The organism is Luteimonas sp. MC1825, assembly GCF_014764385.1.
In the GTDB taxonomy this organism is placed as follows: domain Bacteria; phylum Pseudomonadota; class Gammaproteobacteria; order Xanthomonadales; family Xanthomonadaceae; genus Luteimonas.
Genome location: NZ_CP061714.1, coordinates 1919185 through 2030024, shown reverse-complemented (window position 1 = coordinate 2030024; position 110840 = coordinate 1919185). Strand labels below are relative to the sequence as shown.

108 protein-coding genes, 10 tRNA genes and 1 other RNA gene (2 of these 119 only partly in view) are annotated in these 110840 nt (G+C 70.3%); 81 read left to right on the top strand and 38 right to left on the bottom strand.

All coding sequences use genetic code 11. The features are described 5' to 3' along the window. The 9 genes from thrS to IDM46_RS09435 all read left to right on the top strand — a co-directional run. Positions 1 to 96, top strand: partial view of a threonine--tRNA ligase gene (thrS, locus tag IDM46_RS09475; protein ID WP_185115557.1) — the end only. It extends 1812 nt beyond the left edge of the window; the window shows 96 of its 1908 coding nt (coding positions 1813-1908); the start codon falls outside the window, past its left edge; the stop codon is at positions 94 to 96. 69 nt (positions 97 to 165) lie between these two features. After that, the gene (infC, locus tag IDM46_RS09470) at positions 166 to 711 is read left to right on the top strand and encodes a translation initiation factor IF-3 (protein WP_185115556.1); all 546 of its coding nucleotides are present in this window, start codon (positions 166 to 168) and stop codon (positions 709 to 711) included. Between the two features lie 258 nt (positions 712 to 969). Beyond that, entirely contained in the window at positions 970 to 1167 is a 198-nt protein-coding gene (gene rpmI, locus IDM46_RS09465; RefSeq protein WP_055249161.1) for a 50S ribosomal protein L35, read from the top strand. A 13-nt stretch (positions 1168 to 1180) separates the two neighbouring features. Next, positions 1181 to 1540: a 50S ribosomal protein L20 gene (gene rplT / locus IDM46_RS09460; protein WP_182820419.1), complete on the top strand. Its 360-nt coding sequence runs from the start codon at positions 1181 to 1183 to the stop codon at positions 1538 to 1540. A 119-nt stretch (positions 1541 to 1659) separates the two neighbouring features. Beyond that, positions 1660 to 2655 (top strand): phenylalanine--tRNA ligase subunit alpha, encoded by a 996-nt coding sequence (gene pheS, locus IDM46_RS09455; RefSeq protein ID WP_185115555.1) that lies wholly within the window; start codon positions 1660 to 1662, stop codon positions 2653 to 2655. Between the two features lie 9 nt (positions 2656 to 2664). Further along, positions 2665 to 5040 (top strand): phenylalanine--tRNA ligase subunit beta, encoded by a 2376-nt coding sequence (gene pheT, locus IDM46_RS09450; protein ID WP_185115554.1) that lies wholly within the window; start codon positions 2665 to 2667, stop codon positions 5038 to 5040. A gap of 13 nt (positions 5041 to 5053) precedes the next feature. Next, positions 5054 to 5356 carry an integration host factor subunit alpha gene (gene ihfA / locus IDM46_RS09445; RefSeq protein WP_182820422.1) on the top strand — a complete coding sequence of 101 codons (303 nt, stop codon included), beginning with the start codon at positions 5054 to 5056 and terminating at the stop codon, positions 5354 to 5356. After that, entirely contained in the window at positions 5349 to 5705 is a 357-nt protein-coding gene (locus IDM46_RS09440; protein ID WP_182820423.1) for a MerR family transcriptional regulator, read from the top strand. Before ihfA ends, IDM46_RS09440 begins: the two co-directional genes overlap by 8 nt. A 58-nt stretch (positions 5706 to 5763) precedes the next feature. Further along, positions 5764 to 5840, top strand: a tRNA-Pro gene (locus tag IDM46_RS09435). A 68-nt stretch (positions 5841 to 5908) separates the two neighbouring features. Here IDM46_RS09435 and IDM46_RS09430 read toward each other — a convergent pair. Next, positions 5909 to 6940, bottom strand: a complete 1032-nt coding sequence (locus tag IDM46_RS09430; protein WP_182820424.1) for a sensor domain-containing diguanylate cyclase — start codon at positions 6938 to 6940, stop codon at positions 5909 to 5911. Between the two features lie 185 nt (positions 6941 to 7125). Between IDM46_RS09430 and IDM46_RS09425 the strand changes: the two genes are divergently transcribed. Continuing rightward, positions 7126 to 8160, top strand: coding sequence for a TraB/GumN family protein (locus tag IDM46_RS09425; RefSeq protein WP_185115553.1), 1035 nt, complete (start codon positions 7126 to 7128; stop codon positions 8158 to 8160). A 43-nt stretch (positions 8161 to 8203) separates the two neighbouring features. On the opposite strand, the gene dxs is transcribed toward IDM46_RS09425, so the two are convergent. The 5 genes from dxs to IDM46_RS09400 all read right to left on the bottom strand — a co-directional run bounded on the left by dxs (position 8204) and on the right by IDM46_RS09400 (position 14582). Then, entirely contained in the window at positions 8204 to 10117 is a 1914-nt protein-coding gene (dxs, locus tag IDM46_RS09420; RefSeq protein ID WP_185115552.1) for a 1-deoxy-D-xylulose-5-phosphate synthase, read from the bottom strand. Positions 10118 to 10184: 67 nt separating this feature from the next. After that, entirely contained in the window at positions 10185 to 11363 is a 1179-nt protein-coding gene (locus tag IDM46_RS09415; RefSeq protein WP_185115551.1) for a hypothetical protein, read from the bottom strand. Between the two features lie 159 nt (positions 11364 to 11522). Beyond that, positions 11523 to 12179 (bottom strand): HNH endonuclease, encoded by a 657-nt coding sequence (locus IDM46_RS09410; RefSeq protein ID WP_182820428.1) that lies wholly within the window; start codon positions 12177 to 12179, stop codon positions 11523 to 11525. An 81-nt stretch (positions 12180 to 12260) separates the two neighbouring features. Further along, the gene (locus IDM46_RS09405; RefSeq protein WP_182820429.1) at positions 12261 to 14051 is read right to left on the bottom strand and encodes an acyl-CoA dehydrogenase C-terminal domain-containing protein; all 1791 of its coding nucleotides are present in this window, start codon (positions 14049 to 14051) and stop codon (positions 12261 to 12263) included. 54 nt (positions 14052 to 14105) lie between these two features. Beyond that, positions 14106 to 14582 carry an LEA type 2 family protein gene (locus IDM46_RS09400; protein ID WP_185115550.1) on the bottom strand — a complete coding sequence of 159 codons (477 nt, stop codon included), beginning with the start codon at positions 14580 to 14582 and terminating at the stop codon, positions 14106 to 14108. Between the two features lie 159 nt (positions 14583 to 14741). On the opposite strand from IDM46_RS09400, the gene IDM46_RS09395 reads away from it, so the two are divergent. After that, positions 14742 to 15380: a hypothetical protein gene (locus tag IDM46_RS09395; RefSeq protein ID WP_182820431.1), complete on the top strand. Its 639-nt coding sequence runs from the start codon at positions 14742 to 14744 to the stop codon at positions 15378 to 15380. A gap of 39 nt (positions 15381 to 15419) precedes the next feature. Here the strand turns inward: IDM46_RS09395 and IDM46_RS09390 are convergent, their stop codons facing one another. From IDM46_RS09390 to IDM46_RS09370, 5 genes are all read right to left on the bottom strand, one after another. Then, complete coding sequence (locus IDM46_RS09390) at positions 15420 to 16955, bottom strand: Ppx/GppA phosphatase family protein (protein WP_182820432.1); 1536 nt, start codon at positions 16953 to 16955, stop codon at positions 15420 to 15422. Next, a complete protein-coding gene (gene ppk1 / locus IDM46_RS09385; RefSeq protein ID WP_185115549.1) occupies positions 16955 to 19126 on the bottom strand; it encodes a polyphosphate kinase 1 in 2172 nt (723 codons plus the stop codon). The genes IDM46_RS09390 and ppk1 overlap by 1 nt, the downstream gene beginning before the upstream one ends. Then, positions 19110 to 20462: a phosphate regulon sensor histidine kinase PhoR gene (gene phoR / locus IDM46_RS09380; protein WP_185115548.1), complete on the bottom strand. Its 1353-nt coding sequence runs from the start codon at positions 20460 to 20462 to the stop codon at positions 19110 to 19112. Before phoR ends, ppk1 begins: the two co-directional genes overlap by 17 nt. 9 nt (positions 20463 to 20471) lie before the next feature. Continuing rightward, positions 20472 to 21161 (bottom strand): phosphate regulon transcriptional regulator PhoB, encoded by a 690-nt coding sequence (gene phoB, locus IDM46_RS09375; protein ID WP_182820435.1) that lies wholly within the window; start codon positions 21159 to 21161, stop codon positions 20472 to 20474. Positions 21162 to 21251: 90 nt separating this feature from the next. Continuing rightward, positions 21252 to 22835 (bottom strand): M48 family metalloprotease, encoded by a 1584-nt coding sequence (locus IDM46_RS09370; protein ID WP_185115547.1) that lies wholly within the window; start codon positions 22833 to 22835, stop codon positions 21252 to 21254. 215 nt (positions 22836 to 23050) lie between these two features. Here IDM46_RS09370 and grxC point away from each other — a divergent pair, with 215 nt between their 5' ends. The 4 genes from grxC (at position 23051) to IDM46_RS09350 (ending at position 26332) form a co-directional block, all read left to right on the top strand. Continuing rightward, positions 23051 to 23329 (top strand): glutaredoxin 3, encoded by a 279-nt coding sequence (gene grxC / locus IDM46_RS09365; protein ID WP_182820437.1) that lies wholly within the window; start codon positions 23051 to 23053, stop codon positions 23327 to 23329. Further along, a complete protein-coding gene (locus IDM46_RS09360) occupies positions 23326 to 23718 on the top strand; it encodes a carboxymuconolactone decarboxylase family protein (RefSeq protein WP_182820438.1) in 393 nt (130 codons plus the stop codon). Before grxC ends, IDM46_RS09360 begins: the two co-directional genes overlap by 4 nt. Positions 23719 to 23853: 135 nt before the next feature. Then, positions 23854 to 24864 (top strand): isocitrate dehydrogenase, encoded by a 1011-nt coding sequence (locus IDM46_RS09355; protein ID WP_182820439.1) that lies wholly within the window; start codon positions 23854 to 23856, stop codon positions 24862 to 24864. A gap of 136 nt (positions 24865 to 25000) precedes the next feature. Next, the gene (locus IDM46_RS09350) at positions 25001 to 26332 is read left to right on the top strand and encodes a Na+/H+ antiporter NhaC family protein (RefSeq protein ID WP_185115546.1); all 1332 of its coding nucleotides are present in this window, start codon (positions 25001 to 25003) and stop codon (positions 26330 to 26332) included. A gap of 56 nt (positions 26333 to 26388) precedes the next feature. Here IDM46_RS09350 and IDM46_RS09345 read toward each other — a convergent pair whose 3' ends face one another. Next, entirely contained in the window at positions 26389 to 27150 is a 762-nt protein-coding gene (locus IDM46_RS09345; protein ID WP_182820441.1) for a Bax inhibitor-1/YccA family protein, read from the bottom strand. 169 nt (positions 27151 to 27319) lie between these two features. Between IDM46_RS09345 and IDM46_RS09340 the strand changes: the two genes are divergently transcribed. From IDM46_RS09340 to IDM46_RS09280, 13 genes are all read left to right on the top strand, one after another. Then, a tRNA-Pro gene (locus IDM46_RS09340) sits at positions 27320 to 27396 on the top strand. Between the two features lie 47 nt (positions 27397 to 27443). After that, positions 27444 to 27519 (top strand) — tRNA-Arg (locus tag IDM46_RS09335). Between the two features lie 121 nt (positions 27520 to 27640). Continuing rightward, positions 27641 to 27717: transfer RNA gene (locus IDM46_RS09330), tRNA-His, on the top strand. 61 nt (positions 27718 to 27778) lie between these two features. Next, positions 27779 to 27854: transfer RNA gene (locus tag IDM46_RS09325), tRNA-Lys, on the top strand. Between the two features lie 67 nt (positions 27855 to 27921). Next, positions 27922 to 28006, top strand: a tRNA-Leu gene (locus IDM46_RS09320). Between the two features lie 156 nt (positions 28007 to 28162). Beyond that, positions 28163 to 29458: a trigger factor gene (gene tig / locus IDM46_RS09315; RefSeq protein WP_185115545.1), complete on the top strand. Its 1296-nt coding sequence runs from the start codon at positions 28163 to 28165 to the stop codon at positions 29456 to 29458. A 25-nt stretch (positions 29459 to 29483) separates the two neighbouring features. Then, positions 29484 to 30110, top strand: coding sequence for an ATP-dependent Clp endopeptidase proteolytic subunit ClpP (gene clpP, locus IDM46_RS09310; RefSeq protein WP_182820443.1), 627 nt, complete (start codon positions 29484 to 29486; stop codon positions 30108 to 30110). 123 nt (positions 30111 to 30233) lie between these two features. Then, positions 30234 to 31523: an ATP-dependent Clp protease ATP-binding subunit ClpX gene (gene clpX, locus IDM46_RS09305; RefSeq protein ID WP_182820444.1), complete on the top strand. Its 1290-nt coding sequence runs from the start codon at positions 30234 to 30236 to the stop codon at positions 31521 to 31523. Between the two features lie 245 nt (positions 31524 to 31768). Beyond that, positions 31769 to 34195 carry an endopeptidase La gene (gene lon / locus IDM46_RS09300; RefSeq protein WP_182820445.1) on the top strand — a complete coding sequence of 809 codons (2427 nt, stop codon included), beginning with the start codon at positions 31769 to 31771 and terminating at the stop codon, positions 34193 to 34195. A 152-nt stretch (positions 34196 to 34347) separates the two neighbouring features. Next, positions 34348 to 34674 (top strand): HU family DNA-binding protein, encoded by a 327-nt coding sequence (locus IDM46_RS09295; RefSeq protein ID WP_182820446.1) that lies wholly within the window; start codon positions 34348 to 34350, stop codon positions 34672 to 34674. Between the two features lie 11 nt (positions 34675 to 34685). Then, positions 34686 to 34760 (top strand) — tRNA-Val (locus tag IDM46_RS09290). A gap of 32 nt (positions 34761 to 34792) precedes the next feature. Beyond that, a tRNA-Asp gene (locus tag IDM46_RS09285) sits at positions 34793 to 34869 on the top strand. 122 nt (positions 34870 to 34991) lie between these two features. Continuing rightward, positions 34992 to 36971: a peptidyl-prolyl cis-trans isomerase gene (locus IDM46_RS09280; protein WP_185115544.1), complete on the top strand. Its 1980-nt coding sequence runs from the start codon at positions 34992 to 34994 to the stop codon at positions 36969 to 36971. 78 nt (positions 36972 to 37049) lie between these two features. Here IDM46_RS09280 and IDM46_RS09275 read toward each other — a convergent pair whose 3' ends face one another. The 3 genes from IDM46_RS09275 to gloB are packed head-to-tail and all read right to left on the bottom strand — an operon-like array spanning position 37050 to position 39613. After that, positions 37050 to 37853, bottom strand: a complete 804-nt coding sequence (locus tag IDM46_RS09275) for an enoyl-ACP reductase (protein WP_182820448.1) — start codon at positions 37851 to 37853, stop codon at positions 37050 to 37052. Between the two features lie 33 nt (positions 37854 to 37886). Continuing rightward, complete coding sequence (locus IDM46_RS09270; protein ID WP_182820449.1) at positions 37887 to 38849, bottom strand: lytic transglycosylase domain-containing protein; 963 nt, start codon at positions 38847 to 38849, stop codon at positions 37887 to 37889. Then, entirely contained in the window at positions 38846 to 39613 is a 768-nt protein-coding gene (gene gloB, locus IDM46_RS09265) for a hydroxyacylglutathione hydrolase (RefSeq protein ID WP_182823612.1), read from the bottom strand. Before gloB ends, IDM46_RS09270 begins: the two co-directional genes overlap by 4 nt. Before the next feature lie 43 nt (positions 39614 to 39656). Here gloB and IDM46_RS09260 point away from each other — a divergent pair, with 43 nt between their 5' ends. The 3 genes from IDM46_RS09260 to dnaQ are packed head-to-tail and all read left to right on the top strand — an operon-like array spanning position 39657 to position 41549. Continuing rightward, positions 39657 to 40310 (top strand): hypothetical protein, encoded by a 654-nt coding sequence (locus IDM46_RS09260; RefSeq protein ID WP_185115543.1) that lies wholly within the window; start codon positions 39657 to 39659, stop codon positions 40308 to 40310. Further along, positions 40307 to 40762 (top strand): ribonuclease HI, encoded by a 456-nt coding sequence (gene rnhA / locus IDM46_RS09255; RefSeq protein ID WP_185115542.1) that lies wholly within the window; start codon positions 40307 to 40309, stop codon positions 40760 to 40762. The genes IDM46_RS09260 and rnhA overlap by 4 nt, the downstream gene beginning before the upstream one ends. 55 nt (positions 40763 to 40817) lie before the next feature. Next, positions 40818 to 41549, top strand: coding sequence for a DNA polymerase III subunit epsilon (gene dnaQ, locus IDM46_RS09250; protein WP_185115541.1), 732 nt, complete (start codon positions 40818 to 40820; stop codon positions 41547 to 41549). Positions 41550 to 41564: 15 nt separating this feature from the next. Here dnaQ and IDM46_RS09245 read toward each other — a convergent pair whose 3' ends face one another. Both IDM46_RS09245 and IDM46_RS09240 read right to left on the bottom strand, forming a co-directional pair. Further along, complete coding sequence (locus tag IDM46_RS09245) at positions 41565 to 42269, bottom strand: protein phosphatase 2C domain-containing protein (RefSeq protein WP_182820453.1); 705 nt, start codon at positions 42267 to 42269, stop codon at positions 41565 to 41567. A 182-nt stretch (positions 42270 to 42451) separates the two neighbouring features. Further along, positions 42452 to 42542 (bottom strand) — tRNA-Ser (locus IDM46_RS09240). A gap of 105 nt (positions 42543 to 42647) precedes the next feature. Between IDM46_RS09240 and IDM46_RS09235 the strand changes: the two genes are divergently transcribed. After that, positions 42648 to 43055 carry a DUF6165 family protein gene (locus IDM46_RS09235; protein ID WP_182820454.1) on the top strand — a complete coding sequence of 136 codons (408 nt, stop codon included), beginning with the start codon at positions 42648 to 42650 and terminating at the stop codon, positions 43053 to 43055. Here IDM46_RS09235 and IDM46_RS09230 read toward each other — a convergent pair. Continuing rightward, positions 43031 to 44107: a glycosyltransferase family 9 protein gene (locus IDM46_RS09230; RefSeq protein WP_221441856.1), complete on the bottom strand. Its 1077-nt coding sequence runs from the start codon at positions 44105 to 44107 to the stop codon at positions 43031 to 43033. The genes IDM46_RS09235 and IDM46_RS09230 overlap by 25 nt on opposite strands. Before the next feature lie 18 nt (positions 44108 to 44125). On the opposite strand from IDM46_RS09230, the gene IDM46_RS09225 reads away from it, so the two are divergent. The 6 genes from IDM46_RS09225 to IDM46_RS09200 are packed head-to-tail and all read left to right on the top strand — an operon-like array spanning position 44126 to position 47851. Further along, positions 44126 to 44887 carry a 3-deoxy-D-manno-octulosonic acid kinase gene (locus IDM46_RS09225; RefSeq protein WP_182820455.1) on the top strand — a complete coding sequence of 254 codons (762 nt, stop codon included), beginning with the start codon at positions 44126 to 44128 and terminating at the stop codon, positions 44885 to 44887. Then, entirely contained in the window at positions 44887 to 45645 is a 759-nt protein-coding gene (locus IDM46_RS09220; protein ID WP_182820456.1) for an MBL fold metallo-hydrolase, read from the top strand. The genes IDM46_RS09225 and IDM46_RS09220 overlap by 1 nt, the downstream gene beginning before the upstream one ends. Before the next feature lie 35 nt (positions 45646 to 45680). After that, positions 45681 to 46676 (top strand): GTP 3',8-cyclase MoaA, encoded by a 996-nt coding sequence (gene moaA / locus IDM46_RS09215; protein ID WP_182823616.1) that lies wholly within the window; start codon positions 45681 to 45683, stop codon positions 46674 to 46676. Then, on the top strand, positions 46669 to 47184 hold the full coding sequence (gene moaC / locus IDM46_RS09210; RefSeq protein WP_185115540.1) for a cyclic pyranopterin monophosphate synthase MoaC: 516 nt from the start codon (positions 46669 to 46671) through the stop codon (positions 47182 to 47184). Before moaA ends, moaC begins: the two co-directional genes overlap by 8 nt. Further along, positions 47181 to 47426, top strand: coding sequence for a MoaD/ThiS family protein (locus IDM46_RS09205; RefSeq protein ID WP_182823618.1), 246 nt, complete (start codon positions 47181 to 47183; stop codon positions 47424 to 47426). Before moaC ends, IDM46_RS09205 begins: the two co-directional genes overlap by 4 nt. Next, positions 47423 to 47851, top strand: a complete 429-nt coding sequence (locus tag IDM46_RS09200) for a molybdenum cofactor biosynthesis protein MoaE (RefSeq protein WP_182820458.1) — start codon at positions 47423 to 47425, stop codon at positions 47849 to 47851. Before IDM46_RS09205 ends, IDM46_RS09200 begins: the two co-directional genes overlap by 4 nt. Positions 47852 to 47859: 8 nt before the next feature. Here the strand turns inward: IDM46_RS09200 and ffs are convergent. Beyond that, positions 47860 to 47956: signal recognition particle sRNA small type (ffs, locus tag IDM46_RS09195), an RNA gene on the bottom strand. A 52-nt stretch (positions 47957 to 48008) separates the two neighbouring features. Beyond that, positions 48009 to 48101 (bottom strand) — tRNA-Ser (locus tag IDM46_RS09190). A 143-nt stretch (positions 48102 to 48244) separates the two neighbouring features. Here IDM46_RS09190 and dnaX point away from each other — a divergent pair. The 4 genes from dnaX (at position 48245) to IDM46_RS09170 (ending at position 51405) form a co-directional block, all read left to right on the top strand. Then, complete coding sequence (gene dnaX / locus IDM46_RS09185) at positions 48245 to 50041, top strand: DNA polymerase III subunit gamma/tau (RefSeq protein WP_185115539.1); 1797 nt, start codon at positions 48245 to 48247, stop codon at positions 50039 to 50041. A gap of 1 nt (position 50042) precedes the next feature. After that, positions 50043 to 50363 carry a YbaB/EbfC family nucleoid-associated protein gene (locus tag IDM46_RS09180; protein WP_182820460.1) on the top strand — a complete coding sequence of 107 codons (321 nt, stop codon included), beginning with the start codon at positions 50043 to 50045 and terminating at the stop codon, positions 50361 to 50363. 34 nt (positions 50364 to 50397) lie between these two features. Continuing rightward, complete coding sequence (recR, locus tag IDM46_RS09175) at positions 50398 to 50994, top strand: recombination mediator RecR (protein WP_182820461.1); 597 nt, start codon at positions 50398 to 50400, stop codon at positions 50992 to 50994. Positions 50995 to 51057: 63 nt separating this feature from the next. Continuing rightward, positions 51058 to 51405 (top strand): histidine triad nucleotide-binding protein, encoded by a 348-nt coding sequence (locus IDM46_RS09170; RefSeq protein WP_185115538.1) that lies wholly within the window; start codon positions 51058 to 51060, stop codon positions 51403 to 51405. A gap of 24 nt (positions 51406 to 51429) precedes the next feature. Here the strand turns inward: IDM46_RS09170 and IDM46_RS09165 are convergent, their stop codons facing one another. Genes IDM46_RS09165 through IDM46_RS09150 form a run of 4 tightly spaced genes read right to left on the bottom strand, consistent with a single transcriptional unit; the run spans position 51430 to position 55808 of the window. After that, on the bottom strand, positions 51430 to 51918 hold the full coding sequence (locus IDM46_RS09165) for a Slp family lipoprotein (RefSeq protein WP_182820463.1): 489 nt from the start codon (positions 51916 to 51918) through the stop codon (positions 51430 to 51432). Positions 51919 to 51956: 38 nt separating this feature from the next. Further along, complete coding sequence (locus IDM46_RS09160) at positions 51957 to 53963, bottom strand: DUF3488 and transglutaminase-like domain-containing protein (protein ID WP_185115536.1); 2007 nt, start codon at positions 53961 to 53963, stop codon at positions 51957 to 51959. Beyond that, a complete protein-coding gene (locus IDM46_RS09155; RefSeq protein WP_182820465.1) occupies positions 53896 to 54879 on the bottom strand; it encodes a DUF58 domain-containing protein in 984 nt (327 codons plus the stop codon). The genes IDM46_RS09160 and IDM46_RS09155 overlap by 68 nt, the downstream gene beginning before the upstream one ends. A 2-nt stretch (positions 54880 to 54881) precedes the next feature. After that, complete coding sequence (locus IDM46_RS09150) at positions 54882 to 55808, bottom strand: AAA family ATPase (protein WP_185115535.1); 927 nt, start codon at positions 55806 to 55808, stop codon at positions 54882 to 54884. A 73-nt stretch (positions 55809 to 55881) separates the two neighbouring features. On the opposite strand from IDM46_RS09150, the gene IDM46_RS09145 reads away from it, so the two are divergent. Further along, on the top strand, positions 55882 to 57738 hold the full coding sequence (locus tag IDM46_RS09145) for a glycosyltransferase family 39 protein (protein WP_185115534.1): 1857 nt from the start codon (positions 55882 to 55884) through the stop codon (positions 57736 to 57738). A 39-nt stretch (positions 57739 to 57777) separates the two neighbouring features. Here the strand turns inward: IDM46_RS09145 and IDM46_RS09140 are convergent, their stop codons facing one another. Then, positions 57778 to 58356 (bottom strand): Maf family nucleotide pyrophosphatase, encoded by a 579-nt coding sequence (locus IDM46_RS09140; RefSeq protein ID WP_182820468.1) that lies wholly within the window; start codon positions 58354 to 58356, stop codon positions 57778 to 57780. 1 nt (position 58357) lies between these two features. Continuing rightward, positions 58358 to 58720: a hypothetical protein gene (locus IDM46_RS09135; protein WP_182820469.1), complete on the bottom strand. Its 363-nt coding sequence runs from the start codon at positions 58718 to 58720 to the stop codon at positions 58358 to 58360. Between the two features lie 133 nt (positions 58721 to 58853). Between IDM46_RS09135 and IDM46_RS09130 the strand changes: the two genes are divergently transcribed. The 13 genes from IDM46_RS09130 (at position 58854) to IDM46_RS09070 (ending at position 70805) form a co-directional block, all read left to right on the top strand. Beyond that, positions 58854 to 59381, top strand: a complete 528-nt coding sequence (locus IDM46_RS09130) for a YceD family protein (RefSeq protein WP_182820470.1) — start codon at positions 58854 to 58856, stop codon at positions 59379 to 59381. Between the two features lie 27 nt (positions 59382 to 59408). Further along, a complete protein-coding gene (rpmF, locus tag IDM46_RS09125; RefSeq protein ID WP_182820471.1) occupies positions 59409 to 59603 on the top strand; it encodes a 50S ribosomal protein L32 in 195 nt (64 codons plus the stop codon). 107 nt (positions 59604 to 59710) lie between these two features. Beyond that, positions 59711 to 60721, top strand: a complete 1011-nt coding sequence (locus IDM46_RS09120; RefSeq protein ID WP_185115533.1) for a beta-ketoacyl-ACP synthase III — start codon at positions 59711 to 59713, stop codon at positions 60719 to 60721. A 221-nt stretch (positions 60722 to 60942) separates the two neighbouring features. Further along, positions 60943 to 61893, top strand: a complete 951-nt coding sequence (gene fabD, locus IDM46_RS09115; RefSeq protein WP_185115532.1) for an ACP S-malonyltransferase — start codon at positions 60943 to 60945, stop codon at positions 61891 to 61893. Positions 61894 to 62030: 137 nt separating this feature from the next. Then, positions 62031 to 62774 carry a 3-oxoacyl-ACP reductase FabG gene (fabG, locus tag IDM46_RS09110; RefSeq protein ID WP_182820474.1) on the top strand — a complete coding sequence of 248 codons (744 nt, stop codon included), beginning with the start codon at positions 62031 to 62033 and terminating at the stop codon, positions 62772 to 62774. Positions 62775 to 62844: 70 nt separating this feature from the next. Further along, positions 62845 to 63084: an acyl carrier protein gene (gene acpP / locus IDM46_RS09105; RefSeq protein ID WP_182820475.1), complete on the top strand. Its 240-nt coding sequence runs from the start codon at positions 62845 to 62847 to the stop codon at positions 63082 to 63084. A gap of 110 nt (positions 63085 to 63194) precedes the next feature. Further along, positions 63195 to 64430, top strand: coding sequence for a beta-ketoacyl-ACP synthase II (fabF, locus tag IDM46_RS09100; RefSeq protein WP_185115531.1), 1236 nt, complete (start codon positions 63195 to 63197; stop codon positions 64428 to 64430). 40 nt (positions 64431 to 64470) lie between these two features. Next, complete coding sequence (locus tag IDM46_RS09095; protein WP_185115530.1) at positions 64471 to 65847, top strand: aminodeoxychorismate synthase component I; 1377 nt, start codon at positions 64471 to 64473, stop codon at positions 65845 to 65847. A gap of 36 nt (positions 65848 to 65883) precedes the next feature. Next, the gene (gene mltG / locus IDM46_RS09090; RefSeq protein WP_182820478.1) at positions 65884 to 66939 is read left to right on the top strand and encodes an endolytic transglycosylase MltG; all 1056 of its coding nucleotides are present in this window, start codon (positions 65884 to 65886) and stop codon (positions 66937 to 66939) included. Then, entirely contained in the window at positions 66936 to 67577 is a 642-nt protein-coding gene (tmk, locus tag IDM46_RS09085) for a dTMP kinase (protein WP_223877948.1), read from the top strand. The genes mltG and tmk overlap by 4 nt, the downstream gene beginning before the upstream one ends. Then, entirely contained in the window at positions 67574 to 68620 is a 1047-nt protein-coding gene (locus tag IDM46_RS09080; RefSeq protein ID WP_182820479.1) for a DNA polymerase III subunit delta', read from the top strand. The genes tmk and IDM46_RS09080 overlap by 4 nt, the downstream gene beginning before the upstream one ends. Next, positions 68617 to 68973, top strand: coding sequence for a PilZ domain-containing protein (locus IDM46_RS09075; protein ID WP_182820480.1), 357 nt, complete (start codon positions 68617 to 68619; stop codon positions 68971 to 68973). The genes IDM46_RS09080 and IDM46_RS09075 overlap by 4 nt, the downstream gene beginning before the upstream one ends. A gap of 131 nt (positions 68974 to 69104) precedes the next feature. Then, positions 69105 to 70805, top strand: a complete 1701-nt coding sequence (locus IDM46_RS09070) for a hypothetical protein (protein ID WP_185115529.1) — start codon at positions 69105 to 69107, stop codon at positions 70803 to 70805. Positions 70806 to 70820: 15 nt separating this feature from the next. On the opposite strand, the gene IDM46_RS09065 is transcribed toward IDM46_RS09070, so the two are convergent. Further along, the gene (locus IDM46_RS09065) at positions 70821 to 72875 is read right to left on the bottom strand and encodes a 3-hydroxyacyl-CoA dehydrogenase NAD-binding domain-containing protein (protein ID WP_182820482.1); all 2055 of its coding nucleotides are present in this window, start codon (positions 72873 to 72875) and stop codon (positions 70821 to 70823) included. 197 nt (positions 72876 to 73072) lie between these two features. Here IDM46_RS09065 and rpoE point away from each other — a divergent pair, with 197 nt between their 5' ends. From rpoE to recO, 9 genes are all read left to right on the top strand, one after another. Continuing rightward, a complete protein-coding gene (rpoE, locus tag IDM46_RS09060; RefSeq protein ID WP_185115528.1) occupies positions 73073 to 73687 on the top strand; it encodes an RNA polymerase sigma factor RpoE in 615 nt (204 codons plus the stop codon). A 9-nt stretch (positions 73688 to 73696) separates the two neighbouring features. Further along, positions 73697 to 74764, top strand: coding sequence for a sigma-E factor negative regulatory protein (locus IDM46_RS09055; RefSeq protein ID WP_185115527.1), 1068 nt, complete (start codon positions 73697 to 73699; stop codon positions 74762 to 74764). A 69-nt stretch (positions 74765 to 74833) separates the two neighbouring features. Continuing rightward, positions 74834 to 76348: a DegQ family serine endoprotease gene (locus IDM46_RS09050; RefSeq protein WP_185115526.1), complete on the top strand. Its 1515-nt coding sequence runs from the start codon at positions 74834 to 74836 to the stop codon at positions 76346 to 76348. A gap of 148 nt (positions 76349 to 76496) precedes the next feature. After that, on the top strand, positions 76497 to 78290 hold the full coding sequence (gene lepA / locus IDM46_RS09045) for a translation elongation factor 4 (RefSeq protein WP_182820486.1): 1794 nt from the start codon (positions 76497 to 76499) through the stop codon (positions 78288 to 78290). 22 nt (positions 78291 to 78312) lie between these two features. Next, entirely contained in the window at positions 78313 to 79104 is a 792-nt protein-coding gene (gene lepB / locus IDM46_RS09040) for a signal peptidase I (RefSeq protein WP_182823622.1), read from the top strand. Between the two features lie 54 nt (positions 79105 to 79158). Further along, entirely contained in the window at positions 79159 to 79539 is a 381-nt protein-coding gene (locus IDM46_RS09035; RefSeq protein ID WP_182820487.1) for a DUF4845 domain-containing protein, read from the top strand. After that, complete coding sequence (rnc, locus tag IDM46_RS09030; protein ID WP_182820488.1) at positions 79526 to 80209, top strand: ribonuclease III; 684 nt, start codon at positions 79526 to 79528, stop codon at positions 80207 to 80209. Before IDM46_RS09035 ends, rnc begins: the two co-directional genes overlap by 14 nt. Then, positions 80206 to 81141 carry a GTPase Era gene (era, locus tag IDM46_RS09025; RefSeq protein ID WP_182820489.1) on the top strand — a complete coding sequence of 312 codons (936 nt, stop codon included), beginning with the start codon at positions 80206 to 80208 and terminating at the stop codon, positions 81139 to 81141. Before rnc ends, era begins: the two co-directional genes overlap by 4 nt. Before the next feature lie 18 nt (positions 81142 to 81159). Then, positions 81160 to 81906: a DNA repair protein RecO gene (recO, locus tag IDM46_RS09020; RefSeq protein WP_185115525.1), complete on the top strand. Its 747-nt coding sequence runs from the start codon at positions 81160 to 81162 to the stop codon at positions 81904 to 81906. On the opposite strand, the gene IDM46_RS09015 is transcribed toward recO, so the two are convergent. Further along, a complete protein-coding gene (locus IDM46_RS09015; protein WP_185115524.1) occupies positions 81882 to 82604 on the bottom strand; it encodes a response regulator in 723 nt (240 codons plus the stop codon). The genes recO and IDM46_RS09015 overlap by 25 nt on opposite strands. Positions 82605 to 82638: 34 nt before the next feature. On the opposite strand from IDM46_RS09015, the gene IDM46_RS09010 reads away from it, so the two are divergent. The 10 genes from IDM46_RS09010 (at position 82639) to IDM46_RS08965 (ending at position 92779) form a co-directional block, all read left to right on the top strand. Beyond that, on the top strand, positions 82639 to 84669 hold the full coding sequence (locus tag IDM46_RS09010) for a hypothetical protein (protein ID WP_185115523.1): 2031 nt from the start codon (positions 82639 to 82641) through the stop codon (positions 84667 to 84669). Between the two features lie 24 nt (positions 84670 to 84693). Next, complete coding sequence (locus IDM46_RS09005) at positions 84694 to 85302, top strand: YdbL family protein (protein WP_185115522.1); 609 nt, start codon at positions 84694 to 84696, stop codon at positions 85300 to 85302. 85 nt (positions 85303 to 85387) lie between these two features. Continuing rightward, positions 85388 to 86719 (top strand): 23S rRNA (uracil(1939)-C(5))-methyltransferase RlmD, encoded by a 1332-nt coding sequence (gene rlmD, locus IDM46_RS09000; protein WP_185115521.1) that lies wholly within the window; start codon positions 85388 to 85390, stop codon positions 86717 to 86719. A 39-nt stretch (positions 86720 to 86758) separates the two neighbouring features. Then, a complete protein-coding gene (locus IDM46_RS08995) occupies positions 86759 to 87274 on the top strand; it encodes a CYTH domain-containing protein (RefSeq protein WP_182820495.1) in 516 nt (171 codons plus the stop codon). Between the two features lie 12 nt (positions 87275 to 87286). Beyond that, the gene (nagZ, locus tag IDM46_RS08990; protein WP_185115520.1) at positions 87287 to 88288 is read left to right on the top strand and encodes a beta-N-acetylhexosaminidase; all 1002 of its coding nucleotides are present in this window, start codon (positions 87287 to 87289) and stop codon (positions 88286 to 88288) included. Next, positions 88285 to 88845 (top strand): hypoxanthine-guanine phosphoribosyltransferase, encoded by a 561-nt coding sequence (locus tag IDM46_RS08985; protein WP_185115519.1) that lies wholly within the window; start codon positions 88285 to 88287, stop codon positions 88843 to 88845. Before nagZ ends, IDM46_RS08985 begins: the two co-directional genes overlap by 4 nt. Positions 88846 to 88869: 24 nt before the next feature. After that, a complete protein-coding gene (locus IDM46_RS08980; protein WP_182823623.1) occupies positions 88870 to 89622 on the top strand; it encodes an S-methyl-5'-thioinosine phosphorylase in 753 nt (250 codons plus the stop codon). 97 nt (positions 89623 to 89719) lie between these two features. Further along, positions 89720 to 89926 (top strand): cold-shock protein, encoded by a 207-nt coding sequence (locus IDM46_RS08975; RefSeq protein WP_182820498.1) that lies wholly within the window; start codon positions 89720 to 89722, stop codon positions 89924 to 89926. 111 nt (positions 89927 to 90037) lie between these two features. Further along, entirely contained in the window at positions 90038 to 90481 is a 444-nt protein-coding gene (locus IDM46_RS08970) for a hypothetical protein (RefSeq protein WP_185115518.1), read from the top strand. Between the two features lie 165 nt (positions 90482 to 90646). Further along, positions 90647 to 92779, top strand: a complete 2133-nt coding sequence (locus tag IDM46_RS08965; protein WP_223877947.1) for a M13-type metalloendopeptidase — start codon at positions 90647 to 90649, stop codon at positions 92777 to 92779. 50 nt (positions 92780 to 92829) lie between these two features. Here the strand turns inward: IDM46_RS08965 and IDM46_RS08960 are convergent, their stop codons facing one another. Next, complete coding sequence (locus IDM46_RS08960) at positions 92830 to 93387, bottom strand: hypothetical protein (RefSeq protein ID WP_185115516.1); 558 nt, start codon at positions 93385 to 93387, stop codon at positions 92830 to 92832. Between the two features lie 103 nt (positions 93388 to 93490). On the opposite strand from IDM46_RS08960, the gene tsaA reads away from it, so the two are divergent. Together tsaA and IDM46_RS08950 are read left to right on the top strand one after the other, a co-directional pair. Further along, positions 93491 to 94066 carry a tRNA (N6-threonylcarbamoyladenosine(37)-N6)-methyltransferase TrmO gene (tsaA, locus tag IDM46_RS08955; protein WP_223877946.1) on the top strand — a complete coding sequence of 192 codons (576 nt, stop codon included), beginning with the start codon at positions 93491 to 93493 and terminating at the stop codon, positions 94064 to 94066. 103 nt (positions 94067 to 94169) lie between these two features. Next, complete coding sequence (locus tag IDM46_RS08950) at positions 94170 to 95771, top strand: SDR family oxidoreductase (RefSeq protein ID WP_185115515.1); 1602 nt, start codon at positions 94170 to 94172, stop codon at positions 95769 to 95771. 67 nt (positions 95772 to 95838) lie between these two features. Here the strand turns inward: IDM46_RS08950 and IDM46_RS08945 are convergent, their stop codons facing one another. Further along, the gene (locus IDM46_RS08945) at positions 95839 to 96363 is read right to left on the bottom strand and encodes a hemerythrin domain-containing protein (protein ID WP_182820503.1); all 525 of its coding nucleotides are present in this window, start codon (positions 96361 to 96363) and stop codon (positions 95839 to 95841) included. 87 nt (positions 96364 to 96450) lie between these two features. Next, positions 96451 to 97194 carry a DNA-formamidopyrimidine glycosylase family protein gene (locus IDM46_RS08940; RefSeq protein ID WP_182820504.1) on the bottom strand — a complete coding sequence of 248 codons (744 nt, stop codon included), beginning with the start codon at positions 97192 to 97194 and terminating at the stop codon, positions 96451 to 96453. Between the two features lie 142 nt (positions 97195 to 97336). Here IDM46_RS08940 and IDM46_RS08935 point away from each other — a divergent pair, with 142 nt between their 5' ends. The 3 genes from IDM46_RS08935 (at position 97337) to IDM46_RS08925 (ending at position 100151) form a co-directional block, all read left to right on the top strand. After that, on the top strand, positions 97337 to 98086 hold the full coding sequence (locus tag IDM46_RS08935; RefSeq protein ID WP_185115514.1) for a DUF72 domain-containing protein: 750 nt from the start codon (positions 97337 to 97339) through the stop codon (positions 98084 to 98086). Between the two features lie 72 nt (positions 98087 to 98158). Further along, on the top strand, positions 98159 to 98497 hold the full coding sequence (locus IDM46_RS08930) for a hypothetical protein (RefSeq protein ID WP_182820506.1): 339 nt from the start codon (positions 98159 to 98161) through the stop codon (positions 98495 to 98497). A 25-nt stretch (positions 98498 to 98522) separates the two neighbouring features. Further along, on the top strand, positions 98523 to 100151 hold the full coding sequence (locus IDM46_RS08925) for an acyl-CoA dehydrogenase family protein (protein ID WP_185115513.1): 1629 nt from the start codon (positions 98523 to 98525) through the stop codon (positions 100149 to 100151). 46 nt (positions 100152 to 100197) lie between these two features. On the opposite strand, the gene IDM46_RS08920 is transcribed toward IDM46_RS08925, so the two are convergent. Genes IDM46_RS08920 through IDM46_RS08905 form a run of 4 tightly spaced genes read right to left on the bottom strand, consistent with a single transcriptional unit; the run spans position 100198 to position 104262 of the window. Further along, positions 100198 to 102054 carry an ABC transporter transmembrane domain-containing protein gene (locus tag IDM46_RS08920; protein ID WP_185115512.1) on the bottom strand — a complete coding sequence of 619 codons (1857 nt, stop codon included), beginning with the start codon at positions 102052 to 102054 and terminating at the stop codon, positions 100198 to 100200. Then, a complete protein-coding gene (locus IDM46_RS08915; RefSeq protein WP_185115511.1) occupies positions 102054 to 102641 on the bottom strand; it encodes a YigZ family protein in 588 nt (195 codons plus the stop codon). The genes IDM46_RS08920 and IDM46_RS08915 overlap by 1 nt, the downstream gene beginning before the upstream one ends. Then, entirely contained in the window at positions 102641 to 103642 is a 1002-nt protein-coding gene (locus IDM46_RS08910) for a hypothetical protein (RefSeq protein ID WP_185115510.1), read from the bottom strand. The genes IDM46_RS08915 and IDM46_RS08910 overlap by 1 nt, the downstream gene beginning before the upstream one ends. Next, positions 103639 to 104262: an RNA polymerase sigma factor gene (locus IDM46_RS08905; protein WP_182823627.1), complete on the bottom strand. Its 624-nt coding sequence runs from the start codon at positions 104260 to 104262 to the stop codon at positions 103639 to 103641. The genes IDM46_RS08910 and IDM46_RS08905 overlap by 4 nt, the downstream gene beginning before the upstream one ends. A 198-nt stretch (positions 104263 to 104460) precedes the next feature. Here IDM46_RS08905 and IDM46_RS08900 point away from each other — a divergent pair, with 198 nt between their 5' ends. Next, positions 104461 to 107322, top strand: a complete 2862-nt coding sequence (locus tag IDM46_RS08900) for an EAL domain-containing protein (protein ID WP_185115509.1) — start codon at positions 104461 to 104463, stop codon at positions 107320 to 107322. A gap of 30 nt (positions 107323 to 107352) precedes the next feature. On the opposite strand, the gene IDM46_RS08895 is transcribed toward IDM46_RS08900, so the two are convergent. The 3 genes from IDM46_RS08895 to xseA all read right to left on the bottom strand — a co-directional run. Continuing rightward, on the bottom strand, positions 107353 to 109047 hold the full coding sequence (locus IDM46_RS08895; protein WP_185115508.1) for a VWA domain-containing protein: 1695 nt from the start codon (positions 109045 to 109047) through the stop codon (positions 107353 to 107355). A gap of 63 nt (positions 109048 to 109110) precedes the next feature. Next, a complete protein-coding gene (locus tag IDM46_RS08890) occupies positions 109111 to 110502 on the bottom strand; it encodes an aldehyde dehydrogenase family protein (RefSeq protein WP_223878067.1) in 1392 nt (463 codons plus the stop codon). Positions 110503 to 110682: 180 nt separating this feature from the next. Next, on the bottom strand, positions 110683 to 110840 hold the final stretch of the coding sequence (xseA, locus tag IDM46_RS08885; protein ID WP_182820514.1) for an exodeoxyribonuclease VII large subunit. It continues 1186 nt past the right edge of the window; the window shows 158 of its 1344 coding nt (coding positions 1187-1344); the start codon falls outside the window, past its right edge — the gene reads right to left on this strand; its stop codon occupies positions 110683 to 110685.

The window sequence follows — 110840 nt, the reverse complement described above, 5'->3', positions numbered from 1 at the left end:
GCGGTCGCCGTGCGCACCCTGGCGGGGGAGGACCTGGGCAGCATGCCGCTTTCGGACTTCATCGCCCGCGTGCATGCAGAACGGGCCCCTTGCTGAGTATCATGTAGCCTCGCGCCCGCCAGATGGCAGGCGCCATGGGGCCCGGCATCCGGGTCCTGCCCGGTAGTGTTCACCCACGGAGATTGCAACATCAGCACACCTGACAAGCAGAATAGAAGGAACGGCGAAATCCGCGTGCCGCGCGTGCGCGTGATCGGTTCGGACGGCGAGATGATCGGCGTGCTTTCGCGCGACGAGGCCATCGCCATGGCCGAAGAGGAAGGACTCGACCTCGTCGAGATCCAGCCCAATGCCGATCCGCCTGTGTGCAAGGTCATGGACTTCGGCAAGTTCAAGTTCGAGACGCAGAAGAAGGCGAACGAAGCCAAGAAGAAGACCCGCCAGGTCGAGATCAAGGAAGTCAAGTTCCGTCCGGTGACCGACGAGGGCGACTACCAGATCAAGCTGCGCAAGATGCGCGGGTTCCTCGAGGAAGGCGACAAGATCAAGGTCAACATCCGTTTCCGTGGCCGCGAGATGAGCCATCAGGAGCTGGGCCGCGAGATGGCCGGCCGGATCGAGACCGATCTCGGCGAGGACATCGTCATCGAGTCCAGGCCGCGCCTTGAAGGCCGGCAGATGGTCATGATGATCGCGCCCAAGAAGAAGTGATGCCGCGCGCCATCGGCGCGTGACGCGACACCCCTCCCGCTGCGGCACGCGGGAAGGCGCATGAACCCGGTGATTTGCCCGAGGTGCCCGAGTCCGTGCATAATGCGCGGCTCGGTGTGCCGTTTTGGCGGCGTGCCGGATGGACCCGTCCTGGATCCGCAGTGGATTCCAGGGCCTAAGACCGGCAGGGGCAGGACGGAAAGCGTGGCGCAAGCCACCGCCCGGGCCAGTGACAGAAACCAAACAGGGATCCCAGCAATGCCCAAGATCAAGACGCACCGGGGCGCGGCCAAGCGCTTCAGGAAGACCGCGTCCGGCAAGTACAAGGCAGGCCACGCGAACCGTAGCCATATCCTCACCAAGAAGGCGACGAAGCGGAAGCGCAACCTCCGTCAGACGAACCACATTCCTGCGTGCGACAGCGGTCGTCTCGATCGCATGCTGCCGTATCTCTGAGGAGGACTGAACAATGGCACGAGTAAAGCGTGGCGTGCAGGCGCGCCGCCGTCACAAGAAGGTCCTCAAGCAGGCCAAGGGTTACTACAACGCGCGCCGCAAGGTGTTCCGCGTTGCCAAGCAGGCCGTCACCAAGGCCCTGCAGTACGCCTATATCGGTCGCAAGCAGAAGAAGCGCAATTTCCGCTCGCTGTGGATCGTCCGCATCAACGCGGCGGCCCGCATCAACGGCATGAGCTACAGCCGCTTCATGAACGGCCTCCTGAAGGCCGGCATCACCCTCGACCGCAAGGTGCTGGCGGACATCGCCGTGCACGACGCGGCGGGTTTTGCCGCGCTGACCGAGAAGGCGAAGGGCGCGCTCGCAGCGTAAGTGTGTCGCCGGCCACCGCGCGTTCGCGCGGCGGTGGCCAGGCGGACAACGCGGTACACGCATGGGGAAGGGCGCAAGTCCTTCCCCATGTTTCGTTTTGGCTCCCCGAAGGTGCCCTGATGACCGATATCGAACACATCCGCCAGCAGGCGCTCGCCGACATCGCCGCCGCGCAGGCACCGGATGCGGTGGAAGCGCTGCGCGTCGCGCTGCTCGGCAAGAGCGGCAGCATCACCGCACTGCTGAAGACGCTTGGCACCCTGCCGGGCGAGCAGCGCAAGGCCGCTGGCGAAACCATCAACCGGGCCCGCGACGCGATCGGCGAGGCACTGGCCGAGCGCAAGGCCGCGCTTGAAGCCGCCGCGCTCGACGCGCGCCTGGCCGGCGAATCCATTGATGTCACGCTGCCCGGGCGCGATGGCGACCGCGGTGGCCTGCACCCGGTCAGCCGCACCATGGAGCGCATCGCCGAGATCTTCGGCCGCCTTGGCTACGCACTCGCCGACGGCCCCGAGATCGAGGACGACTTCCACAACTTCGAGGCGCTGAACTTCCCGCCGCACCACCCGGCGCGCGCCATGCACGACACGTTCTACTTCGGCGATGGCCGCCTGCTGCGCACCCACACCTCGGGCGTGCAGGTGCGCTACATGCAGGAGCACGCGCCGCCGCTGCGGATGATCGCGCTGGGCAAGGTGTACCGCAGCGATTCCGACCAGACGCATACCCCGATGTTCCACCAGTGCGAAGGCCTGCTGGTCGGCGAACACGCGAGCTTTGCCGACCTGAAGGGCACGCTGGTGGAGTTCGTGCGCGCGTTCTTCGAGCGCGACTTCGAGATGCGCTTCCGGCCGAGCTATTTCCCGTTCACCGAGCCGTCCGCCGAGGTCGATATCGCCTGGGCCCAGCCGGATGGCTCCACGCGCTGGCTGGAAGTGCTCGGCTGCGGCATGGTCCACCCCACCGTGCTGCGCAACGTCGGCATTGATCCGGAGCGCTATACCGGGTTCGCGTTCGGCTTGGGCGTGGAGCGCTTCGCGATGCTGCGCTACGGCGTGGACGACCTGCGCAGTTTCTTCGACAACGACGTGCGCTTCCTGCGCCAGTTCGCCTGAGGCCGCCGCATGAAATTTTCCGAGAACTGGCTGCGCCAGCACGTCTCCACCACCGCCTCGCGCGATGAGCTCGCGGCCACGCTGACCGCGATCGGCCTGGAGGTCGAGGAACTCACGCCGCTGGGCGCCGCGCTCGACGGCGTGGTGGTGGCGCGCATCGTGTCCGCCGAAAAGCATCCTGAAGCCGACCGCCTGCAGGTCTGCCAGGTCGACGCCGGCGGCGATGCGCTGCTGCAGATCGTGTGTGGCGCGCCGAATGCGCGCCCCGGCCTGCTCGCGCCGCTGGCCACCATCGGTGCCCAGGTCGGCACGCTGACCATCACGGCCGCGAAGCTGCGTGGCGTCGACTCCAACGGCATGCTGTGTTCGGCGAAAGAGCTCGGCATCGACGCCGATGCCTCGGGCCTGCTCGAACTGCCTGCGGATGCCCCGGTTGGCGCGTCGCTGGCGGACTACCTGGGCCTGCCCGACGCCAGCATCGAACTCAAGCTGACGCCCAACCGCGCCGACTGCTTCAGCGTGCGCGGCATCGCCTACGACGTGGCGGCGGCCTGCGGCAGCACGGTGGTCGAGCTCGACGCCACCCCCGTACCCGCGCAGGGCAACGCCACGCTCGCGGTCACGCTGGATGCCGGCGCCGATGCGCCGCGCTATGTCGGCCGGGTGATCGGTGGTGTCGACGCGGGCCGCGCCACGCCGCCCTGGATGGCCGAGCGCCTGCGCCGCAGCGGCATCCGTCCGCTGTCGTTGCTGGTGGATGTCACCCAGTACGTGATGCTCGAACTCGGCCAGCCGATGCACGCCTACGACCGCAGCCTGCTGCAGGGGCCGGTCGGCGTGCGCCGCGCGCGCGACGGCGAGGCGCTGAAGCTGCTCGATGGCCGCGATGTCGCACTGGATGCAGGCTTCCTGGTGATCACCGACGCGGACCGTGCGATCGGCCTGGCGGGGCTGATGGGCGGCTTCGACACGCGCGTGACAGACGCGACCCGCGACGTCTTCCTCGAGGCCGCACATTTCGCGCCGGCCGCGATCATTGGCCGTGGCCGCAAGCTGGGCCTGCATACCGACGCCGGCCACCGCTTCGAGCGCGGCGTCGATCCGGAACTGCCGCGCACCGCCATGGAATACGCCACGCGGCTGATCCTCGACATCGCCGGCGGCGTGCCCGGCCCGGTGGTCGCGGTGGACCATGCGCAGCACCTGCCGCGGCCGACGACGATTCCCCTGCGCCGTGCGCGTCTTGCACGCGTGCTGGGCATCGCCATTGCCGATGCCGATGTGGAGCGCATCCTGCGTGCGCTGGGCCTGGGCGTGGAGGTGGGTGATGAAGGCTGGACCGTCACCGCGCCGACCCGCCGCTTCGACCTCGCGATCGAAGAGGACCTTATCGAGGAGGTGGCCCGCATCCACGGCTACGACGCCATCCCCACCACGCTGCCCGGCGGCGCGATGCGCCTGGTGGCGGCGTCGGAAACCGAGTTGCCCGAACACGACCTGCGCCGCGCGCTCGCCGCCCGTGGCTACCTGGAAGCCATCAATTACGCCTTCGTCGATGCCGGCCTGCTTGCCACGTGGCAGGCCGACGAGGCGCTGGTGCCGCTGGCCAACCCGCTCAGCGCCGAGCTCGGCGTGATGCGGCCCCGGCTGCTGCCGGGCCTGGTGGACGCGCTGGCGCGCAATGTCGCGCGGCAGCAGGTGCGCGTGCGCCTGTTCGAGCTCGGCAAGGTGTTCACCGCTGCGGTCGCGGGTGAAGCGCCGGTGGAGACGCCGCGCATCGCCGCCGTGGCCTGTGGCGATGCGGCCGGCGAGCAGTGGGGCGCCGCCGCGCGCCGGGTCGACTTCCATGACCTCAAGGGCGATCTGGAAGGCCTCGCGGCGCTCTCCGGTACCGCGCTGGCGTTCCGACCGGCCACGCCCCCCTGGGCGCATCCAGGCCGGGCCGCGGACGTGCTGCGCGACGGGCAGCTGGTCGGTGCGATCGCCGAACTGCACCCGCGCCTGCAGCAGGCGCTGGGGCTCGACCATCCCGTGGTGGCGTTCGAACTCGACCTGGCTGCACTGCGCGCGCGCGCGGTACCGCGCGCCCGCGCGCAGTCCAGGTTCCCGTCCGTGCGCCGCGACCTCGCATTCATCGTCGCCGACGCGGTCGCCTGGGCGGATCTTGAAGCCTCTGCCCGGAGTGCCGCTGGACCGGTCCTGCGCGGTCTGCGCCTGTTCGACGTCTACGCCGGGAAAGGCGTAGAAACGGGATTCAAGAGTGTCGCGATGGGCTTGATTCTGCAGGACGATTCACGCACGCTGACCGACCGCGATGTGGATGCGGTGGTGGGTGCGGTCACCAGTGCGGTGGCGGCGGCGCACGGAGCGCGGATCAGGGGTTGAGCAGGGAGTTGGCATGGCGTTGACGAAGGCGGAAATGGCCGAACGGTTGTACGAAGAGGTTGGCCTGAACAAGCGCGAAGCGAAGGAATTCGTGGACGCGTTCTTCGTCGCCCTGCGCGAGGCCCTGCAGGGTGGTCGCCAGGTCAAGCTGTCGGGCTTCGGAAACTTCGACCTGCGCCGCAAGAACCAGCGCCCCGGCCGCAACCCCAAGACCGGGGAGGAGATCCCGATCTCCGCGCGCACGGTGGTCACCTTCCGCCCCGGCCAGAAGCTCAAGGAACGCGTGGAAGCGTACGCCGGAGGCACCCATGCTTGATCCCGGCAGCAACCGCGAACTCCCCCCCATCCCGGCCAAGCGCTACTTCACCATTGGTGAGGTCAGCGAGCTGTGCGACGTCAAGCCGCACGTGCTGCGCTACTGGGAGACCGAATTCCCGAGCCTCAGCCCGGTCAAGCGCCGCGGCAACCGGCGCTACTACCAGCGCCACGACGTGCTGATGGTGCGGCAGATCCGTGGCCTGCTGTACGAACAGGGCTATACCATCGGCGGCGCCCGCCTGCGGCTCGAAGGCGAGGGCGCCAAGCAGGAGTCGGCGCTCAGCAGCCAGATCATCCGCCAGGTGCGCATGGAGCTCGAGGACGTCCTGCAGCTCCTGCGTCGTTGAACAACCTGCCGGCAGGGCGCGCATGAAGGCGCTGCGCCGGCTATAATCCGCACCCATCCGGGGTATAGCGCAGCCTGGTAGCGCACTTGTCTGGGGGACAAGTGGTCGTCGGTTCAAATCCGGCTACCCCGACCAAATCTGTGTGACTTCAACGGCCTGCGATCACTCGCGGGCCGTTTTTTATTCACCTCGTGGAGTGGCGCTCACTTGCGCGCGAGCATCATGCGGTTTCGACCGTTGCGCTTGGCCTCGTACAACGCGGCATCGGCGGCGTTGACCCAGTCCTCGATGCGCGCATGGTTGGGCCGCGCCGCGGCGATGCCGATGCTCACCGAGTGGGCCAGGTCCGGCGCCTGTGGCAGGCGGATGTTCTCGACCGCGGCACGGAACGCCTCGGCGAGCGCGGCCGCCTCGGGCAGCGCGGTCGCCGGGCACACCACCGCGAACTCGTCCCCGCCGAAGCGACCAGCCACATCTGCGGGTCGCAGGGCGCGCAGCAGCAGCGCGGCCACCTCGCGCAACAGCGCGTCACCGGCGATGTGGCCGTAGCGGTCGTTGGCCTGCTTGAAGCCGTCCACGTCGATCATCACCAGCACGGCCGGCCCGGCCCCTGCATGCACCTCGTGCAGCGTGCGCGCGACCTCGCGCTCCCAGTGGTCGCGCGAGCGCAGCCCGGTGAGCATGTCGGTGCGGCTGAGCAGGTCGAGTTCCTGGTTCTTGCGCAGCACCTTCCTCACCAGTTGCCGGCGCCCGTGGCTGACGGCGAACGTGTGGATCAACAGCATCGGCAGGCAGGCCAGCACGACGCCGGTGCTGGACGCGGGCGCAAACGCGAACCCGGTCGCGAGGCCGCCCGCGAGCACCGCGGCACATGTCGGCAGCAAGGTGCGCCTGTACAGCCCCGGGATATCGGTATTGATCTTGTCAGCGGCGGGAAGGGCGATCAGCAGCACGGCCGGCAACAGGTTGAAGTGCAGCAGCGGTACCCACAGCGCCGCGAGCGCGGAATCCATGACCAGGTTGCGTTGCTCGGCAACGAAGGGCGAAGCGCTGCGCCGCGCCAGCACATGGGCGAGCTGTGGCCAGGCCACGCCGGTGAACGCGCACAGCGCCCAGAGCAGCGGCCCCGCCTGCAGTTCGGCCAGGACGGTCGCAATCGCCAGCGCACCAAGTGCCATGCCGAGGACGCGGTACGGGTAGATGCGACGCGGCAGCGCCGTACGTGCGCGGGTCAAGTTGAAACCCGTGGCGTGTGTCGGCCCCGGGCGAGCCGTCTGTGGGTCCTGCAACGCATCCCCCCATGGGCCGGGGCGATGCCCGGCGCATCGTGATTATAGTGCGCGACCGGCTGGCGCGCCGACAGGAACCTTCGTCCCCGGGCGCGCTCGAATGGTGTCGCATCCACAGGCAGGGACCGCGCATGACTCTTTCGCAATCCGTCCGCAGGCGCGGCCAGGCATGGGCCGTGGCCGGCGTGCTGTGCCTGGTCGCCGTCGGCAAGCTCGCAGGCGCCCAGCCCGCCGCCCCGACTTCCGGACCGGCCATCCGCGATCTCGAGGCGCTGGTGGTGTCGGGCACGCGGCCCGGTCCCGGCATGTGGAAGGTGTCGAAGGGAGGCCACGTGCTGCACATCCTCGGCACCGTGTCGCCGCTGCCGCGGCGCATGGACTGGAATTCGGCCGACGTCGAGGCCGTCATCGCGCGCTCGCAGGCGGTGATCGAGGCGCCTTACGTCGCGGTGAATTCCGACATCGGGATGTTCCGGGGCCTGGCACTGGTGCCGGCGATGCTGCGCGCACGCAACAACCCGGCCAAGCGGCCGCTGCGCGACGTGGTCTCCGCCGACCTCTACGCGCGCTGGCAGTTGCTCAAGGCGCGTTACATGGGCCACGACCGCGGCGTGGAAAAGCGGCGGCCGCTGGTGGCCGCGCAGGAGTTGTACGAGGCGGCGCTGAAGAAGTCGGGGTTGCGCATGGGCGGCGTGGTCACGCCGGTGGTGCGCAGGGCGGCGAGGGACGCCGGCGTGCCACTGGTCGAGAGCAAGGTCGCCCTGACGCTCGAGGACCCCAAGGCCGTGTTGAAGGAGCTCAACGACAGCGACCTCGCCGACCGCGAGTGTTTCGCGGGCACCATGGCTCGCATCGAGACCGACCTCGACAACATGCGTGCGCGCGCCAATGCCTGGGCCGACGGCGACCTTGAAGCGCTCGGCGCGCTTCCCTACGACGACCATTACCGGACCTGCATGGAGGCGCTCACCGCCAGCGCGCTGGCGCGGCGCCTGGGATTCAACGACTTGCGCGCGCGGGCCGACCAGGCGTGGCTGGCGAATGCAGACAAGGCGCTGGCGGAGAACCCGGTGAGCTTCGCCGCGCTGCCGATGTCGCAACTGCTGGCGGAGGACGGCCTGCTCGCGCAGCTGCGCGAGCGCGGCTACGAGATCCAGGCACCCTGAGTCCGGCTTCGGCGTTCAGCGTTCAGCGGTCAGCGGGCGGCCGTCAGCCGGCGGCGGTGCGCGGCGCCGCCGCGGGCTGCTCGGCCTGTGGCCAGCGCGCCAGGACGGCGGCGCGGATGCCTGCGGCGTCGATGCCGGCCTCGGCCAGCAGGTCCTCGCGGCTGGCGTGGTGCTGGAAGGCGTCCGGCAGGCCGAGGTGCAGGACCGGCAACAACACGTTTTCAGCCGCCAGGAGCTCCGACACCGCGGAGCCGGCACCGCCCATCACCACGTTGTCCTCGATGGTGACAAAGCCCTCGTGGCTCGCGGCCAGCTGCAGCAGCAGTTCGCGGTCGAGCGGCTTGATGAAACGCATGTTGACCAGGGTGAGGCCGAGCTCGGTGGCGACCGCTTCGGCCGCCGGCACCGTAGCGCCAAACGCCAGCAGCGCGACGCGCGTGCCGGCGCGACGGAGTTCGGCCTTGCCGATCGGCAGCGTCTCGAGTGCGTCGCCGGCGGCGATGCCGGTGCCACTGCCACGCGGATAGCGCACCGCGGCCGGGCCCGGGTGGCGGAAACCGGTGGTCAGCATCTGCCGGCACTCGCGTTCGTCGGCCGGCGCCATCACCACCATGTGCGGCACGCAGCGCAGGTAGCTGAGGTCGAGGTTGCCGGCGTGGGTGGCGCCATCGGGGCCGACCACGCCGCCGCGGTCGATCGCGAACAGCACGTCGAGCTGCTGGACGGCGACGTCGTGCACCAGCTGGTCGTAGCCGCGCTGGAGGAACGTCGAATAGATGGCGACGACGGGCTTCGCGCCCTCGCAGGCCATGCCCGCGGCCAGCGTGACCGCGTGCTGCTCGGCGATGGCGACATCGAAATAGCGCGCCGGGTACTCCTTGCTGAAGCGCACCAGGCCCGAGCCTTCGCGCATCGCCGGGGTGATCGCCATCAGCGTGTCGTCGGCCGCGGCCATGTCGCACAGCCAGTCGCCGAAGACGTCGGTGTAGGTGGGCTTCTTGACCGCGCCGGGCTTGGACACCAGGCCCTGGTCGGGGTCGAACGGCGAGACGGCGTGGTAGCCGATCTGGTCGCCTTCGGCGCGCTCGTAGCCCTTGCCCTTGGTGGTGATGACGTGCAGCAGCTGCGGGCCCTTCATGCCCCGCACCACCTTGAGCGCCGAGACCAGCGCCTTGATGTCATTGCCGTCGATCGGGCCGGTGTAGTGGAAGCCCATTTCCTCGAACAGCGTGGACGGCACGAACATGCCCTTCCAGTGCTCTTCCCAGCGGCGCACGAATTTCGCCGGCGCGCCGCGCTTGTCGCCGAGCAGCTTCTTGCCGCCCTCGCGCAACGCGTTGAGCGTCTGGCTGCCGGTGGCGCGGCCCAGCATCTTGGTCAGCCCGCCGACGTTCTCGCTGATCGACATGCGGTTGTCGTTGAGCACCACCAGCAGGTTGGGCTCGGGGTCCATGCCGCCGGCGTGGTTGAGCGCCTCGTAGGCCATGCCGGCGGTCATTGCGCCGTCGCCGATCACCGCCACCACCTTGCGGTCGTCACCGGCGCGCGCGGCGGCGATCGCCATGCCCAGCGCGGCCGAGATGCTGGTGGAGGAGTGACCGACGCCGAACGTGTCGTACTCGCTTTCCTCGCGCTTGGGGAACGGCGCAACGCCGTCCTTCTGCTTGACCGTGTGGATGCTGTCGCGGCGCCCGGTCAGGATCTTGTGCGGATACGCCTGGTGGCCGACGTCCCAGACGATGCGGTCGCGCGGGGTGTCGTAAAGATAGTGCAGGGCGGTGGTCAGCTCCACCACGCCAAGGCCCGCGCCGAAATGGCCGCCGCTCTTGCCGACGGATTCAATGAGGTAGGCGCGCAGCTCGTCGGCGATCGCGGGCAGCTCGGCCTCGTCGAATTCGCGCAGGCGGGCCGGGTTGTCGATGCGCGCAAGGCGCGGATGGCGGGTGGAGTCGATCATCCGCACATTGTAAGACGGCAGGGCCCCGCGGCGCGTGGCGGCGGGGCGCCGCGTGGCTGGCCCCCGTTCAGCGGTTGCGCAGGCGCCCCAGCAAGCCGCCGGCGCGCGCCTTGACCGGCTCTTCGACGACCGGCGGTGCCTCTACCACGGCCTCGGCGTAGCCCGTGGCCAGATTGGCATTGATGAAGTCGGCGACGTCGGCCTCGGGGATGCCGCTGGCTTCGGCGATCTCGGCCACCGTTGCGGGTCCTTTCATCATCGCGGTCGCGATGCGGAAGTGGCGCGGATATTCGCGCTCGGTCTGCGGCCACTTGGTGAGTGCAAACCGCCCGGCGGGGTCTTCCCCGGGCAGCAGGGCGCCGCCGCCGGCGAGCAGGCCACCGAGCCAGCGCAGGCGAGCCAGCGGCTGCGGCGCGCCCGCAGCGGCGGTCTCGCGCGCCCAGGTGGCGGCGTCGACCGGTGCGAAGTCGGAGGCCTCGAGCGCGCCTTCGAAATAGCCGGCGAGCGGATTCAGGGGCGTCGGGCCGTGCCACCTGTCGTTGTCCGCATCGATGAACAGGGTCGGACCCGACGCGCGGCGGAATCGCACGCGGCCGGACAGCGCGCCGGGACGGAGCCACGCGGCGAGGTCGTCGGGCACGGGTGGAGGTTCCTCAATCAGCTCCTCGGCCTCTTCGACCGGCAGCATCTCGACGGTGCCGCCGGAATCCTCATCCGGCGGGACCGCCTGCATGGGAGGTTCCGGCAGCGCTGCCACCGCTGCGGGTGGCGCGGGCGCCACGGGTGGTGGGGCGGCTTCCACTGCATCCAGTGCCGCGGACATGGCGTTGGCTGCAACCGGTGCGGGTGCAACCGCTTCGTGCTGTTCCGCGGCCGCGGGAGCCGCATTCGCGGCGGCGCTTCCGATCCCGGGCGCCGGCGTGGCGGCAAGCTCGACACCGACGCTGCGCGCGACTTCGGCCAGCAGCTCTGCGACCTGGGCGCCATCAAATGGCCTTCCAAGGCGGAACTCGGTCTGGCTCCGCGCCGCCGACGTCAGCCCGATCACGTGGCGTCCGGCGGCATGCAGGCGCAGCCAGCTCATCGGACCGTACATGCTGTCCATGTCGACGACGACGTGGTCGGCTTCGGCTTCCGGGAGCAGGCGCCACGCGCCGCCGAGGCGTGCGTTGCCATCGTCGAACGCGGCCTTCAACGCCGTTTCTGTAGCCGGGTCCATGCCGGTCAGGCCGAGGGTCAGCGACATGGGCGAACATGCTCCGGAAACAGTGATGAGCGAGTGTCCGGGAGCGTGGCAGCTGCGTCAACGCGCGCGCTGCGGCAGTTGCGGCTGCTGCGCGTCACCTGCGCCGGGCGTTTGGTGACCGTGGTCGCGCTTGTTCGTGGCGGCACGCGCGGATGTCGCTCAGTGGCGCGGTTTCTTCGGCAACTGGCTCTTCAGGAATGCCATCTGGTCGGCGAGGATGTTGCGGTTGGAGAGGATCAGGTGCTCGATCCAGCTCGGCCGGTACGGCACCGCGAGCAGCGGCATCGACGCCTGCTGCGGCGTGCGCCCGCCCTTGCGCGAATTGCACGGAAAACAGGCGGTGACCACGTTCTCCCAGGCGTCCTCGCCGCCCTGCGAGAGCGGATGCACATGGTCGCGGGTCAGGTGGCGATGCGCCACGTCGCGCCCGCAGTACAGGCACAGGTGCTGGTCGCGGGCGAACAGCGCGGTGTTGGTCAGCGCGGGCGTCGGGTTGAGCGCGCGCGAGCGCGCCTGGCTGCGCGCGGCGACGATCGGATGGAGTTCCACGAGGCTGCGCAGGCCGGTGGCGCGGCAGGTGCCGCCGCGCACCGCGAGGCAGGGATCGCCCAGCGTCCAGGCCACGGCGCCGCGCACGTAGAGGCAGGTCGCGTCCTGCCAGCTCATCCAGTCGAGGGCGCGGCCGTGGGCATCCAGGGACAGCAGGCGTACGCGGTCAAGCGCATGTCGGCCGGCGCCTGCCGGGAGGCCAACGGCGGCCGGCGGGGCGGGGCCCATGCCGCGGACGAGGCGAAGTTTCGCTCTGTCGGGTTCCATGGGAACAACAGCTTATACGCCCTCGACTACGGCTTGTGTAGCGCCGCCGGAGCTGGCCGGCGGCGGGGCGGCAGACGCAGGTCAGGCGTCGAAGGCGTCGGCCTCGAGCGTCATCAGCGATGCGGCGCCCGAAGCCATCGCCTCGGCGTGCGCCAGGGTGCGTGGCAGGATGCGCGCGAAATAGAAGCGCGCGGTCTCGCGCTTGGCGTCCTTGAACGCCTGGCTCCGCGACGACTCACGCGCCGCGGCGGCGGCGCGCAGCCACCAGTAGGCCAGCACCACGTAGCCGGAATAAAACAGGTAGTCGTGGCTGGCCGCGCCAAGCTCCTCCGGATTCTCGGCCGCGCGCTGCAGCACGTTCCTGGTCAGCACCGTCCACTCCGCGGCCTTGGCACGCAGGATGGCGACATCGGCGCCCAGTTCCGGATCATCGGCATGGGCGGCGCAGAACGCCTCCACCTCGGCCAGGAAGAGCTTCAGGCCGGCGCCCTGCGAGGACGCCGTCTTGCGCCCGATCAGGTCCAGCGCCTGGATGCCGGTGGTGCCCTCATACAGCGTGGTGATGCGCGCGTCGCGCGCGAGCTGCTCCATGCCGTGCTCGACGATGTAGCCGTGGCCACCGAAGCACTGCAGCGCGTTGTAGGTGTTTTCGATGCCCCATTCGGTCTGGCAGGCCTTGGAGATCGGCGTGAGGAACCCGACCAGGGTCTCGGCGCGCGCGCGCTCGTCGGCATCGCTGGAATGCGAGGCGATGTCGAGCAGGCTGGCCGCCTGCAGCGCGAGCATGCGGCTGCCTTCCACCAGCGACTTGATGGAGAGCAGCATGCGCCGCACGTCGGGGTGGACAATGATCGGGTCGGCGGGCTTGTCCGGGAACTTCGCCCCGGACAGCGAACGCGACTGCAGGCGCTCGCGCGAGTAGCGCAGTGCGTTCTGGTACGCGCGCTCGGAGAGTCCCAGCCCCTGCAGGCCCACCCCGATGCGCGCCGAGTTCATCATGGTGAACATGGCCTTGAGGCCGCCGTGCGCCTCGCCGACCAGGTAGGCTTCTGCGCCGTCGAAATTCATGACGCAGGTGGCCGAGCCCTTGATGCCCATCTTGTGCTCGATCGACCCGCAGCGCAGCGCGTTGCGTGCGCCGATGCTGCCGTCGCGGCCGACCTTGAGCTTGGGCGCCACGAACAGCGAGATGCCTTTGGGCCCGGGCGGTGCGTCGGGCAACCGCGCCAGCACCAGGTGCACGATGTTGTCGGTGAAGTCGTGCTCGCCGGCGGTGATGAAGATCTTGGTGCCGTGGATCGCGTAGGTGCCGTCCGCGGCAGGCTCGGCCCGCGTCCGCAGCAGGCCCAGGTCGGTGCCACAGTGCGGTTCGGTCAGGCACATGGTGCCGGTCCAGCGGCCTTCGACCAGCGGCTTCAGGAACACGTCGCGCTGCCAGTCCTCGCCGTGGCGCTCGATGGCCATCACCGCGCCGTGCGACAGCAGCGGGAAGTTGCCCCAGGCAAGGTTGGCCGCGTTGACCATCTCGTTGACCGACAGCCCGAGCATGTGCGGCATTCCCTGTCCACCGAACGCCGGGTCGGCAGTGAGGCCCGGCCAGCCGGCGTCGATGAACTGAGCATAGGCCGCCTTGAAGCCGTCCGGCGTGCTGACATCGCCCGTCGCGGGGTCGTGGTGGCAGCCCTGCTGGTCGCCGACGGCATTGAGCGGGGCGAGCACGCTGCCGGTGAACCGCGCGGCTTCCTCGAGCACGGCATCCACCACGTCCGCGCTGGCATCGTGGAATCCGAGGCGCGCGAACAACGCCTGGGCGTTGAACACGTCGTTGAGCACGAAACGCACATCGTCGATCGGGGCCTGGTAATTGCTCATGGGTTCGCGCGGTGTCCTGGTCTGGGTGGGGTGCGTCGTGCCTGTCGCAGGCGCTCAGCGCAGCACGCCGGGCAGGCCCGGCATCGGGCTCAGCGCGCTCTTGCGGAGGATCCTGTAGCTGCGGGATGAGCTGCGATCTGCAGGCGCGGCGTCGATGCTGCCTTCCAGCGCGTAATCCACGCCGCGCCGCGAGGCGAGTGCGTCGGCCAGGACCATGCGTGCGCCCGCGTCGGGACGCATCGTGACGCTGACGACGTCGGCGGACTCGGGCCCGACGGTCAACGCCGGCTGGTGGAGGAGCTTGCCTGCGGCCTGGTCGCCGATACGGACATCCAAGGTGAGGCTGTCGAAGCGCATCGGGACGCTGCTGTAGTTCTGCAGCCTCAGCTCCACCGACCAGCTCCCGTCGGCGGCCACGGTGAGCTGCTGGATGCTGGCGGCGGGCTCGGAGACCCGGCGCACCGGGCCGCTGGTGCAGCCCGCGAGTACAAGGCAGGCCAAGGCCAGTGCGAGCAGAACGCGATGCGTCATTCCATGCTCCTGTGACGGGTGCGCCGAGCATAGCATCGGGCGATACGGTAGCGGATGGTAGGCGCGGCGGGCTGGTGAGGTGGCGGAATCCGTGGCTCGCTTGCGTTTAAAGTGCATGCCTTGCCTCGGCCACCACGGCCCTGGTCCGCAGGAGCAACGATGAGCGTCGAGCCGAACAAGAAGGGTTTCCGGGAACGCCTGCCGTGGATGATCGCGGCGCTCGCGGTGATCGCGCTGGTGGCCACACTGGTGTGGGGGCCGAAGGACCGCGCCAAGCCCGACGCCGACGCGATCGCGCAATTGACCGAGCGCATGGCCGCGCTGGAAACCGGTGGCGCCGACGGGCTGCGACGCCGTCCGGCGCAACCGGATCCGGGTCTGGGCGTGGGCATGGGCGCGCGCGATGGCGATGAGGCGACCGCGATGGGACGGACGCAATCAGCAGAAGAGGCGGCGGCGGCGCGCGACCGGCAGCTGCGCGAGCTCGAGGCGCAGTTCGCGCGGGACGTCGCCGATCCGGCGACCGGGCCGTCCACCGAACGCACGCTGGTGGCCACCATCTCCGGGGACACCATGGCTGCGACCGGGCTGACGCCGGGCAACGTCGACATCGCGTGCAGGAAGGCCAGCTGTCGCATCGTCGGCAGCTTCGACCGCATGGGCGATGCCCAGGACTGGGGCCTGTTCTACATCACCGCCGCGGGCGGCGACGTGCTGTCGCAGACGCAGATGGTGTTCGTGCCCAAGCCGGACGGCAGGACCGAAGTGCGCATCTATTCGGCGCGCGCCAAGGACTGATCGGCGCGCAAGCGCCGCACGCGGCTCCCGCGCCACGCTTCAGCCCATCCGGAACACGATGCCGAGGGCGCCGATCTCGCCCGGCTCGCCGTCCAGGTCGGCCTGCAGCAGCGGACGCTCGCCGAGCCAGCGCGTCGGGAGGTCCAGCGACAGCATGCTGCCTTCGGCGACCACGCGCAGGCCCGGGATATGGGCTTCTTCGTGGCCGCGGTGCAGCAGGACCGCCAGGCGCAGCAGGATCGCCAGGCGCCGCGCCTCGGGCAACAGGCGGTCGGGAAGTGCCTCGAACGCCGACTTCGGGACCTTGCGCCGATGCGTGCGCACCAGCGCCGCCAGGAACTGCTGCTCCTGGCGCGAGAAGCCGGCGATGTCGGAATACTCGACCACGTAGGCGCCGTGCACCTGGTACTGGCTGTGCGCGATGGAGAGCCCCAGCTCGTGCAGCTGTGCGGCCCAGTCCAGCATCAGCCGGTCGTCGGGCGACAGCGACCACGCCGCCGCGACCTGGTCGAACAACGCCAGGGCCGTGGCCGCGACCCGTGCGCCCTGCGCCTGGTCGATGCCATAGCGGAGCACCAGTGCCGCGATCGACGCCTCGCGCGGATCGGCATCGCCGGCGCGTCCCAGCATGTCGTACAGCACGCCCTCGCGCAGCGCGGCTTTGCTGACCATCATGCGCTGCAGCCCGAGCGTGTCGAACGCGGCTTCCAGTGCGAGCAGTCCGCCGGCGATGATCGGGCGACGGTCGGCCGACAGCGACGGCAGGTCGATGTCGTCGATGAGCTCTGCGCGCAGCAGCCGCTCGCGCACGGTGGCCAGGGCCTCGGCGGTGATCGCGCCCTTGGTGAGCTTCATGGTGGCGCAGATCTCGCCGATCGCCTTGCTGGTGCCCGATGTGCCGATCGCTTCGTGCCAGCCGAGGCTGCGGTAGGCGCTGGCGAACTGCTGGAATTCGGCGGAGACCTCGATCAGGGCATCGCGCCATTTGCGCCGTGACAGGCGGCCGTTGGAGAAGAAGCGGCGCGTGGTGGCGATCGACCCGACCTGCACGCTCTCGCGTTCGATGGTGGTGAATCCGCGGCCGATGATGCATTCGGTCGAGCCGCCGCCGACGTCGATCACCAGCCGGCGCTGGTCGTTCTTGGGCGGCTGCGCGTGTGCTACGCCGAGGTAGACCAGGCGCGCCTCCTCGCGGCCGGCCACGACCTCGATCGCATGGCCGAGCGCGGTCTCGGCAGGCATCAGGAACGCCTGCGGCGCGGCGAGGCGGCGCACGGTATTGGTGGCGATGGCGCGCACGCGGTGCGGGGGGATATCGCGGATGCGCTGGCCGAAACGCGCCAGGCATTGCAGGGCGCGCTGGCGCACCTCGGTGACCAGCCCGCCCTTGGCATCGAGTCCTTCGGCCATGCGCACGGTCTCGCGCAGGCGGTCGACGACGCGCAGCTGGCCCAGCGTGTAGCGCGCAACGACCATGTGGTAGCTGTTCGAGCCGAGGTCGATGGCCGCCAGCATGTCGCCGTCCTCCAGCGGCTGCGATTGCGAGGCGGTGGCCGATGCGCGCGTGTCGTTCATCATCCGGTCCCCGCCATCAGTGCCGCCTGCGCGGAATGTGGCGGCTCGCCCTCCGCGGGCGCGAGCTGGCGGTAGCTGCCATCGTCCTGCAGCTCCCAGGCAGTGGTGTTGTCGGCAAGGTAGTTCTCGAGCGTTTCCCGGCGCACGCGTTCGGCGATCACCGGGTCGATGATGGGGAAGCAGGTTTCAACGCGGCGCAGCAGGTTGCGCTCCAGCCAGTCGGCGCTGGCACAGAAGGTTTCCGGCGCGCCGTCGTTGCCGAACCAGTACACGCGGCTGTGCTCGAGGAAGCGGCCGACGATGGAGCGCACGCGGATGTTGTCGGAAACGCCCGGGATTCCCGGGCGCAGGGTGCATGCACCGCGCACGATCAGGTCGATCTGCACGCCGGCCTGCGAAGCGGCATACAGCGCACGCACCACCTGCGGCTCGTTCAAGGCGTTCATCTTGGCGATGATGCGGCCCGCGCGCCCGTCCTGCGCGAAGCCGGCCTCGCGCTCGATGCGCGCCATCACGCCCGCGTGCAGGGTGAACGGCGATTGCAGCAGGCGCTTGAGCCGGATCGCCGGCGCCAACCCGGAAATCTGCTGGAAGATCTGGTGCACGTCGCTGCCGATCCCGGGGTCGGCGGTGAGCAGCCCGATGTCGGTGTACGCGCGCGCGGTGCCGCTGTGGTAATTGCCGGTGCCCATGTGCACGTAGCGACGCATGCGCTTGCCCTCGCGGCGTACCACCAGCAGCATCTTGGCGTGGGTCTTGTAGCCGACCACCCCGTACACCACCTGCACCCCGGCGTCCTGCAGGCGGTCGGCCAGGCCGAGGTTGGCCTCCTCGTCGAAGCGCGCCCGCAGCTCGACCACCACCGTGACGTCCTTGCCGTTGCGCGCCGCCTGCACCAGGTGCTCGACGATCGCCGAGTCCTTGCCGGTGCGGTACAGCGTCTGCTTGATCGCCAGCACGCCCGGGTCGGTGGATGCCTGCTTGAGCAGTTCCAGTACCGGCGTGAACGCGTCGAAGGGGTGGTGCAGGAGCACGTCGCCCGCGGCGATGCGCTCGAACATCGCGTCACCGCCCGACAGCTGCCGCGGCTGGAACGCGGGGAATTTCAGTTCCGGGCGGTCGACCTCGTTGTACACCTGGATCACGCGGTTGAGGTTGACCGGCCCGTTGATGCGGTACACCGCGTTTTCGGGCAGGTCGAAGTTGCGCAGCAGGCCCTCGACGATCGGCTTGGGGCAATCGGAGGCGATCTCCAGGCGCATCGCGCGCAGGTAGCCGCGGCCGACCAGCTCGTCGCGCAGCGCCAGCGCGAGGTTCTCGATCTCGTCCTCGTCGACGATCAACTCCGAGTTGCGGGTGACCCGGAACTGGTACGCCCCTTTCACCGTCATGCCCGGGAACAGGTCGTCGACGAACTCCGACAGCATCGCCGACAGGAACACGAAGTCGTGCTCGCCGCCGGATACGCGTTCGGGCAGGCGGATGATGCGCGGCAGCGAGCGCGGTGCGCGCACGATCGCCAGGTGCCCGCTGCGCCCGAATGCATCCTTGCCCTTCAGCACCACCACCAGGTTCAGCGACTTGTTGAGGATTTTCGGAAACGGATGCGACGGGTCGAGTCCGAGCGGCGACAGCACCGGCAGGATCTCCTCGCGGAAATACGCGCGCAGCCAGCGCTTCTGGCGCGTGTTCCAGGTGTCGCGCGACAGCACGCGCACGCCGGCGTCGGCCAGCGCCGGGCGCAGCACGTCGTTCCAGCACTGGTATTGCGCGTCCACGAGGTCCGCGGTGCGTTCGTGGATGCGCCTGAGCACGGTGGCCGGTGCCAGCCCATCGACCGGAAGCGGCATGTCGAAGTCCTGCGCATGGCGCACGGTGGCGGCGCGGATCTCGAAGAACTCGTCGAGGTTGGTGCACGAGATGCACAGGAAGCGCAGCCGTTCCAGCAACGGCATGGACGCGTCCTGCGCCTGGGCGAGGACCCGGAAGTTGAAGTCCAGCTGCGACAGCTCGCGGTTGAGGTACAGGGCCGGATCGCGCAGCGGGTCGGCGTCGGACTGCTCCTGGGTGCCCTGCGTGTCAACGGGCGCCGGGGCCTGCGTCGAGGTCGCCAGCTTGTTGGACCGGGGCGCGCTTGCGCGCCGCCTGGGCGTCTTACCGGGCGTGCTCATGGGCGCGCTGTTCTCCGTGGTGGTCGTCGTCGTCGCGCTCGACGATGCGCGCGGCGACGAAGTGGCAGGTGAACGTGCTGCCGCGCCCGACCTCGCTCTCGATGCCGAGGCGGGCCTGGTGCAGCTGCAGCACGTGCTTGGCGATCGCGAGCCCCAGGCCGGTGCCGCCGGTCTCGCGCGTGCGGCTGGTGGAGACGCGGTAGAAGCGTTCGGTCAGTCGCGGAAGGTGGTCGGCCGGGATGCCGTAGCCGCTGTCGCGCACTGCGAGATCCGCGCCACCCTCCGCGTTGCGCATGAACCCGATCGAGATCGCGCCACCGCTGGGCGTATAGCGCACGGCGTTGGCCACGAGGTTCGAGAACGCGCTGTGCAGTTCCCGGGTGGAGCCCGCCAGGTCGACACCGGCATGGTCCTCGACCGTGATCACGTGGCGGCCCTTGCTGAGCGCCTCGGCCTCGCGCCGCAGCGTGGCCAGCATCGATGCCATCGACACGGGCTCGTCCGGCAGCGCCTCCTGGGCTTCCAGCCGCGACAGGGTCAGCAGGTCCTCGACCAGCTGGGTCATGCGCTGCGACTGCCTGCGCATTTCCTCCAGCATCGGAGCCCATTCCGGGTTGTCCTCCGGGTCGAACATGTCCAGGTAACCGTGCACCACGGTCAGCGGGGTGCGCAGTTCGTGCGAGACATTGGCGACGAAGTCGCGACGCATCTGCTCGAGGCGCACCATCTTGCCCACGTCGCGCGCGACCAGCAGCCACAGCGAGTCGGAATAGGGGATCAGGCGCAAGCTGAGGCGCACGCCGGCATCGACGGGCGAGGCGACGTCGAACATCGGCTCCGCATGGCGGCCGGCGCTGAGCCAGCGCGCCATCGGCAGCGGCTGCAGCCGTTCGCTGATGCTCGCCCCCTGGTCGCGCGGGTAATCGAGGCCGAGCAGGGTGGTCGCGGCGCTGTTCGACCAGAGCAGCCGCTGGCTGTTGCGGTCCACGATCACCAGCGCGTCCGGCAGCACCGCGGCCACGGTACGGTAGGCCCGCAGCATTTCGACCAGCCGCCGGTCACGCGTGCGGGCATCCTGGCGTCGACGGTGCAGCAGGCGTTCCACCTCGCTCCAGGTGCCGCGGCCGTGGCCCGGCGGTGGCATGCGCTGGCGGGTGTCCACGCGCGTCAGCAGGCGGCGCAAGCGCAGCACATGGCCGGCCAGCAGCGCCAGCGCCGTTAGCGCGAGCGCCGGCCAGGGCTTGCCGACCGCGAACCCGAGGGCAAGCGCGCCCGCGAGCACCGTGGCCAGGGTGGCCAGGGTGCGCAGCCAGGCGGATTTTGCGGTGGGCGGCATGCCGCCAGTCTAGACGGAGGCGGAGAATCGGTAACCCGCGCCACGCACCGTCTGCACCATGGCATCGAGGCTGACCGGTTCCAGCGTCTTGCGAAGGCGGCGGATATGCACGTCGACCGTACGCTCCTCGACATAGACGCTGCCGCCCCAGACATGGTCGAGCAGCTGCGAGCGCGAGTACACCCGGTCGGGATGGGTCATGAAGAAATGCAGCAGGCGGTATTCGGTGGGCCCGATCGCGACCGGTTCGGCGCCGGCGAACACGCGATGGGCGGCGCCGTCGATGCGCAGTCCGCCGACGTGGACGCTGCCGTCCTCGTCGTCCTCGCGCGAGCGGCGCATCACCGCGCGGATCCGGGCGAGCAGTTCACGCGAGGAGAATGGCTTGACCACGTAGTCGTCGACGCCGGCTTCCAGGCCGCCGACGCGGTCATTCTCCTCGCCGCGCGCGGTCAGCATGATGATCGGCACGTCGCGCGTCAGCGGCTCGCGCCGCCAGCGCCGTGCCAGCTCGATGCCGCTGGTGCCGGGCAGCATCCAGTCGAGCAGGATCAGGTCTGGCACGCGGTCCACGATCGCTTCCTGGGCCTGTCGGGCATCGCCGGCGTGGACCGGGTCGTAATCGCCCTTGCGGAGCGCGAAGGCAACCATGTCGCGGATGGCCGGCTCGTCGTCGACGATGAGGATGCGCTTTTGCACGCGTTCACGGCTCGCGGAGGGGGGACGCAAGCATTAGACGACGGTTTGGTGACGGTTTGGTGACACGGCGCCGGGGCGGCCGGGCCTTCCTCAGCGGCGCAGATCGGGGTCGCGGATTCCCTGGCGCTGCAGCTCGAGCACGATCGGGGTGATCGCGGCGATGCGCGCGTCGATGCGGGCGCGTGCGTAATAGTCGAGGTCCTCGCGGCGGCGCAGCGTGTTGAGCTGCATCAGGGCCGCTTCGGCGCGGCCGTTGAGGAATGACGATTCCGCCCAGGCCTCGCCGGCGCGGACCGGGTCGCCGGCGATCTCGCTGGCACGCGCAAAGGTGCGCTGGAACACCGGGTCTTCGCTCGAGCTGCCGAGCAGCGGCCGCAGGATGTCCTGGGCACGGCGGCCGGCGTCGGCATTGTTCCGTTCGCCAAGCATCTCGGCGTAGGCAAGCACCACCGCGCGATTGCGCGGCATGCGCTGGACCAGGGCCTCGAAACGCGCGTCCGCTGCGGCGTGGCGCCCGCGGCGCGCGTCGGCCTGGGCGAGTCCGATGGCGAGCCAGGTGTCGTCGCCATGCGCTGGCAGGAGGGCCTCGAACTCCCCTGCGGCCGCGGCGCCATTGCCGGCAAGCAGCTGCGCCAGGCCGAACCCGTAGCGTTGCGCGTCATCCAGGGCAGCCGCACGCGCGAGGCGCTGGTATTCCGCGATCGCCGCGGCCGGGGTGTCCGCGCTCAGCACGCGCAGCCGCTCGCGGGCCCACGCGAAACGGCCGTCGCCTGTGGAGGCCGACGGGGTGCCGATGCGCAGCGCATGCGGCAGCAGCGGGTTGTCACCGGCCAGCCCGCGGGTGGCCAGCGCCGGGTTGCCCGGCGCGGCTGCGTGCTGTTCGGCCAGCTGGCGCGCCTCGCTGATGCGGGTGGTCGTGACCGGGTGGGTGCGCAGGTAGTCGGGCAGGCGCTCGCGTTCACCCCCCTGGTTGGTGCGCGACAGGGCCTGCATGCGCTCGAACATCCGGGCCATCGCCGCCGTGTCGTAGCCGCTGCGCGCCAGGGTGCGCATGCCGAGCCGGTCGGCCTCCGATTCGTTGGAGCGCGTGTAATCGATCTGCCGCTGCAAGGCCAAGCCCTGGGCACTGGCGACCGCGGCCATGGCGGCCTCGCCGGAGGAACTGCTGTCGGACTGGCTGGCGACCGCGATCGCGCCGAGCATCGCCAGCAGCATCGGCACGCTGTCGCGCTGTGCACGCTCCACCCCGCGCAGCACGTGCGACTGGGTGACATGGGCGACCTCGTGCGCGAGCACCCCCGCGACCTCGTCCTCGCTGCCGGCGGTCAGGACCAGGCCGGCATTGGTGCCGATGTAGCCGCCGAGCGTGGCGAAGGCGTTGACCGACCGGTCCTTCATCATGAAGAAGGTGAAGTCCTGCGTCGGCCTGTCACTGGATGCCGACAGCCGGTTGCCGAGCCCGCGCAGCCAGCTGTCGACCAGCGGATCGTCGAGCACGTAGCCGTAGTGGCGCAGTTGCGCCAGAAGCATGCTGCCGTATTCCTCCTGTTGCGCCGGGCCGAGCAGGGTGGCGGCGGAGGAGCCGATGTCGGGCAGGCGCTGCTCCTGTGCGGGGGCGTGGCCGGCCGCGAGTGCGAGGACCAGTACGGCGGTGGTGGCGGACAGCAGGCGCATGGGTCGTGGGGCTCGGTCGGGCGGAGGGCGGCTTTGGAAACGTGCAGCGGCGACGGACAGCATGGTGGGCTGGGGCGCCCAGGGCGTGAATCCGACGTTAATCCATCCCGGCCGGCTGCGCCGGATGGCACGCGCCACCCCTGCGGGTGCTGGAAATCGCGGCGCTTGCCCCCACAATCGACCGCACCACGTCGCGCAAGTTTCCGGAGAGCACATTGAACGAGTCCATCGCCCCCGAGATCACCCTGTACACCAGCGCCATCTGCGGCTACTGCGTGGCCGCCAAGAACTTCCTGCGCAGTCGGGGCCTGGAGTGGAAAGAGGTGCGCATCGACACCGATCCCGCCGAACGCGAGAAGATGGTCGCCCTGGCGCGCCGCACCTCGGTGCCGCAGATCTTCGTCGGCGACGTGCACGTGGGCGGCTATGACGACCTGATGGCGCTGCACCGCGCCGGCGGCCTGGAGCCGCTGCTGGCGGGGAAGGGCGCATGAGTACGGATTCCGCCGAAGACGCGCGCCTGCGCGAGTTCACCGCCTTCCGCCAGCGCATGAACGAGCGGATTCTGGCCGAGCCCAACCAGGTGGTGCGGCGCTTCTTCGCACTCGACACCCAGACCTACCAGGCTGGCGCGCTGGACGTGAAGACCAAGGAACTGCTCGGCCTGGTGGCGTCACTGGTGCTGCGCTGCGACGACTGCATCAGCTACCACGTGGCGCAGTGCCGCGAGGCGGGGGTGGGACGCGACGAGATGTTCGAGGCGTTCTCGGTCGGGCTGGTGGTGGGCGGCAGCATCGTGATCCCGCACATGCGCCGCGCGGTCGATTTCCTCGACCGGCTGGAGGCCGGCGAGGCCGTCGCCGGGCCGCACGTGCACGACTGAGGCGTGGCCGGACTGCGGTGTCCGGCCCTCGGAGCGCACGGCCGAGCGCGGCTTGCGGCATAATTGCTTGCTGATTCAAGCCTCTCGACGCCACGTGCCCCCCGCCCGGCGTCTTCCTGCATGGACCCCAACACAATGACCCACACCATCACGGTCATCCGCGGCGACGGTATCGGCCCGGAGATCATGGACGCCACCCTGCTCGTGCTCGAGGCGATGGACCTCGACCTTGTCTACGAAGAAGCCGACGCCGGCCTGGTCGCGCTGGAAAAGCACGGCGAGCTGCTGCCGCAGGCCACGCTCGACTCCATCGGCAGGAACCGCGTGGCGCTGAAGAGCCCGCTGACCACCCCGGTGGGCGGCGGCTTCTCGTCGATCAACGTCGAGCTGCGCCGGCGGTTCGACCTGTACGCCAACGTGCGCCCGGCAACGTCCTTCCCCAACACCCGTTCGCGCTTCAGCGAAGGCGTCGACGTGGTCACGGTGCGCGAGAACACCGAGGGTGCGTACAGCGCCGAAGGCCAGGAGACTGCGGCCGACGGCTCCAGCGCCATCTCGATCACGCGCACCACGCGCAAGGGGTCGGAGCGCATCGTGCGCTACGCGTTCGAGCTGGCGCGCCGCACCGGTCGCAAGAAGGTCACCGTTGTGCACAAGGCGAACATCCTGAAGTCCACCTCGGGCCTGTTCCTGAACGTTGCCCGCGAAGTGGCCGCGCTGTACCCCGACATCGAATGCAACGAGATGATCGTGGACAACACCTGCATGCAGCTGGTGATGCGCCCGGAGCAGTTCGACGTCATCGTGACCACCAACCTGTTCGGCGACATCATTTCCGACCTGTGCGCCGGCCTGGTCGGTGGCCTCGGCCTGGCTCCCGGTGCGAACATCGGCGCCGATGCCGCGATCTTCGAGGCGGTGCACGGCTCGGCCCCGGACATCGCCGGCAAGGGCATCGCCAACCCCTGCGCCCTGCTGCTCGGCGCCGCGCAGATGCTCGACCATCTCGGCATGCCGGAGAAGGCGACACGCCTGCGCGCGGCCATCGTGGCCACGCTCGAGGCCCGCGATTCGCTGACCCCGGACCTGGGAGGCGAGGGCACCACCATGACGTTCGCCAAGGCGATCGCCAGCCGCGTGGCCTGATCCACGGCACCAGCATTGCAATTGGACGGGCGCTTCGGCGCCCGTTCCGTTTCTGGAACGACGTCATCCTGTGGCGCGCGTCGACAGGGACGCTGCCACGCCCCACAATCGCCGATCCCTTTATCCGGATAGAGCGATGGAAGTCCGTCCCAGCGCGCTCGCGCTGACCCCGTTGCTGCTGTTCCTGGCGCTGTTCTTCGGCGCGGGCCTGTACTTCACGGCCCAGGGCGAGGCGATGGGCTTCTACCAGTTACGCGCTCCGGTGGCGATCCTGCCGGCGCTGGGGCTGGGTGCGTGGCTGGCCCACCGACGGGGCCTGCCGGCCGGCGAGATCCTGCTGCGCGGCATGGGTGATCCCAACATCATGATGATGTGCCTGATCTTCCTGCTGGCGGGCGCGTTCGCGTATGTGTCCAAGGCGATCGGCGCGGTGGACGCCGTGGTGGCGCTGGGCATCGGTGCGCTCCCGCCCGGGCTGATCCTGCCGGGCCTGTTCGTGCTGGCGGCGCTGATCTCGCTGGCTATCGGCACGTCCATGGGCACGATCGCGGCCGTGGTGCCGATTGCGCTCGGCGTGGCGGATGCCTCGGGTCTTGATCGCGTGGTGGTACTGGGCGCGGTCCTCGGCGGGGCGATGTTCGGCGACAACCTGTCGATCATCTCCGACACCACCATTGCCGCGACGCGCAGCCAGGGCGCGGAGATGCGCGACAAGTTCCGCGAGAACTTCAGGATCGCGCTCCCGGCGGCGCTGGCCACCATGGTGCTGCTCGCGTTCCTGGGCGATTCGGCACCGGTCACTGCCGATGTCTCCGCGTCGCCCTGGCTGGCGCTGCCCTACGCGCTGGTGCTGGTGCTGGCACTGCTGGGCCTGGACGTGCTGGTCGTGCTTGCGATCGGCCTGGCGCTGTCGGCCGGGTTCGGGCTGGCGCTCGGCAACGACTACGACGTGGTGCAGTTTGCCGGCGACGTCTGGATCGGGTTTGAAGGCATGGTCGAGATCCTGCTGCTGTCGTTGCTGATCGGCGGCCTGGGTGCGCTGATGAAGGCCAGCGGTGGGCTGGAGTGGCTGGCGCAGGTGATCGCGCGCTTCGCGCGGGGCCATCGCGGGCGTCGCACCGGCGAGTTCAGCATCGCCGCGCTGTCCGCCACCGCGGACGTGTTCACCGCCAACAACACCGTGGCGATCCTGGTGAGCGGCGGCGTGGCCAAGGACATCGCTTCACGCCACGGCATCAGCCCGCCACGCGCGGCCAGTGTGCTCGACATCTTCGCCTGCGTACCCCAGGGCCTGCTGCCGTATGGCGCGCAGATCCTGCTCGCGGCCTCGCTTGCGTCGGTGTCGCCGGTTGCGCTGAGCGGCGCGGTCTACTACTGCTGGATCCTGGCGGTAGTGGCCATCGGGTTCATGGCGTGGCCCAGGCGCGCGCCCACGCCACCCCGCGCCGCACCGGGCGATGGCACCTGACGCCATGGGAAAGGGCGCCCGGAGGCGCCCTTTACGGTGACGCCGTGCGGCAGGCGTCAGTTGCGCGACTGCAGCTTCGACAGCAGGCGCAGGAACTCGATGTACAGCCACACCAGCGTCACCATCAGGCCGAACGCGCCGTACCACTCCATGTACCTGGGTGCGCCCTTTTCGACACCGGTCTCGATGAAATCGAAGTCCAGCACCAGGTTGAGCGCCGCGATCACGATCACGAACAGGCTGAATCCGATGCCGATCAGCCCGCTGTCGTGGATGAACGGCATGTTGATGCCGAACATGCGCAGCACGATGCTGGCCAGGTACACCAGCGCGATGCCGCCGGTGGCCGCGACCACGCCCAGCTTGAAGTTCTCGGTGGCCTTGATCAGCCCCGAGCGGTAGGCGAACAGCAGCGCGAACAGCGTGCCGAATGTCAGCAGCACCGCCTGCATCACGATGCCTTCGTACATGTGGTTGAACATCGCTGAGATCGCGCCGAGGAAGAAGCCCTCGACCAGCGCGTACAGGGGCGCGGTGACCGGCGACCATTCCTTCTTGAACACGGTGACCATGGCGATCACGAAGCCGCCGATGGCGCCGCCCCACACGTAGACCGAGAAGCCGGGGGCGAGCTCGCCCGTCGCGCTGAACGCCTGGCTCCAGGCGAAGGCCGCGGTGAGCACCGTCAGCAGCAGCAGGAAGGCGGTCTTGTTGATCGTGCCGTTGAGGGTCATCGCGCCGGCGTCCCGGGTGACGACGGTGCCGCTGCCCAGGTCGAGGAACGTGGAGTCGGAGAGGACGGGATTTCCGCTGCGCATGTGATGATCCCCCGGATCAGATGGAGTTGGCTGCCGCGAGGATACACGCCGTCACGCGGTCACAAGGCATGTGGGGCCGGCTGAAGGCGCGGCAAGGCCTGCGTTGACACTCCGCGGGGCGCTCCCGACAATGGACTCCCGTCCGGTACGCCGGCGGGTCCGCACTCGGCGGGGTATAGCGCAGTCTGGTAGCGCGCCTGCTTTGGGAGCAGGATGTCGGGGGTTCGAATCCCTCTACCCCGACCACCGGCAGGCGCCGTTCCATGGCGCGCCGCTCCGCACGTCACGCACCTGCGCCCGTAGCTCAACGGATAGAGCACCGGCCTTCTAAGCCGGTGGTTGCAGGTTCGAGTCCTGCCGGGCGCGCCAATTCGACCGGGCGTTTGCGGCGGGCGTGACACATCGCCCGTCGAGCGCGCTACAATGCGCGCCCGCTGGCGCTGCCGGCCCGGCGTGATCGCCAGGCAGGCAGGCGGCATCGGTTTCAATGGTGGATGTAGCTCAGTTGGTTAGAGCACCGGATTGTGATTCCGGGGGTCGCGGGTTCAAATCCCGTCTTCCACCCCAGTATTCCGGCATGCGGTCGTGGTTGTCAGGCGGCCGGGCCTTGCGGTAAAGTTTCGCGTTCGGGCCGTTAGCTCAGTTGGTAGAGCAGTTGACTCTTAATCAATAGGTCCAAGGTTCGAATCCTTGACGGCCCACCAATCCGAAGGCGCCCGGCACTGCCGGGCGTTTTTTTTTGCCCGCCGCGGAAACGGCGGCGGGTAGCAGGCGAAAGTGGCGGAATTGGTAGACGCCCTGGTTTTAGGTACCAGTGCCTCACGGCGTGCGGGTTCGAGTCCCGCCTTTCGCACCACCCGGGCCCCGGCGGGCCAGCCGCCGGCGGTGCTGGCGGCAGCGGCCGGAATCCGCCAAAATGTTCCGTTCCGCCGCCCGGACCAGGCCTTGTGCCCGCCCGCCGGCTACACCATCAACACAATCCGTGGCGGCGTCCGCGGTGGCAGGAGTGGGTATGCAAGTTTCAGTCAAGTCGGTGGGCAACCTCGAGCGCAAGATGACCTTCAGCCTGCCGGCTGACCGGCTTGAGGACCAGGTGGGCGGCCGCCTGCGCGAGATCGGGCGCACCGCGCGCATCAAGGGCTTCCGTCCCGGCAAGGTGCCGGCGAAGGTGATAGAGCAGCGCTTCGGCGCGCAGGTCCGCAACGAGGTCCTCGACGGCATGCTGCGCGAAGGTTTCGATGCCGCCGTGCGCGACAACGCGCTGCGCATCGCCGGCCAGCCGCGCATCGAGCGTGGCGAGGAAGGCCTGGCGTATGTCGCGACGTTCGAGGTCGTACCCGACTTCGGCGAGATCGACGTGGCCAGGCTCGACGTCGTGCGCCACGTGGCCGAGGTCACCGAGTCCGACATCGACCGCATGATCGAGAACCTGCGCCAGCAGCGCCGCAGCTGGTCGGCGGTGACCCGTGGTGCGCAGGCGGGCGACGCGGTGGACATCGAAACCTGGTCGCAGATCGGCGACGAGCGCCTCCCGGCCGAAGGCGTCGAGCGCGGCGTGGCGGTGATCGGGTCGGGCGCGATGTTCGCCGACATCGAGAATGCGCTGCTGGGCATGGCCAAGGGCGACGAGAAGACGGTCGACGTCAACTTCCCGGCCGACTGGCGCGTCCCACAGCTGGCCGGCAAGACCGCCCAGGTGCACCTGCGTGCCGAGCAGGTGTCCGAGCCGGTGATGCCGGAAGTGGATGCGGCGTTCATCAAGAGCTTTGGCGTGAAGAGCGGCGAGATGGAGCAGTTCCGCTCCGACATCCGCACCAACCTCGACCGTGAACTGAAGAACGCGTTGATGAACCGGCTGCGCCGCGCCGTCGGCGAGCAGCTGGTCGCCGCATACGCCCACGTGGAGCTTCCGCCGAAGCTGGTCGAGCAGGAGGCGCGCGCGCTGGCTGCGCAGGTCGCGGAGCAGGCACGCCGCCAGGGCCGCGAAGTCACCATCCCCGCCGATGCGCACCTCGAGCTCATGGAGCCGGCGCGCAAGCGCGTGCTGGTCGGCCTGCTGGTCGGCGAGGTGGCGCGCACCCACCAGCTCATCCTCGACCGCAAGCGCCTCGACGAGAGCCTGCGCCTGATCGCCTCGACCTACGAGGAGCCCCAGCAGGTCATTGACTTGTACCGCAACGATCCCCAGCTTATGGGTGGACTGCAGAACCGGGTGATGGAGGAGCAGGTGATCGACTGGATCGCCGAGCGCGCCAGGCACACCGACCAGCAGCTGACCTTCCAGGAAGCGATCGCGCCGCAGGCGTGACCGCGACCGTCGCACAGGAATCCCCATGAGCATGCAGACCAAGGCCCTCAACCTCGTTCCGATGGTGGTCGAACAGACCAGCCGCGGCGAGCGCGCGTACGACATCTACTCGCGCCTGCTGAAGGAGCGGGTGATCTTCCTGGTCGGCGGCATCGACGACCACGTGGCCAACGTGATCGTGGCGCAGATGCTGTTCCTCGAGGCGGAGAACCCCGAGAAGGACATCAACCTGTACATCAACTCGCCGGGCGGCATCGTCACGGCGGGCATGGCGATCTACGACACCATGCAGTTCATCAAGCCCGACGTGAGCACCATCTGCGTCGGCCAGGCGGCCAGCATGGGCGCGCTGCTGCTGGCGTCGGGCGCCGCCGGCAAGCGCTACGCGCTGCCGAATTCGCGGGTGATGATCCACCAGCCGCTCGGTGGGTTCCAGGGCCAGGCCACGGACATCGAGATCCACGCCCGTGAGATCCTGTCGATGAAGCAGCGACTGAACGAGATCCTGGCCCGCCACACCGGCCAGTCGCTGGAAACCGTCGCCCACGACACCGAGCGCGACAACTTCAAGAGCGCCGCGGCCGCCCGTGACTACGGGCTGGTCGATGAAGTCCTCGAGCGCCGCCCGGAAGACTCCATCCAGCCTGCCTGATCGGGGCTCAAGCCCCTGCCAGCCCCGCGGCCAACCAGCCGCGGACCCGCCGTCCGGTGCGTTTGCGGCCCCGGGCGGGTGCTATTCTCGAAACCGACCATCGCAGCACAGATTGACGAGAGCATGACCGAAGACCGACAGGGCCGTTCCGGCGACAGCAGCAAGATCCTCTACTGCTCGTTCTGCGGGAAGAGCCAGCACGAGGTCCGCAAGCTGATCGCGGGCCCGAGCGTGTTCATCTGTGATGAATGCGTCGAGCTGTGCAACGACATCATCCGCGAGGAGCTCGAGGAGAAGGCGCAGTCCGCGCGCAGCTCGCTGCCCAAGCCGAAGGAAATCCTCGAGGTCCTGGACCAGTACGTGATCGGGCAGCTGCGCGCCAAGCGCACGCTCGCCGTGGCCGTGTACAACCACTACAAGCGCATCGAGAGCCGCTCCAAGAACGACGAGGTCGAGCTCGCCAAGTCCAACATCCTGCTGGTCGGTCCCACCGGCTCCGGCAAGACGCTGCTTGCCGAGACCTTGGCGCGCCTGTTGAACGTGCCGTTCACCATGGCCGATGCAACGACCCTGACCGAAGCCGGCTATGTCGGCGAGGACGTCGAGAACATCATCCAGAAGCTCCTGCAGAAGTGCGACTACGACGTCGAGAAGGCGCAGCAGGGCATCGTCTACATCGACGAGATCGACAAGATCTCGCGCAAGAGCGAGAACCCGTCGATCACCCGTGACGTGTCGGGCGAGGGCGTGCAGCAGGCGCTGCTGAAGCTCATCGAGGGCACCGTCGCCAGCGTCCCGCCGCAGGGTGGCCGCAAGCATCCGCAGCAGGAATTCCTGCAGGTCGACACCCGCAATATCCTCTTCATCGTCGGTGGCGCGTTCGCCGGCCTGGACAAGATCATCCAGCAGCGCAGCACGGACTCCAGCGGCATCGGTTTCGGCGCCAAGCTCAAGAGCTCCGAGCGCAAGACCGAGATCGGCAAGGTGCTGGCCGACGTCGAGCCGGAAGACCTGATCAAGTTCGGCCTGATCCCCGAGTTCGTCGGCCGCCTGCCGGTGGTCGCGACGCTCGAGGAGCTGGACGAGGCGGCGCTGGTCAAGATCCTCTCCGAGCCCAAGAACGCGATCACCAAGCAGTTCCGCAAGCTGTTCGAGATGGAGGGCGTGGAGCTCGAGTTCCGCCCCGACGCACTGGCCGCCATCGCCCGCAAGGCGCTCAAGCGCAAGACCGGCGCGCGCGGCCTGCGCACGATCGTCGAATCGGTGCTGCTCGACACCATGTACGACCTGCCGTCGCTGGAAAACGTCAGCAAGGTGGTGGTGGACGAGTCGGTGATCGAGCACAAGTCCGAGCCGTACCTGATCTACGAAACCCCGGCCGTCCCCGCGCCGAAGGCCGCCTCGGGCGACTGAGACAGGCGGTCGCGGCATCAGGCAGGCGCTGCGCCTGCCTGTCCGTTCAGGTGGAATGACCCGGGCCACGCGCCCGGGCATGGCCGTTGGCCGGGCGTCCCGCCTCGGTCCCGCGACCCCAGGGCCGCGCTGAGCCCCCTGAGCACACTGGCGCCACGCGCGTCCACGGTGCTTGCATCCGTTCCCGCCGAACCCCATAAACAGGGCCATGCGGCCACCAGGCCGCGCGTCCTCCAGGAGTAGCGATGAGCCCCCCCGATCAGCCCACCCTCGACCTGCCGGTCCTGCCGCTGCGCGATGTCGTGGTGTTCCCGCACATGGTCATCCCGCTGTTCGTGGGCCGCGACAAGTCGATCCGCGCACTCGACCTGGCGATGGAAGGCGACAAGCAGATCCTGCTGGTGGCGCAGAAATCCGCCGAGACCGACGATCCGGGGGTGGACGACCTGTACGCGGTCGGCACCCTGGCGCAGGTCCTGCAGCTCCTGAAGCTGCCGGACGGCACCATCAAGGTGCTGGTGGAGGGCGTCTCGCGGGTGACGGTGTCCAACGTCCGCGAAACCGACGGCACGCTCAGTGGCAGCGGCACGGTGGTCGACACCGCCGCCGACCGCGAGCCGCGCGAGGTCGAGGCCATCGCCCGCTCGCTGATGTCGCTGTTCGAGCAGTACGTGAAGACCAACCGCAAGCTGCCGCCCGAGCTGCTGCAGACGCTTGCCGGCATCGACGAGCCGTCGCGCCTGGCCGACACCATCGCGGCACACCTCGGCGTGCGCCTGGCGGACAAGCAGCGCCTGTTGGAGGCCGTCGGCGTCGCCGCGCGGCTCGAGATGCTGGTCGGCTTCGTCGACGGCGAGATCGACGTGCAGCAGATGGAGAAGCGCATCCGCGGCCGCGTGAAGTCGCAGATGGAGAAGTCGCAGCGCGAGTACTACCTCAACGAGCAGATGAAGGCGATCCAGAAGGAACTCGGCGAGATCGACGACGCGCCGAACGACATCGAGGAGATCGCCCGCAAGATCGCCGAGGCGGGCATGCCCAAGGCGGTGGAAGCCAAGGCGCGCAACGAGTTCAGCAAGCTCAAGCAGATGTCGCCGATGTCGGCCGAGGCTGCCGTGGTGCGCAACTACCTCGACTGGCTGCTCGGCGTGCCGTGGAAGAAGCGCAGCAAGGTGCGCAAGGACCTCAAGGTCGCGCAGGACGTCCTCGATGCGGATCATTACGGGCTGGAGAAGGTCAAGGAACGCATCCTCGAGTACCTCGCGGTGCAGACCCGGGTGAAGCAGATGAAGGGCGCGATCCTGTGCCTGGTGGGCCCGCCGGGCGTCGGCAAGACCTCGCTCGGGCAGTCGATCGCCAAGGCCACCAACCGCAAGTTCGTGCGCATGTCGCTCGGCGGCGTGCGCGACGAGGCCGAGATCCGCGGCCACCGCCGCACCTACGTCGGCTCCATGCCGGGCCGCATCGTGCAGAACCTCAACAAGGTCGGCACGAAGAATCCACTGTTCATGCTCGACGAGATCGACAAGATGTCGATGGACTTCCGTGGCGACCCGTCTTCGGCACTGCTGGAAGTGCTGGATCCGGAGCAGAACAATTCATTCAACGACCATTACCTGGAGGTCGACCTGGACCTTTCCGAAGTGATGTTCGTGGCGACGTCCAACTCGCTCAACATCCCGGGGCCTCTGCTCGACCGCATGGAAGTGATCCGCCTGCCCGGCTACACCGAGGAGGAGAAGGTCAGCATCGCCATGCGCTACCTGTTGCCCAAGCAGATGAAGGCCAACGGCTTGCGCGAAGGCGAACTGAAGATCGCCGAGGACGCAGTGCGCGACATCGTGCGCTACTACACGCGCGAGTCCGGTGTGCGCAACCTGGAGCGCGAGATCGCCAAGATCTCCCGCAAGGTGGTCAAGGAGATCGCGCTCGCCGGTCCGCAGAAGAAGAAGGCGCGCGTGTTGACGGTCAACGCGAAGAACCTCGACAAGTACCTGGGTGTGCAGCGCTTCGATTTCGGCCGTGCCGAGCAGGACAACGAGATCGGCCTGGTGACGGGCCTCGCCTGGACCGAGGTCGGTGGCGACCTGCTGCAGATCGAATCCACGCTGGTGCCGGGCAAGGGCCAGCTGATCCTCACCGGCCAGCTCGGTGATGTCATGAAGGAATCGGCGTCGGCGGCGTTGTCGGTCGTGCGCGCGCGCGCCGAGGGGCTCGGCATCCCGCTCGATTTCCTGCAGAAGCAGGACGTCCACGTGCACGTGCCCGACGGCGCGACGCCCAAGGACGGTCCCAGTGCAGGCATCGCGATGGCGACGTCGCTGGTGTCGACCCTGACCCGCGTGCCCGTGCGCGCCGACGTGGCGATGACCGGCGAGATCACGCTCCGCGGCAAGGTCACCGCGATCGGCGGGCTGAAGGAAAAGCTGCTCGCCGCGTTGCGTGGTGGCGTGACGACGGTGATCATTCCCGACGAGAACCGCAAGGATCTCGTCGACATGCCGAAGTCGGTCACCGATACCATCCGCATCGTTCCCGTGAAGTGGATCGACGAAGTACTCGACCTCGCGCTTGAACGCCCGCTGTCGCAACCCGCGGCGGCGATCGAAGCGGTGCCGGCGCCTCCGCGCCGCACGCGCAAGAGCACGCCGCGCGTCGCCGTCAAGCATTGATCGGCTCGGCGAACCGGTCCGCAGGGAAGCAGAACGCACGCATGGAAGCGGGTTTTTCTTGCGCAGGCAAAATCGCGCTGGTATAAAGTCGCGCTGCGCATCGCGACCTCCATCGCACGCGACACCGGACATGCGAGCGGCCCGCCGCCAACATGCCCGCCATCTCATTCGAGCGGCTTGCGGGCCGCGCAGGGAGCAACGAACACATGAACAAGAACGATCTGGTCCAGGCTGTCGCCGACGAAGCCAACCTGTCCAAGGCCGATGCCGCGCGTGCCGTCGACGCCGTGCTGTCGTCGGTGGGCAAGGCGCTGTCGAAGGGCGACACCGTTGCCCTGATCGGCTTCGGTACCTTCCAGGTCCGCGAGCGCGCCGCCCGCACCGGTCGCAATCCGCGCACCGGCGAGGAAATCGCCATCGCCGCCGCAAAGAATCCGGTCTTCAAGGCTGGCAAGGCGCTGAAGGATGCCGTAAACTAAGCGACCCGCTTGGGTGCTTAGCTCAGCGGTAGAGCGTCTCCTTTACACGGAGAGGGTCGGGGGTTCGATCCCCTCAGCACCCACCAAGGTCTGATGCTCGTACAAGGTTCAAAAAAGCGGAGTGGTAGTTCAGTTGGTTAGAATGCTGGCCTGTCACGCCGGAGGTCGCGGGTTCGAGTCCCGTCCACTCCGCCAGTTACACCCGAAGGCGCCCGAAAGGGCGCCTTCTTCTTTTGGGGTCCGTGGCCGCGGATGCGGAGCGCTTCGGCGAGCCATGCGCTAGACTGCGCGGCTACGTCATTCCCGCGTGCCGACACATGCTGCAAGCCCTTCGAGACAAGACCTCCGGCTGGATCGCCGTCGCCATCGTCATCCTGCTGGCGGTGCCATTCGCGTTCTTCGGAATGGAGCAGTACCTGTTCCAGAATTCCGCGAACTACGCCGCCAAGGTGCAGGCGCCACCGGCATGGTGGCCGTCGGCACCCGACGCATGGCCCGTCCGCAAGCTGTTCTGGACATCCGAGGAGGTCTCGCCCGAGGCCTTCCGCAGCGAATTCGAGCGCAGCCGCCAGCAGGCGCGCGAGCAGCAGGGCGAAGCGTTCGACGGCCGCGAGTTCGAGGCGATGGACAACAAGCTGCGCGTGCTGGACAGCCTCGTCGACCAGGCCGTGCTGCGCCTCGCGGCGCGCAATGCCGGCATCGAGGTCGGCAACGCCCAGGTGGCCGAGGTGATCCAGTCGATCCCGGACTTCCAGGTTGACGGTCGCTTCGATCCGCAGCGCTACCAGCTGGTGCTGCAGTCGCGGGTGCCTTCGCGCACGCCGCGCGAGTACGACGACCAGATCCGCGCCGACCTGCAGATGCTGATGCTGCCGCGCCAGGTCGCGGGATCGGCGTTCATCACCAAGGCGCAGCTCGACCGCACCATGGTGCTGCTCGGCGAACAGCGCGACGTGAGCTTCGCCGTGGTGCCCGCGCCGCAGCCCGATACCGGCGCCATCAGCGCGGCCGACATCCAGGGCTGGTACGCGAGCCATCGCGGCGATTTCCGCGCAGCCGAGTCGGTGTCCATCGAGTACGTGGAGGTCGAGGGCAGCAAGCTGCCGCCGCCGGCCGCGCCGGACGAGGCCACGCTGCGCGCGCGCTACGAGCAGGAGAAGGCACGCTTCGTCGAGCCGGAGCAGCGACTCGCGTCGCACATCCTGGTCCGCGTGCCCGAAGGCGCCGATGCCGCGGCGCAGGCCGCCGCCAAGGCACGCGCCGAAGCGATCGCCGCGAAGGTCCAGGCCGCAGGCGCGGATTTCGCGGCCGTGGCGCGCGCCGAGTCCGATGACGAAGGCTCCAAGGCGCAGGGTGGCGACCTCGGGTGGATCGAGCGCAACACCATGGGCGATGCGTTCGACACCGCGCTGTACGCGCTGCAGCCCGGCCAGGTGAGCGCGCCGGTGCAGACCGACTTCGGCTGGCACGTGCTGCAGCTGCGCGAAGTCAGTGCCGGCAAGTCGGTGCCGTTCGAAGCGGCGCGCGACGAACTGGCCGCCGCCCAGTCGGCGACCGACGGCGAGCGCGCATTCAACGACCTGATCGGCCGCCTGGTGGACCAGGTCTATCGCAACCCCGGTTCGCTTGCGCCGACCGCGCGCGAAGCGAAGCTGCCGGTGCAGAAGCTGGGCCCGTTCACGCGTGGCGACGCACAGGGCATCGCCGCCCATCCCGCCGTGCTGCGCGCCGCGTTCTCGGACGCACTGGTGCAGGACGGCACCGTCAGCGATCCGATCGAGATCGGTCCCTCGCACAGCGTGCTCATCCGGGTGACGGCGCACCAGCCGGAGCGCGAGCTGCCGCTGGCCGATGTGCGCGATCAGGTCGTGGCGGCGATCCGCGCCGATCGTGGCCGCGCCGCGGCGATCGCCAGGGCCGATGCCGATGTCGCGCGCATTGCGGGCGGCGAATCGCTCGCGGCCATCGCCGCCGCCGCGGGTTGGCAGTACGCCAGCGTGCCCGGCGCGCGTCGCGGCATGCCTGTCCCGTCGGCGGAGGCCAATGACGCCTATTTCGCCGCCGCCGGACCCGTCGAAGGCAAGCCCTCGGTCGGAAAGCTCGTGCAGGACGATGGCAGCATCGTGCTGTTCACCGTCGACAAGGTCACGCCCGGCAACCCGCAGGACGCCAGTCCGCAGGAGCGCGCCATGCTGGCCAGCCAGTTCGCGCAGATGGCGGGCCAAGAAGATGCCGAAACCATGCTGCGGGCCCTGCGCCGGCGCATGAACATCAGCATCGTCGAAGCGCGTTTGTAGCCTGCGCCCGGCGTCTCCGCGCTGCATGAAAAAGCCCGGCTCAGGCCGGGCTTTTTCGTTGCTGGCGCAGTGTCGCGGTCAGTCGGCCGAAGGCGCGTCTTCCAGCCCGGTCATGCCGACGATGTTGTAGCCGGCATCCACATACGTCACCTCGCCGGTCACGCCCGCCGCCAGGTCCGAACACATGAACGCGGCGACGTTGCCGACGTCCTCGATGGTCACGCTGCGGCGCAGCGGGGTGTAGGCCTCGACATGGCCGAGGATCTTGCGGAACCCGCCGATGCCCGCCGCCGCCAGGGTCTTGATGGGTCCGGCCGAGATCGCGTTGACGCGCGTGCCCTCCGGCCCGAGGTTGAGCGCCAGGTAGCGCACCGTGGCTTCCAGGCTGGCCTTGGCCACGCCCATCACGTTGTAGCTCGGCAGGGTGCGCACCGCGCCCAGGTAGCTCAGGGTCAGCACCGCGCCCTTGCGCCCCTGCATCATCGGGCGCGCGGCCTTGGCCAGCGCCGCCAGCGAATACGCCGAGATGTCATGGGCCGACGCGAAATTCTCGCGGGTCAGGCCGTCGAGGAACTGGCCGGTGATCGCCTCGCGCGGCGCGAACGCGATCGCGTGCACCAGGATGTCCAGGCCGTCCCAGTGCTGGCCGAGGGCAGTGAACAGCGCCTCGATCTGGGCGTCGTCGGCGACATCGAGCGGGTACACGGGCCCGCCACCCAGCCGGCCGGCGACGTCTTCGACGCGCGACTTGAGCTTTTCGTTCTGGTAGGTGAAGGCGAGCTCGGCGCCCTCGCGGTGCATGGCCTCGGCGATGCCGTTGGCGATGGAGCGCTGGCTGGCGATGCCGGTGATGAGTGCGCGCTTGCCCTGCAGGAATCCCATGGTGTGGTTGGACCCGATGTTGTGCGGAAGCGCCTAGTTTGCCACGGCCCCCCGGGGTGCGGTCGCGGCCGCGGCCGGGACCAGTACGTGCACGCCGCCCGCACGGCTCGAGCCCTGTGGAGCGAAGGCGGGATTCAGGCGTTTCAGGCGCGCCGCGTCGAGACCCTGGCGGGCGGCGAAGGCGTCCAGGCTGGCCGCGTCGGCGGGCAGTTCGATCGCGACAAGGCGCGCCACCGGACGGTCCAGTGCTTCGCGGAAGTCGCGCTGGCGCCCGGCCTCGACCATCAGGCACGACAGCGCGTGCAGCTTGACCACATAGGCGCGGGTGATGCCGGACAGGCTCTCGAGTGCTTCCGGCCGGGCGTTGGCGGCGCGCATGTCGTGGCGCTTGAGCGCACCCAGCACGCGGTATTCGCCGGCGTTGAACGCCATCACCGCAAGCCGCCAGTCGCCGGCAAACATGCCATGCAGGGTCTTCAGGTAACGCACCGCGGCGCGGGTCGCCTCGACCGGCGACAGGCGGCCGTCGAAGCCCGGTCGCATCGGGATCCTGTGGTTGCGCGCGGTGAGGGCGATGAACTGCCACAGGCCGGCGGGGCCGCTGGCACTGCGGGCGCCGGGGCGGTAGCCGCTTTCGACGAACGGGATGAGCGCGTACTCGGTGGGCAGGTGCGCCTGGCGCAGCGCATCCACGACATAGCCGAACAGCGGCAGCACCTCGCTGTCGACGGCCGCCAGCTGCGCCGGTACGTGCGCGAAGTGCGACTCCCAGCGCGGGCTCGCGTCTTCGCAGGCTGGCTGGCCCAGGCCGCCGACGAACGCCTCGTAGATGTCGACGCCGGTATGCGCGTCGGGCTTGCCGCTGGCCGGCACCGCCAGCTGCACGGTCGGCGCCGCCTGCGTGCCCGCGGTTGGCGATTGGGCGTCTGCGGGCAACGCTGCCAACAGCAGCACGCCCAACAGCAGCGTGGCTGCGCAGCCTGAAGCGCGCGTCATGCGCGGAAACCGTCCTTCCAGCGCCGCAGTGCGGCGAAGGTCGCGACCCGATCGAGATCCCCGCGACCTTCATGGGCCGCGACGGCGGCGCGGACGGCGGGCGCGTCGACGCGCAGGAACGGGTTGCAGGCGCGCTCGCTGGCGAGCGTGACGGGAAGGGTGGGCTGTCCGGCCTGGCGCATGGCGGTCACCTCATCGATGCGACGCTCAAGCGCCGGATTGTCCGGGTCGACGGCCTTCGCGAAGGCGGCATTCGACTGCGTGTACTCGTGGCCGCAACACACCAGGCTTTCGCCCGGCAGTGCGGACAGCCGATCGAGGGAAGCGAGCATCTGCCCGGGTGACCCCTCGAACAGGCGGCCGCAACCGAGACTGAAGAGTGTGTCCCCGCAAAACAAGTGGCCGTGGCCGTGGAATGCGATGTGGCTCACGGTATGGCCAGGCACGGCGATCACATCGAAGCCGTGCCCACCGGCCTCGACCCGGTCGCCGCCGCCCACCCGGGAGCAGGCAAAGGGGATGCGCTCGTCCGCCGGCGCATACACCGCCAGGCCGGGCCAACGTTGCAGGAGCTCGGGCACGCCGCCCACGTGGTCATCGTGGTGATGGGTCAGCAGGACCGCCGTTGGCCGCAGCCCGGCATCGGCCGCGGCAAGGACCGGGCCCGCCTGGCCGGGGTCGACCACCAGCGCGCCCGCGCCGGCGAGGTCCGGCAGCATCCAGATGTAGTTGTCGGCGAAGGCGGGCAGGGCAAGCGACTGCATGGGACCGGGGACCTTGTCGGGCGGGGCGTCTAGAATGGCGACCATGCCCCTGCCTCTCCGGACCGGTCAACCCGCTCCCGCCATCCTGTGGTTCGCCAGCACGCCGGGCCGCGCCCTGCTGCAGAGCGAACAATCCGCCGTCGAACGTGCGCTCGCGGAGCGCCCGGCGCAGCCTTGGCTGTGGCTGGCGCCGCTGCCGCCGCTCCGGCCCGCCGGCCGGCGCGGGCTGGCGCTGTCGCCCTGTGGTGATGGCTGGCGGGGCGAGGTGAGCTGCAGCCTGCCGCTGCCGCTGCCCAGCGAGGCGTTCGGCACGGTGGTTGTGCAGCATGTCGCCGCGCTCGACGACGGTGGCCGCGCGCTGCTCGAGGAGGCTGCGCGCATCCTGGTGCCCGGGGGCCGGCTGGTGATGTTCCTGCTCAATCCGCTGTCGCCCTACCGCTGGCACTGGCTCGGCCACGGCCTGCGCGCATCCGAACCCCTGGTGTGGCGGCGGCGACTGCGCGCCGCAGGCCTGCAACCGGATGCGGTGTCCGATGGCATCGGTCCGCGCTGGCGGACCGAGGGCGACCTGCGCGAGCAAAGCGGTGCCGGATTCCGCGCCGCGTACCTCGTCCGCGCCGAGAAGCGCGCCATGCCCTTGACCCCGGTCCGCCAGGCACGCGTCCTGGCGATGCCGCAGGGAGCGAGCGCGGCATGAAGTCGATCGAGGTGCATACCGACGGGGCCTGCCTCGGCAATCCCGGCCCCGGAGGCTGGGCGGCCCTGCTGCGCTACGGTGCGCGCGAGCGTGTCCTCGCGGGCGGCGAAGCGCTGACCACCAACAACCGCATGGAGCTGATGGCGGCCATCGTGGCGCTGGAGACGCTGACCGAGGCCTGCGAGGTCACCCTCCACACCGACTCGCAATACGTGCGCCAGGGCATCACCGAGTGGATGAAGAACTGGGTGCGCCGCGGCTGGAAGACCTCAGGCGGCGATCCGGTGAAGAACCGCGACCTGTGGGAGCGCCTGCACGCCGCCACCGGCCGCCACAGCATCGACTGGCGTTGGGTGAAGGGTCACTCCGGCGACCCCGACAACGAGCGCGTCGATGTGCTGGCACGCGATGAAGCAGTGAAGTTCAAGGCCGCCGCCGCCGCGCTGCGCTGACCCGCACACGCCACGCGCCACGCCCCACGCCCCACTCCAATCCCCCCGGGAAGCCATGCGCCAGATCGTCCTCGATACCGAAACCACCGGCCTGGAATGGCGCAAGGGCAACCGCGTGGTCGAGATCGGCTGCGTCGAACTTGTGGAGCGCCGGCCCACCGGGCGCACCTGGCAGCAGTACATCCATCCGGAACGCGAGTTCGAGCCCGGGGCGCAGGAAGTCACCGGGCTGACCCTGGAATTCCTGGCCGACAAGCCGAAGTTCGCGGCGATCGTCGACGAGTTCCTGGCGTTCATCGACGGCGCCGAGCTGGTGATCCACAACGCCGCGTTCGACCTCGGCTTCCTCGACCACGAGCTGTCGCTGCTCGGTGACGGCTATGGCCGCATCCGCGATCGGGCGGCGGTGCTGGACTCGCTGGAAATGGCGCGCCAGCGGTTCCCGGGCCAACGCAATTCACTCGATGCGCTGTGCAGGCGCCTGGGTGTCGACAATTCGCATCGCCAACTGCACGGCGCGTTGCTCGATGCGCAACTGCTGGCCGAAGCCTACCTGGCGATGACCGCGGGCCAGACCGAACTCGGCCTGGCCGGATCGGACACGGACCCGCAGCAGGTGGCGATGATGCGCATGCCGCCGGCGGCGAGCGATGCGCCGCGGCCGCGGGTGGCGGTGGGCATGACGGACATGGCTGCGCACGAGGCGCGGCTGGCCACGATCCGCAAGCGCGCCGGGCGGGCGGTCTGGGACGTCGAAGACGCGTTGGCGGAGCACGCGACGGCCTGACGCCGCCGCACCGGGTCAGTGGCGGCGCACCAGCACCACGGTGACGTTGTCCGAGCCGCCGCCGTCGAGCGCCGCGGCCACCAGGCCGTCCACGCACTCCTGGGCGCTGCATTCGGTGTGCGCCAGCACGCGGGCGATGCCGTTGTCGTCGACTTCCTCGGTCAGGCCGTCGCTGCACAGCAGCAGCTGCATGCCCGGCGAGAGTTCGCCCGACATGGTCTCGACGTTGAGCGCCTGCGGGTCGGTCACGCCCAGCGCCTGGGTCACCACGTTGCGGTGCGGATGGCTGCGCGCCTGGTCGATGCTGATCGCGCCCTGGCTGATCAGTTCCTGGACATAGCTGTGGTCCTGCGACAGCTGCGCCAGCTTGCCTTCGTGCCAGACGTAGACGCGGCTGTCGCCGACCCAGGCGACTTCGAAGCGGTTGCCGGTGATCCGCGCCGCGACCACGGTGGTGCCCATGGGCAAGGCGTCCTGGCGCTTGCGCGACGCGCTGATGATTTCCTCGTCGGCGATGCGGATCGCCTGCGGCAGGGGCGTGCCCTGGCGGGTCTCGCGCACGATCGCCTCGCGGGCGAGCGCGCTGGCGACCTCGCCGTACTCGTGGCCACCCATGCCGTCGGCAACCAGCCAGAGCCCGAGCTCGCTGTCGCCGTAGTACGTGTCTTCGTTCAGCTCGCGCCGCAAGCCGACATGGGTGAGATGGCCGAATTCGATCATGCGCGGGCCGATTCGGCTCCCGGGGTGGCTGTCAGGAAGAACGGCGTGGAAGCGCGGAACAGGTCAGCGGGCATGCAGTGTGATGCGGCGTGGTGGTGGAGGGATGATGGCACACGGCAATGTGTGGAACTTCGAACGCCGCCAGATACGCAAAAACCCCCTTGCGGGGGCTCTTGCGTATCTGGCGGAGAGGGGGGGATTCGAACCCCCGAGGCGCTATAAACGCCTGCCTGATTTCGAGTCAGGTACATTCAACCGCTCTGCCACCTCTCCGGTTCCCGACCGCGAGGGCCGGGGGCGCAATGATACGGGTCACCGGCGGGGGCCACAAGACGAACGCGTACACTGGCCGTCCCTGACGTCCGTAGCCAGAGACCCATGTCCGAAATTTCCGTGCCCGTCTCGTTCGGCGAGCTGCTCGACAAGATCGCCATCCTGCAGATCAAGTCCGAACGCATGACCGATCCGGCCAAGCTGGCCAACGTGCGCAACGAGCTGTCGGCGCTGGAAAAGACCTGGATGGCGCACCCGGCCGCCGGTGGCGACATCGTGCGCCTGCGGGCCGAGCTCAAGGCGGTGAACGAGCGCCTGTGGGTGATCGAGGACGACATCCGCCTCAAGGAAAAGGCCCAGGCCTTCGACGAGGAGTTCATCGCCCTCGCGCGCAGCGTCTACGTGCAGAACGACGTGCGCGCGCGGATCAAGAAGGACATCAACCTCGCGCTCGGCTCGAGCTACGTCGAGGAAAAGTCGTACGAGGATTACAGCCCGGGCGTGCCTGGCTGACGCAGGTCGGCGCGGCGACGCTCGAACGCGCTGATCGCGTCGTCGACGGTCACCAGGTCCATGACGCCGTCCGCCTCGATCTTGGTACCCCAGGCCAGCTCCGCGGCGGGCTTGCCGAGGTATCTCCGCGCCGCGTCGTCGTAGCGGTCGGCGCAGTAGCGGATGTCGGAATAGGGACCGCTGCGCCGCGGGTCGGTGGCGGCGTGCAGGCCCAGCACCTTGGCGCCCATGGCATTTGCGATGTGCATGGGGCCCGAGTCGGGGGTCATGACCAGGTCGGCGCGGGCCAGCAGCGCGGGCAGCTGCTTCAGCGTGTCCCTGCCGATCAGGTCCAGTGCCGGCGCCCGCATCGCGGACAGGATGGCGTCGCCTGTGTCGCGTTCCAGCGTACTGCGGCCGCCGCAGAGGACGACCCGCCAGCCGCGCTGCGCGGCATGGTTCGCCACGGCGGCGTAACGGTCGGCGCGCCAGTTGCGGCGTGCATGGCTGGAGCAGGGCGAGATGACCAGCGTCGGCGCCGCGTCGCGCGGCCATTGCGCCTGGGCCCAGGCGTGCGCTTCATCGGGCACCGGCAGCCGCCATTCAACCTTGCCGCGGGTCACGCCCAGCGGCTCGCTGAAGCTGCCAAGCACATCCAGCACGTGCGGGCCGGCGGCTCCGCGGATGCGTTCATTGACAAACAGGCCATGCAGTTCCTTCGATCGCGCGCGGTCGTAACCGATGCGCCGCCGCGCGTGCACGCCTGTCGACAGGAGGTTGGCGCGCAGCGCGAGCTGCATCAGCAGCAGCGCGTCGAACCGGCGCCCGGCGAGTTCACGACGCAGTGCGCGCATTCCGTGCAGTCCGGTCTTCTTGTCGTAGACCACGAACTCCACGCCGGGAAGGCCTTCGAGCAGGCGCTGCTCGCCCTTGCCGATGATCCAGGCCAGCTCCACGCCGGGCCAGGCAGCCTGCAGAGAGTGCACCAGCGGCAGCACGTGGGTCACGTCGCCCAGCGCGGACAGGCGCAGCAGGCAGATCGAGCGGGGCGATGCAGGCGGGAGGGCTGGCAAGCTTGTTAGACTCGGTTGATGGCCATTTTCGATGCCACCGAGAGCCTGACGCCGTTCCGCGCCGGACCCCGGGAACGTGGCGTCGGGTCGATTCTGTTCGACCAGACGCAGCTGCGGCAAGCCGACCCGCGCTGGTTCGACCCCGAAGCCTGGGGCGCGCGTGCCACGCCGGTGTCGGGCAGCGGTCGCGGTGGCGCCTGGTTCATCGACGGTGCCAGCCACGGTCCCTGCGTATTGCGCCACTACCTGCGTGGCGGGATGGCCGCGGCGGTCAGCCGTGACCGCCACCTGTGGCGCGGCGTCGACCGCGTGCGCAGCTTTGCCGAGTTCCGGCTGCTGCGCGAGCTCAAGCGACGCGGCCTGCCGGTGCCGCAGCCGATCGCGGCCGCGTACCTGCGCGAAGGCATGTGGTATCGCGCATCGATCCTGATGACGCGCCTGATGGACGTGCAGTCGCTTGGGGCGCTGGCGGCGCAGCAGCAAGGCGACGCGCCCTGGGAGGCGGCCGGCGACCTGATTGCGCGCTTCCATCGTGAAGGCCTCGACCATGCCGATCTCAATGCGCACAACATCCTGTTCAACGACACAGGGCAGGGCTGGGTGATCGACCTCGACCGCTCGCGCATGACCATACCGGCCACCGCCTGGCGCTCGCGCAACCTGGCGCGCCTGGAGCGGTCGCTGCTCAAATTGCGCGGCGAACGCAGCGAGGAGGCGGTGCGCGCGGACTTCGCCCGCCTGCGCGCCGTCTATGACAAGCGCTGGGCGCGGGGCATCTGATGGCCTGGTCGCTGCGGTTCCAGGGTGTCGGCAACGCGTCGGCGGTGGCGCTGGGTTCGCCTATGGCCACGCTGGAGCGCGACGGCGCACCGTGGCTTGCGATCGACTGCGGCGCCGAAGGCCTCACCGCATACCTGGCGCATTACGGCGCGCCGCCGCCCGCGTTGTTCGTCACCCACGTGCACCTCGACCACGTGGCGGGGTTCGAACGGCTGTTCGTGGCCAACTATTTCGATCCCGCGCGGCGCGGGCGCACGCCGGTGTATGTCCCGGTCGACGTGCTGCCGCTGCTGCACCGGCGCATCGCCGAATACCCCAACGCGCTGGCCGAGGGTGGCGCCAACTTCTGGGATGCGTTCCGCGTGGTGCCGGTGGGCGATGCGTTCTGGCACGACGGCGTGCGGCTGGAGACATTCGAGGTCCGCCACCACTGGCCGCGCAGCGCCTACGGGCTGCGCCTGCGCGGCAGCCTGGCGTGGAGCGGCGACACGCGGCCGATCCCGGAGGTGCTCGCCACCATGGCCGGCGAGGGCGAACTGGTGGCCCACGACTGCGGCCTGCACGGCAACCCCTCTCACAGCGGCATCGCCGACCTCGAACGCGAATATCCGCGCGAACTGCTCGCGCGCTGCGTGCTCTACCACTACGCCAGCGCGGCCGATGGCGACGCCATGCGCGCCCGCGGCCATCGCGTCGCAGGCCCGGGCGAGGTGCTGGCATTGGCTGATCCGCTGCCGCATCCGGCACTGTCGCCGTGAACGCCCTGTTGCAGCCGCAGGCCCTGCTGCCGGCGATGCCCGCCGATCGCCTCGGGCGGCCGCTGCGCGAGCTGCGCCTGTCGGTGATCGACGCCTGCAACTTCCGCTGCGGCTACTGCATGCCGGCCGAGCGCATCGCAGATGACCACGGGCTCGACAGCGCATCGCGCCTGTCGTTCGATGAAATCGAGACCCTGGTGCGCGGCTTCGCGCGGCTGGGCGTGCACAAGCTGCGCATCACCGGTGGCGAGCCGCTGCTGCGCCGCGACCTTCCGGCGCTGGTGGCGCGCCTGGCGCAGGTGCCGGGCATCGACGACCTGGCGCTGACCACCAATGGCTCGCTGCTCGCCCGGCATGCGCACGCACTGCGCGCCGCCGGGCTGCAGAGGATCACGGTCAGCCTGGACGCGCTCGACCCGGCGCTGTTCCGCATGCTGAGCGGAGGTCGCGGCGAGGTGGCCGACGTGCTCGAAGGCATCGCCGCGGCGGAAGCCGCCGGCTTCGGCAGCCTCAAGCTCAACTGCGTCGTGCAGCGCGGGGTCAACGAGGGCGAGGTGGAGGCGCTGGCCGCGCGTTTCCGCGGCACGCCGCACGTGCTGCGCTTCATCGAGTTCATGGACGTCGGCACCTGCAACGACTGGCAGCCCGCGCGCGTCGTGCCGTCAGCCGAACTGCACGCGCGGCTGCACGCGCGCTGGCCGCTGCGCGCGCTGGACGCGCAGTACCGCGGCGAAGTCGCCGTGCGCCATGCCTGGGCCGACGGCGCCGGCGAGATCGGCTTCGTCAGCGCCATCAGCGCGCCGTTCTGCGGCGACTGCCATCGCGCGCGGGTGTCGGCGGATGGCCATCTGTACACCTGCCTGTTCGCCGCGGACGGGCACGCGCTGCGCCCGCTGCTTGCCGGCGGCGAAGCCGCGCTTGCCGGACATGTCGGCGGCCTGTGGGTGCGGCGCGCGGCCCGCTACAGCGAGCAGCGCGGCAGCCCGGCTGCGACGCGGCGCCACGTCGAAATGTTCCTCGTCGGTGGCTGAGATGACGCGCAGCGCCAAGGGCCTCACCCACATCGACGCCGAAGGCCGCCCGGGCATGGTGGACGTCTCCGCCAAGGCGGTTACCGCGCGCGTGGCGATCGCCGGCTGCCGGGTGCGCTTTCCGGCGGCGGTGGCGGCGCAGCTGCGCGCCGACGGCCTGCGCAGCGCGAAGGGCGGCATCGTCGATACCGCGATCATCGCCGGCACGATGGCGGTCAAGCGCACCCACGAGCTGATCCCGTTCTGCCACCCCTTGCCGATCGACGGCATCCGCATCGCCATCGACTGGCACGGCGAACGCGAGCTGGCGATCGAGTGCGCGGTCAGGACGGTGCACCGCACCGGCGTGGAGATGGAGGCGCTGACCGGTGCCACCATCGCGGCGCTGACCGTCTACGACATGTGCAAGGCGCTCTCGCACGCGATCGTGATCGGCCCCGCGCGCCTGCTCGGCAAGCGCGGCGGGCGCCGCGACGTTGGCCGTGGCACGGCGCCGGGCGCGCGCTGATGGCCCGCGTCACGCTGCTCTACTTCGCAAGCCTGCGCGATGCCGCGGGCGTCGGCCGCGAAGAAGTCGACAGCCAGGCCGTGGACCTGCGCGCGCTTTACGTTGAGACGCAGGCGCGGCACGGTTTTGTCCTGCCAGTCGATCGCCTGCGGGTGGCCGTGGACGGCGAGTTCGCGAGGTGGAATGAAGCGCCGCTTGCCGGCAGCGAGGTCGCGTTCATCCCACCGGTGTCGGGCGGATGAGCGCCGGCGCGCGGTTCGCGATCGCCGACGCGCCGTTCGCGGTCGCGCCGCTGCGCGACGCGCTGCGCGACGCCCGTGCCGGGGCGTTTGCAAGCTTCGAAGGCTGGGTGCGCAACCACCACGCCGACCGCGCGGTCGCCGGCCTGCGCTACGAGTGCTATCGCGCCCTGGCCGAAACCGAAGGCAAGCGCATTCTTGACGAAGCGGAAGCGCGCTTCGCCATCACCGGCGTGCGCTGCGTGCACCGCGTCGGCGACCTTGCGATAGGCGAGCTGGCGGTGTGGGTGGGCGTGGCGGCGGCGCACCGCGACGCGGCATTCGACGCGTGTCGTTACGTGATCGACGAGGTCAAGGCGCGGGTGCCGATCTGGAAGCACGAATGCTACGCCGACGGCGCTGCCGACTGGCTGCATCCGGGGTCCTGAAGGAGGCAACCCCGCCGGCTGACCTCGGCGCCCGCGTCGATCGATACCGTTGCTGCCTTCCGGCCCTGGCGGGGTTTTCGACCTAGCGTCGCGAGGGGCCGACGGGGCCACCACGGAAACCTGCGAACGCGTGCGATGCCTGGCACGCGCCTGAAACTGGCGGAGAGAGGGGGATTCGAACCCCCGAAGCGCGGTTTAGACGCTTACACACTTTCCAGGCGTGCTCCTTCAACCACTCGGACACCTCTCCGCACCTGGCCCGTGCTTCACGCCTGTCCATGGAATGGGGGCTCGGGGGCGGCAAGTCTAGCCGCCAGCCCGCGCGCGGACAAGGAAAACCGCTCGCGCGCCCGGCACCGCGGCCGCGCCGGATGCGCATGGCAGAATGGCGGCATGTCCTACCTTGTCCTCGCCCGCAAGTGGCGCCCGAAGCGGTTCGCCGAACTCGTCGGCCAGGAGCACGTGGTCCGTGCGCTCACCAACGCGCTCGATTCCGGCCGTGTCCACCACGCGTTCCTGTTCACCGGCACCCGCGGCGTGGGCAAGACCACCATCGCGCGGATCTTCGCCAAGAGCCTGAACTGCGAGCACGGCGCGTCCAGTGATCCCTGCGGCACGTGCGAGACCTGCCAGGCAATCGATGCCGGCCGCTACATCGACCTGCTGGAAATCGACGCCGCCTCCAACACCGGCGTCGACAACGTCCGCGACCTGATCGAGAACGCGCAGTACATGCCGTCGCGGGGGCGCTACAAGGTGTACCTGATCGACGAGGTGCACATGCTCACCAAGCAGGCGTTCAACGCCCTGCTGAAGACGCTCGAGGAGCCGCCGGAGCACGTCAAGTTCCTGTTCGCCACCACCGACCCGCAGAAGCTGCTGGTGACGGTGCTGTCGCGCTGCCTGCAGTTCAACCTCAAGCGGCTGGACGAGGCCCAGATCGGCGGCCAGATCGACAGGATCCTCGCCGCCGAAGGCATCGCCGCCGAGCCCGGCGCGGTACGCCAACTGGCGCGCGCCGCCGACGGCAGCCTGCGCGACGGCCTGTCGCTGCTCGACCAGGCGATCGCCTACACCGGCGCCGGCGAAGGCCGCGGCAGCCTCACCGACGACGCCGTCGCGACGATGCTCGGCACGGTCGACCGCACCCGCGTGGCGACGCTGCTGGCCGCGCTGGCCACAGGTGACGGCGCCGCGCTGATGGCCGAGATCGAAGTGCTGGCAGGCTATTCGCCGGACTGGGCCGGCGTGCTCGAGGCGCTGGCCGCGGCGCTGCACCGCATCCAGGTGCGCCAGCTGGTGCCGGGCAGCGAGGTCGAGGGCGAAGGTGTCGACGTCGAGGCGCTGGCGGCCGCGCTGCGCCCGGAGCTGGTGCAGCTCTGGTACCAGATGGCGGTTTCGGGCCGGCGCGACATCGGCATGGCGCCCAGCACCCGCGCGGGCTTCGAGATGAGCCTGCTGCGCATGCTGGCGTTCCGGCCCGGCGAGGGCGGGACGACGGCATCGGGAAGCGAGGCCCCCGGCATGCGTGCCAGCGGCGTGTCCGCCGCTGCAGCCGCACGCGCCGCGCTCGGGGCGGCCGCGCCGTCCGCGCAGGGTGCATCGCCTCCGGTGACAGCGTCCCCACGGGAGCTGCCGCCGACGGTCGCGGGTGGCGGCACGGAGGTACCACCCGCCCGCGTCGCGCCCGTAGCGCCCGTCGCCACAGCTGTTCCCGCACCTGCACCTGCGAGCGCAGCCGCACCCGCACGCGCAGCAGCCCCCGCACGACCCGCGCCGACACCCACCATCGACCACGACCAGTGGCCGGATCTCGTCGCCAGCCTGGGTCTGCGCGGGCCGGTGCGCGAACTGGCGGCCAGTTCGGCCTTCGTGGGCCACGAACAGGACGTGCTGCGCCTGTCTTTGCCCGCGGCAGATGAACACCTGCGCGCGCCGTTCCTCGTGCAGCAGCTTGCAGACGCGCTTGGCGCGCGCTGGGGCAGCCCCCCGCAGATCCGCTTCGAGGCGGCCGCGGGTGCCGCTGCCGGCGAAACCCTGCATGCGCGCAACGAGCGCGTGCGCGACGAGCGCCAGGGCGTCGCCGAGGCCACCTTCCTCAACGATCCGGACGTGCAGCGGCTGATGTCGCAACACGGCGCGCGGCTCGTCCCCGATTCGATCCGCCCCCTAGAAGACCAGGAGCACTGACATGCGTGGAAACATCGCCCAGCTGATGCAGCAGGCGCAGAAGATGCAGGAGAACCTGCAGAAGGCCCAGGAAGAACTCGCCAGTGTCGAAGTCACCGGCAGCGCCGGTGGCGGCATGGTGGAAGTCACCCTCACCGGCCGCAAGGAGTGCCGCAAGGTACGCATCGACCCCAGCGTGCTGTCCGATCCGGAAATGGCCGAGGACCTGATCGCCGCGGCGTTCAACGATGCCAGCAACAAGGTCGACGCCGAGTCGCAGTCGCGCATGGGCGCGGCGACCGCGGGCATGGCGCTGCCGCCCGGCATGAAGATGCCGTTCTGACCACGCACGACGTCCCGACCCGCGCCTGCCGCCGATGAGCGCACCGTTGCTCGAACAGCTGGTCGAGGCATTCCGCGTGCTGCCAGGCGTCGGCCCAAAGACCGCGCAGCGCATGGCCTACCACGTGCTCGAACGCGGCCGCGACGGCGGACGCCGGCTTGCCGCCGTGCTCGCCGAGGCGGTGGAGCGCATTGGTCATTGCAGCCGCTGCCGCGACTTCAGCGAACAACCGCTGTGCGCGACCTGCGCCAGCGCCGCGCGCGACGTGCAGCTGCTGTGCGCGGTGGAATCACCGGCCGACCGGCTGGCGATCGAACAGGCCACCGGCTACCGCGGCCTGTACTTCGTGCTGCAGGGCCGCCTGAGCCCGCTCGACGGCATCGGCCCGCGCGAGCTCGGCCTGGAGCAGCTGGGCGCGCGCCTCGCCGAAGGCGAGGTGCAGGAACTGATCATCGCCACCAACCCGACGGTGGAAGGCGAAGCCACCGCGCACTACCTGGCGCAGCTGGCGCGCCAGCACGGCGTGCGCCCGAGCCGGCTTGCGCACGGCCTGCCGCTGGGCGGCGAGCTGGAGTACGTGGACCGCGGCACGCTGTCGCACGCGTTCGGGTCGCGCAGCGAAGCCGGCTGAGCGGAGCGCCTGCGGGCTTCGGGCTACGATGCCCGCATCCATCCGGCATGCAGGACCCGCGCCATGTCCACCATCTTCCACAAGATCATCAACCGCGAGATCCCCGCGGACATCGTCTACGAAGACGAACACCTGCTCGCGTTCCGCGACATCGCACCGCAGGCGCCGGTGCACGTGCTGTTCGTGCCCAAGGTCGACGTGGCCACGCTCAACGACCTGCCGCGCGGACAACCCGAACTCGTGGGTCGTCTGGCGCTCGCCGCGGCGGACTACGCGCGGCGCGAAGGCTTTGCCGAGGACGGCTACCGGATCGTCGTCAACTGCAATGGCGACGGTGGCCAGACGGTGTTCCAGCTGCACCTGCACCTGCTGGCCGGCGCGCCACTCGGGCGCTTCGGCACGACCGCCTGAGCGCGCCCGCGGAAACGCGGCCGCTTACCAGTAGCCCCACCACGGCCACGGCGCCGGGCGCGTGATCACGTTGATGTGGTCGCGCCGGGGCCACAGGTAGACCACGTCGGCGGCGACCTGCGGGAAGCGGTAGTCGTAGCCGCCGATCTTGCGGGTCTCGTAGCCGCTGATGCGACCGGTGAAGGTGACATCGCGGTTGCGCTCGAACACCGCCGGGTCGTAGAAGCCGGGGCGGCAGGCGATGAACCGGCCCCCGGTATCGTCGCCTCCCCAGTACGGCCGCCCATAGTGGTCGAGCCGTGCCGACACCATTTCAAAGCAGGTGCTGTCGGGGCGGGGTTCGACCTGGACGATGCGTCCGCCCCAGCGCACCACGGCACCGGTGGCCTGCTGGGCGGCGGCGTCGCGCGGGGAGAGCGGGTTGAACTCGCCCTGCAGCGGGCGAGGCTGCGATGATGCGCAGGCCGCAAGCAGCAGGGCGGCGGCGATGGCGATGAAGGGGCGGATGCTCATGCGGATCTCCGGCATTGCCTGGGGTTGCAGGTGGGGTGTCAGGGGCGATGCGCGCGCAGGTCGTGGACCAGCGTGCGGCCGTCGCCGCCACGATCGCGAGCGTAGCGCCATTCCGCGAAACGCGCGGTGAGCGCGACCAGTGCGGTGGACTGCGGCCGCAGGGCCAGGACCCGCGCGGTCCAGGCGTCGGCGGTCTCGTGCGGCCGGCGCCCGAGGCCGAGGCGCCCGTAGCGCGCGCCCAGCCGGTGCCATGCGCGCAACACCGGGTCACGCTCGCGTTCGCCGCGCGCGACCAGCCACAGCATCGCCGCCAGCGCGGCACCGCCGATCAGCGCGAACAGCGCCACCAGCTGGCTGCTGCCGAGGTCGCCGCCACCCAGCGAGCGCAGCATGCGCTGCTGGCGTGCGGCGTCGAAGCCGAGCACCAGGTCGTTCCAGCCGCGGCGCAGCCAGTCGCCCATGTCGTACATCGGCGCCAGCGCCTGCAACCCGCCCGCGCCTCCCGACGCGCGGTCGGCGAGGGTGTCGTAGATGCGTTCGGGTGCGACCGCGGCGGTCGGATCCACGCGCACCCAGCCGCGCCCGGGCAGCCAGACCTCGGCCCAGGCGTGCGCGTCGGAGCGGCGCACGATCCAGTAGCCGCCGAAGGGATTGCGGTAGCCGCCGGTGTAGCCGGTGACCACGCGCGCGGGGATTCCCGAGGCGCGCATCAGCACCACGAATGCCGAGCTGAAGTGTTCGCAGAAGCCCTGCTTCTGGTCGAACAGGAATTCATCGACCGCGTGCCGGCCCGGCAGCGGCGTGGTCAGCGTGTAGCCGAACTCGGCGCGGATCCAGGCGAGGGCACGCTCCACGATCACCGCGTCGTTGCCGCTGCCGGCCTGCGTGCGCCACTCCCGCGCCAGTGCCATGGTGCGCGGGTTGTAGCCATCCGGCAGCCGCAGCGCGGCGGCGCGCAGGGTGCCGCGCAGGTCGGGCTCGAAGGCCACCGGTGCGGCCGAGGTCATCTGCCAGCGCGTGGTGGCCGACAGCGTCCGGTCGGTGCGCAACATGTGGTCGATCGACGCCTGGGCGCCTTCCGGCACGGCCATGGGCAGTTCGAGCGCGACGAGTTGCCGGCGGTCGGTCGGTTCGACCTCGAGGTCGTAGATGTAACGCCGCGGCCCATGGGTGACCGCTGCGGCCGGCAGGCCGCGGAACCAGGGCGAGGTGGTCCATTCGCGGCCGTCGTAGTTCCACAGCACCGGCCCGCGCCAGTACATCTCCGACGTCGGCGGGGCAGCGCCGTCGAAGGTGACGCGCAGCGCCACGCTGTCGTCGTTCATGAGGTCGAGCCACCCGCCCGGCGCCATGGTGTCCGACAGCCCCGGTCGCGCGATGACGCGTTCCGGCACGCCCCACAGCGGCGTGGCCATGCGCGGGAACAGCCAGAATGCCGCGAGCGCCAGCGGCAGGCCGATGGCCACCAGGCGCAGCACCCGTGCCAGGCGCGGCGCGGGCGCCAGCACCTCGGGTTCGCCGCTCTCCATTTCCGACAGGCGCAGCAGCGCGGCCAGCACCAGCACCGCGGCCACCAGGCCAAGCAGCAGCGACAGCGGTCCCTGGTCGAGCAGGAAGGTCGCGAACGGGGCGAACAGCGCGAAGCCGAGCAGGCTGCGTGCATCGCGCAGCGTGGCCAGTTCCATGGGTTTCAGCGCCAGCATCGCCGCCAGCAGCGCGCAGCCGGTGTCGCGGCCGAACGCAAAGCGCGCGTTGGCGACCACCAGCGCCACCACCGCCAGCGACAGCACCATGCGCAACGCGGCCGGCAACGGGCGACGCCAGGAGGCGGCGGTGGCGACGATGCCGGTCAGTGCAAGCCCGAGCGCGAGCGTGCCCGGCAGCTGCAGCAGCAGCGGCAGCAGGCAGGCGGCCGCGGCCGCGAGCGACCAGCCGCGCGCCTGCGCGTCGAGCGGCGTGCTGCGTGACGGCTTGCGCCTAGCCAAGGCTGCCGTGCTCCGAGCCGGTGGCCGGCGGCAGCAGCGCCAGCGCGCGCAGGCAGGCATGCCGATGCGCGGCGCCGCGTGCCGGGCCGATCGCTGGCTGCTGCGCGAGCTGCAGGCGCCAGCGACGGCCTTCGCGTTCGGCCTGGTCCACCCAGCGCGCCAGCCGCGCGATGCGCGCCTCGTAGGCCAGCGGTGCCAGCGCCAGCCAGTCCAGCACTACGTCGGCACCCTGCGGCTGTTCGTATTCGCGCACCAGCAGCGTGTCGCGGCGCGCCGACGGCTTCCAGGCAATGGCGCGACGCGCGTCGCCACGCCGGTAGGCGCGCAGGTGGTGGACGTCGTCGCCAGCCGGCTGCATGCGCGCCCGGGCATTGTCGCCACGGCCGTGGGGCAGCGGCGGGCCTTCGGCTTCCGGACGCGGATAGACCAGCAGGTCGTCTGCGGGCCACGCATAGGCCCACGCGCGCGCAAGGCCCAAGGGACGCGTGGTCGAGATCCGCAGGCGACCCGGTTGCAGCCATCCGCGCCGCTGCGTGGCCAGCGCCAGCCGCACCTCGCCGGCGCCGTCGCGCAGGGACAGCACGGCGGAGGCGTCACCCGCATCGACGCGCAGGCCGCGCCGCGTGCGCTGCGGATCGGCGCGCGCGTGCACGCGCAGCAGCAACGGCGCGCCCGCGGGTACAGGCTCGGCGTCCACCGCCACGATGCGCAGGCCCGACAGCTGCAGATGCGCCGCCAGCAGGCTGGTGTTGCCCGCGCCGGCCAGCAGCAGGGCCAGCAGCAGCGCCGGATTGTTGTTGTAGTTGAGCGCGCCGAGCAGCATCACCACCACCAGCGCGCCGAAAAAGGCGCCGAACGCGGTGGGCAGCACGTAGATGCGACGGCGGTCGAACGCGACCGGGAGCACTTCCGGGCGACGCGGGCGCGCCAGCCCCTCGAGGCGTGCGCGCAGCCCGGCCAGGCGCCGCTCCGCCATCCTCAATCGACCGCGACGGCGTGCAGGATCGCCTGCGCCAGCGTGGTGTCGTCGCCGGCGTCGACATCGGCCACCAGGCGGTGCGCGGCCACGGCGGCGAACAGATGTTGCACGTCGTCGGGCAGCACGTGCCCGCGGCCAAGCAGCAGGGCGTGCGCGCGCGCCGCGCGCAGCAGCGCGATGCCGGCACGCGGCGACAGGCCGACGCGCACGCCGGCATGGTGGCGGCTGCGCGCCAGCAGTGCCTGCACGTAGCGCACCAGCGCGTCGCTGGCGTGCACCGCGGCCGCGGCTTTGCGCAGCCGCAGCACGTCGTCGTCGCCGAGCATCGGCATGGCCTGCGCGATCAGCGTGCGGCGGTCGGCGCCGGCGAGCAGCGCGCGCTCGGCGGCTTCGTCCGGATAGCCCAGGTCCAGGCGCAGCAGGAAACGGTCGAGCTGCGAGTCGGGCAGGGGGTAGGTGCCGGCGAGGTCCACCGGGTTCTGGGTGGCGATCACGAAAAACGGCTGCGGCAGGGCATGCGTGGTGCCGTCCACGGTGACCTGGTGCTCGGCCATGGCCTCGAGCAGCGCGCTCTGCGTGCGTGGCGGCGCGCGGTTGATCTCGTCGGCCAGCAGCACCTGGGTGAACACCGGGCCCGGGTGGAAGCTGAAACTGCGCGCCTGGGCGTCATACACCGACACGCCGACGATGTCGGAAGGCAGCAGGTCGGAGGTGAACTGCACGCGCTGGAAGCCGAGGCCCAGCGTGGCCGCCATGGCGTGCGCCAGCGTGGTCTTGCCCAGGCCTGGCAGGTCCTCGATCAGCAGGTGGCCGTCGGCGAGCAGGGCGGTGAACGCAAGGCGCACCGCCTGCTCCTTGCCCAGCACCAGGGAATTCACCTGCGCCTGTGCATCTTTCAGGGCCTGGCGCAGGGCGTCGGTTAGCATGGCGTGGCTCACATGGTGTGCAGTCATGCCCGGTTGCCGGGCGGATGATCGAGTCTAACGAGGTCGCTGGCGGATGCGGAAACCGATCGACGCGCGCGTGGTCTTCATCGCGCTGTGGTGCACCCTGCTGCTGGTCAAGGCGGCGATCGCCGTGCGCCTGCCGCTGTTCGTCGACGAGGCCTTCTACTGGCAGGAGAGCCGCCACCTGGCGTGGGCGTACTCGGACCTGCCGGGGCTTACGGCATGGATGATCCGCATCGGCGGCATGGTGTTCGGCGACGGCGTGCTGGCGCTGCGCATGCCGTTCCTGCTGGTCGCCTCGGCGCTGCCGTGGCTGGTGGTGCGCATCGCCGCGCGCGAGTTCGGCGAAGCGCGCGCCTGGGTCGCGGGCATCGCCGCTCTTCTGTTGCCGCTGGCCGGCAGCCTCGGCCTCATGGCGCTGCCGGACACGGCGATGGCGCTGGCGACGCTGCTGTGCCTGGACGCAGGCACGCGCATGCTGCGCGGCGTCGGCTATGGCGTGGTGCTGCAGTTCGCGCTGGGCCTGGCGATCGGTGCGCTCAGCCATTACCGCTTCGCCGCGGTGGTGGGCGTGGGCTTCGTCGCGCTCATGCTGCTGCCGCAGGGCCGCCAGGTGCTGCGCGACCCGCGCGTGTGGATCGCGATCGCGTTCGGCGCGGCGGCGTGGACGCCGCTGCTGGCCTGGAACTTCGAGAACGCCGAAGCGGGCCTGCGCTTCCAGCTGGTCGACCGGCATCCATGGTCGTGGCACCCGGACGGGCTCTGGTTCATCGCGATCCAGTCGCTGCTGGCCACGCCGCTGCTGTTCATCGCACTGCTGCTCGCCGGCGTGCGCGACGCGCGTGACGACAGCGAGCCGGTGCGCTTCCTTGCCCTGTGCGGGCTGTTGCTGGTGATCGGGTTCTTCGTGCTGGGATTCTTCGCCGATACCGAGCGCGTCAGCTTCCATTGGCCGCTGCCGGGGCTGCTCGCGTTGCTGCCGCTGCTGCCGGCGGCCCTGGCGCGCTGGCGGCCATGGCTGCGCGTGGCGACCTGGGTGGTGGCCGCGTGCGGCCTGGTCGCGGTGCTCGGCTATTACGTGCTGGTCTCGATGCCGGCGCTGCGCGCGCAGACCGCCACGCTGAAGTGGTATCCGTCGAACTTCGCCGGCTGGAACGAGCTGGCCGTGGCGGTGCGCGGGCAACGCGCCGCCATGCCGGCGGGGACGCGACTGGTCGCCGACAACTTCAAGGTCGGCGCGGAACTCGGCTTCGCGCTCGACAATCCGCGCATCGAAGTGCTGGAACATCCGGTCAACCGCGACCACGGGCGCGCGCCCCAGCTGCGGTTGTGGGGCCTGGAGGCGAGCGGGGCGGTCGATCGCGGCGTGGATCCGGTGCTGCTGGTCGTGGCCGCGAGCGAAGTGGAATACAAGCACCTGCTGCTGCGCTACCACGCGCTGTGCCGGCGCTTCGGGCCGCTGCCGCCGCCGCGCGTGGTCAACGTCGACCACGGGCGCACGCGGTTCCTGCTGTTCGCGCTCGGCCCACGTGCCGAGGCCATGCCCGAAGGCGGCTGCACGCTGCCGGCGATGGCCTGGCTCGACAGCCCGGCATCCGATGCCCGCGTCGACGACCACGTCGCGGTGGCGGGATGGGCGTTCAAGGACGGCGTGGGCATCGACCGCGTCGAGGTCACGCTCGACGGCACGGTGGTGGCGACCGCGCAGTACGGGCTGGAGCGGCCGCATGTCGCCGGCTACTGGTCGATCTCCACCGATGTCGCGCATCCGGCCGTCGGTTTCCAGGCCGATGTGATGCTGCCGCCGGGCCTGCAGGGCGCGCACTGGCTCGGCCTGCGCCTGCATGGCAAGGACGGCAGTGTCGAGGACTGGCCCGAACAGCGCATCGTGGTGGGGAACAGCGACTGAGGTGCCGCGCGCGCCACCGCGCCGCGGCCGCCGCCACGCTCAGGGCAGGATGCAGCCGGCCGCGCGCAACAGGCGCGCGGTCGCAATCAGCGGCAGGCCGACCAGCGCCGTCGGATCGGTGCTGTCGATGGCTTCGAACAGCGTGATGCCGTAGCCCTCGCACTTGAAGCTGCCGGCGCAGTCCCAGGGCTGCTCGGCATCGACATAGCGCGTGATCGCGGCGATGTCGAGCGCGCGCAGGCGCACGCGCGTGGTATCGCTCTCGGCATGCACGGCGCCGCCTGCCGCCACGGCCACGGCGGTATGGAAGACGACTTCGCGCGACGCCATCCCGAGCAGCTGGGCGATCGCGGCGTCGCGCCCGCCGGCCTTGCCGATGGGCCGGCCGTCAAGCTCGGCTACCTGGTCGGAGCCGACCACGCACGCATCCGGATGCGTCGCAGCGACCGCCGCGGCCTTGGCGCAGGCCAGGCGCATGGCCAGGAGGGCGGGCGATTCGCCGGGGCGTGGCGTCTCGTCGACCTCGGGGCGGACGGATTCGAAGGGCAGCCGCAGCCGCGCCAGCAGTTCGCGGCGATACGGTGAGGTGGACGCGAGCACGACGGCAGGCGCGGGCATGTCAGTGCAGCGGCGCGCGCGCGCGCTCGATCCGCGACAGCTCCCGCTCGATGCGGCTGCGCGCGGTGTCGATGGAGTCGCGCACGGTGGCCAACTCGGCCAGCGAGGCGCGTGCGCCGTGTTGCTGCAGCCACAGGCGCTGGCGCAGCATTTCCTGCATGGCGGCGCGCACCGGATCGACGGCGTCGCCCGCGACCGCCTCGAATTCGGCGCGCGCGGTGCGCAGGCGCGATTCCAGGGCGTCGGCGGCGTCGAGGACACCGGTCATGGCGCGGCGGCGCCGGCCGATGCCGGCCTGGCGCAGCAGCAGCCACAGGCCCGCGGCCAGTGACGCGAGTACAATCAGCAGCGGCGTCAGGGACACGCGGGAGCCCTCGGTGGTGGGCCAGCAGTCTGCCCGCTGCGGCCCGGCGCGGGCAAATCCCCCCGTACGCGCGGATCTGGCCGCGATCCGCGGTTTGACAGGGCAGGGGCCGAGGCCTAACATTCTCCGGCTTATGTCTGCAGACGTGCCCGAGGTATTGGACGCTTGGCGCATGGTCGCGGCCCGGCGCGAGTTTGCTGGCCGCCTGCCGCTGTCCGCGCTTGCGCGGTTGGCCGACACGCTGGTCGATGCCGAAGGGGACGTTTCCTTCAGCCTCGGCTTCGATCGTGACGAGTTGCAGGTGCCTTTCGTGGAATTGAGGATCGACGCGGAGTTGCCGCTGCTTTGCCAGCGCACCCTGCAGCGGTTCCTGTTCCCGGTGTCGCTGGTGCAGCGGCTTGGCCTGCTGCGTGCGAGCGATGACGAGAGCGAGAGCGAGGCTGCCGAAGCCGCGTTGCCGGAGGGGTACGAAGCCCTGCTGGTGGCCGACGACGGTCTCGTGCGCCCCGCGGAGCTGGTCGAGGACGAGCTGATCCTGGCCGTGCCGGTGGTGCCAATGGCACCCGGTTCGGAAAGCGTCGAGCGCGACTGGCCGGTCTCGGAAGATGAAGAACAAAGTGCCAACCCGTTCGCGGCGTTGGCTGACCTGAAAAAGAATTGACAACCCGGTTTCGTTTGGAGCACACCCATGGCCGTACAGAAGTCCCGCGTTTCCCCCTCCCGCCGTGGCATGCGCCGTGCGCATGACGCGCTGAGCGCCAAGCAGCTGTCCACCGACCCGACGTCGGGCGAGACCCACCTGCGCCACCATGTCACCCCGGACGGTTTCTACCGCGGGCGCCAGGTCGTGCAGCCGAAGGTCAAGATCGCCGACGAGGATTGACCTCTCCGCCCGTCGCGCTGCGTCGGGCAGGCCCATCGCGCGTGCGCCCCGCGCCGCGCGATCCGCCGGCATTGCCGGCGCTGGAACCAACGAGGTCGATCCACCAGATGAGCGAGTCCGCAACTCCCGCGACGGCGCCCGCGCCGCGCATCTATGCGCGCATCGCGGGTACCGGCAGCTACCTGCCGGCCAAGGTGCTGACCAACGCCGACCTGGCCGAGTTCGTCGATACCAGTGATGAGTGGATCGCCAGCCGCACCGGCATCCGCCAGCGGCATATCGCCGCCGAGGGCGAGACCACCGGCGACCTCGCCTACCACGCGGCCGTGCGTGCGATGGAAGCCGCCGGCGTCGACGCTTCCGAACTCGACCTGATCATCCTCGGCACCACCACGCCGGACATCATCTTCCCGTCCACCGCCTGCCTTGTGCAGCACCGCTTGGGTGCCAACGGCTGCCCGGCGTTCGACGTCAACGCGGCCTGCTCGGGGTTCGTCTATGCGCTGAGCGTGGCCGAGAAGTTCATCACCTCCGGCGCCGCGAAGACCGCGCTTGTGATCGGTGCCGAAACCCTTACCCGCATGGTCGACTGGAGCGAGCGCACCACCTGCGTGCTGTTCGGCGACGGCGCCGGCGCGGTGGTGCTCAAGGCCGATGCCGAGACCGGCATCCTCAGTACCCACCTGCACGCCGACGGCGGCAAGAAGGAGCTGCTCTGGAACCCGGTGGGCGTGTCCGTGGGCTTCAAGGAAAACGAGAAGAACGCCGGCTTGCGCATCAACATGGCGGGCAGCGAGGTGTTCAAGGCCGCGGTCAAGGCGCTGGACGCGATCGTCGAAGAGACCCTCGAGGCCAATGGCGTCGACCGCCATGACATCGACTGGCTGATCCCGCACCAGGCCAACCTGCGCATCATCGAAGCCACGGCCAAGCGGCTGGACATGCCGATGGAGCGGGTGATCGTCACCGTCGACAGGCACGGCAACACGTCCTCGGGCTCGGTGCCGCTGGCACTGGACGAGGCGGTGCGCTCCGGCAGGGTGCAGCGCGGCCAACTGGTGCTGCTGGAAGCCTTTGGCGGCGGATTCACCTGGGGCTCGGCGCTGCTGCGCTACTGAGCCGCGCCACATCCCGCGAGGCCAGGGCCGCGATCTTCGCGGCCCTTTCCGTTCTTGCGTGCCTGGAAAGAGCTTCTTGTGCCACGGATTAGGCGGATGACGCGGATCCGGACCAGGCAGGTGAGGGATGGCGGTCGCGCAGCCGGGTCAATACGGGCGGGTACAGACGGACCGGGGCGTTCACGCTTATCATCCCCCGGCTTTTGAATCGGACCGTACGCTTGACCGCATCCCAGCTTGCTTTCGTGTTTCCAGGACAGGGCTCACAGGCCCCCGGCATGCTCGCCGGCCTCGCCGCGCGCGGCACCGTGGTGCGCGACGCGTTTGCCGAAGCTTCGGACGGCGCCGGCGTCGATCTCTGGGCGCTGGCGCAGGATGCCGACGACAGCTCGCTCAACCACACGGAATTCACCCAGCCCGCGCTGCTGGCGGCGGGTATCGCCGTGTGGCGCGCGTGGGAGGCGCAGGGTGGCGAAGCGCCGACGCTGCTTGCCGGCCACAGCCTGGGCGAATACGCCGCGCTGGTCGCCGCGGGCGCGCTGTCGCTGGCGGACGGCGCGAAGCTCGTGCGCCTGCGTGGCCAGTTGATGCAGGACGCGGCACCCGCCGGCACCGGCGCGATGGCGGCCGTGATCGGTGCCGACGACGCGCTGGTGCAGGACACCTGCGTCGAGGCTTCAGGCGAGGCCGGCGTGGTGGTGCCGGCCAACTTCAACTCGCCGGGGCAGATCGTCATCGGCGGGCATGCGGCCGCGGTGGACCGCGCGCTGGAACTGCTTGCGGCCAAGGGCGTGCGCAAGGTGGTGAAGCTGGCCGTCAGCGTGCCGTCGCATACGCCGCTGATGCGCGAAGCCGCCAACCGCCTGTCCGAAGCCATGTCCGGACTGGCGTGGAGCGCCCCGGCATTGCCCGTGGTGCAGAACGTCGACGCCGAGGTGCATGACGGCGTGGAGGCGATCCGCGACGCGCTGGTGCGCCAGCTGTACCTGCCGGTGCAATGGACCTCCTGCGTCCAGGCGCTGGCCGGCCGCGGCGTCACCCGCGTCGGCGAATGCGGCCCCGGCAAGGTCCTCACCGGACTGGCCAGGCGCATCGACAAGTCACTGGACGCGCGCGCGCTCGGTACCCCGGACGACTTTGATGCCGCCTTGGCGGAATGGAAGAAAAGCTGATTCCTTTGCCACGGATCTGCGCGGATGAACGCGGATAGGGCAAAGACGAAGCCGTGTCTTGTCTGCGAATGCTTGATCCGCGTTCATTCGCGTCAATCCGTGGCAAAAAACGCTCTTACTGATACAGGCAACGACGTATGACACAGGAATTGAAGGGCGAGGTCGCGCTGGTGACCGGCGCGAGCCGCGGCATCGGCGCGGCGATCGCCGACCAGCTGGCCGCCATGGGCGCCACGGTCGTCGGCACCGCGACCAGCGAGGCGGGCGCGCAGGCGATCGCCGCGCGCTTGGCGGAGCAAGGCGGCCAAGGCCGCGTGCTGGACGTATCGGTTCCGGGTGACATCGAGGCGCTGGTCGATTCGATCGCCAAGGAGGTCGGCGCGATCTCGATCCTGGTGAACAATGCCGGCATCACCCGCGACAACCTGCTGATGCGCATGAAGGACGAGGACTGGCAGGCCATCCTCGACACCAACCTCACCAGCGTCTACCGCGCCTCGAAAGCCGTGATGCGCGCGATGATGAAGGCGCGCCGCGGCCGCATCATCAACATCGCCTCGGTGGTCGGGGTGACCGGCAACGCCGGGCAGGCCAACTACGCCGCCGCCAAGGCCGGGGTGATCGCGTTCAGCAAGTCGCTGGCGAAGGAGATCGGCAGCCGCGGCGTGACCGTGAACGTGGTCGCGCCGGGCTTCATCGCCACCGACATGACCCGCGACCTGCCTGAAGCGTCCAAGGAAGCCCTGGTCGGCCAGATCGCACTGGGTCGCCTGGGCGAGGCGGCCGATATCGCCCGTGCGGTCGCATTCCTGGCCGGGCCGGGCGCAAGCTATATCACCGGCGAAACCCTGCACGTCAATGGCGGCATGTACATGCCGTGACACCGCGCAACGTCCCACCCGTTTCCCTTACACTATCCACCGCAACTGCCTCCACCGGAGCCGAATACCCATGAGCAGCATCGAAGAACGCGTCAAGAAAATCGTCGTCGAACAACTGGGCGTCAAGGAAGACGAGGTCAGCACCAGCGCCTCCTTCGTCGACGACCTTGGAGCCGACTCCCTCGACACCGTCGAGCTGGTGATGGCCCTCGAAGAAGAGTTCGAGTGCGAGATCCCGGACGAGGAAGCCGAGAAGATCACTTCGGTGCAGCAGGCCATCGATTACATCAAGGCCCACGTCAAGGCCTGATGCGTCCAGTGCGGCCCTTGGCCGCAGCGTGACAACCCGGGGCCGCTGATGCGGCCTCGGGCGTTTTCGGCGCGCCGGTTGGCGGCGCGCGCAACCGTCCAGGAGTCCACATGTCCAAGCGTCGCGTCGTCATCTCCGGCCTCGGCATCCTGTCGCCGCTGGGCAATGACCTGGCCTCGTCCTGGCAGGGCATCGTTGACGGGCGTTCGGGCATCGGCCCGATCACCAACTTCGACGCGTCGGGCTTCGCCACGCGCATCGCCGGCGAGGTCAGGGGCTTCGACCCGACGCAGTGGATCGCGCCCAAGGACGTCAAGAAGATGGACCCGTTCGTGCACTACGGCGTGGCCGCGGCGCTGATGGCGATCGCCGACGCGGGGCTCGACGTGGCGGCCGATCCCGAGCGCATCGGCGTGGCCATCGGCGCCGGCATCGGCGGGCTCAAGGGCATCGAGGAAACCACGCTCAAGTACGCCGAGGGCGGCGCGCGCAAGATCTCGCCGTTCTACGTGCCGAGCACCATCATCAACATGATCGCCGGCCAGGTTTCGATCATGACCGGCGCGCAGGGCCCCAACATCGCCGCCGTCACCGCCTGCACCACGGCGACGCACAACATCGGCCTGGCGATGCGCATGATCCAGTACGGCGATGCCGACGTGATGATCGCCGGCGGCGCCGAGTACGCCACCACGCCGACGTCGCTCGGCGGCTTCTGCGCGATGAAGGCGCTGTCCACCCGCAACGACGATCCCGCCGCGGCGTCCCGCCCCTGGGACGAGGGCCGCGACGGCTTCGTCATGGGCGACGGCGCCGGCATCCTGGTGATCGAGGAATACGAACGGGCCAAGGCCCGCGGCGCGCGGATCTATGCCGAACTTGCCGGCTTCGGCATGAGCGGCGACGCGTACCACATGACTGCGCCCAGCGAGAGCGGCAGCGGCGGCGCGCGTTGCATGCGTGCGGCGATCAGGGACGCGGGCATCGATCCGTCCGCGCTCGGCTACATCAACGCCCACGGCACCTCCACCCCGGCCGGCGACCTGGCGGAGACCATGGGCATCAAGAGCGTGCTCGGCGGGCACGCACGCAAGGTCATGGTGAGCTCCACCAAGTCGATGACCGGGCACCTGCTCGGTGCGGCCGGTGGCGTGGAGGCGGTGTTCTCGGCGATGGCCCTGCACACGGGGGTCATTCCGCCGACCATCAACCTCCACAATCCCTCGCCGGGCTGTGACCTCGACTACGTGCCGCATACCGCGCGCCAGCAGCAGGTGGACATTGCCATGTCCAACTCCTTCGGCTTCGGCGGCACCAACGGCAGCCTGGTCTTCCGCCGCATCTGACGCATCGCCGCCGCCTCCGCGGCGGCAGCGGCCTGCCTGCATGCTGACCATCCGCTCCCTGCCATCCGGCGTCGACCTGCTGGCGCTGCAGCGGCGCGCGCCCGCGCGTTTCCCGCTGTTGCTTGAGTCGGTCGCCTCCGGCACTGCGCAGGGGCGCTGGGACATGCTGCTCGCCTCCGACGGCGCCCGCATCAGCCTGGGGCGTGACGGCCGCAGCGTGCGCGAGGACGGCAGTGTCGCGGGCGCGAATTTCCTTGCCGCACTCGATGCCGACTGGCAGGCGCTGCGCCTGCCGCGCGAAGAGCCGCTGTGGCCGTTCCGCGGCGGCTGGGCACTGCTGCTGGGCTACGAGCTGGCGGCGGAAGTCGAACCCGTGCTGTCGCTGCCCGCCGCGGAAGGCATTCTGCCGGTTGCGGTCGCCTGCCGCTGTCCTGGCGCGGTCCTGCGCGACCGCGCCAGCGGCGAGGTGGTGGCGGTGGCCGAGCGCGGGTACGAGGCGCTGCTCGAGGCGATTGTCGCCGACGCGATGTCCGCCGCCGCGCCGCCGCCGCCCGGATGGCCGGGCGTGATCGCCTGCGAAGAAGATCTGGGGGAAACCTATCTCCACGGCGTCGCGCGTGCGCTCGACTACATCCGTGCCGGCGACGTGTTCCAGGTCAACCTGTCGCGCGGCTGGGACGTGCGCTTCGACGCCCCGCTCGAGCCCGCGGCGCTGTACCAGCGCCTGCGCCTCGCCAATCCCGCGCCGTTCGCCGGCCTGTTCGACCTGGGCGATGCCGGTGCGGTGGTCAGTGCCTCGCCCGAGCGCCTGGTGTCGGTACGCGGTGACGTCGTGGAGACGCGCCCGATCGCCGGCACCCGGCCGCGGCTGGCCGGTGACGACGACGCGGGACGCATCCGCGAGCTGGTCGGGCACGCCAAGGAGCGCGCCGAGCACGTGATGCTGGTGGACCTCGAACGCAACGACCTCGGCCGCGTCTGCCAGGCGGGCAGCGTCGAAGTCGACGAGCTGATGGTGGTGGAAAGCTATGCGCACGTGCACCACATCGTCAGCAACGTGCGTGGCCGGCTGCGTGCGGATGCAACGCCCGGCGCTGTGCTGCGCGCGGTGTTCCCCGGCGGCACGATCACCGGGGCGCCCAAGGTACGCTGCATGCAGGTGATCGCGGAACTCGAGGGTGTCGGCCGCGGTGCGTACACCGGCGCGATGGGCTGGTTGAACCGCGACGGCGACCTCGACCTCAACATCCTGATCCGCAGCGCCGAAGTCGCGGGCGCCCAGCTGCGTTTCCGCACCGGCGCCGGCATCGTGGCCGATTCGGATCCGGCGCATGAACTCGACGAAACCCGCGCCAAGGCGCGCGGCATGCTGCAGGCGCTTGGCCTGACCGGCGATGCAGTCGGCAAGGTATCCTGAGGCCATGCTTGCCATCATCCCCGCGGGTCCCGCCGCATGAGTGCCTGGTCGGCGCTGAAGCGCATCGCACTGGCCCTGTTCCTGCTGTCCGCGCTGGTGATCGGCGGCGCGGCGTACTGGGGCTGGACCCACTACACGAGCTTCGCGTCGGCGCCGTTGCCGGGTGTCGAGGACGGCGACAGCCTGGTGGTCGAGCGCGGCGATTCCCTGCGCCGGGTGGTCACCCGCCTGCGCGGGCAGGGCAAGGCCGCGGGCAGCGACATCGAGTGGCGGCTGCTTGCCCGCCAGCTGGGTGCCGGCGACCGCATCCAGGTCGGCGAGTACGCACTGGAACCGGGCATCACGCCCTCGCAGCTGCTGCTGCGGATGCGCGACGGCAAGGTGGTGCACCACCGCGTGACCATTGTCGAAGGATGGAACATCCGCGAGCTGCGCGCGGCGCTGGCGCGCGCCACGCCGCTGGTGCAGACGCTGCACGAGCTCGACGATGCCGCGCTGATGGCGGCGCTGGGACGCGACGGCGTGCACCCGGAAGGCCGCTTCCTGCCCGAGACCTACGCCTACACCACCGGCGACACCGACCTCGACCTGCTGAGGCGCGCGGCAGCCGACCTCGACAGCGCGCTTGACGCCGCCTGGGAAGCACGCGCCCCCGACCTGCCGATCTCGTCGAAGGACGAAGCACTGGTGCTGGCGTCGATCGTGGAGAAGGAAACCGGCATCGCCGAAGAGCGCGCGCGCATCGCCGGCGTGTTCACCCGCCGCCTGCGCATCGGCATGCGACTGCAGACCGATCCCACGGTGATCTACGGCATGGGCAGCAACTATGCGGGCAACATCCGCCGCGCCGACCTGCTCGCCGATACGCCGTACAACACCTATACCCGCGACGGCCTGCCACCGACGCCGATCGCGATGGCCGGGCGCGATGCGCTGCGCGCCGCCACACAGCCCGCCGAGGGCGATGACCTCTACTTCGTCGCCGTTGGCGATGGCAGCGGCCGGCATGTCTTCTCGCCGTCGCTGGACGCGCACAACACGGCGGTGCGCGAGTACGTGCGCCGCTACCGCCAGCAGCACGCGCCGCGATGAACGCGGTGCCGATGCATCCGCGGCTGGTCTCGCTGGAGGGCGGGGAGGGCGCGGGCAAGACCACGGTGCTGGCTGCGCTGCAGGCCGAACTGGCCGCGCGCGGCGACGAGGTGCTGGTGACCCGCGAACCCGGCGGCACGCCGCTGGCCGAGATGATCCGCGATCTGCTGCTGTCGCCCGGGCACGAGCCACCGGCGGCCGAGACCGAGCTGCTGCTGATGTTCGCGGCGCGCGCGCAGCACGTGCGCGAGGTCATCAACCCGGCGCTCGCACGCGGCGCCTGGGTGCTGTGCGACCGCTTCACCGATTCCAGCTTCGCCTACCAGGGCGGCGGCCGCGGGCTCGATCCCGCGCTCATCGAAACGCTCGAGCGCGGCGTAGTCCGCCTGCGTCCGGGCCTGACCTTGCTGCTCGATCTGGACGTCGCCCAGGGGCGCGCCCGCACCCGCGGCCGCGACCCGCAGCCGGACCGCATCGAGCGCGAGCGCGACGAGTTCTTCGAGCGCGTGCGCGCCGCGTTCCTGGCACGCGCCGCGGGCGATCCGGTGCGATTTCGCGTCATCGACGCTTCGCGCGCTGCAGGCACCGTGGCGGCAGATGCTGTCGCGCGCCTGCGCGAATGGCGAGGCGGCGCATGATGCCGACCGACGCCATGGCGCCCTGGCAGCAGCGCGTGCACGACCACGCCGCGGGCGCGATCGATGCCGGGCGCATGGGGCACGCGCTGCTGTTCTGCGGCCCGGCGCGGTTGGGCAAGCGGCGCGTCGCCGAGCAGCTGGCGCAGCGCGTGCTGTGCCTGGCGCCCGACACCGGCCTGCGCCCCTGTGGCGCCTGCCGCGCGTGCCGGCTGTACCTGTCGCGCAGCCAGAAGGATCCGCTTGAGGAGCGTCCCGACAAGGCGCTCGCGCATCCGTTCGGCCATCCCGCGCATCCCGATGCGGTGTTCGTCGGCTATGCGTGGCGCTTCACGCCGTCGCCGCAACGGCAGCTGACGCAGATCTCGGTCGACCAGGTGCGTGAACTCTCCGAGCGCCTGTCGACGACACCGCAGTACGGCAGCGCCAAGGTCGCGATCATCGAACCGGCCGACGCCATGAACGAGGCGGCCGCCAACGCGCTGCTGAAGACGCTTGAGGAGCCCGTGCCAGGGCGCTACCTCTGGCTCATCACCGACAATCCCGCGCGCCTGCCGGCGACGATCCGCAGCCGCTGCCAGCGCCTCGAGTTCCGCCTGCCGCCCGCTGACGAGGCCGCGACATGGTTGCAGGCGCAGGGCCATCCCGCCGCCGCTGCGGTCGAAGCGCTCGCAGCGGCACGCGGCCATCCCGGTCTTGCCGATGCCTGGCTGCGCGACGGTGGCATGGCGCTGCGCAGGGCGGTGGCCGCCGAGCTCGGCCGGGTCGCGCGCAATGACGCGTCGGCGCTCGAGGTGGCCAAGGCCTGGACCGGCGATGACGATGCCGACAAGCGCCTGCGGCATGCGGCGGACATCGCGGTCGCGGAAGCGGCCGGCTTGACCGATCCGCTGCGAATCCGGAAGCTGGCGGCCTGGTTCGATGCCGCCAACCGCACCAGGGACCTGCTGCGCACCACGGTGCGCGCGGACCTCGCGGTCGCCGAGCTGCTGCTGTCCTGGCGCAGTGCGGCGGGTGGCGACACGGCAAGGGGAGTGGCGAAATGAGTGCAACCGGTGGTGCGCGGCAGGGCATCCTGTCCCTCGCGGTCAAGGACAAGGCGCAGCTGTATGCGGCCTACATGCCTTACCTGAAGCACGGCGGGATCTTCGTGCCCACCACGCGGCGCTACTTCCTCGGCGACGAGGTGTTCGTGCTGCTGACGCTTCCTGAATCCAGCGAACGCCTGCCGGCCGCCGGCAAGGTGGTCTGGGTCACGCCGCCGGGCGCGCAGGGCAACCGCACCGCCGGCATCGGGGTGCAGTTCGCCGACACCGCCGAGGGCGAGAACGTGAAGGGCCGCATCGAGACCCTGCTCGCCGGTACGCTGAATGCGGAAAAGCCTACGCACACGATGTAGGGTGGTTTGGACAGCTTTTTTCTCGCGAAGGCGCGAAGGCGCGAAGAAAGCGAGTTTTTTTTGCGCGGCCTGTCCGCCCGCGATTGCGCGCCGCGTTGTCGGGGGAGTGTGGTCGTTGCTGGAGGCCTCCGATGGCCCGTCGAATCCACCTTTTCCTGTCCTGCGCCGCCACCGCGCTGGCTCTTGTCTCTTCCGGCTGCGGCCAGCACGCCTCCACGGCGGATGCGCCGCGGTCGTCTCCCCCGGAAATGGCGATGGTGGGCGCGGTGCTGTTGGAGGGACTGGGCGACTACAGCTTCCCGGTCAGCAGCACGCATCCGGAGGTGCAGCGCTGGTTCGACCAGGGCCTGGCGCTGACATACGGCTTCAACCATGACGCCGCGGAGCGCGCCTTCCTCAAGGCCACCGAACTCGACCCGGCGTGCGCGATGTGCTGGTGGGGCGCTTCGCTGGTGCTCGGACCGCACGTCAACGCTGCCATGGACCCGGCCGACAATGCCGACGCGTGGAGCCGGCTGCAGCGCGCGCGTGAACTGGGGCCCAGTGCGACCGCGCGCGAGCAGGCATTCATCGAGGCGCTGGCGGCGCGCTACGCCGCGCAGCCGCCCGAGAATCGCCGCCCGCTGGATGAGGCCTATGCCAAGGCCACAGGCACGCTGGTGAAGCAGCGCCCGGATGACCTCGATGCCGCGGTGCTGCATGCCGAGTCGCTCATGGACCTGCAACCATGGGACTACTACGACCAGGAACTGCGGCCCAAGGGCCATACCGCCGAGGTGGTGCAGACGCTGGAATCGGTGATCGCGCGCGACCCCGAACACGCCGGCGCGCTGCACCTGTACGTGCATGCGGTGGAGGCATCCGCCGATCCGCAGCGCGGCGTCGTGGCCGCCGACCGCCTGCGCCAACTTATCCCGGGTTCGGGACACCTTGTGCACATGCCCGCGCACATCTATGCGCGCGTCGGCCGCTGGCACGACGCGGTGCTCGCCAACCAGCGCGCCATCGAAGCCGATGACGCGTACCTCGCGATCTGCCGCGGCAACGTGAAGGGTGTCTACCCGCTCGGCTACGTGCCGCACAACCACCATTTCCTGTGGTTCGCCGCGAGCATGGAAGGCAGCAGCAAGCTGGCCGGCGAGGCCGCGCGCCATACGTCGGAACGCACCGAGCTGCCGGAGCTGATGCGCCAGCCGGGCTTCGCCGGCCTGCAGCACTACTGGATGACGCCGTGGTTCGAGCGCGTGCGCTTCGGCCGCTGGGACGAGATCGCCGCCGCGCCCAACCCGGCCCCGGACCTGCCCTACGTCACCGCGATCTGGCACTACGCGCAGGGCATGGCAGCGGTGCGGCAGTCACGGCCAGCCGATGCCGACCGCCATCTCGCCGCACTGCGACCGCTTGCCGCGGACCCGGAGATGGAAACCTTGATGGTGTGGGATCGTTATCCGCTCGCGCATTCGGCCCGCATCGCCGAGCGCGTGCTCAGCGCCGAGATCGCCGCGTCGCGTGGCGACCATGGCACCGCAATCGCGGCGCTGCGCGAGGGCGCGAAGATCGAGGACGGCATTCCCTACGACGAACCACCGGGCTGGCATGCGCCGGTGCGCCACACGCTGGGCGCGGTGCTGCTCGATGCCGGGCGCGCGGCGGATGCCGAGAAGGTGTATCGCGAGGAACTGCACCGCAATCCGGGCAATGGCTGGTCGCTGTTCGGCCTGGCCAAGAGCCTGGACGCGCAGCGCAAGACGCGCGAGGCGGCCGATGTCCGGCGCCGGTTCGCGGCGGCCTGGCAGAACGCGGATGTCGAGCTGACAGCGTCGCGGATGTAAGGGCTGAGGCGTCCTTCAGCTCCGCAACACCGCAGCATCCCATCCCGGGCGCGGCGCGAAACGATCGCCATGGACCGCCTGCAGCGCCTTGAGCCGGGCGAGCACCACAGCGACGCCGGTCTCGCGCACGTACTGGATCGGGCCGCCGCGGAACGGCGCGAATCCGGTCCCGAAGATCACGCCGGCGTCGAGCAGGTCGGCGTCGGCGACCACGCCGTCGTGCAGCGCGGCGACCGCCTCGTTGATGAGCGGCAGGATCAGGCGATCCTCGAGGTCGGTCGGGGCCTGGTAGTCCTTCGGTACCTCGGGCTTCTTCGCCTTGCCTTCGGCCCAGGTGTACAGGCCCTGGCCGTCCTTCTTGCCGCGCTTGCCGGCCTCGGGTGGCGTCGACAGCGAGGCGGGGATCGGCAGGCCGAGGAACGGCGCGAGCTCCGCGCCCACGCCCACCGCCACGTCCAGGCCCACCGTGTCGATCAGCTCGATCGGACCCATCGGCATGCCGAACTTCACCGCGGCCTTGTCGATCACCGCACCCGGGATGCCCTCGGCGTGTGCGGTCGCGGCCTCGAGCATGTACGGGAACAGCAGGCGGTTGACCAGGAAGCCCGGGGTGCCCGTCACAGGCACCGGCAGCTTGTCGATCGCCTTGCAGAACGCCGCCAGGCGCCGTTCGGTCTCCGGGTCCATGACGTCGTGGCGTACGATCTCGACCAGCGGCATCATCGCCACCGGGTTGAAATAGTGCAGGCCGGCGAAGCGCGCCGGCTGTGCCAACCCGCCGCGCAGCTCGTCGAGCGGGATCGACGAGGTGTTGGTGGTCAGCAGCGCGTCGGCTTTCAGCCGTGGCTCCACGCTGGCGTACAGCGCGCGCTTGGCTTCGGGCTGCTCGATGATGGCCTCGATCACCAGGTCCGCGGTGGCCACGCCGTCGCCAGCGAGGTCGGCCTTCAGGCGCGCGGCAACCGCGGGCCGCCTGGCCGCGTCCTTGACCTTCTTCGCGAACAGCTCTTGCGCGCGCGCCATGGCCTTGTCGATGAAGGGCTGCTCGCGGTCCTGCAGGGTGACGTCGAAGCCCTTGTAGGCCGCCCAGGCGGCGATGTCGCCGCCCATCACACCGGCGCCGACGACATGCACGTGCTGGATGCCACTGTCCTTGCCGCCCATGCCCTTCAGGCGTTCCTGGAGGAAGAACACCCGCGTCAGGTTGCGCGCGGTGGGCGTGCCGGCCAGCCTGACCACAGACTTGCGCTCGGCCGCGAGGCGCTTCTGCACGCCGCCGCCCGTGCGCCGCCAGGTCTCGATCAACGCGTACGGCGCGGGGTAGTGCTCCTTGCGCGCCTTGCGCGCAACCTGCTTCACCAGCATCGGCGCCAGCAGTTGGCGCGCCGGCCAGGTGTTGGTCAGCCAGGCCGTGGCGCGCTGCTTGAACGGGCGGACTCGTCCACCGATCGCGAGCGCGACGGCTGCATCGACCAGGCGCGCGGGCTCGACCACCTCGTCGACCAGGCCGATGCCCTTTGCCGCCGACGCCGACAGGGTGCGGCCGGTCAACATCATGTCCATCGCCGCCGGCGTGCCCACCAGCCGCGGCAGGCGCACGCTGCCGCCCCAACCGGGATAGATGCCGAGCTTCACCTCGGGCAGGCCGATGCGCGTGGACGGATCGTTGCTGGCCACGCGCCAGCGGCAGGCCAGCGCGATCTCGGTGCCGCCGCCCATGCAGAAGCCGTGGATCGCGGCCACCGTGGGGCAGGGCAGGTCGGCCAGCCGCTGGAAGGCCTGTTGGCCGCGGCGGATGGAATCCCCGATGGTGCCCTTGGCATCGAACGCGGCGAACTCGCGGATGTCGGCGCCGGCGATGAAGCCGCGCGCCTTGCCGGAGCGCAGCACCAGCGCCTTCGGTGGATCGAGCGCCAGGCGTTCGAGCAGCGCGTCGAGTTCGACCAGCACGTCCTGTGCAAAGGTGTTCACCGACTCGCCGGCGCGGTCGAACGTCAGCAGCACGACGCCATCGGCACGCTCTTCGGCTTGCCAGTGGCTGAAGCGCAGACCATCGAGGCCAGCAATCATTCGGAACCATCCGTTGGGGTACGTGCGGGGACCTATGATCCAGAGTCCGTTCAGCCCGCGTCAAATCGGCTTGTCTGGGACTTCGCGCCTTGCGGCAGTGGCCTGCGGGCCCCAGATCATCCGCCAGCCGGGAACTTTTCCCGCCGCACATGGTCACAAGCCCCGCCTGCAGGCCGGGCGGAAGGAGCGCCGGGCCCATGGCCGAAAGCGACACCGAACACCTCGATCACGATCTCGTGCGCCGCGTCCAGCAGGGCGACACCGCGGCGTTCGACCTGCTGGTGCGCAAGTACCAGCACCGCATCGCCGCCCTCATCGGACGCTACATCCGTGACTGGAGCGAATGCCAGGACGTGGCCCAGGACACCTTCATCCGGGCCTACCGCGCGATCGGGAGTTTTCGTGGCGATGCACAGTTCTATACCTGGCTGCACCGCATCGCCGTGAACACCGCCAAGAACCACCTGGTGGCCAGCAACCGCCGCCCGCCGACGGACGACGTGGAAATCGAGGATGCCGAACATTTCGATTCCGCGATCCGCCTGCGCGACAACGACACCCCGGAGCGTGAACTGATGCGCCAGCAGCTGGAACAAACGGTGATGCGCGCGGTCGAAGCCCTGCCGGACGAGCTGCGCACGGCGATCACGCTGCGCGAAGTCGAAGGCCTGAGCTACGAGGAGATCGCCCAGCGCATGGATTGCCCGATCGGCACGGTCCGCTCGCGGATCTTCCGGGCCCGCGAGGCGATCGACGTCGAACTCGCGCCACTGATGGACAACGAAACCGCGTCCCAACGCGCGGTGCGATAGAGCATGACGATGAACCACGACGCTGAAGACCTGGAGTTCCAACCGGCCCCGCCGGACAAGCTCTACACCCACAACCGCCGCCAGCTGTCGGCGATGCTGGATGGCGAACTGTCGCCGGACCAGGCGCGTTTCATGTTGCGCAGGCTGCAGCACGACACCGACCTGGCGGACTGCTGGGAACGCTGGCAGGTCTGCGGCGACGTGCTGCGCGGGCACGGCCACGCACTGCTACCGGCCGATTTCTCGCGCCGCGTGGCGTTGGCGATCGCCGCGCCGGACGCTGGCGCGGCCACCGGTACCGGGCAAGCGCTCTTCCGCCGCCCGCGTGCGCGCCTGGTGCGCTGGGGCGGAGGTGCGCTGGCGGCCTCGATGGCCCTGGTCGCACTGTTCATGGCGCGGCAGCTGCCGGACAGCCCGCTGCCGGCAACCGCCGGCGGCGGCGAGCTGGTGGCACAGGCCATCGACGCACCGCCCGGTGCGCGCGAGGTCCGCGACAGTCTTGCGCGCGTGCCCGACACCGCGGCGCCGACCGCGGTTCCCGGCCCCCTGCTGGCGGGTAACGAAGCACCCGCGTCTCAGCTGCCGGAAGGCAGCGAGGGCGCCTGGGCCGCGACGACCTCGGTGGCGGTCGCGGAGGTGCCGCGGCGTGCCGCCGAGCGGCGTTCGCGTGGCCAGTCGCAGCGCGCCGCCCGCCGTGTCGCGGCCAGCACGCCGGTCCGCGCCAGGGCGGTTGCGGGCGCGTCGATGGCGCCAAGAATGGGGCCGACATCCACGGACGACGCGATCGGACTGCTGGCCGACCTGCCGGATGCGCGCGCCTTCGGCGCCCCGGTCGACGCCCCGTTTGGCGCCCAGGCCGTGGCACCGTCGCGGCCTTGGCCGCGCGCGGTGTTGCCGGGGCTTGCCGCCGGCAACCAACCGTTCGCGGCGCGCTATGGCCTGCCGTCGGCACCGTCCGACGCCGCGTTCGCGCCGTTCCAGCCGCGCCTTGTCGAACCCTCGCCGGTGCGCCAGTCCGGCGTGCCGGGGGCCGACGCCCGCGACGCGAGGCCCGAGCCGGGCACTGGCACCGACTGATTCACGCCCCACGGCGCGCGCCGCCGTGGGCCTCCCGTTGACCCCCCCTTTATCGAGGCCGAATCCCCGATGAAATCCCCCGTGTACGCCCTTGCCCTGGTCACCTTGACCGCCGCCGGTACGGCCGCCGTCATCCTGCCGGCCGCCACCGCCCAGTCGGGTGCCGCCGCGGTGCCGGCGGCCGCACCGTCGCCATCGATGGTGTCCGGCCTGCCCGACTTCACGCGGCTGGTCGAGCGAGTCGGCCCGGCGGTGGTCAACATCGAGGCCGTGAGCGGTGGTACGACCGCCGCCCGCCCCCAGCAACAGCAACAGCAGATGCCCGACGAGATGCCCGAGTTCTTCCGGCGCTTCTTCGGTCCGGGTACGCCGTTCCCCGGCATGCCGCAGGATCCCGGCGGTCGCCGCGGCATGTCGATGGGCACCGGGTTCCTGATCTCGGCCGACGGCTACGTGCTCACCAACCATCACGTGGTCGCCGGGGCCGACGAGCTCAAGGTCAAGCTGTCCGATCGCCGCGAGTTCACCGCCGAGCTGGTGGGCGGCGACGAGCAGTCCGATGTCGCCCTGCTCAAGATCAAGGCCGGCGCCAGCCTGCCGTACCTGCGCGCCGGCAACTCCGCGGCGCTCAAGCCCGGCCAGTGGGCGGTGGCGATCGGCTCCCCGTTCGGCCTCGACCAGTCGGTCACCGCCGGCATCATCAGCGCGGTCGGTCGCTCCAATCCGTATGCCAACCAGCGCTACGTGCCCTTCATCCAGACCGACGTCGCGATCAACCGCGGCAATTCCGGCGGGCCGCTGCTCAACACCGCCGGCGAGGTGGTGGGCATCAACTCGCAGATCTTCTCCAACTCGGGCGGCTACATGGGTGTCAGCTTCGCGATCCCGATCGATGTGGCGATGAATGTCGCCGAGCAGCTGAAGACCACCGGTCAGGTCAAGCGCGGCCAGATCGGCGTGCAGGTGCAGCAGATCACCACCGACGCCGCGAGCGGCCTGGGGCTGCCGGATACGCTGGGCGCGCTGGTGGCCGATGTCGTCCCCGGTGGTCCCGCGGAGAAGGCGGGGCTGGAGCGAGGTGACGTGATCCGCGAGATCGACGGCACGCGCGTCATCCAGTCCAGCGACCTGCCGCCGATCGTCGGTGCCAAGGCGCCCGGCAGCCGGGCCACCCTGAAGGTGTGGCGCGACGGGCGCAGCCGCGATGTCACGGTCACGCTGGGCGAGCTGGACGAGGGCGTTGCCAGCGTCCGCCCGGTGCAGGGCGGTGCTGCGCCGGCGAAATCGAGCAACCCGCTCGGGCTGGTGGGCCAGGAGCTGTCCGCCGCGCAACGCCGGCAGCTCGAACTGCCCGATGGCGACGGCGTGGCGATTGCCCGCGTCGAGGGCCTGGCCGCCCGCGCGGCGGGCATCCAGCCCGGTGACGTGGTGCTCTCGGTGGGCCGCAAGGGCGTGGGTTCGCCCGCCGACCTCGATCGCGAGTTGGCCGCGGTACGCCCCGGCCAGACGGTGATGCTGCTGGTACGCAACCGCAGTGGCGGCACCCAGTTCATCGCGGTGACCCCGCGCACCGCCACCGAATAGCCGTTCGGGTGAAACCCTTCCCCCACACTGCGGGGGAAGGTGCCCCGAAGGGGCGGATCGGGCCGCCGCCACCCTGTGCGACAATGTTCCGTTCGACGCCATCCGGCCCGATACGGCCCCGCCTGCGATCCCCATGCCCCCAGATTCGATGCGGAACATCCGCAACTTCTCCATCATCGCCCACGTCGACCACGGCAAGTCCACGCTGGCCGACCGCATCATCCAGATCTGTGGCGGCCTGACCGCGCGCGAGATGGAGACGCAGGTCCTCGACAACAATCCGATCGAGCGCGAGCGCGGCATCACCATCAAGGCACAGTCCGTGTCGCTGCCGTACACCGCGCGCGACGGCCAGACCTATTTCCTGAACTTCATCGACACCCCCGGCCACGTCGACTTCAGCTACGAGGTCAGCCGCTCGCTGGCCGCCTGCGAGGGCGCGCTGCTGGTGGTGGATGCCGCGCAGGGCGTCGAGGCGCAGTCGGTCGCCAACTGCTACACCGCTGTGGAGCAGGGCCTGGAAGTGGTGCCGGTGATCAACAAGATCGACCTGCCTACCGCCGACATCGAGCGCGCCAAGGCCGAGATCGAGGCGGTGATCGGCATCGATGCCAGCGACGCGGTGGCGATCAGCGCCAAGACCGGGCTGAACGTCGAGGACGTGCTCGAGGCCATCGTGCTGCGTATCCCGCCACCGGCGCCGCGCGAGACCGACAAGCTGCAGGCGCTGATCATCGACTCCTGGTTCGACAACTACCTGGGCGTCGTGTCGCTGGTGCGGGTGATGCAGGGCGAGATCAAGGCCGGCGACAAGATGCTGGTCATGTCCACCGGCCGCACCCACCAGGTGGACAAGGTCGGCGTGTTCACGCCCAAGCGCAAGGAACTGGCCAAGCTCCGCGCCGGCGAGGTGGGCTGGATCAACGCGTCCATCAAGGACGTGCACGGCGCGCCGGTCGGCGACACGCTGACCCTGGCCACGGATCCCGCGCCCGCGCCGTTGCCGGGCTTCCAGGAAATGCAGCCGCGCGTGTTCGCCGGCCTGTTCCCGGTCGATGCCGACGACTACCCGTCGCTGCGCGAGGCGCTCGACAAGCTGCGCCTCAACGACGCCGCGCTGCGCTTCGAGCCTGAAAGCTCGGAAGCCATGGGCTTCGGCTTCCGCTGCGGCTTCCTCGGGATGCTGCACATGGAGATCGTGCAGGAGCGCCTCGAGCGCGAGTACGACCTCAACCTCATTTCGACCGCGCCGACGGTGGTGTACGAAGTACTCAAGACCGACGGCAGCATCCTCACCCTCGACAACCCGGCCAAGCTTCCGCCGGTGAACCTGATCGAAGAGGTCCGCGAGCCGATCATCCGCGCCAACATCCTCACCCCGCCGGATTACGTGGGCAACGTGATCACCCTGTGCGAGGAAAAGCGCGGCAGCCAGATCGGCATCAACTACCTCGGCAGCCAGGTGCAGATCAGCTACGAGCTGCCGATGGCGGAAGTGGTGCTCGACTTCTTCGACCGCCTGAAGTCGGTGTCGCGCGGCTACGCGTCGCTGGACTACCAGTTCCTGCGCTTCGACGCCGGTCCGTTCGTGCGCATCGACACCCTGATCAACGGCGACAAGGTCGACGCGCTGTCGCTCATCGTGCACCGCCAGCATGCCGACCGCCGCGGCCGCGACATCACCGAAAAAATGCGCGAGCTCATCCCGCGGCAGATGTTCGACGTGGCCATCCAGGCCGCCGTCGGCTCGCAGATCATCGCCCGCACCACGGTCAAGGCGATGCGCAAGAACGTGTTGGCCAAATGTTATGGTGGCGACATCTCGCGCAAGAAGAAGCTGCTCGAGAAGCAGAAGGAAGGCAAGAAGCGCATGAAGCAGGTCGGACGCGTCGAGATCCCGCAGGAAGCCTTCCTCGCGGTGCTCCAGGTCGACAACAAATAGCCGCACCGGGAGCTCCGCGATGATGAAATGGTTTGAGATGGGGCTGGTCCTCCTGACCCTGCTGAGTGGCCTCATCTGGCTACTCGACAGGCTGGTGTTCGCCAAGCGCCGCGCGGCCGCCGCCGGCCTGCTGGAGCCACAGGAGCCGTGGGTCGTCGACTACGCGCGCGCCTTCTTCCCGATCCTCGCGGTGGTGCTGGTGCTGCGCAGCTTCATCGCCGAGCCGTTCCGCATCCCTTCGACCTCCATGATGCCGACGCTGCTGGTCGGCGACTTCATCCTGGTCAACAAGTTCGCCTACGGGCTGCGGCTGCCGGTGAACAACCACAAGGTCGTTGCCATCGGCGAGCCCGCGCGCGGTGACGTGGTGGTGTTCCGCCCGCCGCAGTACCCCGACCAGGACTGGATCAAGCGCGTGGTGGGCCTTCCGGGTGATCGGATCGCCTACCGCGACAACACGGTGTTCGTGAACGGCGACGCGGTGGCGTACGAGCCCGTCGGCCGCTACGTGGGCAAGGGCCGCGGCGAGGAGATGAGCGGCGCCACCCTGCTCACCGAGGACCTTGGCGGGCGTCGCCACGAGCTGCTCGAAGTCGACAGCCCGCTGTTCGCCAACCACGGCGTCGGCGAGTGGACGGTGCCGGCCGGCGAGTATTTCGTCATGGGCGACAATCGTGATAGAAGCGACGACAGCCGCTTCTGGGGCACCCTTCCGGAAGGCCAGCTTCGCGGCAAGGCGTTCCTGGTGTGGATGAATTTCGACAGTTCCGCCGGCGGAGTGGATTTCAGCCGCATCGGCACGCGCATTCCCTGAGCCATCGGCACGGGGCATGATACTGGTGTTCCAGGGGATCGAGGGGAAACTGCTATGAGAAACGCGCAACGCGGCATCACCCTGCTGGGGTTCGTGATCGTGCTGGCCGTGGTCGGCCTGTTCGCCTATGTCGGCATGAAGCTGTTCCCGATGTATTCCGAGTACTACAGCGTGCGGTCCGCGCTGAAGGGCCTGGCCAACGAGCCGGGCATCGCCAACACCGACCCGCGCAAGATCCAGGACCTGTTCTTCCGCCGGCTGTACATCAGCTACGCCGAGAACGTGAAGGCCGAGCACGTCAAGATCAAGCGCGTCGACAACGGCTGGCAGATGGATGTGAACTACGAGGTGCGCAAGCCGGTGATCGCGAACCTCGATGTGGTGGGCAGGTTCGACACCACGCAGATGTTGACCAGGTCCGGTGACCTCAACTGATGCCGCTGCCGTCCGCTTCGCGGGGCATGCGTTCCGCGATGGCGGCTTGCTGGCGCAGGCGCTGACCCACCGCAGCGCCGGCGCCCCGCACAACGAACGACTTGAATTCCTCGGCGATGCGCTGGTCGGCCTGATCGTCGCCGAAGCGCTGTACCTGCGCTGGCCCAAGGCCGACGAGGGCGTGATGACCCGCGCCCGCGCCGAACTGGTGCGGGAATCCTCGCTGGCGCGTATCGCGCGCGGGCTCGACCTCGGCGCGCGCATCACCCTCGGCCCCGGCGAGATGAAATCCGGCGGCCACCGCCGCGACTCGATCCTGTCCGACGCGCTCGAGGCGCTGGTCGGCGCCATCTACCTCGACGCCGGTTTCGATGCCTGCCGCAGTGCCGTGCTGCCGTGGTTCGAACCGGCGCTGGCGGGGCTTGCCGCCGGCCGCATCGGCAAGGACCCCAAGACCCGGCTGCAGGAGTGGCTGCAGGGTCGCCAGCGCCCGCTGCCGGTCTACGATCTCCTGTCCGAGGCCGGTGACGAACACGCCAAGGTCTTCCACGTGCGCTGCACGTTGGTCGAACCCGCGCTGTCGGCATCGGGCGAGGGCAGTTCGCGCCGCGCCGCCGAGCAGGCCGCCGCTGGCGCCGTACTTGCACAACTGGAAGCAGACAAGCCATGAACACCCCCAACGACGCCGAAGCCGGCCACCGCAGCGGCGCCATCGCCGTCATCGGACGGCCCAATGTCGGCAAGTCCACCCTGGTCAATGCGCTGGTCGGCGCCAAGGTGAGCATCGTCTCCAATCGCCCGCAGACCACGCGCCACCGGCTGCTGGGCATCGCCACCGTGCCCGGCGGCCAGCTGCTGCTGGTCGACACGCCCGGCATCCATCGCGGCGAGCGCAGCCAGTCGGCGACCGCGATGCACCGGATGATGAACCGTGCCGCGCGCGGAGCCGTTGAAGGCGTCGAGGCCGTGCTGCTGGTGGTCGAGGCCGGCCGCTGGGACGAGGAGGACACGCTGGCGTACGAGTCACTGCGCGAGGCGGCGGTGCCGGTGGTCCTCGTCGTCAACCAGGTGGACCGCATCCGCGACAAGGCGGCGTTGCTGCCGTACCTGCAAAAGGTGACCGAGGGACGCGAGTTCGCCGGCGTGCACCCGATCTCGGCCCTTAAGCGCAAGGGCCTGGAGGCGCTGGTCGCACAGCTGCTGACGCTGGTGCCGGAACAGCCGCCGATGTACGCCGAGGACGAGATCACCGACAAGAGCCAGCGCTTCCTGGCGGGCGAGATGCTGCGTGAGCAGCTGATGCGCCAGCTGGGCGCGGAACTCCCGTATGCGACCACGGTGGAGATCGAGTCGTTCACCGAGGAGTCCACCAAGTCCGGGCCGATGATGCGCATCGGCGCGGTCGTGTGGGTCGAGCGCGACGGCCAGAAGGCGATCGTCATCGGCAAGGGCGGCACCCGCCTGCGCGAGATCGGCAGCAAGGCGCGGTTGTCGATGGAGCGGCTGTTCGGCTGCAAGGTGTTCCTGGAAACCTGGGTGCGCGTGCGCCAGGGCTGGTCCGACGACGAGGCCGCGCTGCGCACCTTCGGCTACGACGAGTAGCGCCCCTACAATGCGGGCATGCGCTTGCTCGGCCAGCCCGCCTATGTCCTCCATGCCCGGCCGTGGCGGGAAACCAGCCTGCTGCTCGAGGTCCTGACCGCCGAGCACGGACGCATGGGGCTGGTGGCGCGCGGCGTGCATGGACCGCGGCGACAGGCGCTGCGCGCGGCGCTGCAGCCGCTGCAGCACATCCGCTTCGACGCCGTGCAGCGCGGCGAGCTCGCGCACCTCAACGCCGCCGAGGCGATCGATGCCGCGCCGAGGCTGCAGGGCGAACTGATGCTCGCCGGCTTCTACGTCAACGAACTCGTGCTGCGGCTGGCGCCACGCCAGGAACCTCAGCCCGAGCTGTACGCGCTCTACGGCGAGTTGCGTGCGCGGCTTGGCGCCGGCGAGCCGCTGGCGTGGACATTGCGCCGCTTCGAGCGCGACCTGCTCGAGGTGCTGGGCGTGGGGTTCGACCTTGCACATGACGCCGACGGCGTGCCGTTGGATCCGGCCGCGCGCTACCGCCTCGATCCCGAGCAGGGGCCGCGCCGGGTGCGTGGGGAGCGCGACGGCGAACGTTCGCGCAGCGCCACCGGGCGCGCGCTGCTCGGCCTGGCGGCCGACCACGGACCGCCGCCGCCCGAGGAACTCGGTGGCTTGCGGCGCGTACTGCGCGAGGTGCTGATGTCGCACCTCGGTGCGCGGCCGCTCACCTCGTGGCAACTGATGGCCGACCTCGGCCGGCTCACCACTCACGGCGGTGGCAGCAGCTCCTGAGCGGCGTCCTTGAACGCCTGCAGTGCGGCGGCCGAGCCGGGTGCGCCTTCAAGCACCGCGACTGCATCGCCAAGACGCGCGGCGCCGACGAAGCCGCAGCTGGCGCGCAGCCGGTGCAAGGCATCGCGCATCCGGCGTTCGTCGCCGTCGAGTGCCGACGCCACCACGCCTTCGCGCGCCGCGGGCAGTTCGTCGAGGAACAGGACACGCAGCGCATCGACGTGCGCGCGCTCGCCGTTGAGCGCACGCAGCGCGGCGGCATCGTCCCACCTGGGCGGTGGATCGACCGCATCCCCGGCCACCTCGGCCACGTCCTCGGCCACCCGCGATGGATGCCATGCACCGATCGCCGTGGCGAGCGACGCGCGCAATGCGGAGGCCGCCAGCGGCTTGACCAGCACCGACGCGAAACCGGCGGCGCGCAGCTCGTGGTGCAGCCAGGGGTCGTGGGCGGCGGTGTGCGCGATCGCGGGCGTGGCCAGACCGAGTGCCCGCAGTTCGGCCAGCAGGCCCGCGCCATCGCCATCGGGCAGGTGCGCATCGAACAGCCACAGTGCGTGGCGGACATCGGCGGCCTTGGCAAGGGCGTCGGCCCGACTGCCCGCGACATCCACGGTGGCCGGCAACGCTTCGATCGCGGCGGTCATGAAGGCAGCGGTGGTGGGGTCGTCCTCGACCAGCAGGATGCGTGGCTTCATCGGCGCGTGTCGTCCTGTCGTTATTCTGGCGGCCATGCCGAGGGCGATCTTACCGCTGCTTTTGCTGGTGCTGCTGGGAGCGGCGGATGCGGCGTGGGCGCGCACCCTGTCGGCGACCATCACGCGCGTCGCCACGCCGGTGGCCACCCTGGAGGGCGTGCACGTGCGCCTGGATTGGCCGGAGGGCGCGACGCAGGGTGAACTGCAGTTGCGCGCGGCACGGGTCGATGCGCCGGACCTCGGGTATCGCTTCCGCGACGTCGACTGGCGCTGTCCGCTGCGCCGCGATGGCCAGGGCGGCTGGCGCTGCGATGGCCAGGTGCGCCAGCAGCGCGGCGCGCCGTTGCGGCTGGCCCTGGCGTTGGCACCAGGCATGGCGAAGGTCGACGCGGCGCTGTCGGCGGGCGGGCAGGGGCAGGCGCGGCTGGCGGTGCAGTACGAGCGCGCCGCGCCCGACCTCACGCGCATCGATCTGGTGGCGGTGCCCGTCGCCTGGGCGCAGGCGCTGGCCAGCCAGGCCTGGTTGGCCGGTCGACTCCACGGCGGCACGCTCGATGGCACGGTCCGCGTGCACGCCCCCCGTGGCGGGCCGCTGCACGTGGAGGCCCCACTCACCTTGGGCGGCGTTGCATTCGACACCGCCGACGGCAGCATCGCTGGCGAGGGCCTGGACGCCCGGCTGCGGATCGACTGGCGCGCGCTGGCCGGCGGGCCCCACGTCACCGTGGATGGCGCGCTGCGCGGCGGCGAACTGCTGTTCGGCAACGCCTACGTCGCGCTGCCGGCGCACCCGGTGGCGGTGCGCGTGGCCCTTCAGGGGGGCGCCGAAGGGTGGACCGTGCCGACATTCTCCGCCAGTGATCCGGGCGTGCTGGAGGCCAGTGGACGCGCGGCGCTGGCCGGCGACGGCAGCGTGCGCAGCCTCGACCTGGCATTGCACAGCGCTGCGGTCGCGGTGCTGCCCGAACGCTATCTGTCCGGCTGGCTGGGCATTGCCGGATTGACCGGCTTGACGCTGGAAGGCGCGCTGTCGGTTGAACTCGCCCTGCGCGACGGCGCGCTGCACGCGCTCGCGTTGCGCTCGGTCGCGCTGGACGTGGCGGCGCCGGATGGACGCTTCGCCTTCAACGGGCTCGACGGCGAACTGCGCATCGTCGCCGGCGGCAGCGCCGACAGCACGCTCGGCTGGCGCGACGGTGCGCTGGGCGATATCGCGTTCGGGCCGGCGCGCCTGCCGTGGCGCAGCCGCGACGGCCGCCTCGCGCTGCGTGAGCCGGTGCGCGTGGCGCTGCTCGGCGGAGAAGTCGCGCTGTCCGGGGTGTCGCTGGCACTTCCGCGCGATGGCAAGGGCATGGAGATGGAAGGCGCGGTGGCGGTGGAGGCGCTGGACATGGCGAGCCTGGCCACGGCGCTCGGGCTGCCGGCGTTCCCGGGCACGCTGTCGGGGGTGATCCCGCGGATGCGCTATGCCGGCGAGCGCCTCGCCTTCGATGGTGGCCTGTCGATGCGCGCCTTCGACGGCGAGGTGCGGGTGTCGTCGCTGGCCATGGAACGGCCGTTCGGCGTGGCGCCCACGCTGTCGGCCGACATCGTGCTCGAGGGCCTCGACATGCAGGCGCTGACCGGCGTGTTCGATTTCGGCAGCATCAGCGGGCGCCTGCACGGCGAGGTGCTGGGCCTGCGCCTGGTCGACTGGCAGGCCACCGCATTCGATGCCGAGCTGCACACCGAGAAGACGCGCGGGGTCCGCCAGCGCATCAGCCAGCGCGCGGTGCAGAACATCTCCAGCGTCGGCGATGCCTCGTTCGTGACCAGCCTGCAGGGACGGCTGCTCGCGGTGTTCGACGACTTCGGCTACCGCCGCATCGGCATCTCCTGCCGGCTGGCCAATGGCGTCTGCGCGATGGCTGGGCTTCATCCCCGGGGCGCAGGGTTTGCTATCGTCGAAGGTGCCGGCCTGCCGCGCCTGGACATCGTCGGCTACAACCGCAACGTCGACTGGGAAACCCTGGTCGAACGCCTGGCGGCGGTGGGGTCGGGCGATGTCACCCCCGTGTTCGACTGATCGACCGCGTCCGAGGAGGACTGCATGCGCCACAGGATGGGATTGCCGTTTGTCGCCGCGCTGGTGCTCACCGCCTGCGTCACCATCAATGTCTACTTCCCGGCAGCGGAGGCACGCGAGGCGGCGCGCGAGTTCGTCGAGAAGGTGATCGGCGACGAGGCCGCGCCCGAGGCGGTGCCCGCGCCCGGGGGCGGCATGGCGATGCTTCCGGCCGAGCGCGCATCGCGGCGCGTGGCCGTCGATCCGTGGATGCTGCTGGGCATCACGCCGGCCCATGCGCAGGCGCCGGACATCACCATCCGCACGCCGGCCATCCAGGCGATCCAGTCGCGGATGGAGTCGCGGTTCGCGAGCCTGCGCCCGCACTTCGACAGCGGCGCGCTGGGCTTCGGCGGTGATGGCCTGCTGGTGGTGCGCGAGGCGGCCAAGGTGCCGCTCAAGGATCGCGTGGCGGTGAACGCCGCGGTCGCCGATGACAACCGCGACCGCAAGGCGGTGTATCGCGAAATCGCGGTCGCCAACGGCCATCCCGAGTGGGAGGCGCAGATCCGCGAGGTGTTCGCACGGCAGTGGATCGACAGCGCGCGGCCGGGGTGGTGGTACCAGCAGGGCGGCGCCTGGAAGCAGAAGTAGGCGGCGCCTCACCGGAGCCGCCGCGCGGCGCCCGCGCCGGCGGCTTCTGCGACAATGCGCGGCCGTTCCCGAGGGCCGCAACGCATTGGCTCGCATCGACCAGACCCCCTTCCAGGCCGAGATCCTCGACCTCAGCCATGACGGCCGCGGCGTTGCCCGACGCCCCGCAGGCCACGTCAACGCCGGCAAGGCGGTGTTCGTGGCCGGCGCGCTGCCAGGCGAGGTGGTGATGGCGCGGCAGACCGCACGCTCGCGGCATTTCGATGAAGCCGAAGCGGTCGAGGTGCTGACCGCGTCGCCGGAGCGCGTCGTGCCGCGCTGCCCGCACTTCAGTACCTGCGGCGGCTGCACGCTGCAGCACCTGGCTGAGGACCGGCAGATCGTCGCCAAGGCGCGGGTGCTGAACGATAACCTCGCGCGCATCGGCCACGTCACCCCGGATGCGGTGCTGCCGCCGCTGAGCGGCGCCGCCTGGGGCTACCGCCGCAAGGGCCGGTTCTCCGTGCGCCGGGTGGAGAAGAAAGGCAAGACGCTGGTCGGTTTCCGCGAGCGCGACCCGCGCTTCGTCGCCGAGCTGCGCGAGTGCCACACCGTCATCCCGGCGCTGGGCATGCGCGTCGAGGCGCTGGCGGCGCTGGTCGACTCGCTGGACGCACGCAGCGACATCCCGCAGATCGAGTTCATCGCCGGCGACGACAGCATCGCGCTGGTGTTCCGCCACCTGCAGCCGCTGGGCGATGCCGACCGCGCGCGGCTGGTGGCGTTCGCGCAGGAACAGGGCTTCGCCGTGTTCCTGCAGCCCGGCGGCCCCGATTCCCTGCAGCCGCTGTGGCCGGAGGATGTGGCGCTGTCGTTCCGGCTGGCGCCGTGGGACATCGAGCTCGGGTTCCGGCCGCTGGACTTCATCCAGGTGAATGCCGACCTCAACGAGAAGATGATCGCGCATGCACTCGCGCTGCTCGACGTGCAGCCCGGCGAGCGCGTGCTCGACCTGTTCTGCGGGCTGGGCAATTTCACCTTGCCGCTGGGGCGCGTGGCCGCCGAGGTGGTCGGCGTGGAAGGCGATGCCGGGCTGGTGGCACGCGCGCGCGAAAACGCCGAGCGCAACGCCATGCCGCACGTCAGCTTCCACGTGGCGGATCTTTCCACCGATCTCTCGCGCGAGCCGTGGATGCGTGCCGGCTTCGACAAGCTGCTGCTCGATCCGGCGCGCGCCGGCGCGCTCGACGTGCTGAAGCAGCTGCCGCTGAAGGGCCTGAAGCGCATCGTCTACGTCAGCTGCCATCCCGGCTCGCTGGCGCGCGATGCCGGTTACCTGGTCAACGAGCGCTGCTGGCGCCTGCGTTCGGCCGGGGTGATGGACATGTTCCCGCACACCGCCCACGTCGAGTCCATCGCCGTGTTCGAACCGGCATGACGCGGCCTGGCCGCGCGTACGCACACTCCGGAGTTTCCGATGGCAATTGAGATCGAGCGCAAGTTCCTGGTCACCGGCGACGGCTGGCGCGCCGCCGCGCACGCGGTCGTGCCGATGGCGCAGGGCTACATCAACGACCAGGCGGCGATGGACGAAGGCCGCCAGAACGCCTCGGTGCGCGTGCGCATCGCCGGCGACGAGGCTTTCCTCAACCTGAAGTCGCGCGAGCTCGGCCACACCCGGCAGGAGTTCGACTACCTGATCCCGGTCAACGACGCGCGCGCGCTGCTCGCGCTGTGCGTGGGCGGTCTGCTCGACAAGCGCCGGCACCTCGTCTGCCACGGCGACCACCTCTGGGAAGTCGACGAGTTCCTCGGCGACAACGCCGGTCTGGTAGTCGCCGAGGTCGAACTCGGCAGCGCCGATGAGACATTCCTGCGCCCGGACTGGCTGGGCGCCGAAGCGACCGACTGCCCGCGCTACTACAATCTGGCCCTGGCCTCGCGCCCGTACTCGCAATGGAGCGAGGCCGAGCGCGCCGGCCCGGAAGCCTGAAGGAGAAAGTCCATGCTCGTCATCGGCGTCGAAGGCACCGAACTCACCGCGCGCGAGCGCGACTGGCTGCAGCACGACGCCTGCGCCGGCGTGATCCTGTTCACCCGCAACTTCGCATCGCGCGAGCAGGTCGCCGAGCTGTCGGCGGCGATCCGCGCCGCCACGCCGCGGCCGCAGCTGGTGTGCGTCGACCAGGAAGGCGGCCGCGTGCAGCGTTTCCGCGAGGGCTACAGCGCGCTGCCGTCGTTGCAGGGCTTCGGGCGTGACTACGCCGTTGATCCGCAGGCCGCGCTCGAGCGCGCCCGCGAGCACGCCTGGCTGATGGCCAGCGAAGTGCGCGCTTCCGGCGTCGACCTGAGCTTCGCGCCGGTGGTCGACCTGGGCCGCGGCAACCTCGCCATCGGCGACCGCGCGTTCTCGGATGACCCGCAGGTGGTCGCCGCGTTCACCCGCGCCTACGTCGAGGGCATGCACGCTGCCGGCATGGCCGCCACGCTGAAGCATTTCCCGGGCCACGGCTCGGTGCGCGAGGACACGCATTTCGACGACGCGGTCGATGACCGGCCTCTCGAGGCGATCCGCGCCGACGACCTGGTCCCGTTCGTGGCCGGCATCGACGCGGGCGCCGACGCGGTGATGCTGGCGCACGTGGTCTACCCGCAGGTCGCGCCCGAACCGGCCGGCTACTCGCCGCGCTGGATCAACGGGATCCTGCGCACCGAGATGGGCTTCCGCGGTGTGGTGTTCTCCGACGACATCGGCATGGCCGCGGCGTTCTCCGCCGGCGGCGTGAAGCAGCGCATCGATGCGCACCTCGACGCCGGCTGCGACGTGGTGCTGGTCTGCCACCCGGACCTGGTCGAGGAGTCGCTGGTGGCCGTCGAAGGCCGCACGCTCAACACCATGGCGCTCACCGGGCTGCTGGGCCGAGGCGCACTCGGCTGGGACGGATTGCTCGCCGATGCGCGCTACAGCCGTGCGCGCCAGGGCCAGGGCGGCGGGGTGCCGGCATGAGCGCGGCGCTGCTCGCCGACGCGCTGGCCGGCGCTGACGTGATCCACGACCGCGCCACGCTGGAAGCCGCCATCGAAGGCATGGCCGATGCCATCGTGCCGGACTACGCCGACGACGCGCGCCCGCCGCTGTACATCACCATCATGCATGGCGGCATGCCGTTCGCCGCGCAGCTGGCGTTCTCACTGGGCGAGCGCGGGCTTGACCTCGAGTTCGACTACCTGCACGCCACCCGCTACCGCGGCGCCACCAGCGGCTCGCGCCTGGCCTGGCTGCACCGTCCGGCCACGCCCATGCGCGGCCGCCGCGTGCTGCTGGTCGACGACATCCTCGACGAAGGCCACACGCTCAATGCCGTGATCCGCTGGTGCCAGGACGAAGGCGCGGCCGACGTGCGCGTGGCGGTGCTGGCGACCAAGATCCACGACCGCTGCGTGGAAGGCGTGTGCGCCGACTACTCCGGCGTCGAGGTCCCCGACCGTTACGTGTTCGGCTACGGCATGGATTTCAACGAGCAGGGCCGCAACCTGCCGGCCATCTACGCACTCGCCGACTGACCGGAGATTCCCGTGAGCCAGCCGATCACCGACCTCGCGCTCGCCGTCATCGGCGGGACCGGGCTGTACCAGCTGGCCGGACTGGAGGACGTCGAGCCGCACCAGCCGGTGACCCGCTTCGGCGCGCCCTCCGGGCCGGTCCGCATCGGCACCCTGGACGGGCATCGCGTCGCGTTCCTTGCCCGTCATGGCGAAGGCCATTCGGTGCCGCCGCACCAGGTGAACTACCGCGCCAACCTGGTGGCGCTGCAGGCGCTCGGCGCGCGCCGCGTGCTCGCGCTGAATACCGTGGGCGGCATTACCGCGCGATTCGGTCCGCGCGTGCTGGCCTGCCCGGACCAGCTGATCGACTACACCTGGGGACGCGTGGCGACCTTCTGCGAAGAGCCGGGCAGCGAGGTGCTGCACGTGGACTTCGGCGATCCGTACACCCCGTCGCTGCGCCACGCGGTGATCGGCGCGGCGGCGGAGGCGGGCGTCGCGCTGCTGGACGGCGGATGCTATGGCGTCACCCAGGGCCCGCGCCTGGAGACCCGCGCCGAGATCGCGCGCATGGCGCGCGACGGCTGCGACCTGGTCGGCATGACCGGCATGCCCGAGGCCGGGCTGGCGCGCGAGCTCGGACTCGACTACGCCTGCCTGGCGATCGTCGCCAACTGGGCGGCCGGTGCCGGGCCGGTACACGACGAGGTGATCACGCTCGAAGAAGTGGTGGCCAACGTCGAAGCGGCGTCATCCGGGGTGCCCGGCCTGGTCGCGGCCCTGCTCGCGGGGTGATTGAAGTCGGCCGGGTTGCTTTGCATACTCGGGCCGTGTGACCCGGCGCCTTGCACGCCGACACACGCAATCGCATCCAGACGAGGTGGAAAGAGTCATGCAATACGGCACAGTGAAGTGGTTCAACGACGCCAAGGGCTTCGGGTTCATCGCACCGGAGGACGGCAGCACGGATGTCTTCGTGCACTACTCGGCAATCTCATCGGAAGGCTTCCGCAGCCTGCAGGAAGGGCAGCGCGTCAGCTATGAAGTCACCCAGGGGCCGAAGGGCGCACAGGCGACAGGCGTTGCAGCCGTTGCGTAAACGCTTCGATCGATAAGACAGTTTTCCCTGTTCCGGGGCCTCGCTGAGCGGGCCCCTTTTTTATGCGCCGACGCGCTTGCAGCGCGCATGGCGCTCCATGACAATCCGACGATGCGCCTCGTCCCCACCTTGTTGCTGGTCGCTTGCCTGTTCGGCGCCTGGCGCTGGTGGGATGGCCGACCGGATTCGAGCAGCGGGTTCGACGCCGGTGCCAGCGTGAGCGAAAACGGCTTTGTATCGGTGCAGATGCCCGATGGCGCATCACGCCACGCGGTACTGGTCCTTGCGCCGCAAAACTGTCCTTCCGACCAGGCGCGGCGCAGCGAGGCGCTGGTCGCGTTCCTGCAGGACAAGGGCGTGCCGGTGGTGCGGGGCCACTCGATTTCATTCGCGTTCGACAATCCAACGCCGGAGCAGGTCGCGGGCGCCAGCCGCGCGGTCGAGGTCTTCAAGCGCGGCGCACCGGCGGTCTTCATCAACGGCATGGCCATGTCCGATCCCACGCCGGCACAGGCCGCTGCGGAGTACCGCAGGCTTCGGATCGCGGGACTCTAGCTGAGCGCGATGCGTTCGCCGGCTGCGCGCAGCTCGGCGTCGCGCAGGTCGAGCACCGGTGAAGTGAGCGGGACCGGGCTTGGCCATCGGCTCGAAAAAGCGGGGTTGGGTATGCTTGCAGGGTTGATGCCCGCGGGCGTCCGTCCACCTGCCAGGAGTTACGATTTGAAGACCAGCCTGCTTTCCGCCGCGACCGTGCTCGCCCTTGCGATCGCCGCACCCGCTTCCGCGCATGACGCCCGCGATGCCGCCGGCTGCCTGGACATCGCCTGCGACACCAGCCTGCTGTATGCCGCTGACGATTCGGGTGCCGGCAGCGCCGGTGCGAGCGTCGCCGCCGACCGCTTCGGCAGTTGGGGCATCGACACCGCGGGGATGGACCGCGATGTGTCGCCGGGCGCGGACTTCTTCGGCTACGTCAGCGGCACGTGGGCCGCGAACACCGACATTCCCTCGGACAAGTCGATGTACGGCTCCTTCCTGGTCTTGCGCGACCTGTCCGAGGCGCGCGTTCGCGGCCTGGTCGAGGGCTACGTGGGGCAGGGCGATGCCGCGACCGGCGACGCCGCCAAGGTCGCCACGCTGTACCGCAGCTTCCTCGACGAGGCCGCGATCGAGGCCCTGGGCGCGAAGCCGCTGGCGCCGCACCTCGACGCCATCCGCGCCGTGGCCGACAAGGACGCACTGGCCGACCTCATGGGCGCGGCGTCCGGCAGCGTCGGCGCCACCCTGTTCCGCCTGGGCGTGTCCGACGACCAGCGCGATCCCGACCGCTACACGCTCTACATGAGCCAGTCCGGCCTCGGCCTCGGCGACCGCCAGATGTATCTGGACGAGAAGTTCGCGCCGCAGCGCGAGCGCTACGTCGCCTACATCGCGCAGCTGCTGCAGCTCGCCGGCTGGGACGATCCGGAGGGCAATGCGCAGCGCGTGTTCGACTTCGAGAAGGCGGTGGCCGAAGCCCACTGGACCCGTGCCGAGAGCCGTGACCGCAGCCGCACCTACAACCCGGTCGAGCGCGCCGACTTCGCCGCCACCGCGCCCGGCTTCAACTGGGAGCGCTACTTCGCCGCCGCCGGCGTCGAACAGGCGTCGCGCGCGGTCGTGCGCCAGGACAGCGCGATGCCGAAGCTGGCCGGGCTCTTCGCCGATGCCGACCTCGACACCCTCAAGGCCTGGCAGGCCTTCCACGTCACCGACCAGGCGGCGCCGCTGCTGTCGGAGGCGTTCGTCGACGCCCACTTCGACTTCCGCTCGAAGTTCCTCTCCGGGCAGCCGGAGCAGAAGGAACGCTGGAAGCGCGGCGTGGCGCATGCCGAGGAGGCGATGGGCGAGGCCATCGGCCGCGACTACGTGCAGCTGTATTTCCCGCCGGACGCCAAGGCCAAGATGGACGAGCTGGTGGCCAACGTGAAGGCGGCCATGGGCGCGCGCCTGGACCAGCTGGAATGGATGGGCGAGGACACCAAGGCGGAGGCCCGCGCCAAGCTGGCCGGCTTCGGCCTGAAGATCGGCCACCCGGAGACCTGGCGCGACTACGCCGCGCTGGAGGTCAGGGACGGCGACGTGCTCGGCAACGCGCTGCGTTCGGCCGCCTTCGAATGGGACTACGACCGCGCGCGCATCGGCCATCAGGTCGACAAGGCCGAGTGGGGCATGACCCCGCAGACGGTCAACGCCTACTACTCCTCGGTGAAGAACGAGATCGTGTTCCCGGCCGCGATCCTGCAGCCGCCGTTCTTCGATCCCGACGCGGATCCTGCGGTGAACTACGGCGCCATCGGCGGCGTGATCGGCCACGAGATCATCCACGGCTTCGACGACCAGGGCCGCAAGTCCGACGGTGCCGGCCTGCTGCGCGATTGGTGGACGGCCGACGACGCCGCCAAGTTCGAGGTCCAGGCCGCGAAGCTCGGCGCCCAGTACGAGGCTTTCGAGTTCCCGCAGCTGCCGGGCATGCGCATCAACGGCAAGGTGGCCATGGGCGAGAACATCGGCGACCTGGGCGGCCTGACCATCGCACTGGGAGCCTACCGTCGCTCGCTCGACGGCAAGCCGGCGCCGGTGATCGACGGTTTCAGCGGTGAACAGCGCCTGTTCATGGGCTGGGCCCAGGTGTGGCGCACGCTGTGGCGCGACGACGCCCTGCGCCAGCAGCTGGTCAACGGCACGCATTCGCCGGGCCACATCCGCGCGTTCGCGCCGCTGCGCAACATCGACGCCTGGTATGACGCATTCGACGTCAGCGAAAGCGATCCGCTGTGGATCGCGCCCGAGGATCGGGTCCGCATCTGGTAGTTCGGCGGTAGTGCGCGCACGGGGCGCCGACTGCGGCCCGTGCGCGGCCTCTATGCCAGCCCGCCCGGGCGCAGCTCGATGCCGATCGCCGGCGCGATCGCGCGCATCGCATCGTCATCGCGGCTGAGCGCGATCCAGCCGGCGACAGTGTCGGTGCCGGTTTCCCACACCCACAGGGTGTAGCCGTACGCGCGCAGCGCGTCGTAGGCCACGTGCAGCAGGTCGGCGATGCTGGCGTCGGCGAGGAATTCGTCGTCGGTCGGATCTTCGACACCCCAGTCGAGGTCGAGGTTCCAGCGCGAGACGAGTTCGGTGATGCTCTCCACGAACGCGGCGGCATCGTCGTCGTGCACCTGGAAACCGGATTTCCAGTCGATGATGTCCTTCAGCACCCAGGCCGGTTCGAACTCGTCCTCGTCGGCGTCGGCGGTCGCCTCCTGGTAAGCGGCGAACTGCTGCAGCGCGGTCTCTTCGTCGCCGGGATTGAGCAGCAGCAGCAGCTGCCAGACCAGCGCCTCGCTGCCGGCGTCCTCGTCGATTTCCAGGTCGGGGTCGAACCCGCCCGCGTAGTTGTCATCCGGGTCGAATTCGCTGTCGGGAGCGTGCATGGCGGGTGGTCCGGTGCGGGGCGCACAGGATAAGCGCAGCGTGGTGGCCACGGCGTGCGCGCGCCACGCGCGCCGGCCGCAGCCATGGGACCATGGCCAACCCATGCCGCAAGACCTGCCCATGCCGCCCGACCCCGGCTCCGCCGCGCCCGCACCGCGCGATGCCCAGGTGTTCACGTTCAGCCCGATCGCATACGTGCGCTCGCCGTATGCGCGCCGCATCGACGCGCCGCACCAGGCCACCGTGGTCGAAGGTACCGAGACCGGGGATGCCGCCAACGCGCATATCGAATTCATCGACACGCTGCCGGCGGCCGCGTTCCGCGACCTGGCCGGCTTTGCGCGGATCTGGCTGGTGTTCGTGTTCGACCGCAGCGAGGGATGGAAGACCGAGGTACGCCCGCCGCGCGGCGGCGGCAAGCGCAGCGTGCTCGCCACCCGCGCGCCGCATCGGCCGAACGCGATCGGGCTGTCGGCGGTGGAGCTGGTGGCGGTGGAGGCGCGCGCGCTGCGGGTGCGCGGGCTGGACCTCCTCGATGGCACCCCGGTGCTGGACATCAAGCCCTACGTGCCCTACGCGGACGCGTTTCCAGGGGCGGCGGCCGGCTGGATCGACGCGATCGACGCCTGCACCGGCCAGCATTCCGCACCCGGGCCACGGCGGCCGCTGACTGGCTGAACCGGCATCGGGCGCCGCCGCGCAGGCCCGTGCAGGCGCGGCTGACCGCGATCTCCAGGCGCCAGTGCTGTCGTTTGCGGCGTCGACCCCGCAAACTATGCGCATGACCACGACCCCACCGGGCGCACCTGACGCCCGCGCCGACCTGCCCGGCGATACGCTCGCAGCGCGCCTGCGGGACGCCACCGACACCCTCGAAACCGTCGCTGCCGACCACGCGCTGCTCGACGCGCTGGACGATGGCACCCGCGAGCGCCTGCACCGCGCGCTGGCCGCGATCAGTGCGCCGGTCGATCCCGTGGCGCGCCGCCAGCGCCGCAAGCAGGCCAAGCGCAGCCGCGTGCTGGAAAAGAACCAGCGCGACGACGCGCTCCTGGACGCCACCGGCATCCGCACCCTGCGCCGCCAGCCGGTGTTCACCACGCCGAACTATTTCCCGCCAGCGGATTTCAAGCCCCGCGACCTCGACGCCGACGTGCCGCCGCATCACGAGGCGCTGGAGCCGCAGCACTGCTATGTGTGCAAGCAGAAGTACACGCGCATCCACCACTTTTACGACCAGCTGTGCCCGACCTGCGGGGATTTCAATTTCGCCAAGCGCACCGAGCTCACCGACCTGCGCGGGCGCGTCGCGCTGCTGACCGGCGGCCGGGTCAAGATCGGCTACCAGGCCGGGCTGAAGCTGCTGCGCTGTGGTGCGCGGCTGATCGTGACCACGCGCTTCCCGCGTGACTCCGCCGCGCGCTACGCCGAGGAGCCGGACTTCGCCGACTGGCACGACCGCCTGGAGATCTTCGGACTCGACCTGCGCCACACGCCGAGCGTCGAAGCGTTCTGCAGCCAGCTGCTGGCAACGCACGACCGCCTCGATTTCATCATCAACAACGCCTGCCAGACGGTGCGTCGCCCGCCGGAGTTCTACGCCCACATGATGGCGGCGGAAACCGCCGCGCTGCACGACGCGCCCGAACACCAGCGCATGCTGCTGGGCCGCTACGAAGGCCTGCGCGCGACCGCGGTGCTGCCGGAAGGCGAGGGCAGTGCGCTTGCCGGTCGCGACCTGCGGCACGAGGCCGCCGCGGGCCTGACCCGCGCCGCCGAGCTGTCGCAGGTGCCGCTGCTGGCCGAAGAGCTGCTGGGCCAGTCGCACCTGTTCCCGGAAGGGCGCCTGGACCAGGACCTGCAGCAGGTCGACCTTCGCGGTCGCAATTCATGGCGGTTGATGATGGATGAAGTGCCGTCGGTCGAGCTGCTCGAAGTGCAGCTGGTCAACGCGATCGCGCCGTTCCTGATCAATGCGCGGCTCAAACCCCTGCTGCTGCGCACGCCCGACGGCAGCGCCCCAAGCCGTGACCGCCACATCGTCAACGTGTCGGCGGTGGAGGGGCAGTTCTACCGCAACTTCAAGACCACCCGGCACCCGCACACCAACATGGCCAAGGCCGCGCTCAACATGATGACGCGCACCTCGGCGGCCGATTACCACGGCGACGGCATCCACATGAATTCCGTGGACACCGGCTGGGTGACCGACGAGGATCCGGTGGAGATCGCGGCGCGCAAGACCATCGAGGAGCGCTTCCACCCGCCGCTCGACATCGTCGACGGCGCGGCGCGCATCGTCGATCCGATCATCGCCGGCCTCAACACCGGCGAGCACGTCTGGGGCCAGTTCCTGAAGGACTACAAGCCGACCGACTGGTGAGCAGCTGGAGCCCGGGAGCGCCACGCGGCGCGCCCGGCTCTGTCGGCTGATCGAACGCGAACGGGCCTCAGCCCGGCGCCTTCGGATTGCGCAGCACCGACTTCAATCCGGTCTTGATCTTGGCGTGCGCAGTGATCCCGGCCGCGGCCGGCGACGCCTTCCACGCCTCGTACTGTTCGTCGAACTCGGCGAGTTCCTCGGGGGTGAACAGCTCGCGCGCCGAGGCGAACATCTCCTTCTCCTCCTCCTTCGCATGGTGGTCGATGAACTCGCCGAGCACTTTCACCGAACCCGCGAACTGGCGCGTGGTCTTGTCCGACGCGTGCAGGTCGGGGAGTACGGTCAACTCGACCGCACGATGCTCCTGGATCGCCTCGGCGTGCTGCAGCAGCTGCTCATGCGAGGCGCGCTTGGCGAACGCCGGATAAAACACCAGCTCCTCCCATTTCGCGTGCGGGATCAGGTTCGCCTCGATCTTCTCCAGCAGGTCGCCTCGCGTCTTTTCGGCGCGGTCGGTGGTGGCGTTGATCTGCTCGAACAGGCCGCGGAGGGCGTCGTGTTCCTTCTTCAAGGTGGCGAGGATGCTGCGCATTGGCGTGGCTCGTGCGGGAGGGTTGGTCATCGAAACCCGGTGCGGCGGATGCCGGCGTGAAGGCCCGCGGCCGCCGTCCGGGGCTGGTCAGTCGGGGACGTACAGTCGCTGGCAGGTGTCGCACCAGAAGGCCCGCCGCTGCGCGCGGCCGAGGTGCTTGCGGAAGGACAGCGGGGTGCCGTCGCGCGGGCAGCTGCGCCTGGTGTGCACCTGGTAGTTCTTCTTCAGCACGTAGGCCTTCTTCCAGCGGTAGAAGTCGAAGCTGTACTCGCGCGCCTGCGCGACCAGTTCGGACAACTTGCGCGCGGGCAGGGCGCCCACCGTGCTTTCGGGGTGCACGCGGATCCGGTGCAGCACCTCGTTCTTGATGATGTTGCCGACGCCGGCGAACACGTCCTGGTCGAGCAGCACGTCCGCGGCCAAGGCCTCCGGCTGCGCGCGCAGCTTGCGCCGCGCCAGCGCCGGGTCCCAGGCGTCGTTCATGACGTCGCCGCGCCAGTCATAGCTGTCGTCGAGCGCACCTTCGACGAAGCGCACCGAGCAGGCGTAGAAGTTGAGCTCCTCGCCCTTGCTGAAGCCCAGGCCCAGGCGCGGCGGCGTGGGCTTGGTCTCGTTGATGCGGTAGCTGCCGAACAGCAGGAAGTGGATGCGCAGGCTGAAGCCGTCGAACTCGAGCAGGAAGTGCTTGCCCCAGCTGCGCACGGCCATCACCTTGCGGGTGCGCATGCGCTCGATGTCCTGCGTGCTGTTACCCGACACGCGCAGCACCTTGCGGCCGGCGAAGCGCGCGGCATCCTCGCGCAAGAGGACAATGGAGGGACCTTCCGGCATGGCGGCGAGTATCGCCACGCCGGGTGACACGGATGTCAACGATCGTGGGCGCGGGCGGACCGGCTGCGTGTTGCCGGCTTCACGACAAGGGCGGCGAGCGGGTGATATCCGTAGGCCACCACCCACGCGAGCTGGACAGCGCATGCCACGTTCCCGCATCTCCAGCGCGCCGATCCGCACCGGCACCGCGGGCTGGTCGATCGCCGCCGGGCATCGGCCGCTGTTCGCCATGGGCGACAGCATGCTCGCCACCTACGCGAGCCGCTTCGCGATGGCGGAGATCAACTCCTCGTTCCACCGCCCGCACCGGCGGGCCACGTACGAGCGCTGGGCGGACGCGGTGCCCGACGCGTTCCGGTTCTCCGCCAAGTTGCCGAGGACCATCACCCACGACCAGCGCCTGCGGGCGGCGGGACCTCTGCTTGACGCCTTCCTCGACCAGGCCGGTGGCCTGGGCGACAAGCTCGGCTGCCTGCTGGTGCAGCTGCCGCCGAGCCTCGCGTTCGACGGCCGCATGGCGGCGACGTTCTTCGCCATGCTGCGCCGGCGCTGGGCGGGTGGCATCGCCTGTGAGCCGCGCCACGCCAGCTGGTTCGCGCCGCGCGTCGACGCGCTGTGGCAGCGCCACCGCGTCGCGCGGGTCGCGGCGGATCCGGCGCCGGTGGCGACCGCCGCGGAGCCGGGAGGCGATCCGGCGCTGCGCTACTGGCGCTGGCACGGCGCGCCGCGGGTCTACTACAGCGACTACGTCGCCGATGCGCTGGCGGCGCTCGCGAAGCAGGTCGCCGCCACGACGCCGCGCGGCAGCGAGGCCTGGGTGGTGTTCGACAACACCGCGCACGGCCATGCCACGCCCAATGCCGCCGCGTTCCAGGCGCTGGCCACGCGCTGACCCGCCGGGGGTGCATGCCGGCACCGCTGCGACTACGCTGTGCATCGTTTCCGAACCAGGCGGACAGCCCCCATGGCGATCCCTGAATCCGATATCCAGCCCGGCTGGATCTACAGCACCACCCGCAAGCAGGAGCGCCTGGTGCTGGGCCGCGACCGCGACGGCCGCATCGTCTACGTGTCCAAGGGCCGCAACATCGCCGGGCCGTTCCTGAACTGCCACGTGCGGATCACCGCCAAGCAGTTCGCGGAGCGCGCGACCGGCAAGCTGCGCTTCATCGACGACGTGAAGCCGTACATCATCGCCAACAAGGCGACCACGGTGGTCGTGGGGCCACAGCCGCGGCGCGGTGGCGTGGTGCCGGAGCACATGCTCGCCTGGCCGACGCGCGGGGCCGGCGCCAAGGGCTGACCCGCAGCCCGGAGTGGAGCACGCCATGGTCACGCACGTCGTCGACAACCAGCCGCCCGAGTTCGCGCCGCGTGACCTCTGGGGCGACGATGTCGTGCTGCGTGACGCGCTCCCGCGCGAAGGCGCGGCGGCGTTCACCGCGCACGTCGCCGCGTACGGCGCCATCGCCGGCGGCGAGCTCCTGGCCCTGTCGCACGACGCCCATCGCGACCGGCCGCGGCTGCGCACGCACGACCGCTTCGGCCGGCGCATCGACGTGGTGGACTTCCACCCCAACTACCACCGGCTGATGCAGGTCGCGGTGGAGCACGGCGTGGCCGGCCTGTCCTGGGCGCAGCCCGGCAAGGGTGCGCACGTGGCGCGCGCGGCGCTGAGTTACCTGCACCACCAGGTGGAACCCGGCACCAGCTGCCCGCTGACCATGACCCATGCCGCGGTGCCGGTCCTGCGCCTGGCCCCGAGGCTGTGCGAGTGGGTGGACAAGGTCGCGAGCTGCCGCTACGACGCGTCGGATCTCGCCATCCATGCCAAGCCGGGCGTCACCATCGGCATGGGCATGACCGAGAAGCAGGGCGGCAGCGACGTGCGCGCCAACACCACCACGGCCACGCCGCTGGCCGATGGCGACGCCGTGGCCGGAGATGCGTACGTGCTGCGCGGGCACAAGTGGTTCTTCTCGGCGCCGATGTCCGACGGTTTCCTGGTGCTGGCCCAGGCGTCCGGTGGCTTGAGCTGCTTCCTGATGCCGCGGCGGCGGTCCGACGGCACCCGCAACGCGTTCTCGCTCGTGCGCCTCAAGGACAAGCTCGGCGACTGGTCGAACGCTTCGTCCGAGGTCGATTTCGAGGGCGCGGCCGCCTGGCGCGTGGGCGACGAGGGCCGCGGCGTCGCCACCATCCTGCAGATGGTGATGCTCACCCGCCTCGACTGCATGCTGGGTTCGGCCGCGGGCACGCGCATGGCGCTGGCGCAGGCGATCCACCACTGCCGGCACCGCAGCGCGTTCGGCAAGCGCCTCGCGGAGCAGCCGCTGATGCGCAACGTGCTGGCCGACCTGGCCGTCGAATCCGAGGCGGCGCTGGCGCTGGCGATGCGCGTGGCGCGTTCGGTGGATGCCGCGCCGCACGACCCGCACGAAGCCGCGTTCGCCCGCGTCGCCACCGCGGTCGGCAAGTACTGGATCTGCCGCCGCGCGCCGGCACTGGTCAACGAGGCGCAGGAATGCCTGGGCGGTGCCGGCTACATCGAGGACTCGCTGCTGCCCCGGCTGTACCGCCAGGCGCCACTGAATTCGATCTGGGAAGGCAGCGGCAACATCCAGTGCCTGGACGTGCTGCGTGCGCTGGCGCGCGAACCCGAGGCCGGCGCGGCGCTGCTCGCCGAGATCGACGCCGCGCGCGGGCTGCACCCGGCGCTGGACGCCGCGCGCGCGGCATTGCGCCTGGCCCTGCCGGACGCGTCCGAGGCCGGCGCACGCCTGCTGGTCGAACGCATCGCGCTCGCGCTGCAGGCCTCGGTGCTGCTGCGTGCCGGCAGCCCGGTGGCCGAAGCGTTCTGTCGCAGCCGCCTGGGCGGCGCGCATGGCCTGGCGATGGGCACGCTGCCGGCGGAGCTGGCCACCCACGCCGCCATCGAGCGCGCGCTTCCAGCTTGAGGCCGTCGCCGTGCGTGCCGCGCATGGGCGAGTGCATCGACACCCGCTATGCGTCTGCGGACACGCCCTGCACATCCAGGAACTGCAGCCGCGCAAGCTCCGCATACAGCCCGTTCTGCGCCATCAGCTCGGCGTGGGTGCCCTCGGCGACGATGCACCCGGCGTCCACCACCACGATGCGGTCGGCCTTGAGCACCGTGGCCAGGCGATGCGCCACCACCAGCGTGGTGCGGCCCGCCATCAGTCGCTCGAGCGCGTGCTGCACGGCGCGCTCGCTCTGTGCGTCGAGTGCGGACGTGGCTTCGTCGAGCAGCAGCACGGGCGCGTCGCGCAGCAGGGCGCGCGCGATCGCGATCCGCTGCTGCTGGCCGCCGGACAGGCGCGCGCCGCGTTCGCCCAGCTGTTCGTCGTAGCCGCCGGGCAGGGCGGTGATGAAGTCGTGCGCCTCGGCCGCGCGCGCGGCGGCTTCGACTTCGGTGTCGGTCGCCTCCAGGCGGCCGTAACGGATGTTGTCGCGCGCGCTGGCGGCGAAGATCGTCGGCTGCTGCGGCACCACCGCGATCGCACCGCGCAGCGCGATCGGGTCGAGCGTGCGCAGGTCCACGCCGTCCAGCGTCAGCACCCCGGACTGCGGGTCATAGAAGCGCAGCAACAGCGAGAACACCGTGCTCTTGCCGGCGCCCGACGGGCCGACCAGCGCGACCGTCTCTCCCGGCGCCACGGCCAGCGTGAAGCCGTGCAGCGCCGGCATGTCCGGGCGCGACGGATAGTGGAAGGTCACGTCGCGCAGCGCGACTTCGCCGCGCACCGGCCGGGGCAGGGTGGCGGGTGTGGCCGGGGTGGAGACCAGGGCGCGTTCGTCGAGCAGTTCGCTGATTCGCCCCATGCCGCCGGCGGCTTTCTGCAGTTCGTTCCAGACCTCGGCCAGCGCGCCCACCGAGCCGCCGCCGAACAGCGCGTACAGCACGAACTGGCCGAGCGTGCCCGCGGTCATGGTGCCCCCGGCCACGTCGTGCGCGCCCGACCACAGCACCAGCGTGATCGCGCCGAACACCGCGGTGATGGCGACCGCGGTCACCATCGCCTGCACGGTGATGCGGCGGCGCGCGGTGGCGACCGACATGGCCACGGCGGCTCCGAAGCGCGCGCGCTCGTGTTCCTCGCGGGCATGTGCCTGCACCGTGGACACCGCGCCCAGGGTCTCGTTGGCGAGCGCGTTGGCATCGGCGATGCGGTCCTGGCTCTGCCGCGAGATGCGCTGCAGGCGGCGGCCACCCAGCACCAGCGGCAGCACGAAGAGCGGGATGCCGACCAGCGTCCACAGCGCCAGCCTGGGGCTGGTGACCACCATCATCGCCACGCTGCCCAGCACCATCACCGTGCTGCGCAGGGCCACCGACATGCTGGTCGCCACCACGCTGCGCAGCAGTTCGGTGTCGGCCGTCAGGCGCGACACCAGCTCGCCGGAGCGGCTGCGCGAGAAGAATGCCTGGTCGAGCCCGATCAGGTGGCCGTAGAGCTGGTTGCGCAGGTCGGCGACCACGCGCTCGCCGAGCAGCGAGACGAAGAAGAACCGCGCGGCGGTGGCCAGCGCCAGCGCCACCGCGACCGCCAGCAGCAGGCCAAAGGCCGCATCGATGCCCGACCCGCTGGCGAACCCGCGATCGATCATGTGGCGCACCGCCACCGGCAGGCTGAGCGTCGCGGTGCTGGAGGCGACCAGCGCCAGCAGCCAGGCGACCAGCAGGCCCTTGTGGCGCGCCAGGAACGGCAACAGGCCGCGCAGGCTGGCGAACGGTGCCTTGCGCTCGCCGGCGGGCGCGGCGTCGCCGGGTGGGCTGTCGCTGCCGGCGGTTGCGGTGGGTTGGTTTGCCTGCTGCGACGCTTGCGGGAATCGGGCCATCAGCCATTGTCGCCGATGCGCACGCGGTCGCGGGTGGCGTCGCGCAGGCGCGCACGGAAGCCCTCCACCGCATCCGCCGGCAGCCGCACTTGGAAGTGCGCACCGTCGGCATCGAAGGTCTCCGAGAGCTTCTCGGCCGCGAATGCCGGCAGCGCCGCGTGCACCTCGCCGCAATCGGCGAAGCCGCAGGCGACGCGCAGCTCCGCCATGTCGATCACGTCGCGGCGCGGCGCGGTGCGCAGGCATTCCGCCGCGGCACCGCCATAGGCGCGCACCAGGCCGCCGGCGCCGAGCTTGATGCCGCCGTACCAGCGCGTCACCACCACCGCCACGCCATCCAGGCCCTGGCCATCGATGGCCGCGAGGATCGGCCGGCCGGCGGTGCCGGCGGGCTCGCCGTCGTCGCTGGAGCGGTAGCCGGGGCCGATCCGCCACGCCCAGCAGTTGTGGGTGGCGTCGGCCACCGACACCGCGGCCATGAAGGCGGCAGCGTCATCTGCCGACTCCACAGGCGCGGCGTGGGCGAGGAAGCGGCTGTGGCGGACTGCGATCTCGTGCACCGCGGCTGCGGCCAGGGTGGTGCGCATTACGGCAACAGCACCCGCAGGTCGCGTGGCACGTCCACGTCGGGATAGCGGCGGCGGAATTCCTCGAAGCTGGCGCGGGCCTCGGCGTAGCGTTCTTCGGCCACCAGTTCGCGAATGCGCGCCAGCCATGCCTCGCGCACTTCGGGTGCATCGGCGGAGGCCGGCGGGGCATCGTCCAGCGGTTGGTCGTAGGCGTGGCCATCGTCCTGGCGAAGCGGAGGTGACGACGCCGCTTTCGCAGCGGCAGCCGCCGCTGCAGGGCGTGTCGCTTGTTGCGCCGTGCGCTCGACGCGCTGTCGCGCAGCGTCGGTGGCTGCGTCCTGGGCCAGGCTGCGTCGTTCGGCATCGGCCGCCGCAGCGCCGGCCTGCCGGGCGGATTCGCGCTGCGGCGCGGCAGCGGTGACGGGCTCAGGCGCGTCGAACACGACAGGCGCAGGCGGCGGGGGCGAGGCGGCCGCAGGGGGAGCCGGCGATGCCGGCTTGTCCATCGCGGGCATCCCGTCGCCGGGCGGTGCGGATGTCACATGCACTGCGGCGCCTGAGGCCGTGGACGGCGCGGGCGGCAGCCGTGCTTCAACGCGCGATGCCGCGCCCGGATCGGCGATGGACGGTACAGCGGTGTCGTCGTGCATCGCGGCCTGGTTCTCCACGGCTGGCGCCGGCGGTGGCGTTGCAGTGCCAACCTCACGGGCCACGGCTGCGCGCGGTGCCTCGTCCGGCACTTCGATCGCATCGCCTTGTGGGCGGATTTGCCAGGCCACGCCGACGGCGAGCACCAGCGACGCCGCCAGCCCCGCACCCGCGGCCCACGCCATGCGCGGCCGGCGGGTAGCGCGTGGCGCAAGGCCAGGCGCGTCGCGTGCGGCCTTGCGCGCCGTCGCCAGGATCGCGGCATCCAGCGCCGGCGACGGGCCGGCAGATGGCCTGTCGCGCGCCAGCAGCGCCGCGAGCTCGCGCTCCTCGTGGTCCAACGGAGTCCCGCGCGGGGGCACGCGGCTCATGCCGGACGCTCCTGCGCGGCAACGGGCACGACAGCGCCGTCCCCGGCATCGGCGGGCTGCAGGCGCTGGCGCAGCTTGTCCATGGCGTAGCGCAGCCGCGACTTGACGGTTTCGCGGCCCACGCCGGTGATCCCGCCGATCTCCTCGAGGCTCAGTTCCTGCTCCAGCCGCAGCACCAGGACCTCGCGCTGCTCGGATGGCAGCGCGTCCAGCGCCAGCTGCAGGTTGCGCCGGGATTCGAATGCCGACAGGTTGCGCTCCGGCGTGTCGGGATCCTCCACGCGCGCGGTGCGCAGGTCGGCATCGGCGGGCGCGGGCGGGCGGTGCTGCATGGCGCGCCAATGGTCGTTCATGCGGTTGTGCGCGATGCGATAGAGCCAGGTCGAAAAGCCGGCTTCAGGGCGCCAGTCGCGGCGCGCCGCGATCACGCGCTGCCAGGTGTCCTGGTACACGTCGTCGGCCAGCGCGGGGTCGCGCAGGAGGCGCAGCAGGTAGCGGTGCAGGCGCTGGCGATGGCGCGCGTAGAGCTGCTCGAACGCGGCCACGTCACCATCCGCCCAGGCCAGCATCAGCGCCTCGTCGCTGCCCTTTGAACCGTCGTTGGCGGCGCGCTCGTCCATCGTCGCGAGGGTACGGGCTGCGCGCCGCGGCGGGAAGCCCGTGCGGCCGGCGGCGCGACCATGCATCATGCGCGGACCGGCCGTGGGGGGCGGCCTGGATGCCTTGCCGGCCGTGAGCGCGTTCAGCGTTGTTCCCGAAGGGTCCTCGTCGGCGAGGAGAAGTGGCGCGTGCAGGCAGTGCTGGATGTTCCGATAGCGATGACGCCGCGCGAGGGCGACCTGGCGGGGCTGGCGGACGTGCTCGCGCAGTCGCTGCCCACCGGCTCGGGCGTGGTGGTGTGCTGGAACGATCCGCGCATCGGCGTCGGCATGTCGGCGGTGGACGGGGTGCCGCCCGCGTTGCGCGCCCACGCGCTTGCGCTGACCGGCGGCGAAGCGCACGCCGGCGACGGCGCCGCGATCGACGAGGCCTGGAGCAGTGAGGGGGCGGCGCTGGCGATCGCCGCGCGGCTGCCCGAACCGCTCACGCCCGCCTCCCTCGACGCCTGGCGCGCGCTGGCGCGGCGCGCGGTCACCGCGACGTTGTCGGCAGCGCAGGGCGAAGCGCGCATCGCATCCCTGCGGAAATCCGAACGCCTGCAGCAGGCGCTGTACGAGATCGCCGATGTCGCCGGCTCCGGGCTGGACATGCATGACGTGCTGGCGCGCATCCACGGCGTGGTCGGCAGCCTCATGTCGGCCGAGAATTTCTACATCGTGCTCTACGACGACGTCCGCGAAACCGTGCGTTTCCTGTACTTCGCCGACCAGCGCGACCCCTGGGTGGCTGATCCGGACACCGAGATCGCGCTGTCCGACATCCCCAACAGCCTCACCGTGGCGATGCTGGTGCACGGCCGCCCGCTGCTCGGGCCCTCGGCGCGGATCCGACGCCAGCTGAAGGTCGGCCGCGACCAGTTCCTCGGACCCGACAGCGCGGACTGGCTTGGCGTGCCGATGCGCCGCGACAGCCGCGTCAGCGGCGCGATCGTGGTGCAGAGCTACGACAAGCCCGACTGCTACAGCGACGAGGACCGCGTGCTGCTGGAGTTCGTGGCCCAGCACATCCTCACCGCGCTGGACCGCAAGCACGCGCACGCCGAGCTGGAGCGCCGCGTCGAGGCGCGCACGCGCGAGCTGCAGCGGGCCAACCAGGTGCTGCAGGCGGAGATCGTCGAGCGCCAGCGCGCCGAGCGCCTGCAGCGTGCGCTGTTCCGGATCAGCGAGCTGTCGGTCGCCGCCGGCAGCGTGGAACGCTTCTACGCGGACCTCCACGCGGTGGTTGGCGAGCTGCTGTACGCGCGCAACTTCTACATCGCCATGGTCTCGGCCGACGGCAAGCACATCGAGTTCCCGTACTCCGTCGACGAGCGCGACGCCGTGCGCCGCCGGCGGCGGATGACCCGGGGGCTGAGCGAGTACGTGATCGATCACGGCCGTGCGCTGCTTGCCGACCGCGCCAGGATCGCCGAGCTCGAAGCCAGCGGCGAGCTGCGCCATCACGGCAGCCTGGCCCACTGCTGGCTCGGCGTGCCGCTGTCGCGCGATGGCGTGGTGGTGGGCGTGATCGCGGTGCAGAGCTATTCGCCGGACATCGGGTTCAGCGGGCGCGACCAGGGGCTGCTGACCTTCGTTGCCGACCACATCGGCGGCGCGCTGGCGCGCAAGCGCTCGCAGGAACACCTGAAAGCCGCGCACGCCGAGCTCGAGTCGCGCGTGGAGGCGCGCACCCGCGAGCTCGAGAGCGCCAACCGCGAGCTGCGCGCGCAGGTCGGCGAGCGCCTGCGGGCCGAGGAGCGCCTGCTCCACCAGGCGCGCCACGACCATCTCACCGGCCTGCCCAACCGCACCCGCCTTCTGGAATGCCTGGATACCGCCGTGGCGGAAACGCGCAGCCAGGCGCGCGGGCCGTTCGCGGTGCTGTTCCTCGACCTCGACCGCTTCAAGCTGGTGAACGACAGCGTGGGCCACGCCGCCGGCGACGAGATGCTGGTGGAGGCCGGGCGGCGCATCGGCAGCATGCTGCGCGAGGGTGACGTGGTCGCGCGCCTGGGCGGCGACGAGTTCGCCGTGCTGCTGGCCGACGCCGCCGACGGCGACGTGGCGCAGGCCGTCGCGGCGCGGATCCTGACCGCCCTGGGCGAGCCGATGTGGATCGCCGGGCGCGAGCTGTTTCCCTCGGCCAGCGTCGGCATCGCCCTGTGGCAGTCGCGCTACCGCCACGGCGAGGACCTGCTGCGCGATGCCGACGCGGCGATGTACCGCGCCAAGGCGCGCGGGCGCGACCGCAGCGAACTGTTCGACGAGAACATGCGCGCCGAGGCGACGCGCCTGCTGGACCTCGAGGCCGACCTGCGCCGCGCGATCCTCAACGACGCCTTCGAGCCGTACTTCCAGCCGATCGTCGACCTGGCCAGCGGCGAAGTGGTGGGCCACGAGGCGCTGCTGCGCTGGAACCACGACCAACGCGGACCCCTGCAGCCGTCGGAGTTCATCGGCGTGGGCGAGGACAGCGGCCTGATCGAGCAGGTCGACTGGCTGCTGTACCGGCGCGTGTTCGAGTGGATGACCCGCGGCCATCGCGGCCATGTCTCGATCAACGTCTCGCCGCGCCATTTCCATTCCGAGAACTTCGCCGAGCGCCTGCTGCGGATGGTCGACGATGCGGGTGCCGATGCGTCGCGGCTGCGCATCGAGATCACCGAGGTCGCGCTGCTCGACGACGCCCCGCGCGCGCTGCGCATGCTCAACAGCCTGCGCGAGCGCGGCGTGCTGGCGCTGCTCGACGACTTCGGCACCGGGTTCTCGGCGCTGTCGTACCTGCATCGCTTCCCGATCCACGCCCTGAAGATCGACCAGAGCTTCGTGGCTGGCCTCGATGACGCCCTGCATCCCGAGAGCCTGGCGCTGGTGCGCGCGATCCTGGTGCTGGCGCGCACGCTCGGCATCCAGACGGTGGGCGAGGGCGTCGAGACGGCCACGCAGGCGCAGACCCTGCGCGAGCTCGGCTGCACCTATGGCCAGGGCTTCCTGTTCGGTCGCCCCCTGCCGGCACCGGCGGCGGGGCGCCGGCCGCGCTGAGCGTGGGCAGGCGGCGCCTGGGGACACCACTCAGTCGGCCGGTCGCGTGACGTCGCCACCGGTGGCGATGCGGCCGGCTTCGACCAGCTCCGCGAACTCGGCGCGCAGGCCCCAGCGGTCGTCGCCACGGCTGGCGCGCGCGCTGTGCGCGATCGCATCCCAGTCCCAGCCCTCGATGTTGCGCCCGCCGCGCAGCGCGTCGGCGAACGCCGCCACGGTGGCCGCGAAGCGCAGGGTCGCGCTGGCTTGCGCGCGGATCGCGTCGCGGCGCACGGGCACTTCGATCAGCCGGCTGGCGTCCTCGCCCGGGCGCTTGTAGCGCAGGCGCAGGTGCGCGAGCTCGGCGCCGCCTGCGGGCTGCGCCTGCGTGGCGCCGTAGCGCAGCGCGGGCAGGCGTTCGGCGCCCGAGCCGACCAGGGCGACCTCGTACAGCGCGGTGACCTCGTGGCCCGCGCCGATGTCGCCTGCATCGACGCGGTCGTTGGCGAAGTCCTCGCGCTGCAGCCTGCGGTTCTCGTAGCCGACAAGGCGATACTCGGAAACCACCGCCGGGTTGAACTCGACCTGCACCTTGACGTCGCGCGCGATCGTCAGCAGCGTCGCCGACATCTCCTCCACCAGCACCTTGCGCGCCTCCAGCACGGTGTCGATGTATGCGTGGTTGCCGTCGCCGACATTGGCCAGGCGCTCGGCCATCGCATCGTTGTAGTTGCCCTGGCCGAAGCCGAGCGTGGTCAGCGCGATGCCCGACTTGCGCTGGTCGCCGACCAGGGTTTCGAGCGCCGCCCGGTCGACGGTGCCGACGTTGAAGTCGCCGTCGGTGGCCAGGATCACGCGGTTGGCGCCGCCGGCCACGAAGCCCTGGCGCGCCATGGCATAGGCGAGCGTGATGCCTTCGCCCCCGTTGGTGCTGCCGCCGGCCTGCAGCCGCTCCAGCGCGGCGATGATCTCGCCCTGGCGGTTGCCCGGCGTCGGCGGCAGCACCAGGCCGGCCGAACCGGCGTAGGCCACGATCGACACCCTGTCCTGCGCACGCAGCTGCGAGGCCAGCGCCGAGAACGCCTGCTTCAGCAGCGGCAGCTTGTCTTCGGAATGCATCGAGCCGGAGGTGTCGACCAGGAACACCAGGTTGGCCGGCGGCAGCTCCGCCTTCGGCACGTCATAGCCCTTGAGGCCGACCATCATCAGGTGGCGCCTGGGGTTCCACGGCGCCGGGGCGATCTCGACGGTCGCGCGGAACGGCACGTCGCGACTGGCGGGCGCCGGATGGCCATGGCGGAAGTAATTGATGAACTCTTCGGCGCGCACTGCGTCCGCGGGTGGGCGCGTGCCCTGGCGCAGCATGCGGCGCACGTTGCTGTAGCTGCCGGTGTCGACGTCCACCGAGAAGGTCGACACCGGCTGCTCGGACGCGCGCTGCACCGGGTTGTCGCTGCGCGCCGCGTACTGCTCGGTGTTGGCGGGCGGGGGCGCGAACATCGGAGGCGCAGGGGGCGGCGACGGCATGTACGTGCGCTGCGCCGCCGCCGTGGTGCGCACGGCGTGTTCGCGCGCCATCGCGTCGGCCGCCACGGCGCGCTGCTGCCCGATCTCCGTCGCCGTGGCCGGCGCGGGGGCATCGAAGATGACGGGCGGCGCCGAGGGCGCGGCCGCCTCGTGATTCGCCGTCTGGCAGGCTGCGAGCAGCAGGGTGGTGGCCAGTGCGGCCAGGGTGTGTCGGTTCATGGGTGGCTCCCGAGGTTGACCCCCAAGCCAACGGGCCGGCGGGCCGGACGGGGTTGCGGGCCCTCAAACCGGATCGCGGATCACCAGCAGGCGCGGCTCGGTCATGTCCTCGATCGCGCTGCGCACGCCCTCCCGTCCCAGGCCCGAACCGCGCACGCCGCCGTAGGGCATGTTGTCGACGCGGAAGCTGGGCACGTCGCCGACCACCACGCCGCCGACGTCGAGCGCATCCCAGGCGCGCATGGCGTGGGCAAGGCTGGCGGTGAACACGCCCGCCTGCAGGCCGAAGTCGCTGTCGTTGGCGCGCGCCAGCGCGTCCTCGAACGTATCGAAGGCTTGCATGCATGCCACCGGGCCGAAGGCTTCCTGGCGCATCAGTTCGGCGCCGGGCGGCACGTCTTCCAGCAGCGCCGCGGGCAGCATGTTGCCGACGCGGATGCCGCCGGCGAGCTGTTTCGCGCCCGCCCTGCGCGCGGACTGGATCCACGCGTCGACGCGCTTCGCGGCCGCCTCGTCGATCATCGGCCCGATCACCGTGCGCGCGTCGCGCGGATCGCCCATGCGCAAGGCCGCCACCGCGGCCTTGAGCTTGCGGCGCAGCGCCGGGTACACCGACGCATGCACATAGATGCGCTGCACGCTGATGCAGCTCTGGCCGGACTGGTAGTACGCGCCGAACACCAGCCGCTCCACGATGTGGTCGAGGCTGGCGCCAGGGTCTGCATCGACGATGCAGGCCGCGTTGCCACCGAGTTCCAGCGTCACCTTCTTGCGCCCGGCGCGCGCCTTGAGGTCCCAGCCGACCAGGCCGCCGGTGAAGCTGAGCAGGGCGATGCGGTCGTCCTCGACCAGCGCCGACGCCGCGTCGTTGTCGCAGGGCAGGACCGAGAACGCGCCCATCGGCAGGTCGGTTTCGGCCAGCACTTCGGCAATGATCAGCGCACCCACCGGGGTCTTCGCCGCCGGCTTGAGCACGAACGGGCAGCCGGCGGCGATCGCCGGCGCCACCTTGTGCGCGACCAGGTTGAGCGGGAAATTGAACGGCGTGATGAAGCTGCACGCGCCAACCGGGACACGCTTGACCATGCCGCGGTAGCCACGGCTGCGCTCGGACACCTGCAGTTCGAGGACCTCGCCGGTGATGCGCGTGGCTTCGCCGGCGGCGATGCGGAAGGTGTCGATGAGCCGGGTCACCTCGCCGCGCGCGTCGCGGATCGGCTTGCCGGCCTCGATGCACAGTGCATGGGCGAGTTCGTCGGCGCGCTCGTCGAAGCGCCTGACGCAGTGTTCGAGCACGTCACGGCGCGCGTCGGGCGGGAAGGCGGCCATCGCCCGGCGCGCCTTGTGCGCGGCCACGATCGCCTTGCGCACGGTGGCGGCATCGGCCAGCGCCACGCGCGTGGCGCGCTTGCCGGTGTACTTGTCGAAGACGTCGAGGTCGGTGTTGGCCGCCACCGCGCGGTTGGCGAGGTAGTAGGGGTAGCTCGCTGCAAGCCCGTCGCGCTGCCTGCCGGTCGCGGCCGCGCCGCCCTTGCCGGTTTTCGCCACCGTCGTTCTCCTCTGATCGCCCGTGCGCACGCACTGCACGCGATTATGCGCAACAGCGGTGATCACGGGGTCAGGCCGGAGCGGCCCTTACGTGTCCTTGCGCGACTCCACGCGCAAGCGCAGGGCACCGTCGGCAAGGCGTGCGTCGAGCACATCGCCGACGGCGGCATCGCCCGTGGTGCGCACCACGCGGCCGTCGGCGTGCTGCAGGATCGCGTAGCCGCGCGCAACGGTGGCCAGCGGGC

Bases quoted from the DNA above. Each gene is read 5' to 3' on its own strand.
- tmk (WP_223877948.1), top strand. From the start codon at position 66,936: ATGAACGCGGTGCCGATGCATCCGCGGCTGGTCTCGCTGGAGGGCGGG.
- IDM46_RS09070 (WP_185115529.1), top strand. From the start codon at position 69,105: ATGGCCCGTCGAATCCACCTTTTCCTGTCCTGCGCCGCCACCGCGCTG.
- IDM46_RS09260 (WP_185115543.1), top strand. From the start codon at position 39,657: ATGCCCCTGCCTCTCCGGACCGGTCAACCCGCTCCCGCCATCCTGTGG.
- IDM46_RS09155 (WP_182820465.1), bottom strand. From the start codon at position 54,879: ATGGCGGAGCGGCGCCTGGCCGGGCTGCGCGCACGCCTCGAGGGGCTG.
- IDM46_RS08895 (WP_185115508.1), bottom strand. From the start codon at position 109,047: ATGAACCGACACACCCTGGCCGCACTGGCCACCACCCTGCTGCTCGCA.
- clpX (WP_182820444.1), top strand. From the start codon at position 30,234: ATGACCGAAGACCGACAGGGCCGTTCCGGCGACAGCAGCAAGATCCTC.
- IDM46_RS09050 (WP_185115526.1), top strand. From the start codon at position 74,834: ATGAAATCCCCCGTGTACGCCCTTGCCCTGGTCACCTTGACCGCCGCC.
- IDM46_RS09370 (WP_185115547.1), bottom strand. From the start codon at position 22,835: ATGCGCCTGCTGTCCGCCACCACCGCCGTACTGGTCCTCGCACTCGCG.
- IDM46_RS09160 (WP_185115536.1), bottom strand. From the start codon at position 53,963: ATGCCTGCCTGCGCGCGCTGGCGCTGCTGCCGCCGGCCACCGGCTCGG.
- IDM46_RS09150 (WP_185115535.1), bottom strand. From the start codon at position 55,808: ATGCTAACCGACGCCCTGCGCCAGGCCCTGAAAGATGCACAGGCGCAG.
- IDM46_RS09405 (WP_182820429.1), bottom strand. From the start codon at position 14,051: ATGAGCAATTACCAGGCCCCGATCGACGATGTGCGTTTCGTGCTCAAC.
- IDM46_RS08960 (WP_185115516.1), bottom strand. From the start codon at position 93,387: ATGCACGCTCCCGACAGCGAATTCGACCCGGATGACAACTACGCGGGC.
- dxs (WP_185115552.1), bottom strand. From the start codon at position 10,117: ATGATCGACTCCACCCGCCATCCGCGCCTTGCGCGCATCGACAACCCG.
- IDM46_RS09355 (WP_182820439.1), top strand. From the start codon at position 23,854: ATGACCCACACCATCACGGTCATCCGCGGCGACGGTATCGGCCCGGAG.
- IDM46_RS09350 (WP_185115546.1), top strand. From the start codon at position 25,001: ATGGAAGTCCGTCCCAGCGCGCTCGCGCTGACCCCGTTGCTGCTGTTC.
- IDM46_RS09270 (WP_182820449.1), bottom strand. From the start codon at position 38,849: ATGACGCGCGCTTCAGGCTGCGCAGCCACGCTGCTGTTGGGCGTGCTG.
- IDM46_RS09425 (WP_185115553.1), top strand. From the start codon at position 7,126: ATGACTCTTTCGCAATCCGTCCGCAGGCGCGGCCAGGCATGGGCCGTG.
- rpoE (WP_185115528.1), top strand. From the start codon at position 73,073: ATGGCCGAAAGCGACACCGAACACCTCGATCACGATCTCGTGCGCCGC.
- ihfA (WP_182820422.1), top strand. From the start codon at position 5,054: ATGGCGTTGACGAAGGCGGAAATGGCCGAACGGTTGTACGAAGAGGTT.
- IDM46_RS09235 (WP_182820454.1), top strand. From the start codon at position 42,648: ATGTCCGAAATTTCCGTGCCCGTCTCGTTCGGCGAGCTGCTCGACAAG.
- IDM46_RS09280 (WP_185115544.1), top strand. From the start codon at position 34,992: ATGCTGCAAGCCCTTCGAGACAAGACCTCCGGCTGGATCGCCGTCGCC.
- tsaA (WP_223877946.1), top strand. From the start codon at position 93,491: ATGCCGCAAGACCTGCCCATGCCGCCCGACCCCGGCTCCGCCGCGCCC.
- IDM46_RS09395 (WP_182820431.1), top strand. From the start codon at position 14,742: ATGAGCGTCGAGCCGAACAAGAAGGGTTTCCGGGAACGCCTGCCGTGG.
- IDM46_RS08975 (WP_182820498.1), top strand. From the start codon at position 89,720: ATGCAATACGGCACAGTGAAGTGGTTCAACGACGCCAAGGGCTTCGGG.
- IDM46_RS09225 (WP_182820455.1), top strand. From the start codon at position 44,126: ATGGCCATTTTCGATGCCACCGAGAGCCTGACGCCGTTCCGCGCCGGA.
- clpP (WP_182820443.1), top strand. From the start codon at position 29,484: ATGAGCATGCAGACCAAGGCCCTCAACCTCGTTCCGATGGTGGTCGAA.
- IDM46_RS09440 (WP_182820423.1), top strand. From the start codon at position 5,349: ATGCTTGATCCCGGCAGCAACCGCGAACTCCCCCCCATCCCGGCCAAG.
- lepB (WP_182823622.1), top strand. From the start codon at position 78,313: ATGAAATGGTTTGAGATGGGGCTGGTCCTCCTGACCCTGCTGAGTGGC.
- IDM46_RS09360 (WP_182820438.1), top strand. From the start codon at position 23,326: ATGAGTACGGATTCCGCCGAAGACGCGCGCCTGCGCGAGTTCACCGCC.
- pheT (WP_185115554.1), top strand. From the start codon at position 2,665: ATGAAATTTTCCGAGAACTGGCTGCGCCAGCACGTCTCCACCACCGCC.
- gloB (WP_182823612.1), bottom strand. From the start codon at position 39,613: ATGCAGTCGCTTGCCCTGCCCGCCTTCGCCGACAACTACATCTGGATG.
- nagZ (WP_185115520.1), top strand. From the start codon at position 87,287: ATGCTCGTCATCGGCGTCGAAGGCACCGAACTCACCGCGCGCGAGCGC.
- moaA (WP_182823616.1), top strand. From the start codon at position 45,681: ATGCCCGCCGATCGCCTCGGGCGGCCGCTGCGCGAGCTGCGCCTGTCG.
- IDM46_RS09010 (WP_185115523.1), top strand. From the start codon at position 82,639: ATGCCGAGGGCGATCTTACCGCTGCTTTTGCTGGTGCTGCTGGGAGCG.
- rpmI (WP_055249161.1), top strand. From the start codon at position 970: ATGCCCAAGATCAAGACGCACCGGGGCGCGGCCAAGCGCTTCAGGAAG.
- pheS (WP_185115555.1), top strand. From the start codon at position 1,660: ATGACCGATATCGAACACATCCGCCAGCAGGCGCTCGCCGACATCGCC.
- dnaX (WP_185115539.1), top strand. From the start codon at position 48,245: ATGTCCTACCTTGTCCTCGCCCGCAAGTGGCGCCCGAAGCGGTTCGCC.
- mltG (WP_182820478.1), top strand. From the start codon at position 65,884: ATGAGTGCCTGGTCGGCGCTGAAGCGCATCGCACTGGCCCTGTTCCTG.
- IDM46_RS09275 (WP_182820448.1), bottom strand. From the start codon at position 37,853: ATGGGATTCCTGCAGGGCAAGCGCGCACTCATCACCGGCATCGCCAGC.
- IDM46_RS09400 (WP_185115550.1), bottom strand. From the start codon at position 14,582: ATGACGCATCGCGTTCTGCTCGCACTGGCCTTGGCCTGCCTTGTACTC.
- IDM46_RS09120 (WP_185115533.1), top strand. From the start codon at position 59,711: ATGAGCGAGTCCGCAACTCCCGCGACGGCGCCCGCGCCGCGCATCTAT.
- era (WP_182820489.1), top strand. From the start codon at position 80,206: ATGAACACCCCCAACGACGCCGAAGCCGGCCACCGCAGCGGCGCCATC.
- rpmF (WP_182820471.1), top strand. From the start codon at position 59,409: ATGGCCGTACAGAAGTCCCGCGTTTCCCCCTCCCGCCGTGGCATGCGC.
- tig (WP_185115545.1), top strand. From the start codon at position 28,163: ATGCAAGTTTCAGTCAAGTCGGTGGGCAACCTCGAGCGCAAGATGACC.
- recR (WP_182820461.1), top strand. From the start codon at position 50,398: ATGAGCGCACCGTTGCTCGAACAGCTGGTCGAGGCATTCCGCGTGCTG.
- IDM46_RS08945 (WP_182820503.1), bottom strand. From the start codon at position 96,363: ATGCGCAGCATCCTCGCCACCTTGAAGAAGGAACACGACGCCCTCCGC.
- IDM46_RS09005 (WP_185115522.1), top strand. From the start codon at position 84,694: ATGCGCCACAGGATGGGATTGCCGTTTGTCGCCGCGCTGGTGCTCACC.
- IDM46_RS08905 (WP_182823627.1), bottom strand. From the start codon at position 104,262: ATGGACGAGCGCGCCGCCAACGACGGTTCAAAGGGCAGCGACGAGGCG.
- IDM46_RS09130 (WP_182820470.1), top strand. From the start codon at position 58,854: ATGTCTGCAGACGTGCCCGAGGTATTGGACGCTTGGCGCATGGTCGCG.
- IDM46_RS09065 (WP_182820482.1), bottom strand. From the start codon at position 72,875: ATGATTGCTGGCCTCGATGGTCTGCGCTTCAGCCACTGGCAAGCCGAA.
- fabF (WP_185115531.1), top strand. From the start codon at position 63,195: ATGTCCAAGCGTCGCGTCGTCATCTCCGGCCTCGGCATCCTGTCGCCG.
- IDM46_RS08900 (WP_185115509.1), top strand. From the start codon at position 104,461: ATGACGCCGCGCGAGGGCGACCTGGCGGGGCTGGCGGACGTGCTCGCG.
- dnaQ (WP_185115541.1), top strand. From the start codon at position 40,818: ATGCGCCAGATCGTCCTCGATACCGAAACCACCGGCCTGGAATGGCGC.
- fabG (WP_182820474.1), top strand. From the start codon at position 62,031: ATGACACAGGAATTGAAGGGCGAGGTCGCGCTGGTGACCGGCGCGAGC.
- lepA (WP_182820486.1), top strand. From the start codon at position 76,497: ATGCGGAACATCCGCAACTTCTCCATCATCGCCCACGTCGACCACGGC.
- IDM46_RS09145 (WP_185115534.1), top strand. From the start codon at position 55,882: ATGCGGAAACCGATCGACGCGCGCGTGGTCTTCATCGCGCTGTGGTGC.
- IDM46_RS08930 (WP_182820506.1), top strand. From the start codon at position 98,159: ATGGCGATCCCTGAATCCGATATCCAGCCCGGCTGGATCTACAGCACC.
- IDM46_RS08910 (WP_185115510.1), bottom strand. From the start codon at position 103,642: ATGAGCCGCGTGCCCCCGCGCGGGACTCCGTTGGACCACGAGGAGCGC.
- IDM46_RS09180 (WP_182820460.1), top strand. From the start codon at position 50,043: ATGCGTGGAAACATCGCCCAGCTGATGCAGCAGGCGCAGAAGATGCAG.
- ppk1 (WP_185115549.1), bottom strand. From the start codon at position 19,126: ATGAGCACGCCCGGTAAGACGCCCAGGCGGCGCGCAAGCGCGCCCCGG.
- IDM46_RS09165 (WP_182820463.1), bottom strand. From the start codon at position 51,918: ATGAGCATCCGCCCCTTCATCGCCATCGCCGCCGCCCTGCTGCTTGCG.
- IDM46_RS09170 (WP_185115538.1), top strand. From the start codon at position 51,058: ATGTCCACCATCTTCCACAAGATCATCAACCGCGAGATCCCCGCGGAC.
- IDM46_RS09035 (WP_182820487.1), top strand. From the start codon at position 79,159: ATGAGAAACGCGCAACGCGGCATCACCCTGCTGGGGTTCGTGATCGTG.
- rnhA (WP_185115542.1), top strand. From the start codon at position 40,307: ATGAAGTCGATCGAGGTGCATACCGACGGGGCCTGCCTCGGCAATCCC.
- IDM46_RS09080 (WP_182820479.1), top strand. From the start codon at position 67,574: ATGATGCCGACCGACGCCATGGCGCCCTGGCAGCAGCGCGTGCACGAC.
- recO (WP_185115525.1), top strand. From the start codon at position 81,160: ATGCGCTTGCTCGGCCAGCCCGCCTATGTCCTCCATGCCCGGCCGTGG.
- IDM46_RS08985 (WP_185115519.1), top strand. From the start codon at position 88,285: ATGAGCGCGGCGCTGCTCGCCGACGCGCTGGCCGGCGCTGACGTGATC.
- IDM46_RS09200 (WP_182820458.1), top strand. From the start codon at position 47,423: ATGAGCGCCGGCGCGCGGTTCGCGATCGCCGACGCGCCGTTCGCGGTC.
- IDM46_RS09345 (WP_182820441.1), bottom strand. From the start codon at position 27,150: ATGCGCAGCGGAAATCCCGTCCTCTCCGACTCCACGTTCCTCGACCTG.
- IDM46_RS09390 (WP_182820432.1), bottom strand. From the start codon at position 16,955: ATGAACGACACGCGCGCATCGGCCACCGCCTCGCAATCGCAGCCGCTG.
- IDM46_RS08925 (WP_185115513.1), top strand. From the start codon at position 98,523: ATGGTCACGCACGTCGTCGACAACCAGCCGCCCGAGTTCGCGCCGCGT.
- rplT (WP_182820419.1), top strand. From the start codon at position 1,181: ATGGCACGAGTAAAGCGTGGCGTGCAGGCGCGCCGCCGTCACAAGAAG.
- IDM46_RS08940 (WP_182820504.1), bottom strand. From the start codon at position 97,194: ATGCCGGAAGGTCCCTCCATTGTCCTCTTGCGCGAGGATGCCGCGCGC.
- IDM46_RS08995 (WP_182820495.1), top strand. From the start codon at position 86,759: ATGGCAATTGAGATCGAGCGCAAGTTCCTGGTCACCGGCGACGGCTGG.
- IDM46_RS08920 (WP_185115512.1), bottom strand. From the start codon at position 102,054: ATGGCCCGATTCCCGCAAGCGTCGCAGCAGGCAAACCAACCCACCGCA.
- phoR (WP_185115548.1), bottom strand. From the start codon at position 20,462: ATGCCGCCCACCGCAAAATCCGCCTGGCTGCGCACCCTGGCCACCCTG.
- IDM46_RS08950 (WP_185115515.1), top strand. From the start codon at position 94,170: ATGACCACGACCCCACCGGGCGCACCTGACGCCCGCGCCGACCTGCCC.
- IDM46_RS09015 (WP_185115524.1), bottom strand. From the start codon at position 82,604: ATGAAGCCACGCATCCTGCTGGTCGAGGACGACCCCACCACCGCTGCC.
- IDM46_RS09245 (WP_182820453.1), bottom strand. From the start codon at position 42,269: ATGATCGAATTCGGCCATCTCACCCATGTCGGCTTGCGGCGCGAGCTG.
- IDM46_RS08935 (WP_185115514.1), top strand. From the start codon at position 97,337: ATGCCACGTTCCCGCATCTCCAGCGCGCCGATCCGCACCGGCACCGCG.
- IDM46_RS09220 (WP_182820456.1), top strand. From the start codon at position 44,887: ATGGCCTGGTCGCTGCGGTTCCAGGGTGTCGGCAACGCGTCGGCGGTG.
- IDM46_RS09075 (WP_182820480.1), top strand. From the start codon at position 68,617: ATGAGTGCAACCGGTGGTGCGCGGCAGGGCATCCTGTCCCTCGCGGTC.
- IDM46_RS09410 (WP_182820428.1), bottom strand. From the start codon at position 12,179: ATGGAACCCGACAGAGCGAAACTTCGCCTCGTCCGCGGCATGGGCCCC.
- IDM46_RS09415 (WP_185115551.1), bottom strand. From the start codon at position 11,363: ATGTCGCTGACCCTCGGCCTGACCGGCATGGACCCGGCTACAGAAACG.
- IDM46_RS08970 (WP_185115518.1), top strand. From the start codon at position 90,038: ATGCGCCTCGTCCCCACCTTGTTGCTGGTCGCTTGCCTGTTCGGCGCC.
- IDM46_RS09095 (WP_185115530.1), top strand. From the start codon at position 64,471: ATGCTGACCATCCGCTCCCTGCCATCCGGCGTCGACCTGCTGGCGCTG.
- lon (WP_182820445.1), top strand. From the start codon at position 31,769: ATGAGCCCCCCCGATCAGCCCACCCTCGACCTGCCGGTCCTGCCGCTG.
- IDM46_RS09140 (WP_182820468.1), bottom strand. From the start codon at position 58,356: ATGCCCGCGCCTGCCGTCGTGCTCGCGTCCACCTCACCGTATCGCCGC.
- IDM46_RS08915 (WP_185115511.1), bottom strand. From the start codon at position 102,641: ATGCGCACCACCCTGGCCGCAGCCGCGGTGCACGAGATCGCAGTCCGC.
- IDM46_RS09295 (WP_182820446.1), top strand. From the start codon at position 34,348: ATGCCCGCCATCTCATTCGAGCGGCTTGCGGGCCGCGCAGGGAGCAAC.
- IDM46_RS09055 (WP_185115527.1), top strand. From the start codon at position 73,697: ATGAACCACGACGCTGAAGACCTGGAGTTCCAACCGGCCCCGCCGGAC.
- acpP (WP_182820475.1), top strand. From the start codon at position 62,845: ATGAGCAGCATCGAAGAACGCGTCAAGAAAATCGTCGTCGAACAACTG.